104 protein-coding genes and 1 pseudogene (2 of these 105 cut by a window edge) are annotated in these 115,343 nt (G+C 62.6%); 68 read left to right on the forward strand and 37 right to left on the reverse strand.

What is annotated here, in order from left to right; genetic code table 11:
• The 28 genes from IPF85_RS07860 to IPF85_RS07995 all read left to right on the forward strand — a co-directional run.
• On the forward strand, positions 1-530 hold the 3' portion of the coding sequence (locus IPF85_RS07860; RefSeq protein WP_343407518.1) for an aldehyde dehydrogenase family protein. The gene continues 985 nt to the left of window position 1, outside the view; only the last 530 of its 1,515 coding nucleotides appear in the window; the start codon falls outside the window, past its left edge; the stop codon is at positions 528-530.
• 40 nt (positions 531-570) lie between these two features.
• On the forward strand, positions 571-813 hold the full coding sequence (locus IPF85_RS07865) for a DUF4160 domain-containing protein (protein ID WP_343407643.1): 243 nt from the start codon (positions 571-573) through the stop codon (positions 811-813).
• Positions 776-1,159 carry a DUF2442 domain-containing protein gene (locus IPF85_RS07870; RefSeq protein ID WP_343407519.1) on the forward strand — a complete coding sequence of 128 codons (384 nt, stop codon included), beginning with the start codon at positions 776-778 and terminating at the stop codon, positions 1,157-1,159. Before IPF85_RS07865 ends, IPF85_RS07870 begins: the two co-directional genes overlap by 38 nt.
• 95 nt (positions 1,160-1,254) lie before the next feature.
• Positions 1,255-1,545, forward strand: a complete 291-nt coding sequence (eutM, locus tag IPF85_RS07875) for an ethanolamine utilization microcompartment protein EutM (RefSeq protein ID WP_343407644.1) — start codon at positions 1,255-1,257, stop codon at positions 1,543-1,545.
• Positions 1,546-1,566: 21 nt separating this feature from the next.
• On the forward strand, positions 1,567-2,265 hold the full coding sequence (locus IPF85_RS07880) for a hypothetical protein (protein WP_343407520.1): 699 nt from the start codon (positions 1,567-1,569) through the stop codon (positions 2,263-2,265).
• A complete protein-coding gene (locus tag IPF85_RS07885; RefSeq protein WP_343407521.1) occupies positions 2,255-2,875 on the forward strand; it encodes a hypothetical protein in 621 nt (206 codons plus the stop codon). The genes IPF85_RS07880 and IPF85_RS07885 overlap by 11 nt, the downstream gene beginning before the upstream one ends.
• Positions 2,876-2,942: 67 nt before the next feature.
• A complete protein-coding gene (locus IPF85_RS07890; protein ID WP_343407522.1) occupies positions 2,943-3,239 on the forward strand; it encodes a EutN/CcmL family microcompartment protein in 297 nt (98 codons plus the stop codon).
• Positions 3,240-3,242: 3 nt separating this feature from the next.
• Positions 3,243-3,530, forward strand: a complete 288-nt coding sequence (locus tag IPF85_RS07895; RefSeq protein ID WP_343407523.1) for a EutN/CcmL family microcompartment protein — start codon at positions 3,243-3,245, stop codon at positions 3,528-3,530.
• A 47-nt stretch (positions 3,531-3,577) separates the two neighbouring features.
• Positions 3,578-4,120 carry an inorganic diphosphatase gene (locus tag IPF85_RS07900; RefSeq protein ID WP_343407524.1) on the forward strand — a complete coding sequence of 181 codons (543 nt, stop codon included), beginning with the start codon at positions 3,578-3,580 and terminating at the stop codon, positions 4,118-4,120.
• A gap of 4 nt (positions 4,121-4,124) precedes the next feature.
• The gene (locus IPF85_RS07905; RefSeq protein WP_343407525.1) at positions 4,125-4,820 is read left to right on the forward strand and encodes an MBL fold metallo-hydrolase; all 696 of its coding nucleotides are present in this window, start codon (positions 4,125-4,127) and stop codon (positions 4,818-4,820) included.
• A gap of 122 nt (positions 4,821-4,942) precedes the next feature.
• Positions 4,943-6,136, forward strand: coding sequence for an acetyl-CoA C-acetyltransferase (locus IPF85_RS07910; RefSeq protein ID WP_343407526.1), 1,194 nt, complete (start codon positions 4,943-4,945; stop codon positions 6,134-6,136).
• A 75-nt stretch (positions 6,137-6,211) separates the two neighbouring features.
• Entirely contained in the window at positions 6,212-6,952 is a 741-nt protein-coding gene (fabG, locus tag IPF85_RS07915) for a 3-oxoacyl-ACP reductase FabG (RefSeq protein WP_343407527.1), read from the forward strand.
• A gap of 66 nt (positions 6,953-7,018) precedes the next feature.
• The gene (locus tag IPF85_RS07920) at positions 7,019-7,414 is read left to right on the forward strand and encodes a hypothetical protein (RefSeq protein ID WP_343407528.1); all 396 of its coding nucleotides are present in this window, start codon (positions 7,019-7,021) and stop codon (positions 7,412-7,414) included.
• A 97-nt stretch (positions 7,415-7,511) separates the two neighbouring features.
• On the forward strand, positions 7,512-10,484 hold the full coding sequence (locus IPF85_RS07925) for a hypothetical protein (protein ID WP_343407529.1): 2,973 nt from the start codon (positions 7,512-7,514) through the stop codon (positions 10,482-10,484).
• Between the two features lie 155 nt (positions 10,485-10,639).
• Positions 10,640-11,584 (forward strand): sugar ABC transporter permease, encoded by a 945-nt coding sequence (locus IPF85_RS07930; RefSeq protein WP_343407530.1) that lies wholly within the window; start codon positions 10,640-10,642, stop codon positions 11,582-11,584.
• Positions 11,568-12,494, forward strand: coding sequence for a carbohydrate ABC transporter permease (locus tag IPF85_RS07935; protein WP_343407531.1), 927 nt, complete (start codon positions 11,568-11,570; stop codon positions 12,492-12,494). The genes IPF85_RS07930 and IPF85_RS07935 overlap by 17 nt, the downstream gene beginning before the upstream one ends.
• Positions 12,494-13,774: a sugar ABC transporter substrate-binding protein gene (locus IPF85_RS07940; RefSeq protein WP_343407532.1), complete on the forward strand. Its 1,281-nt coding sequence runs from the start codon at positions 12,494-12,496 to the stop codon at positions 13,772-13,774. Before IPF85_RS07935 ends, IPF85_RS07940 begins: the two co-directional genes overlap by 1 nt.
• A gap of 40 nt (positions 13,775-13,814) precedes the next feature.
• Positions 13,815-16,604, forward strand: coding sequence for a hypothetical protein (locus IPF85_RS07945; RefSeq protein ID WP_343407533.1), 2,790 nt, complete (start codon positions 13,815-13,817; stop codon positions 16,602-16,604).
• 18 nt (positions 16,605-16,622) lie between these two features.
• Complete coding sequence (locus IPF85_RS07950) at positions 16,623-16,904, forward strand: hypothetical protein (protein WP_343407534.1); 282 nt, start codon at positions 16,623-16,625, stop codon at positions 16,902-16,904.
• 419 nt (positions 16,905-17,323) lie between these two features.
• A complete protein-coding gene (locus IPF85_RS07955; RefSeq protein WP_343407535.1) occupies positions 17,324-17,530 on the forward strand; it encodes a hypothetical protein in 207 nt (68 codons plus the stop codon).
• A 571-nt stretch (positions 17,531-18,101) separates the two neighbouring features.
• Positions 18,102-19,202 carry a hypothetical protein gene (locus tag IPF85_RS07960; RefSeq protein WP_343407536.1) on the forward strand — a complete coding sequence of 367 codons (1,101 nt, stop codon included), beginning with the start codon at positions 18,102-18,104 and terminating at the stop codon, positions 19,200-19,202.
• A 49-nt stretch (positions 19,203-19,251) separates the two neighbouring features.
• Entirely contained in the window at positions 19,252-20,475 is a 1,224-nt protein-coding gene (locus IPF85_RS07965; RefSeq protein WP_343407537.1) for an ATP-binding protein, read from the forward strand.
• Between the two features lie 27 nt (positions 20,476-20,502).
• Positions 20,503-21,846: a hypothetical protein gene (locus IPF85_RS07970; protein ID WP_343407538.1), complete on the forward strand. Its 1,344-nt coding sequence runs from the start codon at positions 20,503-20,505 to the stop codon at positions 21,844-21,846.
• On the forward strand, positions 21,752-22,303 hold the full coding sequence (locus IPF85_RS07975; RefSeq protein ID WP_343407539.1) for a hypothetical protein: 552 nt from the start codon (positions 21,752-21,754) through the stop codon (positions 22,301-22,303). The genes IPF85_RS07970 and IPF85_RS07975 overlap by 95 nt, the downstream gene beginning before the upstream one ends.
• A complete protein-coding gene (locus IPF85_RS07980) occupies positions 22,300-22,527 on the forward strand; it encodes a hypothetical protein (protein WP_343407540.1) in 228 nt (75 codons plus the stop codon). The genes IPF85_RS07975 and IPF85_RS07980 overlap by 4 nt, the downstream gene beginning before the upstream one ends.
• Positions 22,524-23,774 carry a radical SAM protein gene (locus IPF85_RS07985; protein WP_343407541.1) on the forward strand — a complete coding sequence of 417 codons (1,251 nt, stop codon included), beginning with the start codon at positions 22,524-22,526 and terminating at the stop codon, positions 23,772-23,774. The genes IPF85_RS07980 and IPF85_RS07985 overlap by 4 nt, the downstream gene beginning before the upstream one ends.
• Before the next feature lie 333 nt (positions 23,775-24,107).
• A complete protein-coding gene (locus tag IPF85_RS07990) occupies positions 24,108-24,410 on the forward strand; it encodes a hypothetical protein (RefSeq protein ID WP_343407542.1) in 303 nt (100 codons plus the stop codon).
• A 2-nt stretch (positions 24,411-24,412) separates the two neighbouring features.
• Positions 24,413-24,778, forward strand: coding sequence for a hypothetical protein (locus IPF85_RS07995; RefSeq protein WP_343407543.1), 366 nt, complete (start codon positions 24,413-24,415; stop codon positions 24,776-24,778).
• 7 nt (positions 24,779-24,785) lie between these two features.
• On the opposite strand, the gene IPF85_RS08000 is transcribed toward IPF85_RS07995, so the two are convergent.
• The 5 genes from IPF85_RS08000 to IPF85_RS08020 form a co-directional block, all read right to left on the reverse strand.
• Positions 24,786-24,977, reverse strand: coding sequence for a hypothetical protein (locus tag IPF85_RS08000; RefSeq protein ID WP_343407544.1), 192 nt, complete (start codon positions 24,975-24,977; stop codon positions 24,786-24,788).
• Complete coding sequence (locus IPF85_RS08005; RefSeq protein ID WP_343407545.1) at positions 24,947-25,369, reverse strand: hypothetical protein; 423 nt, start codon at positions 25,367-25,369, stop codon at positions 24,947-24,949. Before IPF85_RS08005 ends, IPF85_RS08000 begins: the two co-directional genes overlap by 31 nt.
• A 50-nt stretch (positions 25,370-25,419) precedes the next feature.
• Positions 25,420-26,961 (reverse strand): helicase-associated domain-containing protein, encoded by a 1,542-nt coding sequence (locus tag IPF85_RS08010; protein WP_343407546.1) that lies wholly within the window; start codon positions 26,959-26,961, stop codon positions 25,420-25,422.
• Positions 26,958-28,757, reverse strand: coding sequence for a hypothetical protein (locus IPF85_RS08015; RefSeq protein ID WP_343407547.1), 1,800 nt, complete (start codon positions 28,755-28,757; stop codon positions 26,958-26,960). The genes IPF85_RS08010 and IPF85_RS08015 overlap by 4 nt, the downstream gene beginning before the upstream one ends.
• Positions 28,758-28,827: 70 nt before the next feature.
• A complete protein-coding gene (locus tag IPF85_RS08020) occupies positions 28,828-30,990 on the reverse strand; it encodes a hypothetical protein (protein WP_343407548.1) in 2,163 nt (720 codons plus the stop codon).
• Positions 30,991-31,338: 348 nt separating this feature from the next.
• On the opposite strand from IPF85_RS08020, the gene IPF85_RS08025 reads away from it, so the two are divergent.
• From IPF85_RS08025 to arsM, 9 genes are all read left to right on the forward strand, one after another.
• On the forward strand, positions 31,339-32,151 hold the full coding sequence (locus IPF85_RS08025) for a M55 family metallopeptidase (protein WP_343407549.1): 813 nt from the start codon (positions 31,339-31,341) through the stop codon (positions 32,149-32,151).
• A gap of 135 nt (positions 32,152-32,286) precedes the next feature.
• Positions 32,287-32,484, forward strand: coding sequence for a hypothetical protein (locus IPF85_RS08030; protein ID WP_343407550.1), 198 nt, complete (start codon positions 32,287-32,289; stop codon positions 32,482-32,484).
• 12 nt (positions 32,485-32,496) lie between these two features.
• Positions 32,497-32,733, forward strand: a complete 237-nt coding sequence (locus IPF85_RS08035) for a DUF4160 domain-containing protein (RefSeq protein WP_343407551.1) — start codon at positions 32,497-32,499, stop codon at positions 32,731-32,733.
• On the forward strand, positions 32,714-33,016 hold the full coding sequence (locus IPF85_RS08040; RefSeq protein WP_343407552.1) for a DUF2442 domain-containing protein: 303 nt from the start codon (positions 32,714-32,716) through the stop codon (positions 33,014-33,016). The genes IPF85_RS08035 and IPF85_RS08040 overlap by 20 nt, the downstream gene beginning before the upstream one ends.
• Before the next feature lie 191 nt (positions 33,017-33,207).
• Positions 33,208-33,468 (forward strand): DUF4160 domain-containing protein, encoded by a 261-nt coding sequence (locus IPF85_RS08045; protein ID WP_343407553.1) that lies wholly within the window; start codon positions 33,208-33,210, stop codon positions 33,466-33,468.
• An 11-nt stretch (positions 33,469-33,479) separates the two neighbouring features.
• Positions 33,480-33,764, forward strand: coding sequence for a DUF2442 domain-containing protein (locus tag IPF85_RS08050; protein WP_343407554.1), 285 nt, complete (start codon positions 33,480-33,482; stop codon positions 33,762-33,764).
• Between the two features lie 155 nt (positions 33,765-33,919).
• Positions 33,920-34,177, forward strand: a complete 258-nt coding sequence (locus IPF85_RS08055) for a hypothetical protein (protein WP_343407555.1) — start codon at positions 33,920-33,922, stop codon at positions 34,175-34,177.
• 148 nt (positions 34,178-34,325) lie between these two features.
• Positions 34,326-34,649 (forward strand): metalloregulator ArsR/SmtB family transcription factor, encoded by a 324-nt coding sequence (locus IPF85_RS08060; RefSeq protein WP_343407556.1) that lies wholly within the window; start codon positions 34,326-34,328, stop codon positions 34,647-34,649.
• Positions 34,650-34,767: 118 nt separating this feature from the next.
• Complete coding sequence (arsM, locus tag IPF85_RS08065; protein WP_343407557.1) at positions 34,768-35,718, forward strand: arsenite methyltransferase; 951 nt, start codon at positions 34,768-34,770, stop codon at positions 35,716-35,718.
• Between the two features lie 128 nt (positions 35,719-35,846).
• On the opposite strand, the gene IPF85_RS08070 is transcribed toward arsM, so the two are convergent.
• The 3 genes from IPF85_RS08070 to IPF85_RS08080 form a co-directional block, all read right to left on the reverse strand.
• The gene (locus tag IPF85_RS08070) at positions 35,847-36,755 is read right to left on the reverse strand and encodes a GNAT family N-acetyltransferase (RefSeq protein WP_343407558.1); all 909 of its coding nucleotides are present in this window, start codon (positions 36,753-36,755) and stop codon (positions 35,847-35,849) included.
• A 78-nt stretch (positions 36,756-36,833) separates the two neighbouring features.
• Complete coding sequence (locus tag IPF85_RS08075) at positions 36,834-37,646, reverse strand: SDR family oxidoreductase (RefSeq protein ID WP_343407559.1); 813 nt, start codon at positions 37,644-37,646, stop codon at positions 36,834-36,836.
• 237 nt (positions 37,647-37,883) lie between these two features.
• Positions 37,884-38,099: a hypothetical protein gene (locus tag IPF85_RS08080; protein WP_343407560.1), complete on the reverse strand. Its 216-nt coding sequence runs from the start codon at positions 38,097-38,099 to the stop codon at positions 37,884-37,886.
• A 347-nt stretch (positions 38,100-38,446) separates the two neighbouring features.
• Here IPF85_RS08080 and IPF85_RS08085 point away from each other — a divergent pair, with 347 nt between their 5' ends.
• From IPF85_RS08085 to IPF85_RS08110, 6 genes are all read left to right on the forward strand, one after another.
• Positions 38,447-39,643 carry a LysM peptidoglycan-binding domain-containing protein gene (locus IPF85_RS08085; protein ID WP_343407561.1) on the forward strand — a complete coding sequence of 399 codons (1,197 nt, stop codon included), beginning with the start codon at positions 38,447-38,449 and terminating at the stop codon, positions 39,641-39,643.
• Between the two features lie 27 nt (positions 39,644-39,670).
• Complete coding sequence (locus IPF85_RS08090) at positions 39,671-40,309, forward strand: hypothetical protein (protein ID WP_343407562.1); 639 nt, start codon at positions 39,671-39,673, stop codon at positions 40,307-40,309.
• Between the two features lie 138 nt (positions 40,310-40,447).
• On the forward strand, positions 40,448-40,750 hold the full coding sequence (locus IPF85_RS08095) for a type II toxin-antitoxin system prevent-host-death family antitoxin (RefSeq protein WP_343407563.1): 303 nt from the start codon (positions 40,448-40,450) through the stop codon (positions 40,748-40,750).
• On the forward strand, positions 40,719-41,015 hold the full coding sequence (locus IPF85_RS08100) for a Txe/YoeB family addiction module toxin (protein WP_343407564.1): 297 nt from the start codon (positions 40,719-40,721) through the stop codon (positions 41,013-41,015). The genes IPF85_RS08095 and IPF85_RS08100 overlap by 32 nt, the downstream gene beginning before the upstream one ends.
• 57 nt (positions 41,016-41,072) lie before the next feature.
• A complete protein-coding gene (locus tag IPF85_RS08105; protein WP_343407565.1) occupies positions 41,073-41,444 on the forward strand; it encodes an EamA family transporter in 372 nt (123 codons plus the stop codon).
• 12 nt (positions 41,445-41,456) lie between these two features.
• Positions 41,457-41,822, forward strand: a complete 366-nt coding sequence (locus tag IPF85_RS08110; RefSeq protein WP_343407566.1) for a hypothetical protein — start codon at positions 41,457-41,459, stop codon at positions 41,820-41,822.
• Here IPF85_RS08110 and IPF85_RS08115 read toward each other — a convergent pair.
• From IPF85_RS08115 to IPF85_RS08125, 3 genes are all read right to left on the reverse strand, one after another.
• A complete protein-coding gene (locus IPF85_RS08115) occupies positions 41,819-43,552 on the reverse strand; it encodes a proline--tRNA ligase (protein WP_343407567.1) in 1,734 nt (577 codons plus the stop codon). The genes IPF85_RS08110 and IPF85_RS08115 overlap by 4 nt on opposite strands.
• A gap of 116 nt (positions 43,553-43,668) precedes the next feature.
• Positions 43,669-44,220: a cohesin domain-containing protein gene (locus IPF85_RS08120; protein WP_343407568.1), complete on the reverse strand. Its 552-nt coding sequence runs from the start codon at positions 44,218-44,220 to the stop codon at positions 43,669-43,671.
• Positions 44,221-44,372: 152 nt separating this feature from the next.
• On the reverse strand, positions 44,373-45,230 hold the full coding sequence (locus tag IPF85_RS08125; RefSeq protein ID WP_343407569.1) for a 3-hydroxybutyryl-CoA dehydrogenase: 858 nt from the start codon (positions 45,228-45,230) through the stop codon (positions 44,373-44,375).
• A gap of 248 nt (positions 45,231-45,478) precedes the next feature.
• On the opposite strand from IPF85_RS08125, the gene IPF85_RS08130 reads away from it, so the two are divergent.
• Entirely contained in the window at positions 45,479-48,409 is a 2,931-nt protein-coding gene (locus tag IPF85_RS08130; protein WP_343407570.1) for an FAD-linked oxidase C-terminal domain-containing protein, read from the forward strand.
• A gap of 42 nt (positions 48,410-48,451) precedes the next feature.
• A complete protein-coding gene (locus IPF85_RS08135) occupies positions 48,452-48,952 on the forward strand; it encodes a redoxin domain-containing protein (RefSeq protein ID WP_343407571.1) in 501 nt (166 codons plus the stop codon).
• Positions 48,953-49,090: 138 nt separating this feature from the next.
• Here the strand turns inward: IPF85_RS08135 and acs are convergent, their stop codons facing one another.
• The 5 genes from acs to IPF85_RS08160 all read right to left on the reverse strand — a co-directional run bounded on the left by acs (position 49,091) and on the right by IPF85_RS08160 (position 54,427).
• The gene (gene acs / locus IPF85_RS08140) at positions 49,091-51,001 is read right to left on the reverse strand and encodes an acetate--CoA ligase (protein ID WP_343407572.1); all 1,911 of its coding nucleotides are present in this window, start codon (positions 50,999-51,001) and stop codon (positions 49,091-49,093) included.
• Positions 51,002-51,161: 160 nt separating this feature from the next.
• Positions 51,162-51,545 (reverse strand): nuclear transport factor 2 family protein, encoded by a 384-nt coding sequence (locus IPF85_RS08145; RefSeq protein ID WP_343407573.1) that lies wholly within the window; start codon positions 51,543-51,545, stop codon positions 51,162-51,164.
• A gap of 83 nt (positions 51,546-51,628) precedes the next feature.
• Positions 51,629-52,165 (reverse strand): hypothetical protein, encoded by a 537-nt coding sequence (locus IPF85_RS08150; protein WP_343407574.1) that lies wholly within the window; start codon positions 52,163-52,165, stop codon positions 51,629-51,631.
• A 289-nt stretch (positions 52,166-52,454) separates the two neighbouring features.
• Positions 52,455-52,823, reverse strand: coding sequence for a nucleotidyltransferase domain-containing protein (locus tag IPF85_RS08155; RefSeq protein ID WP_343407575.1), 369 nt, complete (start codon positions 52,821-52,823; stop codon positions 52,455-52,457).
• Positions 52,824-53,026: 203 nt separating this feature from the next.
• A complete protein-coding gene (locus IPF85_RS08160; RefSeq protein ID WP_343407576.1) occupies positions 53,027-54,427 on the reverse strand; it encodes a cation:proton antiporter in 1,401 nt (466 codons plus the stop codon).
• A 411-nt stretch (positions 54,428-54,838) separates the two neighbouring features.
• Between IPF85_RS08160 and IPF85_RS08165 the strand changes: the two genes are divergently transcribed.
• From IPF85_RS08165 to IPF85_RS08180, 4 genes and pseudogenes are all read left to right on the forward strand, one after another.
• Entirely contained in the window at positions 54,839-55,300 is a 462-nt protein-coding gene (locus IPF85_RS08165) for an Lrp/AsnC family transcriptional regulator (RefSeq protein WP_343407645.1), read from the forward strand.
• A 41-nt stretch (positions 55,301-55,341) separates the two neighbouring features.
• Positions 55,342-56,757, forward strand: coding sequence for a tyrosine phenol-lyase (locus IPF85_RS08170; RefSeq protein WP_343407577.1), 1,416 nt, complete (start codon positions 55,342-55,344; stop codon positions 56,755-56,757).
• Positions 56,758-56,777: 20 nt separating this feature from the next.
• Positions 56,778-58,191, forward strand: a pseudogene (locus tag IPF85_RS08175) (aldehyde dehydrogenase family protein).
• Positions 58,192-58,250: 59 nt separating this feature from the next.
• On the forward strand, positions 58,251-59,693 hold the full coding sequence (locus IPF85_RS08180) for an aminotransferase class I/II-fold pyridoxal phosphate-dependent enzyme (RefSeq protein WP_343407578.1): 1,443 nt from the start codon (positions 58,251-58,253) through the stop codon (positions 59,691-59,693).
• Between the two features lie 53 nt (positions 59,694-59,746).
• Here IPF85_RS08180 and IPF85_RS08185 read toward each other — a convergent pair whose 3' ends face one another.
• The gene (locus tag IPF85_RS08185) at positions 59,747-60,013 is read right to left on the reverse strand and encodes a hypothetical protein (protein ID WP_343407579.1); all 267 of its coding nucleotides are present in this window, start codon (positions 60,011-60,013) and stop codon (positions 59,747-59,749) included.
• A gap of 270 nt (positions 60,014-60,283) precedes the next feature.
• Between IPF85_RS08185 and IPF85_RS08190 the strand changes: the two genes are divergently transcribed.
• From IPF85_RS08190 to IPF85_RS08210, 5 genes are all read left to right on the forward strand, one after another.
• Positions 60,284-64,162, forward strand: a complete 3,879-nt coding sequence (locus IPF85_RS08190) for an ABC transporter substrate-binding protein (protein ID WP_343407580.1) — start codon at positions 60,284-60,286, stop codon at positions 64,160-64,162.
• Positions 64,163-64,301: 139 nt separating this feature from the next.
• Positions 64,302-65,105 carry a hypothetical protein gene (locus IPF85_RS08195; protein WP_343407581.1) on the forward strand — a complete coding sequence of 268 codons (804 nt, stop codon included), beginning with the start codon at positions 64,302-64,304 and terminating at the stop codon, positions 65,103-65,105.
• Positions 65,106-65,578: 473 nt separating this feature from the next.
• Entirely contained in the window at positions 65,579-66,427 is an 849-nt protein-coding gene (locus IPF85_RS08200) for a hypothetical protein (RefSeq protein WP_343407582.1), read from the forward strand.
• 87 nt (positions 66,428-66,514) lie between these two features.
• Positions 66,515-66,730: a hypothetical protein gene (locus IPF85_RS08205; protein WP_343407583.1), complete on the forward strand. Its 216-nt coding sequence runs from the start codon at positions 66,515-66,517 to the stop codon at positions 66,728-66,730.
• Between the two features lie 348 nt (positions 66,731-67,078).
• A complete protein-coding gene (locus tag IPF85_RS08210; RefSeq protein ID WP_343407584.1) occupies positions 67,079-68,485 on the forward strand; it encodes a hypothetical protein in 1,407 nt (468 codons plus the stop codon).
• Between the two features lie 25 nt (positions 68,486-68,510).
• Here IPF85_RS08210 and IPF85_RS08215 read toward each other — a convergent pair whose 3' ends face one another.
• From IPF85_RS08215 to IPF85_RS08250, 8 genes are all read right to left on the reverse strand, one after another.
• Positions 68,511-68,816 (reverse strand): hypothetical protein, encoded by a 306-nt coding sequence (locus tag IPF85_RS08215; protein ID WP_343407585.1) that lies wholly within the window; start codon positions 68,814-68,816, stop codon positions 68,511-68,513.
• A 50-nt stretch (positions 68,817-68,866) separates the two neighbouring features.
• Positions 68,867-70,588 carry an acyl-CoA reductase gene (locus tag IPF85_RS08220; RefSeq protein ID WP_343407586.1) on the reverse strand — a complete coding sequence of 574 codons (1,722 nt, stop codon included), beginning with the start codon at positions 70,586-70,588 and terminating at the stop codon, positions 68,867-68,869.
• 9 nt (positions 70,589-70,597) lie between these two features.
• Positions 70,598-71,989, reverse strand: a complete 1,392-nt coding sequence (locus tag IPF85_RS08225) for a hypothetical protein (protein WP_343407587.1) — start codon at positions 71,987-71,989, stop codon at positions 70,598-70,600.
• A 7-nt stretch (positions 71,990-71,996) separates the two neighbouring features.
• Positions 71,997-74,327, reverse strand: a complete 2,331-nt coding sequence (locus IPF85_RS08230) for an SUMF1/EgtB/PvdO family nonheme iron enzyme (RefSeq protein WP_343407588.1) — start codon at positions 74,325-74,327, stop codon at positions 71,997-71,999.
• Positions 74,328-74,337: 10 nt separating this feature from the next.
• The gene (locus IPF85_RS08235) at positions 74,338-77,133 is read right to left on the reverse strand and encodes a protein kinase (protein WP_343407589.1); all 2,796 of its coding nucleotides are present in this window, start codon (positions 77,131-77,133) and stop codon (positions 74,338-74,340) included.
• Positions 77,130-78,458, reverse strand: a complete 1,329-nt coding sequence (locus IPF85_RS08240; RefSeq protein ID WP_343407590.1) for an O-antigen ligase family protein — start codon at positions 78,456-78,458, stop codon at positions 77,130-77,132. Before IPF85_RS08240 ends, IPF85_RS08235 begins: the two co-directional genes overlap by 4 nt.
• A 570-nt stretch (positions 78,459-79,028) precedes the next feature.
• Positions 79,029-79,433: a hypothetical protein gene (locus IPF85_RS08245; protein WP_343407591.1), complete on the reverse strand. Its 405-nt coding sequence runs from the start codon at positions 79,431-79,433 to the stop codon at positions 79,029-79,031.
• Complete coding sequence (locus tag IPF85_RS08250) at positions 79,382-81,076, reverse strand: protein kinase (protein ID WP_343407592.1); 1,695 nt, start codon at positions 81,074-81,076, stop codon at positions 79,382-79,384. The genes IPF85_RS08245 and IPF85_RS08250 overlap by 52 nt, the downstream gene beginning before the upstream one ends.
• A gap of 344 nt (positions 81,077-81,420) precedes the next feature.
• Between IPF85_RS08250 and IPF85_RS08255 the strand changes: the two genes are divergently transcribed.
• The 5 genes from IPF85_RS08255 to recQ all read left to right on the forward strand — a co-directional run bounded on the left by IPF85_RS08255 (position 81,421) and on the right by recQ (position 88,226).
• Positions 81,421-83,742, forward strand: coding sequence for a right-handed parallel beta-helix repeat-containing protein (locus tag IPF85_RS08255; protein WP_343407593.1), 2,322 nt, complete (start codon positions 81,421-81,423; stop codon positions 83,740-83,742).
• 109 nt (positions 83,743-83,851) lie between these two features.
• Positions 83,852-84,157, forward strand: coding sequence for a hypothetical protein (locus tag IPF85_RS08260; protein ID WP_343407594.1), 306 nt, complete (start codon positions 83,852-83,854; stop codon positions 84,155-84,157).
• A gap of 14 nt (positions 84,158-84,171) precedes the next feature.
• A complete protein-coding gene (locus IPF85_RS08265) occupies positions 84,172-84,786 on the forward strand; it encodes a DUF488 domain-containing protein (RefSeq protein ID WP_343407595.1) in 615 nt (204 codons plus the stop codon).
• Positions 84,779-85,276, forward strand: a complete 498-nt coding sequence (locus IPF85_RS08270) for a DUF488 domain-containing protein (protein ID WP_343407596.1) — start codon at positions 84,779-84,781, stop codon at positions 85,274-85,276. The genes IPF85_RS08265 and IPF85_RS08270 overlap by 8 nt, the downstream gene beginning before the upstream one ends.
• A 22-nt stretch (positions 85,277-85,298) precedes the next feature.
• On the forward strand, positions 85,299-88,226 hold the full coding sequence (gene recQ / locus IPF85_RS08275; protein WP_343407597.1) for a DNA helicase RecQ: 2,928 nt from the start codon (positions 85,299-85,301) through the stop codon (positions 88,224-88,226).
• 556 nt (positions 88,227-88,782) lie between these two features.
• Here the strand turns inward: recQ and IPF85_RS08280 are convergent.
• Both IPF85_RS08280 and IPF85_RS08285 read right to left on the reverse strand, forming a co-directional pair.
• Entirely contained in the window at positions 88,783-89,271 is a 489-nt protein-coding gene (locus IPF85_RS08280; RefSeq protein WP_343407598.1) for a recombinase family protein, read from the reverse strand.
• A gap of 295 nt (positions 89,272-89,566) precedes the next feature.
• Positions 89,567-93,538, reverse strand: coding sequence for an AAA family ATPase (locus IPF85_RS08285; RefSeq protein WP_343407599.1), 3,972 nt, complete (start codon positions 93,536-93,538; stop codon positions 89,567-89,569).
• A 194-nt stretch (positions 93,539-93,732) separates the two neighbouring features.
• Here IPF85_RS08285 and IPF85_RS08290 point away from each other — a divergent pair, with 194 nt between their 5' ends.
• From IPF85_RS08290 to IPF85_RS08305, 4 genes are read left to right on the forward strand one after another with little or no spacing between them, the layout of a single operon-like run.
• Positions 93,733-94,002 (forward strand): hypothetical protein, encoded by a 270-nt coding sequence (locus IPF85_RS08290; RefSeq protein ID WP_343407600.1) that lies wholly within the window; start codon positions 93,733-93,735, stop codon positions 94,000-94,002.
• A 32-nt stretch (positions 94,003-94,034) separates the two neighbouring features.
• Positions 94,035-96,545 carry a S8 family serine peptidase gene (locus IPF85_RS08295; protein WP_343407601.1) on the forward strand — a complete coding sequence of 837 codons (2,511 nt, stop codon included), beginning with the start codon at positions 94,035-94,037 and terminating at the stop codon, positions 96,543-96,545.
• A complete protein-coding gene (locus IPF85_RS08300) occupies positions 96,529-97,245 on the forward strand; it encodes a hypothetical protein (RefSeq protein WP_343407602.1) in 717 nt (238 codons plus the stop codon). The genes IPF85_RS08295 and IPF85_RS08300 overlap by 17 nt, the downstream gene beginning before the upstream one ends.
• 20 nt (positions 97,246-97,265) lie before the next feature.
• Positions 97,266-98,717: a hypothetical protein gene (locus IPF85_RS08305; protein ID WP_343407603.1), complete on the forward strand. Its 1,452-nt coding sequence runs from the start codon at positions 97,266-97,268 to the stop codon at positions 98,715-98,717.
• Here the strand turns inward: IPF85_RS08305 and IPF85_RS08310 are convergent.
• The 10 genes from IPF85_RS08310 to IPF85_RS08355 form a co-directional block, all read right to left on the reverse strand.
• On the reverse strand, positions 98,695-99,672 hold the full coding sequence (locus IPF85_RS08310; RefSeq protein WP_343407604.1) for an RNA ligase family protein: 978 nt from the start codon (positions 99,670-99,672) through the stop codon (positions 98,695-98,697). The genes IPF85_RS08305 and IPF85_RS08310 overlap by 23 nt on opposite strands.
• 63 nt (positions 99,673-99,735) lie before the next feature.
• Positions 99,736-100,653 (reverse strand): DMT family transporter, encoded by a 918-nt coding sequence (locus tag IPF85_RS08315; RefSeq protein ID WP_343407605.1) that lies wholly within the window; start codon positions 100,651-100,653, stop codon positions 99,736-99,738.
• Positions 100,650-101,609 carry a PfkB family carbohydrate kinase gene (locus tag IPF85_RS08320; RefSeq protein ID WP_343407606.1) on the reverse strand — a complete coding sequence of 320 codons (960 nt, stop codon included), beginning with the start codon at positions 101,607-101,609 and terminating at the stop codon, positions 100,650-100,652. The genes IPF85_RS08315 and IPF85_RS08320 overlap by 4 nt, the downstream gene beginning before the upstream one ends.
• Positions 101,610-101,623: 14 nt before the next feature.
• A complete protein-coding gene (locus IPF85_RS08325) occupies positions 101,624-103,576 on the reverse strand; it encodes an amylosucrase (RefSeq protein ID WP_343407607.1) in 1,953 nt (650 codons plus the stop codon).
• 4 nt (positions 103,577-103,580) lie between these two features.
• Positions 103,581-105,287 (reverse strand): maltose alpha-D-glucosyltransferase, encoded by a 1,707-nt coding sequence (gene treS / locus IPF85_RS08330; protein ID WP_343407608.1) that lies wholly within the window; start codon positions 105,285-105,287, stop codon positions 103,581-103,583.
• Between the two features lie 55 nt (positions 105,288-105,342).
• Positions 105,343-106,458, reverse strand: coding sequence for a carbohydrate ABC transporter permease (locus tag IPF85_RS08335; RefSeq protein ID WP_343407609.1), 1,116 nt, complete (start codon positions 106,456-106,458; stop codon positions 105,343-105,345).
• Positions 106,458-107,570, reverse strand: a complete 1,113-nt coding sequence (locus IPF85_RS08340) for a sugar ABC transporter permease (protein WP_343407610.1) — start codon at positions 107,568-107,570, stop codon at positions 106,458-106,460. The genes IPF85_RS08335 and IPF85_RS08340 overlap by 1 nt, the downstream gene beginning before the upstream one ends.
• Positions 107,571-107,759: 189 nt before the next feature.
• On the reverse strand, positions 107,760-109,193 hold the full coding sequence (locus IPF85_RS08345) for an ABC transporter substrate-binding protein (protein WP_343407611.1): 1,434 nt from the start codon (positions 109,191-109,193) through the stop codon (positions 107,760-107,762).
• A 160-nt stretch (positions 109,194-109,353) separates the two neighbouring features.
• The gene (locus IPF85_RS08350; RefSeq protein WP_343407612.1) at positions 109,354-110,361 is read right to left on the reverse strand and encodes a LacI family DNA-binding transcriptional regulator; all 1,008 of its coding nucleotides are present in this window, start codon (positions 110,359-110,361) and stop codon (positions 109,354-109,356) included.
• Between the two features lie 153 nt (positions 110,362-110,514).
• The gene (locus IPF85_RS08355) at positions 110,515-111,399 is read right to left on the reverse strand and encodes a carbonic anhydrase family protein (RefSeq protein ID WP_343407613.1); all 885 of its coding nucleotides are present in this window, start codon (positions 111,397-111,399) and stop codon (positions 110,515-110,517) included.
• Positions 111,400-111,719: 320 nt separating this feature from the next.
• Between IPF85_RS08355 and pgmB the strand changes: the two genes are divergently transcribed.
• The 5 genes from pgmB to IPF85_RS08380 form a co-directional block, all read left to right on the forward strand.
• Positions 111,720-112,412: a beta-phosphoglucomutase gene (gene pgmB, locus IPF85_RS08360; RefSeq protein ID WP_343407614.1), complete on the forward strand. Its 693-nt coding sequence runs from the start codon at positions 111,720-111,722 to the stop codon at positions 112,410-112,412.
• The gene (locus tag IPF85_RS08365) at positions 112,405-112,872 is read left to right on the forward strand and encodes an NUDIX domain-containing protein (RefSeq protein ID WP_343407615.1); all 468 of its coding nucleotides are present in this window, start codon (positions 112,405-112,407) and stop codon (positions 112,870-112,872) included. Before pgmB ends, IPF85_RS08365 begins: the two co-directional genes overlap by 8 nt.
• 289 nt (positions 112,873-113,161) lie before the next feature.
• Positions 113,162-114,004, forward strand: a complete 843-nt coding sequence (locus IPF85_RS08370) for a DegV family protein (protein WP_343407616.1) — start codon at positions 113,162-113,164, stop codon at positions 114,002-114,004.
• A gap of 67 nt (positions 114,005-114,071) precedes the next feature.
• A complete protein-coding gene (locus IPF85_RS08375) occupies positions 114,072-115,280 on the forward strand; it encodes an AAA family ATPase (protein WP_343407617.1) in 1,209 nt (402 codons plus the stop codon).
• Positions 115,277-115,343 carry the start of a DUF4276 family protein gene (locus IPF85_RS08380; protein ID WP_343407618.1) on the forward strand. 560 nt of this gene lie beyond the right edge of the window, so the window shows 67 of its 627 coding nt (coding positions 1-67); it begins with the start codon at positions 115,277-115,279; its stop codon lies off the right edge, out of view. The genes IPF85_RS08375 and IPF85_RS08380 overlap by 4 nt, the downstream gene beginning before the upstream one ends.

Here is a 115,343-nt window from a genome sequence, read left to right on the forward strand (position 1 = left end):
CGCTGCACAAGGTGGGGCCGGAGGAGCCGCTGAGCGCCGAAAAACTGACCACGGTGCTGGGCTGGTACGAGGTGGACGACTGGCACGCCGGCTGTGAACGCTGCATCGAGATGCTCAAGTATGGCGGCGACGGGCATTCGCTTGTCATTCACAGCCGTGACGAGGCGGTGATCCTGGCCTTTGGTATCGAAAAGCCCGCGTTCCGCATCGTCGTCAACACCTGGGGCTCTCTGGGCGCCATCGGCGCGACGACCGGCGTCATGCCTTCGATGACCCTGGCGCCCGGCGGCATCGGCGGCGCGGCGGTCGGCGACAACATCACCGTGCATCATCTGCTGAATATCAAGCGCCTGGCCTACGAACGCGCGGCGCCGCCCTCGCTCGCCAGCTCGCTGGCGCCTGGCGTGCAGCCGCTGAGCAGCGCCGCCGCCCCTGCGGCGCCCGCCGGCGGTGCAGCTCAGGGCGCAATCTCAGCCGTCGAGATCGAACAGATCGTGCGAAGAGTCCTACGCGATTTGCAAACGAAGTGAGAGCATTGGGGTTTCCTGCTTTGCAGCTATGCCAACACTGATGATTATCGGCCCATATCGGCTGTTTATCTGGTCATACGACTGTTCAGAACCGCGGCATGTTCACGTAACCCGCGATCGCTTAACGGCGAAGTTCTGGCTTGATCCAATTGTGCTTGCCGATAATGATGGCTTTCGACCGAGCGAACTGCGAAACATCGAGCGCATCATCAACGATCAGGTAGAGGTGCTAAGGAATAGGTGGGATGAACACTGCAACAGAGCTAGAACTGATCAACCTTAAGTTGGCGCAGGCAGAAATCACGAACGCTGGCATCACCGAGGACGAGTTGACCGTGCATCTGGCCGACGGGCGTACGATTTCGGTTCCGATACTCTGGTTTCCGCGTCTCGCCTACGCCACACCTGCTGAACGAGAGAACTTCGAGATCGAACGCCGCGGGATTCATTGGCCCGACCTGGACGAAGATGTGAGCATCAGGACGCTTCTGCTGGGGCGGGGGTTGGGAGAGAGTCGAGAATCACTGGAGCAGTGGCTGCAAAGGCGGCAGCAGGTAAAACTGGCGACGGCGCCGCGGCGGCCAAATAACGGAGATGACCGCCGGGAACAACGGGTGGTTACGCGCTGACAGGGATGGCGCCAGGCTTCACGGGCCGGACAGCGTCCCTGTCGAGCTTTCAGACAAGTATCGCATGTGAGAAGGAGACAATCAGCATGGCAAGTATTCAGATGATCGCCCTGGGCATGATCGAGACCAAGGGCCTGGTCGGCGCGATCGAGGCGGCCGATGCGATGGTCAAGGCGGCCAATGTGCGCCTGATCGGTAAGGAAATCATCGGCGGCGGCTACGTCACCGTGATGGTGCGCGGGGATGTGGGCGCGGTCAAGGCCGCAACCGATGCCGGCGCGGCCGCAGCGCAACGCGTGGGCGAGTTGGTCAGCGTGCATGTGATCCCGCGACCGCACGGCGATGTGGAGATAATTCTGCCCAAAGCAATGGAAGACGCCGCCTGAATGGCCGGCGCAGCCTAGAACATGGCACGACGATTCTTCACTGAGGCCGACATTCGGCGCCTGGTCAGGGAAGAGGGCCGGTCCGAACTGGTGTTGGAGCCACGCGATGTGCTGACCGCGCTGGCGCTGGACGCGGCGCGTGAGCTGGGGTTGCGGCTGGTCAATCACGATCCGCTGCCCGCCTGGTCGGCTGCGGGCAAGCGCGACACGCTGTTGCGCGGGCCGTTGTGGGAAAAACCGGCGGCCGCCGCGCCGCCGGCCCATTCTGACGACCTGGTGGCCCGCATCGTCAGCGCCGTTCTCCAGCGCATGGGCACGGCCACGGCCCCGGCCCCGGCGTCGAAGGACGCGGGCGCGGCGCCATCCCCTGGATGGCAGGATGTGCGCGTCATCAGCGGGCGAGCGGCCGAACCGGCGGCCGTCGTACCGGGTGCGGCGCCGGCCCTGGATCTGCGGCAGCAGGATATTCTGGGCGTGGCGGATGGCGGGCCGGTGCGCGCCGGCTTTTGCAGTTGGCGGGCCGGTGCGCGTGCTGTGACCCTGGCGCAGGCTGAAATTGAGGTCGTCATCGAAGGGGTGCTGGAGATCAGCGCCCAGGGGCAGACGTGGCGCGCGTTTGCCGGCGATGTCGTGTTGCTGCCAGCAGGTGTGCCGCTGCAGTTGGCGACGCCAAGCTGGGTCCGGGTTTTCTTTGTGCAGGGGAGCGATTATGGCCGATGAATTTTCGTTACGAGCGTACTGCTTTCTCGACCGTATGCAGCCGCAGTATGCGGCGTTTGTAGGCACCATCACCCAGGGCGACCTGCCTGTCGAGGGCATGGCTTCGCTCTACGTTGAAATGGCGCCGGGCAACGAAGTCTTCCGCGTGGTTGACATTGCTGTCAAGAGCACCGACGCCAAGCCGGGCGCACAGATCGTCGAACGCGAGTTCGGCATGTTCGAGATACACTCCCTGGCACAGGCCGATGTGATCGAGGCCGGGCGCATCGTCCTGCAGCGCCTGGGCCTGAGCGAGGAGGACCGGGTCAAGCCGGAAGTGGCATCGGTGCAGGTCATCACCAACGTGGACCCGTACCAGGCGCAGTTGCTCAACCGCTTCCGCCGTGGCGCCATGATCGTGTCGGGCGAAACGATGCTGGTGCTGGAAGTCGCGCCGGCCGCCTACATCAACCTGGCGGCCAATGAGGCCGAAAAGGCCGCCAACATCAAGCTGGTGCATATCTCGTCCGTCGGACGCTTTGGGCGCATGTGGATGTCGGGTACCGAGGCGGAGATTTTGGCCGCCAAAGCGGCCGCGGTGGACATCATCGGCCAGCTCAAGGGCAAGTAGGCGCGAGAAACCCGGTTTCGGCGAGAAACCGGGTTTCTACGAGAAACCGGGTCTCTGGAGGCGAAAGATGTTACTGGGCAAGATCGTCGGCAGCGCGGTGGCGACGCGTAAGTATGAGGGGCTGCAAGGCGCCAAACTACTCGTGGTGCAGCCGCTGGACAAGCACCTGCGCGCGCGCGGCACTCCGCAGGTGGCCGTGGATACCGCACGCCTGAGCGCGGGGCAGGGTGACATCGTCTGCCTGGTGCGATCACGCGAAGCCATGCTGGCCTACACCACCAGCGCCATGCTGCCCATTGACCTGGCCGTCATCGGCATCGTCGAAGCGGTGGATGTGCAGGAAGGACTGTCACTGGTCCTCTAAACTATGCTCATCGCCAAAGTTATCGGCACGCTCGTGTCAACGATCAAGCACCCGGCCTACCACGGCTTCAAGCTGTTGGTGGTGCAGCCGCTGCATCTGCCTGGGGCCAGACCGGACGATGATTTTGTGGCGATTGACCACGCGCAGGCGGGTATCGGCGATACGGTGCTGGTGCTGCGTGAAGGCAGCGGCGCCCGCCAGGTGACGAATATCCCGGATGCTCCCATCATCTCGGTGGTGGTGGGTATTCTGGACAGCGTTGAGATGGGCAGCGTTGAGAACAAAACGTAAATTCGGGTGCGAACTCGATCATTGATAGGTGAAATGGAAATCATGATATGATGAATTTGTGGCGCGAACTGCGCACCGGCCCCAATGCGCCCGAGATCATCTACACCCTGGTAGAGATTCCCAAGGGCAGCCGCAACAAGTACGAATACAACAAGGAATTTGGGGTGATCAAGCTCGACCGTGTGCTTTACTCATCGCTCCATTACCCCGGCGATTACGGCTTGATTCCGCAGACTTTCTACGATGACGGCGACCCGCTCGACATCCTGGTGATGGTCAACGAGCCGACGTTCCCCGGCTGCATCATTGAGGCCCGGCCGATTGGCATCTTCCGCATGTTGGATAAAGGTGTGGCCGACGACAAGATCCTGGCAGTGCCGGCGCGCGATCCGATCTTCACCGACTACCATGACATCACCGACATTCCCAAGCACTACCTGGCGGAAGTGGGCCATTTTTTCGAGGTCTACAAAGACCTGGAGGGCATGCGCACGAAGCCGATCGGTTGGGAAAATGCGGCGGCGGCTAAGACCGAAATTTTGCGCGCGATGAAGCTCTATCAGGATCGCTTCCACATGGGAGGCCTTTAGGCCCATGCGGGAGATCGTTCAGGGGCTGTGGCTGTTCGACGAGGTGCGCGAGGTCAACGTGTACCTGTGGCAGCGCGCTGATGGCTTCACGTTGATTGATACCGGCATGCCCTGGCACGCCTACCCCATCCTCAGAGCGCTGGGCGATGCTGGCCATGGGCCACACGCCGTTGATCGCATCATCATCACCCATGCCGATTTCGATCATGTCGGCGGCCTGGCCCAGATTCGGGCCGCGACCGGCGCCGCGGTCATTGCTCACGCGGCGGAGGTGCCTGGCGTGTTGGGCCAGCGTGTGCGCGCCCTGGCGCCAACGGTCCTGGGCTACGCCATGACGCCGCTCTTCCGCCTGCTCGATCGCGTGATCTTCAAGTATCGCCCCAGCCCGGTAGATGACATGGTGCTCGACCGGCAGATGCTGGCCGAAGGTTTTCGAGTATTCCATGCACCCGGTCATGCGCCCGGACAGATTGCCCTGTATCATCCCGAACGAAAAATCCTGATCGGAGCCGATGCGCTGGCGCGGCGCGGTGGCCGGCTCGTTCCCCCGGTAGGTTTCTTGACACCCAGTCGCGTGCTGGCCGTGGAGACGATCCGCCGGCTCGCCAAACTGGATATCGAAGTTCTTTGCCTGGGACATGGAGAGCCGATTGTCGGCGCGGCCGGGGAGCAACTGCGCGCCTTCGCCGCCATCCTGTAGGACCAGACGCAGAAAGGGTATCTTCTCAATTTGTAGGGGCGCACCCTTGCGGTCGCCCACGCGGGCAGGCGCAAGGCCATGCCCCTACCCCGGATTATAGATCACATACCAGAAAGGATTCTATGGCAGACCAATTAGAAGTCTATCTTGTCAGCGCGGCGCGTACCCCGATTGGACGCTTTCAGGGCACGCTGAAAGATGTTCCGGCCGCGGTGTTGGGCGGCGTGGCTGTGCGGGCGGCTGTGGCGCGGGCGGGCATTGACCCGGCCCAGGTAGATGAAGTGATCATGGGCCATGTGGTGCAGGCCGGCGCGGGACAGGCGCCGGCGCGGCAGGCCGCTCTCCTGGGCGGATTGCCCGAAACCGTCAGCGCGACCACCATCAACAAAGTGTGCGGTTCCGGCCTCAAGGCCATCATGATGGCGGCCAGCGCGATCCGCGCCGGCGACGGCCACATCTACGTGTGTGGCGGCATGGAGAGCATGGACATGGCGCCGTATCTGCTGCCCCAGGCGCGCAGCGGCTATCGCCTGGGCAATGCCGAACTGGTAGATGCCGTGGTGCATGACGGTCTCTGGTGCGCGTTCGAGCATCACCACATGGGCAATTCGGCCGAGTGGGTGGCGAGCGAGTACAAGATCAGCCGTGCAGAGCAGGACGAGTTTTCCCTGGCCAGCCAACAAAAGGCGCTGGCCGCGCAGGAGGCCGGCCGCTTTCGCGCGGAGATTGTGCCCGTGGAGATCCCTCAACGCAAAGGCCCGCCCTTGCTATTCGCTGCCGACGAGACCCCGCGGCGTGACAGTACCCGGGAATCCCTCGCGCGCTTGCGCCCGGCCTTCGTGGAAGGGGGCACCGTCACGGCGGGCAATGCGCCCGGGCTGAGCGATGGCGCGGCCGCGCTGGTGGTGATGAGCGGCGCCCGTGTGGCCGAGTTAGGACTGACGCCGCTGGCGCGTATCACTGGCTACGCGCAGGCTGGGGTCAAGCCGTTGGAAATTTTCACGGCGCCCATCTACGCGGTGCGCCGGCTGCTCGAACGAACGAACACCACGGTGGCCGACTACGACCTGATCGAGGTCAACGAGGCCTTTGCCGCGCAGGTCCTGGCCGATGGACATGCATTGGGTTGGGATTGGGAACGCGTCAACGTCAACGGCGGCGCGATTGCCCTGGGCCATCCGATCGGCTGCAGCGGCGCACGCGTGGTGGTGACGCTCATCCATGCCCTGCAGCAGCAGAGTAAACGAACTGGGCTGGCAAGCCTCTGCCTGGGTGGCGGCGAAGCGGTCGCGCTCAGCCTGGAACTGGTGAGTTAGGGAAAGATTGGCGTTTCCGGGCCCCCCGCGGCCACCCGATTGAGAAGATGCAGATTGGCGAGCAAAGGAGACCCAATGCGTCTACAGGATAAAGTAGCCATCATCACCGGCTCGGCTCGCGGTATCGGCCGCGCCACGGCCCTGGCCTTTGCCGACCAGGGCGCGCAGGTGGTGGTGTGTGATCTGGATGTGACCGGCGGCGAACAGACCGCGGCCGACATTCGCGCCAGCGGCGGCCGCGCGATCTTCGTCCAAGTCAATGTCACCGAGCGCGCCAGCGTGGACGCGTTGGTCAGCGCGGCGGTGGCGCGGTTTGGCCGCATTGATGTCCTGGTCAACAACGCCGGCGTCATTCGGGACCGCAGCCTGCTCAAGATGACCGAGCAGGACTTCGATTTCGTCATCAATGTCAACCTCAAGGGAGTGTTCAACTGCACCCAGGCGGTGGCGCCGCTGATGGTGGCACAGGGCAGCGGCGCCATCATCAACGCCTCATCGGTGGTGGGCGTCTATGGCAACTACGGCCAGACGAACTACGTAGCCAGCAAGGCCGGCGTCATCGGCATGACCAAAGTGTGGGCGCGGGAATTGGGACCGAAGGGGGTGCGCGTCAACGCCGTCGCGCCCGGCTTCATCAGCACCGAAATGCTGGCCGGCATCCCGGACAAGGTGTTGGAAGACCTGAAGGCCAAAATTGCGCTGCGCCAATTGGGCCGGCCGGAGGACATTGCCAACGCCTACGTTTTCCTGGCGTCTGATGAAGCAGCCTATATCACCGGGCATGTCCTGCATGTGGATGGCGGCGCCGCCATCTGACCGCGGCGCGAGTGAAGCCAAGAAGTCAGTGAAAGTCAAGGGGTCAGTCGAAGCGAGAGGGAACCAATGCCGGTACCGCCTGCGTTGTTGCGTCGTTTCTACGTCGAAGGCAGTCTGCGCAATCGCCGCGATGGTTTCGAGCTGCGGCTGAGCAACCGCCTGGCGCCCGGCACGCTGCTCGGTATTGGTCCCCTCACCGTGGATGGCCGTCTGTATACCGGCGACGATTTGCTTCTGCAAACCCGCAAGAGCCTGCGTCCGGCCGCCAACGTCTCACCGGAGCATCCCTTCGACTGGCCCCTGAAGATGGAACTGACCCTGGTAGGCATTGGCCCGCACTTGACCGCCGGCCCCCACCGCATCAACATCGGCCTGCTGCTGCGCGAAACCGGCCAGGTCACACTGACGATCGAGGATACCCTGGCGACGCCGGATCCCACCCTGCCCGCGTCCAGATCATAGAGGTTGTTTGGGGCTGGTGTGCTTTGGTGATACAATGGCACGCCTGCCGATCAGTCTATTTCACCCATCTCTCTCTTTTCGTAGGAGGAACTACACTGTGAAACCGCTCCGTTTGTTGTATGTGCTCGCTGTGGTGGCTCTGCTCTTAGTGCCGCTGGCAGCCAACGCCACTCAGCCTGCCGCCGGCCTGCTGCCCGCGCCGGCCAATTCAACCCTCACCGCAACCAAGTCGCCCACGGCGGCGTGCGCACTGTTGGATGATCCCAAAGCGCGCGGGCTAATGTCCGGCATGTTCGAAACCAACCTGCTCATCGCCTGCGGTCGCGCCGGCGAATTGGGTCAGGTGAAGTCCGAGGATGCCGCGGCCGGTCAGCCCGGCGTTCCCTCCCTGGGCGCCGATGTCCTGGTCAACAATCCAACGCTCGACCCGGGCGGTACCTCCCACACCCAGAGCGAGACCAGCATCGCCCGCAACGAAACGACCGGCACGCTCTGCTCGGCCTACAACGACTCCTACAGCGGTGTGGTCCAGGGCATCGGCTACACCGGCTTCAGCCGCTCGACAAACGGCGGCGTCAGCTTCACCGACAACGGTGCGGTGCCAACCGGCGCCGGCGGTCTGTCCTACGGCGATCCCAGCCTGGTCTGGCGTAAGTCCGACGGTCTCTTCTACATAACCACGCTGCATGCCAGTGGCCTGGGCTTGTGGAAGTCCACGGACGACTGCGCCACGCTGACCTGGGTCGGCATGGCGCATTCGGGCGCCAACGATGACAAGGAACTGATGGCGGTTGACAACAACGCGGCCAGTCCCTATTACGGCCGCCTGTACATAGCCTGGACCGACTTCACCGATGCTCGGATTCATGCGATCTACTCCTCCAACGCGGGCGCGACATGGTCATCGCCTGTAATTTTGAGCGCGTCGGGTGTTGATGTACAGGGCGCCTGGCCGGCAGTAGCGCCCAACGGTGATTATTACGTCTCCTGGGTACGTTGGAATCCCTATCCCAGCGGCCCGATCAACATCGAAGTCGTGCGCTCCACCAATGGCGGCACCACCTTTGCCGCCACGGCCAACCCACTCACCGGCGGCATCAATCCACAGGCGTCAGGCCCCACCGCAAGCTGCGGCCGGCCGGCCCTGAACGGCAATATCCGCTACCTGCCCTCGCCGCAGATCACGGTGTCGCCCAACGGCAATCTGCACGTGGTCTACAGTCGCGACCCGGACAGCCTGAACACCGGCGACGTGATTGATGTCTACTACCGCCGCTCGACCGACAACGGCGCGACCTGGGGCGCCGAGGTCAAGCTGAACGACGACGCCACGACCCGCGACCAGTTCTTCCCGACCATCAGCGCCGGGCCGTCCGGTCGCATCGTCGCCACCTGGTATGATCGCCGGCTCGACGCTGGCAACCTGCTCTTCGACTACTACATGCGCGTTTCGCATGACGGCGGCGCCACCTGGCAAGCGAGCCAGCGCGTGAGCGATGTCTCTTCGCCGGTCTACATTGACCCCAGCCTGGCATCTTGCTACCATGGCGACTACGACCAGCAGCTTCAGGACGCCGGCTTTGGCTATATCCAGTGGTCAGATGATCGCAACATTCAGAGCGGACATCAGGACCCGGACGTGTGGTTCGACAAAGAGGCCTTTGCGCCTGATTACACGCTGGATGTCGCACCGGCCAGCCAGTCCATCTGCGCACCGACCAACGCGACCTACAACGTGACCATCGGCTCGATCCTGGGCTACGTGGACCCCGTCACCCTAAGCGCCAGTGGCAACCCGGCTGGCACCACTGCTGGCTTCAGCACCAACCCGGTGACCCCGCCCGGCGCCAGCACGCTGACCATCGGCAACACCGGCGCGGCCTCGGCCGGCAGCTCGACGATTACCGTGTCGGCCGCTTCGACCTCCGGCCCGAAATCGGCCAATGTGGTGCTCAATCTCTTCACGGCCGCGGCCGGCGCCCCCACGCTGACCTCTCCGGCCAACGGCGCGCTCAACGTGCCGGCCACGCCCACCTTCACATGGGCGGCTGCCAGCCAGGCCGGCACCTATGACATCCAGGTCGCGACCGACGCCGGCTTCGTCACTGTTGTCGCTTCGGCCACCGGCCTGACCGGCACCAGTTGGACGCCAGGCACTACGCTGAACACCAATACCGTGCATTACTGGCGGGTCATGGCCACCAACACCTGCGGCGCCGGCGCCTATTCCGCCGTCTTCAGCTTCACGACGGTGGCAGCGCCTGGCGACTGCAGCGCCGGCACGACGCCCAACATCCTGTACACCAACGACTTCGAGGCGGGCGCCGGCGGTTGGACGCACAGCGGCACCGGCGATACCTGGGCGCTCTCCACCGCGCGGCCGCACAGCGGCACAACCTCCTGGAAGGCGAACGATTCGGCGACCGTCAGCGATCAGCGCCTGGTCTCGCCGGCCGTGGCCCTGCCCAGCGGCCAAAACCCGGTCACGCTCAAGTTCTGGAACTATCAGCACATCGAGTCAAGCGGTGCCACGGCCTGCTACGATGGCGCCATTGTGGAAGTGTCCACCAACGGCGGTGCGACATGGACCCAGGTGCCGAACGCCTCACTGCTGACCGACCCCTACAACGGGGCGGTCTCCGGCAGCTTTGGCAACCCGTTGGCCGGTCTGCAGGCCTGGTGCAGCAACCCCGCGCAGCCCTACCTGAACTCGATTGTAGATGTCACCAGCTATGCGGGTCAGACCGCGAGCTTCCGCATGCGCCTGGGCACCGACAGTTCGGTGAGCTATGAAGGCTGGTACGTTGACGACGTGACCGTGCAGTCATGCCAGCCCGCCGGCCCCACCCCCACGCCGACAGCGACGAGTGTGGCGCCGACCGCCACCCCGACGGCCACATCCGTGCCGCCCACGGCCACGCCCACACCGACGACTCCGCCGACCGGTGTGGAGTTGAGCAGCCTGGACAGCGGCACGCCGGGAACGAGCAATCTGTGGTTGCCGCTGGCCCTGGCCCTGGTGCTGTTGACTGTGGTGGGCATGTCGCTACGCCAGCGCAGCGCGCGCTAAGACCTCACCTCACCCCCGGCCCCTCTCCTCTCCGTTGCCGGAGAGGAGAGGGGAGGGAGAGGGCGGGTTTAGCGGCCTCACCTCACCCCCGGCCCCTCTCCTCTCCGCGGTGCGGAGAGGAGAGGGGAGGAAGAGGAGAGGTGAGGAGAGGAAGTGTGTCTTTGACGAATTCGCGGCCCGCCAACGTTAAGAACCCCAATGCGGCTCCGGGGTCTGGAACCTGGTCGCTTTCTGCTTACGAAACCCAGGCCCGTCTCTTTTTGATTCCCTTTTTTCTCGGCTCTCTGATCTTGATCGTCCTGCCGGCCCTGATTACCCTGGGCGTGGCTTTCACCAAGTACAACGCGATCCAACCGCCCACCTGGGTCGGTCTGAACAACTTCCGGGCGCTCCTGGCTTCGCCGCTGGCGCGGCTTTCGCTGCGTATCTCGCTGCAGTTCATCTTCCTGGCTGTGCCGCTGCGTCTGCTCGGCGCTCTGTTGCTGGCGCTCTTGCTGCAACAGGGCGGTCGCCTGTTCGGCGGACTGCGCGCAGCGGTCTTTCTGCCGACTATCCTCCCCGAAGGCGCATACGCGCTGATCTGGCTGTGGATCCTCAACCCGCTGTATGGCCCCTTGAACGCCGTGCTGCACGCCGTGGGTCTGCCAACGCCTGATTGGCTGCTCAACCCGACGACCGCGCGCATGAGCCTGGCGCTGATGTCATTGTTCACCATCGGTGAGGGGATGGTGCTGCTGCTGGTTGGCCTCAAGACCATTCCCAGGGTGATCTACGAGGCGGCGCGTGTTGATGGCGCCAATGCCTGGCAGTCCTTTTGGCGCATCTCCCTGCCGCTGCTGACACCCTGGCTCCTGCTGCTGACGTTTCGCGATATCGTGGTCACCCTGCAGAACACATTTACGCCGTCGTTTGTCATGACCTATGGCGGCCCCTATTACGCCACGACCTTCGTGCCCCTACTCGTGTTCGAACTGGCCTTTGATCTCTTTGATTTTGGCCTTGCCGCGGCGATGACGGTGATTCTGTACCTGTTGACCAGCCTGTTGGTGGTGGGCATTGTGAACCTGGTTGGATTGAACAGACATGATGACATCGCCTGAACCGGGAGAGGGGCATTCCCCAACGCCCCCCGTGCGCGGCCGTGCATTCGATCGCGCCGGACCATCAGCGCGGCCCAGGCGAGACCTTGCCCGGTTTGTCGTTTCGGGGCTGGTCGGGGTGGCCGTGGCGCTTCTGTTCGTTCTGCCGCTTTTCTGGATGGCGGTCGTGTCATTGCGGCCGCTGGGACTGCCGCCCCCGCGCACCGTCGAGTGGTGGCCGGCCGACCCGCAATGGGGCAACTACGTCGAGATTTTTCGCCAGGTGCCCCTGGCTCGTTACCTGCTCAACTCGGTACTGGTCGTCGCGGTGTCCGTGCCGCTGACGCTGTTGACCGCGTCCCTGGGCGGATTTGGTCTGTCACAGGTGCGCGACCCCTGGCGCAATCGCCTGCTGATCGTCGCCGTCTTCCTGCTCATGGTGCCCCCATCCGCTGTCTGGCTGTTTCGCTACCAGATGCTGAGTTGGGCCGGTCTGCTGGTCACGGTGTGGTCGCTGATTCTGCCGGCCTTTGCCGGCGGCGGACCGCTGTTGGTGCTGCTCTTCTTCTGGACGTTTCGCCGCACGCCGGCCGAGATCTACGAGGCGGCGCGGCTCGAAGGCGCCGACGCCTGGACGACCTACCGGGAACTTGCCATGCCCCTGGCCCGACCGACGGTGGCCGCAGTCGTCATGTTGGCCTTCGTTCAGTTCTGGAACGACTTTACCAATCCCGTACTCTATCTGTACCGGCCGCAAACCTACACCCTGCCGATCGGCGTGCAGATCCTCAAGCAGCTCGATGCAACGAACTGGCCGCTCCTGATGGCCGGCGCCACGTTCATGACCATCCCGATCATCCTGCTGTTCGTTGCCTTGCAACCGCTCTTTCTGAGCGACAACTCAATCGCCGCGCTCCTGGAAAAAGGCTGATGCGCAAGCTGTCTCTACTGTTGTTCATTCTATTGCTGATTTTGCCAGCTCTGTCCGGCTGTGCGGCCGCGCCAACGCCACACTCGATTTCGTTCATGATCTCCGGCAGCAAGGCGGAGTATGAGGCTTACCAAACGCTCGTAGACTCTTTCCAGTCCGCCAACCCGGATTACACCGTGGAATTGCGCTACATGCCGGATGATGCCGACTATCTGCGGCGGCTGGCCGCGGATTTCGCCGCGGGCGCACCCGCGGACGTCATGTTGCTCAACAATCGCCGCATCGCGGCGTTCGCCGATAGAGCCGCGCTGGAGGCCGTGGGGCCGCGCCTGGCCAGGAGCCAGGTGCTGAAAGCGGGCGATTTCTATCCGCCGGCGCTCGGTGCGTTCCGCTACCAGGGTGAGCTGTGGTGCGTTCCGCAAAACGTCTCCAGCCTGGTGATCTACTACAACAAGGCGCTGTTCGACGCGGCCGGCGTGCCCTATCCAACCAACGATTGGACCTGGGCTGACTTCGTGGCGGCCGCCCGGGCGCTGACCGTGGACAAGAACGGCGACAGCGTCACCGACCAGTACGGCGTTGGCATTGATCCTATCCTCTATCGCCTGGCGCCCTTCATCTGGCAGGCCGGCGGCGAGTTGGTTGACGATCCCGCCAACCCGACGCGCCTTAGCCTGGACAGCCCGGCCGCGCGCTTGGCGTTCCAGTGGTTCGTGGATCTGCAGGTCAGGGAGAAGGTGGTTCCGGACGCGGCCGCCGAGGCCGCGCAGGAGAGTGAGAGCCGTTTCCTCAGCGGCGCGTTGGGCATGTATTTCAACAGCCGGCGCGCGGTGCCCACCATGCGCACCATCAAAAATTTCGATTGGGACGTGGCGCCGCTACCCCGAGGGTCGCAATCGGCCAGCATCCTGCACAGCGACGGCTATTGCATGGCCGGCAAGAGCAAAGACAAGGAGGCCGCCTGGAAATTCATCGAATACGCTAACTCCGTCACAGGTCAGGAAATTGTAGCCCGCAGCGGTCGCACGGTGCCTTCACTGCGCATGGTCGCCGAATCGGCCAGTTTCCTTGATCCTACCCAAAAACCGGCTCACAGCCAGGTCTGGCTTGATGCCGTGCCAACCCTACGTACCGTTCCGGTCATGTCCAATTGGCCCGCGATCGAAGACACGGTCAGCAAAGAGATCGAACGCGCCTTCTATGGACAAGCATCGGTGGCGGAGGCCGCCGCGGCGGCTTCCGAGTTAACTCAACCCCTGTTCCAAAAGGCGGCCCCATGAGGCAGCCAAAAATCAATGCCGTGAGTAGGAGGAATGACGCATGAAGTACGCACGTAAGTTTTTCGGCGCCATCACAATTTTGATGGTGTTCGGCCTGGCCTTTGTGCTGCCCGCTGACATGACGAGCACCAAGACTCTGGCCGGACAGCGCAGCGCGGTCAATCTGACCGGCGCTGTCCAACAGGAGACGCCGGTCGGCGAGTTCACCGCCAGCGATCCCGTCACGCCAGTCCTGACGTCGGCCGGCCGCGATGCACCGCCGCCCGTCCATGAACCCACCTTGGATCGTGAGATCAACCCGCGCATGAATTTCAATGCCAATCTCGATCCCACCTTCGATGTGAAGGGCGGCCCCGACCCGCTGCTGGCCGTGCAAGAAGCGGCTCCGGCGGCCCAGCCCGACGCCTTCGGCACGCCGATCTTCAACTTCAACGGCCAGGGCTACACCTTCGTCAATCCGCCCGACACCGTGGGCGATGTCGGCGCCAACCACTACATCCAAATGATCAATGCCACCGATGTGGCCGTCTACAACAAAGCGACCGGCGCCTTGATCCAGGCCTTTGCTCTCACATCCCTGGGCGGCTGCGCCACCGGCAACGGCGATCCGGTTGTTCTGTATGACCAACTGGCCAACCGTTGGTTCTTGAGCGAATTCGGTTCTGGCAACGCGTTGTGCGTCCTCATCTCGCAGACGGCCGATCCGTTGGGCGCGTACTACTCGTATTCGTTCAGCATGCCCAGCTTCCCGGACTACCCCAAGTACGGCGTGTGGCCCGATGCCTACTACGGAACCGCCAATGAAAGCAGCCCGTCGGCCTTCGCGCTGGATCGCGCCAAGATGCTGGCCGGCCTGCCAGCCACGTTCCAGCGCTTCACCGCGGCCAATCTATCCGGTTTCGGCTTCCAGGCCCTGACCCCGGCCGACCTGGACGGTATGACCACGCCGCCATCGGGCGCGCCGGACTACATCATGCGCCACCTCGACACCGAAGTGCATGGCCCCAGCGGCTTTCCCAGCAGCGACATCCTGGAGATCTACGCCTTCCACGTGGACTGGGCCACGCCCGCCAGCTCGACCTTCACCAAGCTGGCCGACATTGTGACAGCCGAGTTCGACTCAAGCCTATGTGGCCTGACCTCGTTCTACTGCATGGGCATGCCGGGCGTGGCGCAGGGCAGTTCCTCCTCATTGGACCCGATCCGTGAAGTCATCATGAACCGCCTGGCCTATCGCAACTTCGGCGACCATGAGACGTTGGTGGGCAACTTCGTCACCGACATCAATGGCAACAACATCGGCGGCGTGCGCTGGTTCGAGATGCGCAAGGTCGGCGCGGGTGCGTGGAGTCTCTATCAGGAAGGCACCTATGCGCCCACCACCACGGACAACCGTTGGATGGGCGGCATCGCCATGGACGGCGCGGGCAACATCGCCGTGGGCTACAACGTCTCCAGCCAGACGGTCTATCCCTCGCTGCGCTATGCCGGACGCCTGGCCTCAGACCCGCTGGGCACGCTGCCGCAGGGTGAGTACACCCTGGTCAACGGCACGAGCATCAACGGCAGCAACCGCTACGGCGATTACGCGGCCATGAGCGTTGACCCGGTGGACGACTGCACCTTCTGGTTCACGGGGCAATGGAACGCCGCCACCCAGTGGAGCACCCGCATCGGCGCGTTCAAGTTCGATGCCTGCGGCACGCCCGACTTCACCCTGGCCGTGACGCCCGCCAGCCAGGAGATCTGCGTGGGCGCCAATGCCGCGTACAACGTGAACATTGGCAGCGTCAGCGGCTACAACAGCCCCGTGACCCTGAGCGCCTCCGGCAACCCCGGCGCGGCCGGCTTTAGCACCAACCCGGTCACCCCGCCCGGCGCCAGCACGCTGACGATCAGCGGTGCGGCGGCGGGCAGCTACAACTTCAACGTCGTTGGCACAGCGGCCGGCCCGAACGTCCACCAGACCGCCGTTGACCTGACCGTGCAAGCGGCCGCGCCAGGCGTGCCGGTCCTGACCGCGCCGGCTAACGGCGCACTCAACGTGCCCGCGGCGCCGACGTTTACCTGGAACGCGGCCAGCGGCGCCGGCACCTATGACATCCAGGTCGCGACCGACGCCGGCTTCGTCACTGTTGTCGCTTCGGCCACCGGCCTGACTGGCACAACCTGGAATGGCGCCTCGCTCAACACCAGCACCACCTACTACTGGCGGGTGAAGGCGAACAACGCCTGCGGCGCCGGCGCCTACTCTGCCGTCTTCAGCTTCACCACCCAGGCTGCGCCTGGCGACTGTGGCCCCGGCACGACGGCCAACATCCTGTACACCAACGACTTCGAGGCGGGCGCCGGCGGTTGGACGCACAGCGGCACCGGCGACACCTGGGCGCTCTCCACCGCGGCCGCACAGCGGCACAACCTCCTGGAAGGCGAACGATTCGGCGACCGTCAGCGATCAGCGCCTGGTCTCGCCTGCCGTGGTCCTACCCAGCGGCCAGAACCCGGTCACGCTCAAGTTCTGGAACTATCAGCACATCGAGTCAAGCGGCGCCACGGCCTGCTACGATGGCGCCATTGTGGAAGTGTCTACCAACGGCGGTGCGACATGGACCCAGGTGCCGAACGCCTCACTGCTGACCGACCCCTACAACGGGGCGGTCTCCGGCAGCTTTGGCAACCCGTTGGCCGGTCTGCAGGCCTGGTGCAGCAACCCCGCGCAGCCCTACCTGAACTCGATTGTGGATGTCACCAGCTATGCGGGCCAGACCGCGAGCTTCCGCATGCGCCTGGGCACCGACAGCTCGGTGAGCTACGAGGGCTGGTATGTTGACGACGTAACGGTGCAGTCATGCCAGCCCGCCGGCCCCACGCCCACGCCAACAGCAACGAGTGTGGCGCCGACCGCGACACCCACGGCCACATCCGTGCCGCCCACGGCCACTCCCACGGCCACAATCGTGCCGCCCACCGCCACTCAACGGCCACACCGACGACTCCGCCGACCGGTGTGGAGTTGAGCAGCCTGGACAGCGGCACGCCGGGAACGAGCAATCTATGGTTGCCGCTGGCCCTGGCCCTCGTGCTGCTGACCGTGGTAGGTATGGCCTTGCGCCGGCGTATCGCGTGCTGAATCAGGCCATCGTTCGACCGTTGGTCGGGCGCAGCCAGGGCAAAGGCTCAGCAGGCTGAAAGCGGAAACGTAAGATGTAAACAAGGCGCCGGTTGAATAAACAACCGGCGCCTTTTCGCATACAAAATTGAGTCTCAATGCCCAGGGTGCAGGGACTCGACGCCTGCAACCACCCATCGGTAAGCCCGCGTGGTCCCCTAATCACCGATTGCACCACATGGAAGGCGTAGAGAGCAAATTGTGCCACTCGCCTGCGCCCGCTACCAACTATTGACGGCCCCGCCCACTGCCATCGCGATACCTGGCAGGGCTGTATTGCGACGGACGGGGACTCGTGGTAGAATGAGAACAGTGTCAGTTGATTTGCGCCTGGATACGCGTGCCCATGTGGTGTCGGGAGTAGCAGGAGGCCCCCGGCCATGAGTAAATCAACCAGTTCCAGTTCCAAACCGATCCTCACCGTTGCCGAAAAGCAGGCCCTACGCGATTGGCTGGTCCTGCATGAGTTTCGCGCGAACCCGTTCGATGTCCGTGTGGCCGAACACGAAGCGAAGCGCGAACCGTACCTCCACACCTATTTTATTTCCACGCCCTATTATGATGAGATCCGCGAGCCCAGACCCTGATCGTTTACGCGCCACGTGGCTGCGGCAAAAGTGCGCATCGCATCATGGTCGCGCGCGATTGCCGGCCCTACAACCCGTCGTCCACCACGCTGGGGGTTGAATACAATGCCATTATCTATTCAACATATTCTTGATGCAGGAATAGCACAACGATGACTTCAAACCAAGATGCTCCACGCAAGCTGCATTGGACTACCGCAAGGATTCGAAACCTGGTTAACGAAGCGCTAACAGATGGTGACATAGACGAGATATGCCAGGCTTGCTTTAAGCCCGTGTTTGATAACTTCACCAGTGGCATGGAAAGAAAGAGAAAAATTACTCTTATGATCGAGTACTGCGATCGTCAGATAAAATTCGGGCGCCTATTGATTGAAATAGAAAAGAGGAATCCGAATCAATATCAAACTCCTGGTTGGTTAGACGTTTTACACAACAATATGGCTGCCTGTTGCCCACCAAGACTCGCCGAGGGACGTGCTCTCTGGTCTTTGACTTTGACATTTTAACAACGGAACGAATAACCTCACGGGCTGAACTCCTGAGTCTTCTCATTAAGAAAATATACGAAATGCTATCCCGGACAGCAGAAATTGATGGCTCGATCCGAAGCCGAATCTCAGATGAAGATATCAAGACTCCGTCGTCAACAAGACCTCAAGACATCATGGCGCTTCTCCAAATACCAACTGAGCGTTTTGTGCCGATCTGCGTGTTCGATTCAATTGACGTTCTTGAACAAGAGCGTCCCAATTGGTATGCCTGGTTTGTCGACGAAATATGGTTACCTCTTGCGGATCAAAAGAACACAATGATGATTCTTGTGAGTCGCCAACAAAGGATGGAGATGCATGACCTTCAAAGATCCATGTTTGACGTGTGGAAACTAGCGCCGTTTGACAGCATGGAAGTGACTGATTTTATCGGTCGGTGTGTTCCGAACGTTGATGTTGAGCGAGTTTCAAGAGAGTTTTTTTCATATTCCCACGGTCACCCAGGTGCTATTCGACGTTTAACCTCATCAATGAACGGCGCGGGGTCAACACCGATGGCCTCATTATTAGGTGACGTGGTCACGTCTTGGCTTGACCCGTTTGCGCAGGATATTCGAGAATACATAACATTGGCTTCTGCGCTACGCCGTTTTGACATCGAACATCTTAGATCCTTCCTTGCAAGACATGACGAGGGGGCAAGCCTAGAATCCAAGCCACTTTCGTATTTCATTCGGGTCGTTGATAGTCTACTTGCAACCGGGCTTGTGAATTGGAGCGTGACATCGCACTACTGTGTGGATCCCACGGTTCGTAGTGTGATAAGTATCTGGCTGAGTCAGGAAAAACCCTACAGTCACCGCCTGCGAGATCAACTGGCTGAGGATTTCTATTTGAAACGGCTACAGGAAAGCCCCGAACTCGACCCCACTGATGTCATCGAGGCAACATTTCACGTTATTTCTGTTGGTCGGTCTCAATCAGATGACGACGAGATATTGTGGAATGAACTTGAAACCAAACTTTCTCCTTTCCTGAGACCCGCACGCTACGATCGCCTGAGTATTGGACGCTTGCACAAGTTTCTAAAATCTGACAAAGAATTGCAGCAGCTACTTGGCTCGTTGTTCTTCAAGTTGGAGCAATGGATCGCGTCGGTAAGATCGCAGGTCACGTAGCTGTATGTCACCCAAGGGAGAATCAGTGTCAAGTGTAAGGAGGCAAACGATGAGTGTGATTCCTACCAGGCATTATGCTTTACGTACACCGCACCTCATTGGCCGAACAACTGAAACGGATCGAATCCAGCGGGCCGTAAAGGACTGGCTAAGATCGTATGCTTTTTATTTCTACGGCCCTGGAGGCATCGGAAAAACTCGACTACTCGAGGAGATAGGTGATAGGATAAAGCAAGTTAGTTTCTCCACACGCCTTGTAGGCTGGAGCGGCATAATTGATCTTTACCTATCGGGCATGCATAGCAACAGTGGTATCGAGAAGGCAATCTGTGAGGCCATTGATCCAGATCGGGAGTACTTCGCTCACTACTGGGACATGCGATCCAACTTCGAGCACCAACATCGTGAACACATGGATGCGCACCAACGCGAAATGCTGCGCACTCAACTCGCGGCCGCGTTTATCGGGGCTTTCAATACGCTTGCTGGCAAGACACGCGTCGTGCTCACCTTTGATACAGTTGAGCTGATTCAGTATGAAAACGATCTCATCCAAACCATCTGCCAGGTACAAGAGGAAGCGATCACGGTAAAGACGTGGCTACTCGAAACCCTGCCACAATTAAACAACACAGTTATCATTTTTGCCGGTCGCCCCAAGAGTATGAAACTGGACGCCGACCTGCGCGCAGCGTTTGCCGATAAATCTGATTGGTGCTATGCCGCTTATGAACTGGCCGGTTTTGACGAAGCAGAAACCGCATACTACTTTCAAGAAATTATCGCGATGGCTATTCGTCAGAAACGCATGCGCCATACGATTGAGGTCGAACCAGCCTGGTTGTACGCGTACACTGGCGGGCGCCCCATTCGGCTTGCCCTCCTGATTGACCTGGCTGTGTACAGCGGCGGAGATTTTGAAGATCTATTCTCACGTAGATTATCTGACCACCGCAGTCCCGATGAACGTTGGCACGAAATCGCGCAACGCGTGATCGCTCGCATCCAAGAATTGGAGACTGGCTACCCGGTGGTAGACACCTTGCCATACCTGGCACTCACGCGTCAGGGACTCGACGCCAAGTTGTTGCACTACCTTGAGCCGGGTTGGTCGTTGGACGAGTGTCAGCAGCGCCTGGATGGCATGAAGCGTTTCACCTTCGTCAAGTCGCGTCCAGACTGGCCACGCATTTACCTGCATGACGAGATGTATGACGTGCTTGATGATCCAACAATGGGATGCATGGCGCTCCCAGATCGCATCAGGTGGTGAGAAAAAATCGCCGGCTACTATCACGCGATGCTCAATCAGAACAGCGACGACGAGACACAGCAAGACATCAAGATTGATGTGTTGCACTATGAATTGCGTGCCAGACCTCGGCGCGGCTTGAAGTCTGCTTTGCGCTGGGATGAAGAGGCGATCAAAGCCGACCAGCGCGGCTTCGACATGCGCCTGCGTGACGAGTTCCTGCGCTTCTTCCAACAGCCAGACGCGGTCCGTCGCGCGGCTTACTTTGGACTGAGCCAGACAACGGTGGATCGTGATAGTGCCATCCGTTGGGTCAAACGCCACATTATTCGCGGCGACAATCAAAAAGCGGTGCAGATTGCGGAGACTATTTTGCAATTTGCACCATCCGCGGTCCGTGACATGTTTGCCCCAATGCTGCCAGCACCTGTGCTGGAACCTGCGCTCGTTGTGAAGGCCAAGCTCATCTTCGACACCGATGATGTTTACTTCTGGGCGCACCTGTTGACCTACTATGCAGAGGCCCTGATCTACAGTGGCAATGAGGCGTCTGGCCGACAAGGGCTGAATTTGGCCATAGATTTGCTGACGCCGGCCGTCCCGGTAGATGAGTATCAACAGTGGTGGCGTCAACGTATCCTGGGGCGAGCCTACAACAATCGAGCCTATGCATGTTGGGTGAGTGGGCGCTACAGCAGGGCCTTGACTGATTACCGCCATGCCGTACGCTACCTGCGTGAAGCCGAACTGAAAGATGAACTGGCCGACACAACCAACAACGAAGCCTATCTGTACGCGGTCATGGGACGCCAATACAACGCGGACTCCTTGATCGAAGATGCCCTCAGTCTGCGCCGTGAGCTACGTCTGCGCTTCCCCCTCGCCATGAGTCTCACCACCCAAGCCGCTATCCACGTGCTGTTGGGGAGACCACTTGAAGCTATTCACCCTGCGGAAGAAGCCAAGAGGATTGCCAACGAACTCAATAGCCGCCGTGCCCTCGGCCTGGCCACGCTCACCCTCGGTCAGGCCTATCGTATGCAAGGCGATCGCGCCAAGCGTGGGTCGTACAACATCGAGAGCGCCAATGCGTTGTTTTCCAAGGCTGTGACAGCCCTGGAAGAAGCGCTCACCATCTTCGTTACCGACAACCCGCAAGAGGATCAGGTAAAGGAACCGTTGCGCTGTTGGCAAGCACTGAATGAGCTGGCGGACACCTACATTGACTGGGCTTTCGCTCTGAGACGATCGGCCAATCGGCAGAAGATGCAAGGGCAAAGCGCGCCAGGCCATTGCGGTGCAACTTCAAGCCGCCAATATAGCCGATCAATTCCAGCTTGCCCGCCAGGCGCTCGACACCTACGACGACCTGGCCCAGACCTACGCCGATAGCGGTGACTTACCCACGGCACGAGAATGGCTGGCGCGTATCGAACAAGCGATACCACCGGAGTATCGGCTGCAGCCGGGCGGTTTTGGCAAGATAGATGATCCAATTGATGAATACTGGCTGGCCCTGGGCAAGCTGCACCTGCAGCGGGCCATTTGGACGTCCAAGGGCCTGGACGAGACGCTAACGGGCGCGGGCAAGGATCTTTTGCTTGAGCAAATGATGACTGAATTCGTCATCTCGGTTGCCTATTTCGAGAAATTCTCAGACGTTGCCCCGCGCCTGCGTGAGACTCTGGCGGCCGTTTATCGCCGTATCCGCCCGCTGAAGGGTGAGCGGCTCGATCACCTGCGTGACGTCGTCCGCCAGGTGGGCCAGACCTACAACGTCGTTCCCAAGCGTCTCCTACTTGTCATCGAAGATATAGCCGGCCTGAGCGAGGAGGAAGCTGTGCAATGAGCAATACGTCTGAATGGGAGACGCCTTCTGCTCTCCTCGCCATGAGACTGACTATCGAGCTGTTCGATTCCGGCGCAGGGGCGCCATTGCTGCCGGTTGAGTTAGATGAGACGGCGGCGCCGCGGCCCGATCTGTCTCAACCGGCGTTCGATTCGAATTGCGGCGCCTGCGGCAGCGACTCGGATCTCATCGTCGCCCCAGGCGCCGCCGAGGCAATCCCGTGATTCACACGCTGTCGGCGCCGGTGCTCTATTCGTTGGAATTGACCCCGGCCTGCAACAACCGCTGCCCGGGGTGTTATAACGTCTTCATTGACGATAAACAGACCCGCCGGGGTCAGCTCCGCCACCGGCCCTTGAACGCGGCGCAGTGGGCCACGGTGCTCGACCAGATCGCGCCGCACGCCAGCCGTATCAAGCTGACCGGCGGGGAAGCCACGCTGCATCCAGATTTCGCGGCGATCGTGCGCGCCGTCGCCGATAGGGGCATCGAGTTTTCGCTTTTCACAAACGGTCGTTGGCGGCAGCCGGAGATTCTGCTTGATTTCCTGGCCGCGGCGCCGCAGTTGACCGGCCTCGTGATCTCGCTGCACGGCCACACGGCTGCTGAGCATGAGCAGTTCAGCGGTGTGGCCGGCTCGTTCGCAGAAACTGTGGAGAATATCCGATTGACGGTCGCTCGCGGCATCCCGGTCACCACCAGCACCGTTTTGACCCAGGCCAATCAACATGCGCTGGCCGCCATCATGGATCTGGCGCTGGCGCTGGGCGCGCGCCATGTCACCTTCAATCGCTATCTGGGAGCGCCTCTGCCCAGCAGCGATCTATCGAAGCAGGAGCTGATCCGAGCCGTCAACCTGATTGATCGCCTGAAAGCCGCCGGGCGGCCAGCGCAGTTTGGCATTTGCGTGCCGCAGTGCCTGACGCCCAACTCATCGAGCGGCTGCCTGGCCGGTGTGGCCTACGCCACGGTTGATCCCTGGGGCAATCTGCGGCCGTGCAATCACTCGTATCTGTTGGCCGGCAATCTGTTGAAGCAGTCACTAGAGGCAGCCTGGCATTCGCACGAAATGCAAGCCTTCCGCGAGGGCGTACCCGCTCAATGCCATGAGTGCGGTGTCTTCAGCGCCTGCCACGGAGGCTGCAGGGCCGTAGCGATGGAGCTGGGGCTGGAAAAAGACCCGCTGATCGGGGATGCCATTCCGCTGCACGCGGCGCCGCGCCTGCCGGCCCCCCTGAAACTGCATCCGGACATGAAACCCGAACCGCGCTACCGGCTGCGTGTGGAGCAATTTGGTTTTGTGCTCCTGGCCGGCAACGCCGTGGTGTCGCTGCGCCCCGACGCGCAGCCGCTGCTCGCTGCATTCAACGGCAAGACGACCCTACGCACGCTGGCGCAGGACTTCGGCCAGCCGGCGCTCAGCCTGGTCGGAACTCTGTACCAAAAGGGGTTGTTGGCGCTGCCGCTGTGATTTATGACGGCAGGAGCCGGCCGCGATTTTTTCCAGGGTTGGTGAATTCCAGGAGCTGTCGTGACCAAGCAGGGAGAGGGTTCTCCCAGTAGTTCCAAATGTAGCCTGGTTTTTAACCACAGAGATCACAAAGAACGCAGAGAAGTTGCCGATTTGCGTCTGATCTGCCGTTTCTTTGTGTTCTCTGTGCTCTTTGTGGTTGAATGTGTGCTACATTTGGAACTACTGAAGGTTCTCCTGGCCGTGTTGCGATGGACGTAGACTCGTAGTAGAATGACCGCGTTCTGGTTGTGTTGCTGCCGGAAGAGAGCCATCGAAGGGGTTTGCGTCACCATGAAAGCCGATCTTGCCGCCCCCGCTATCACCTACGAGCCTGTGCTGAACGCGGGTGCTTTGCTGTTGCGCGAATACGTCACGGCCGAACCGCTGCCGCTGGCGACGATTCATGCGGCGGTGCTCGATTTTCTGCGTGACCGCAATGATGTCGCTGTGTTCGGTGCGCAAGCAGTCAACGCCTATGTGCATGAGCCGCGCATGACCCAGGACATTGACCTCATGGCGACGCACCCAACCGAACTGGCCGAAGAACTGCGAGCTTACCTGGCGCGACGCTTTCACATCGCCGTGCGTTCGTGAGGTTGCCTGGCGGTCGCGGCTTCCGGCTCTACCAGGTGCAGAAAACCGGTAACCGTCACCTGGTTGATATACGCGCGGTGAAAGCCTTGCCCGCGATCGAACGACTTGCCGGAGTCCAGGTCATCGCGCCCGTCGAGCTGCTTGCCAGCAAAGTCACGGCTTACGCGCAGCGCCGCAGCAGCCCGAAGGCCGGAACCGATTGGCGCGACATCGCCATGCTCCTGCTGGCATTTCCTGCACTCAAGTGCGATCCCGGTCCGGTGACCGATCGGCTCCTGGCGAACATGGCCGATGAAACGATTCTCGCCGCCTGGCGTGAACTGGTCGCCCAGCCGCTGGTCGCGGCGCTCGACGAAGACGAGTTCTGATCCGAGCCTAATCCCACACCCCTTCGCTGACGATCACTTCCCATTCCGCCAGGCGGGCGCGCACGCGGGAGAGCGTATCTTCCTTGACCACGAGCCAGGTGCTGTCCGCGCCGGGCAGCGGCTTGAGCGCCGCGCAGACTGCGGTCGGCCAGCAGTTGTATCGCCGCCTCAGCCGTACCCACCCGCAGCAAGGTGACATGGCCTACCTGGGCCTTCTCCGGCGGACGCCCAGCGTTCGATGCGCTGAACCAGCTCGGCCGGCAGCGGACCTGGCGCCAACTGCCGCAACAGCGCCAGGAAGGGTTCGGCCGTGGCATTCTTGTCCACCACCGCCTTCACTTTCTCCGCGGTGATGGTCCAAACCCTGGTCGGCTGCTCACCGGCTGCGGCGCCCGGCGTTGCTACCCGCTGCAGCAGCGGCAGCCAGAGAGGGTCTGGCAGAGCGGCCGCAGACTGCAGCTCTCCTTCGGCTGTCACTCGCCAGGCGCCCACAGGCGCAGCCGGCGGCATCTGCATCGCCAATTCCCCGCGTGCCAGCAGCTCGCGCCAGAGCACCCCCGGGCCGTGCGCCTGGTCCAGGGCCAGCTCCACGATGGTGGGCGCCAGCCTTTGCCCGAAGAAGGGGGCAAGCGCCGGATCGGTCAGGAGCTGATCGAGCAGCGCCTCACTTTCGGTTTGCAGCAGGGGCGCGGAGTGGCGCAGCGTGACACGCGTGCCGGCCGACCCATTCTTCCATCTCGCTGCACGTTGCCGGGCAGCGGGCTGTGGCTCCATTGCTGCAACAAATCAACGATCTGCTCCAGCGTCAGGCCGGCCTGCGCGGCTCGGTACAGGCTGGACTTGGTCAACTTGAACTCTGGCGCTTCGGCCAACCGCGTCAAGTCGGCAAAGGTGCTGAGCTGAATGAGTGACCGAAAATCCAGCCGCGGCAAGGCAACGACCTGAAAAGTTGGCTGCACCACGATCAGCCCGGGTGTAGATGTCTCCTGCGGCGCGACGCCCAGGAGAGTCGCCAGGCCGTCGGCTGAAACGCGAAACGCAATCGCCTGCCCCACAGCGTCCAGGGCAATGTCGCATGCGCCCAGCCAATGGAACGGCCCTTGCACGGACTCCGTGATGAAGGGCCGTTCGTAATCGCTCCATTTTTGTACAGGCGGTAAGGCCTGCGCCGCGCGCGGGCGCAGCAGTTCCGGCGCCCAAAGGCTGACCTGCTGTGAGAACGAATCGAAACTGATCCAGACGCCGGCTGGAACGACCTGCAAGAATTTCAACAGGGCGCGCTGCGCCGCTGCTGTCCTTTTTGCCTGCCCCACATCATTGGCCAGCTCAGTTGCTTCAGCCAGTCGCCCGCGCTGATGGAAAGCTTCCAGGGCCAGGAACAAGAAATCGGCCTGCGGCAGGCCGAGGAAACTCGGCTCCGGACAACTGACGAGCAACCCGTCCCTTGTCTCCAGAATGCCCAGACCGGTGGCCAGTGTCGCATAGAACTCGGTGATCTCCTGGGCTTCCCGATCGTTCAGAGTCTGGCCGCCGATGTTCAGCGCGCGGCTGGCTTTGCGCAAGTCCACGCGATGAAACTCGCCCTGGATCGTCAGGCGGAGCGGTTGGCGCGAAAGATGCTCCCACAAGGCAAAAAAACGCAGATGGGCCAGGTTCCCGCGACCGATCCGCCGTGTGCTGGCCGCGCTGTCGTCCAACACCTGGAACTTCGATTCAGGCTGCGGCAGGACGCTCAGAACCTCAGCGGGCACGCACAGTGTTTCTCCTGGGCCAAAATCGAGCGGCTGCGGACTGAAGAACGAAGGTTCACCGGTGAAAACCAGGCCGGCCGTCAACAGGCGTGCGGTGACATCGCTGAAGCGCTGCGAGGTAGATCGCGCCAGATGCGGTATGTAGCGGAAATGATTGGGCACCTTCGGCGAACCATCCGATTCGATCAACCCTGCGCTCACCAGTTCGATCTGCAGAGGCACCGCCTGGTCGGTTCCGCGCAGCAGGAGCCGATCCATGATCGTTTTTTCGGTCACGGGCAAGGCTCGGTACGCGGCCTGGATCGCCTCTGGCTCAGCAAGCTGCTGCGCCAGCGCCGGCAGCGACTGCTGCGGCGCCAGGCGCGCCAAGCGGATGGCGTCCAGCACCTGGTCGTTGACGAGTGACAGAAGGTCGAGCAAGGTGGGGTTCATGGCGCCGTCCCTTTGTGCGTCCCGGCGGGCGAGGCGTGTTCCTCTTTGGGCAGATCGCTGATGACGGTTGGCGTGTGGCCGCGTGCGATCAGGGCATCGCGCACGGCGTCGAAGGCCTGATCGGGGATGACGGCCAGGGTGCGGGTGAGTGGGCGCAGCGGTGCGGGCAGCGCGCCGGCCTGGATTTCCTGCAGGGCGAAATCATCTGCCAGGTCGAGCCGCGCGATGTTTTCGAAGATGCGAATGCGGCCATAGGCGCCGAGCCAATGTTGAACGGTCTGCAGCAGGCGCTGCGCCGCAGATGAACCGCCGAGGCCGCGCTCCAGGCCGGCCAGGATGGCGGCGGGGTCGGCGCCCTGGTCCAGGCTGATTGCCAGCAAGTCGGGCTGCACCCTGAACAGGAGGCTGCCATCCGCCGCCGGCTGCGGCTGATCCAGCGCCAGGGCCGCGCTGTGGAACACGGTGCCCCACGCTTCCTGGTCGGTGCTGGCAACAGCGATCTTGAGTTTGCCATCGTCCATGACCTGCAGGCCGGTGTGCGGCGCCGCGAGAGAGGGCGGAGCGGTTTCGAGATCGAGCAGCCAGGCGCCCAGCGGGGTCAGGCTGAAGAAATCGCCGCGCCAGGCCAGCCCACCCAACCAGGTCAGGGGGCCATGCAGCCATTGTTCGATGAATGCGCCGAGGCCAATCTGCCAGGCGTCGCTGTCACGCTTCAGGGCGGTGGTGTGACCCGCCAGGGCCAGTCCCCACGCTGGGTCTTGGGAGAACTTGGGAAAGTTGGGACTCAGTTGGGACATGGCGTGCGTCAGGTCCCGGCTGAGATACCACTGACCAGGAGTCAGGCGTTCGAGCAGGCGCAGCAGGGTGGCGCGGTCCGCCAGGCAGGTGTTGTCCAGTCCGGCTGGCGTTGCTATCTGCCGGTTCTGCACGAAACTCGGCTGCACGACCATCTCGATCCGTTTCTGCTGTCCCAGCAGACGCCATTCACCCCAGGAACCGAGCGCTTGCCAGGCTGCAAAAAGGCGGTTGAGGCGGACAGCAGGCGCCTGGCCGGCCAATTCCAGAAGGCTTTGGCGATTGACGGACGAAGTAGTCGTCGTGGTCATGATCTGGGTGTGCAGTAGCAGGGCCAGGGCCAGTTCCCAGGTGACGGGAGGCACGTCGGGAAAGGCGCTGAGCAGGTCGCCCGGCAGATCGAGCCTGGTGCGAACGGCCGCGATCGCTGCGCCCGACTGTGGCAAAGGCTGATCCCACCGTGAGGAAACCGTCAGGCGGACGGGGTGCGTCATCACGTAGCTGGCCAGGGCGATGACCAGGGCGTCAAGGGTGTGAGGTGCAACGGCGTCAGGGGAAGAGAAAGAAGGAGGTGTCTTGGGCTGAACGGGCGCCGGCAAGGCGACCGGCGTCAGATTGACGACCGCAGGCGAAATGATGTAGCCGGTCCCAGACGGCATGAAGGCCAGGCCGTAGCCACCCAGTTGGTGCAGATCGGCCGCCACTTCTTCGGACGTGCGTTCGATCTTCCACGGCTGCACCAGCGCTGTCAGATCTGGGAATCTCATAAAGCCATTCCAGGCCAGCAGGTCGAGCGTTTGGCGAAGTTCGGGAGTGAGGCTATTGATGACGGCGTGGTTGGCCGCAGGATCGCTGAGGTTGGCCGCCATGATCTCGACGATGGCATCTCGTGGCCCAGTGGGCAGTTTGACCCCGCGTTTGCGGGCCATGTCGCGCATTTCCGCAACGACCTTGCTCTGCAGATGGGCTTTGATGGCGTCTTGTTGTGGTTTTGTGCTCAAGCGACTGATCCTTTGCGCCTGGGAGGGTCATCCGGCCAGCGCAGCTCTTCGATCGGAACGAACACCCGTATCATGCCTGGCCTTTCACTTCGATTCGGTAGGGTTGGAGGAGCCTCTGCAATTCGGCCAGGTTTTTGGCTGAAACCTGCTGCAGGTGCTTACCCGTTAGCTCGATTTCCCAGGTGTGGCCGACTGCCAGGATGTTGCCGGTGCGTGCGGCGCGATAGATCAATTCTACCACGGCGGGATGATTTTCGATGCTGAGAATGCCTGGTTGGCGCAGTTTTACCTGCGGGGAGACGGGGCTTGTGCCCCCAGGGTTGGCCGCGCTCTTCTCGAATGGCATGGGCAACAGTTCACGCCCCAAGGGGGTCAGGCGGACAGCGACAAGTCCGCTCTCTTGGGCTGCCAGTTCGAGCAGCCCGAGCCAGAGCAGCGGGTTGATCAACCGGGTGTTGACGTTGTTCGTGACTCCTTCCGGGGTCGGCCTGTTCCAGGAGCTGCCGTAACCGGCCAGGGCGGGGTTGTCCAACATGAACTCGTAGAGCCAACTGAGACGCGTCCAGGCGCCATCCGGGCGGCTGAGTAGGGCATTGGCCAGGCCGCGCAGGCTGCACTGATTCTGAGTCGCGACCGTGTGGGCTGTTCGCAGCAGTTCGTAATGACGCTGCTTCCAGGGCATGCGAAGAAAGGTAAAGACCGCCTTGTTCTTGAGTGCAGCGGGGCTGGATGAAGATAGCACCCAATCATGATGGTTCGCTAGTCCTGCCAACCAGCTGTAGCGAGATTCGTAGTAGTAAGTTTCCTGATCATTGCGGCGCAGCAACCAGGGAGTGGAAGTGGGTCGGCCATAGGAGTCGAAGGTGCGGTTGGTGGGGGTGGACACATCGTATTCGAGATCCGTCAGGCTCAGCCAGAAGGCCAGCAGGTCGCTATGCACAGACAGGCCATCGTTGCGCATCCAGGGCGCCTCGCCCAGCCAGGTGCTCTGCTGATCAGACTGATCCCTGCCTTCGAAGTAGGCCAGGAGCGGTGCAGCAAGTTCCACCGGTAGACCCCACTCTGCGCCGGCCGGCAGGGCGAATACCAGGCCGGTAGTTTGCAGGGACTTCAGGTGGGTCAGTTCGCCTGATCCGGCTCCCTGAAGGGTGTAATTCCTGGTCGCCAGCATACGCCGCAAGATCTGTTGGGTACCGGGAGGCTGCTGATGGATCTGGGCCTTGATATGTGACGCCGTGGTCATGGCGGTCAGCAGGCTGGTGACCCGCTCGGGGACGGTTCCCTTGGCTGAAACTGATCCCAGCCAGGTGCGCTCCAGCGCTTGCAGCCGCCCGGTGTCGTGCAGCAGCAGCGTCAGGAAGCGATTTGCGTCGCGATGGGCGGCGGGCGGCTGTGCATGGGCGCCGGCTTTGCTCCAATCGCCCAGCAGTTGGCTCATCTGGAACACGTGCCCGCCGTCGCTCGACAGAGCCAGTGAGATCAATCCAACGCTGAGCGGCCAGGCCAAATGACTCCTGAGGAGATCCGTGTGGTCGGATGCCCATTCGGACAGTTGCGAGATGGTGGAGCGCCGCAGGTGCCTGATGTCTGCCAGGTAATACCATTGCTGCGGTTGCCCCAGGCGGCAGATCCGGAGCAGGAGTTCCGCGAGTGCGGGGTCAGCGCGCTGGAGAGTCCAGAGAATTTGGGCCACCTGGCTGTCGGGAGGGAGAGCCAGGAAATGGTGCAATTCAGGGCTGGGATAGGCCCGTCCATTTTTCGAGACCAACAATCCCATCCAGAACGGCGCCAGCAAACCGGCTTCATGGAGGGCGACGTCCGCCGCTTCCAGCCGGCTTGAAATAGCGGCGGAGGGAGACCAGGGGCGAGGGTCATGCTGCAGATGGTGCAAATCGGCCAGCCATTCATCGAACGATGGCGTGGCGGGTTTTCGGACGTTGGCCCCTCTGACCGGTGTGAGGGTGACATGCTCGACCAGCGCCTGTGCCGCAGCCTGGTAGAGCGGCGCAATCGTATAGTGGCTGTTAATGGCCTTTCCCTGCGATGCGTTCAGGATGCCCATCGCTACCAGCCGGTCCAGGACGCCGCGCGCGACCGTGGCATCGAGACCGACAAGCCGCACGGCGGACTGGCGGTTGACGCTCTGTTTGATCCTGTCCGCAGTGACGAGCAGGGCCAGGACCTCGCGTTCATTCGGATTGAGATTCTTGAGCTGTTGTGCTGGATCTGACACGTGGACTCCACCTGTATGACTTACCAGGTTGTTTTTCGGCGCCCTGATTGATTCTACCACTCGGACAGGGGGCCTAACTAAAGTTGGTTTCCGGGTATCTCGTTGCGCCGTAACACCGCTAGAAATCCGCCCAAGCGTAGCAAGAGCAATTGTCTTGAATTATAACACAGCGCTTGCAGCAGGACAAGCAGTAAATCCGAGATTGCCGCCAGTCATTACGTGGGGGTTGCGCGGGGGTTGCGTGGGGAGCGGGTTGACAAACTACAGACGGAAGTGTATAGTGCCTTTGTCGCTGAGCCGATTTTTGCCGGCGCCATAGGTAAAAAGAGATTCAACAGGAGGTGTGCTGTGAAGGTGTTCATTTCCGCCGATATCGAAGGCGTGACGGGAGCTACCAACTGGAACGAGACGGACAAGGCGCATGCCGATTATACGGAGTATCGCGAGCAAATGACAGCCGAAGTTGCCGCGGCGTGCGAAGGTGCGCTCAGCGCGGGCGCGACGGAGATCGTGGTCAAAGATGCGCATTGGACCGGGCGCAACCTGATTGCATCGAAACTGCCGCGTGCGGTCCGGCTGATTCGGAGCTGGACGCTCGACCCCTATTCGATGATGGCCGGCCTGGATGAGACCTTTCAGGCGGCGCTCATGATTGGCTACCACTCACGCTCCGGTTCCGACGCCTCGCCGCTGGCGCATACTCTGACCGACCGCGTCGTCTACGTCAAGATCAACGACCGCGACGCGTCCGAGTTCCTGATCAATGCCTACACCGCGGGCTGGTTGGCCGTGCCGGTGGTTTTTCTCTCCGGCGACGCCGGCATTTGCCGGGATGCCCAGGATTTCCTGCCGGCCCTGTCCACCGTTGCGGTCATGGAAGGGGTGGGGGACGCCACCAGCAGCATTCATCCCGGCCTGGCTGTTGAACGCATCCGCAGCAGCGTCGAAACGGCGCTGCGCGGCGATGTCAGCCGCTGTCGCGTGACCATGCCGCCACACTTCACAAGCGAAGTGTATTTCAGACTGCACACGAACGCGCGGCAGGCCAGCTTCTTCCCCGGCGCCCGACTTGCCCGGCCCCACGTCGTGCAATTCGAGGCGGACGACTACTTCGAGGTGCTGCGCTTCTTCATGTTCGGCATTTCGATGACGGCCGGATGACAGGCATGAACGTGCGTCGTGACCGAGACCGCGGAGGCGTGTTTGGCGGTCATGTTGCTTTCATGTACAATGACGTAGATGTGTATGCCAGCACCATTCTAAGTGAATGGGTGGTGTAGAAGGGAGTCTGGTAACGTGGTCACTGTCTATCGTCTGAATGTCAATGAATTGAATGAGCAGTTCATCCAAGCTCTACAAACGCTCTTTAGGGACAGGGAAGTGGAGATCACGGTCACTGAAGTAGACGAGACTGACTATCTGCTGCGGTCGGAGCCGAACCGCAGGCGGCTGTTGCAGGCAATCAAGAACATTGACAATAACGAGGACATGTGAGACGAAAATACTATGCCCACTGTACTTGAAGATGGTCCCTATAGCTTCATTTTCTTTAGTTCCGATAAGGGCGAGCCGCCTCACATACACGTGAAACGCGAGCGGCGAATCGCCAAGTTCTGGCTTGACCCAGTTGTGCTTGCCAAGAATCGCGATTTTCCCGGGCACGAACTGAACCGCATCGCGCGTCTCGTGGTAAGGCATGAGCAATATCTCTTGGAGGCGTGGCATGAGTACTTTGGTGCTTGAGATCGACCCTGTCGCCGTGGAAGTTGCTGTGACAGATGATGACCTGACCGTGGATCTGGCCGATGGTCGTCGAATGCATGTGCCCCTATCCTGGTACCCTCGTTTGTTCAATGCTTCTGACATGGAGCGGCAGAATTGGCAACTCTTGGGAGACGGCTATGCGATCGAATGGCCTGATCTGGATGAGCATATCGGCGTGGAAGGGTTATTGGCGGGACGACAAAGTGGTGAAAGCCCCCAGTCACTCAAGCGCTGGTTAAATGCACGCCAAATGCATAGGTGAGCAGGTTCTGAGCATTAAGCACATCAGGTGCTTGTCACCTGGTTTAATGACTTGATCGAGCGTTTGTGGGCTGGCGCCCGCGTCGAGGGCTGGATCTCCAGCGAGGAAATGCGCCGCCGATTTGAGCGAATGCTTGAGAGTTGTCGCCATTACACGGATTGATATATAATTGTGAGCAGGAGACTGAACCGATGCCCAGCATTTCAGCTTTCTTCGGCGTCGTCATTTACATGTACTTCAACGACCATTCGCCGCCTCACTTTCATGCCGAGTATGGCGAGTTCGAGGCAGTCTATACCATCGAGACACTGGACATTCTGCGCGGTCATCTACCGAGGCGCGCTCATAGCATGGTTGTGGAGTGGGCATTGGATCACCGCCCTGAGCTCCGGACGAACTGGGATAGAGCGCGAGAACAGGTGCCATTGACAGAGATTGAGCCGTTGGATTGAGGAGGCAAGACATGGGGAAATTTGGCCCCCGCGTGCGTGTTTGCGCCATCGAACCCCTACAAGAGTTCAAGGTGCTGGTCACTTTCGACAATGGCACGCGCCGAGAAATTGATCTTGCGATCTACCTGCACGGCCCCATCTTCGAGCCGCTGCGGAGCAACCCTGCTCGGTTCCGAGCCATGAAGATCGCGGGCGGCGCCATCGCCTGGGATAATGGCGCGGATATTGATCCGGATGTTCTCTACTACGACCTCAAGCCCGCGTGGATGGAAGAATCGGCGGCCGTCTTGGCTTGAGCAATAGTCGCATCAGGCGCTCATCGTCAGCTCGCCAGATGTACATTGTGAAAGGACTATCGCATGTACCAACGCGACCAGGATTGGGGCAACTACCTCGCCCTACGAGAATCAACCGATCACATCGTTGCCGCGCTCGAAAGAGGAATTATTCTATGCAGAAGCAGAATGACCCCAGTGACTATGAATTGCGTGGTGAGTACGATCTGAGTAGAATGACAATCGTCCCAAAGGGAAGGTTCGCGCCTGGGCGGCGCACTGGCAAGAACGTAGTCCTGCTTGCGCCTGATGTAGTCGAGGCGTTTCCAACGGATGAAGCAGTCAACGAGGCTTTGCGATTGGTGCTGCAAATGATAAAGCTTCCCATCGTGCAGCATGTGGAGATGGCAGCAGCGCAGCGATCTGGCGTTTGAGATCGCTGAATAAGTTTGTAACTTTTGGCGCAAGAACCGCATGACACGAATTGATGTATGATGTGAGATCGAGCTGTTGGATTTTTGACAGCCTCCCTCTGACCTGGTATACTAACCCATAGATGAACATCTATGCGATATGCAAACCATGACCGACTTACTCGCGTTCGCGAAAACGATAGCGGATGAAACCCGCCAGCAGATCATGCAGATTCTGTGCTGTAGTGAGCTGTGCGTCACGGACGTGGTGGAGCGGCTGGCGCACGACGGCAATGAGGTCAGCCAACCCACGGTTTCCCATCATTTGAACCTGCTGCGTGAAACCGGGCTGGTCACGATGCGCCGCGAGGGTCGTCAGGTCTATTACAGCCTGAACCAGGACGCGGTGGCGATTTGCTGCGGGGTGTTCCTGCAGAGGTTCGCGCCCGAACAGGAAATCTGGTCGCTGCAGCCCCATCAGCCTCCTGCCTGAGCCAGGCTGTTTTTTTGATCTTATCCATAGATGTTCGTCTATGCAAGTTGAGGATCGCCAGCCGATCAACCGCCGGTGAATGGCGAACGAATCACATCAATCGCAAGGAGTCTGAAGTATGTCAACGATGAACACCCCTACCGCCCCGCTCGATGCCGACCGCGTGCGCGGTCGCGTGCAGGATCGTTACGGCGCCCTCGCGCGCCAGGTCAACTCGGCCGACCTCGAAGCCCGGCCCGCGCCCGTGAGCTGCTGTGAGCCAACCACCGCCGCCGCGGCCGGCGGCTGCTGCGGCCCTGCCAGCTCAGTGACGCTGGACCTGAGCAGCCTGGAGCTGGTCAACGTCGCGGGTGAGCCGACCTCCAGCGTGGCCGGCGCCCTCTACTCGTCTGACCAACTTTCCGATCTACCGGATTCGGTGACGGCCATTTCGTTGGGATGCGGCAACCCAACCGCCATCGCCGGCCTGCGCGCCGGCCAGACCGTGCTCGACCTGGGCAGCGGCGGCGGCATTGACTGTTTCCTGGCCGCGCGCCAGGTTGGCCCGACCGGCCGCGTCATCGGCCTGGACATGACCACCGATATGATCCGGCTGGCGCGGCGCAACGCCAAAAAACTGGGCCTGACAAACGTGGAGTTTCGCTGGGGTGAGATCGAAGAGATGCCGGTGGAGGACGACTCGGTGGATGTCATCATCTCCAACTGCGTCATCAACCTGTCGCCGGACAAACCCCAAGTCTTTCGGGAAGCCCTGCGTGTGCTCAAACCGGGCGGCGAGCTGGCTGTGTCAGACATGGTCTTCGAGGTGCCGATCCCTGAAGCGCTGCGCGGCGACCTGGACTCCTGGGCCGGCTGCGTGGCCGGCGCCTGGCTGGAGAGCGATTATGTGGAGGCGATCCGTCAGGCCGGTTTTCGGGAGGTCGAGGTGGCGGCGCGGGACTATCTGCCCATCACCGAGGTGCTGAGCGCCAGCGACATCGCCGCGCTGCAGGCGCAGGCCAACGGCCACCTGCACGGCGTCTCCCTTGACCGCGTCATGGCGAGCATCAAAATTCGGGCGCGTAAATAACACGAGGTATTGGTGATCTTGGTCCTGAAGATAGCCCCACGCGGAGGGATAGTCCGATGAGCGCATCTGTACAGGTGATTGCACGCGAGGGTAAGCCGGAATGGGCCGTATTACCATGAGGGCGGGCGTCAGCGCTTTGTCCACACAAACGGCGTCGTGTAGACCAGGTGGCGGAAGCCCAGTTTTTGCAGGATAGGGCGGCTCATCGGACTGGCATCCACGGTGAGAAAACGCACACCGCGGGTGCGGGCCTCTTGTGCCCGCACGGCCACCAGCGCGGTGTAGATGCCGCGGCCGCGATAGGCCGGCAGCGTGGAGCCGCCCCACAGATCGGCAAACCGGCGGCCGGGATGGTAACAGATGCGGGCATTGGCCACCGGTTTGTCGTCTGCATAGGCCTGAAAGATGCTCATCAGGTCGGGATGGGTGCGCAGCGTCTGCGCCAACTCATCCTCCAACCCTGGCGTCGGCTTTTCCCACACCTGCGCCTGCACCGCGGCGACCAGGCTCAACTGCGCCGGGTCAGTGATACGCAGGATGTCGGCGCTCACGGGCTGGAGGAGCCGCGCCGGCGCCTCCTCCAGATCGAGCGCCATCAGCGCCTCTGGCTCGTCCGGCTCGAAGCCGTGGGCGATGAGCCGCTGCTTGAGATCGGCCGGCGTATCGTGATCGAACACCTTCCATTCGAAGCTGCTCTCGAAGCTGCTCTCGAAGCTGCTCTCGAAGCTGCTCTCGAAGCTGCTCTCGAAGCTGCTTTCTATGCCTCTCTCGATACCTCCCTGGGTATTTCCGTCTCTGTCCTCGAGACCCCGGCCGGCTGTCTCCATGTGCCTGCTCATGTCTGCGATCTGCGTCGCAATGGCCTCGTCAGCCGTTTCAGGGCTGAGCCGCGTGTAAAGAATCCAGCCGCCGTGACGGCCGGGCGGTTCCATCATCACCCGCGTCAGATCCGGCAGCTTTTCCACGCGGCCAAACGGGTCGAAGGGGTCGCGGCGCATCTCTGCGTCGTACAGGGCCAGGATTTCACCTGTGGTCATTTTGTCACATGTCCTCGCGTGTCATCACGTGTAACCCGCCGGAGGGACCAGCGGGTTGATGCGATCAAGCGTTCGGGTTTAACCTGCGCAGGCGTCTTCGCCGCCATCCACGAAGATAATCGAGCCACTGACCCACCGAATGTCCGGGTGTGACAACTGGCGGATGGTGATCGCCACGTCCTGCGTGGTGGTCAGGCGACCCACCGGGTTGCGGCGCAGCGCGCCTTCGACGATCTTTTCGTTGCCGGGAATCTTGCGCAGCGCCGGCGTGTCGGTGACGCCAGCCTGAATGCAGTTGACCAGGATGCCTTGCTTGCCCAACTCCTGCGCCAGCACGCGCGTGTGCGATTCCAGCGCGGCCTTGGCCGCGGACACCGCGCCGTAATTCGTCACCACGCGATGCGACCCTTCGCTGGTCATGGCAAAGATGCGACTGCCGCGCCCTAGCAGATGGCGATCCATCAAATCCTGCGTCCAGTAGACCAGGCTGTGCGCCATCACATCCAGCGTCATGTCCATCTGCGCCTTGCTGATGCGCTGCGCCGGGTCTTCATGCACGAAGGGCAGCAGGGTGCCGAACGCCAGCGAGTGCATCATGACATGCACGGTGCTCTCGGCGCCCGCGGCGGCCAGCGTCTCCTGCACCTTGTCCAGCACACGCCCGCGCTTGGTCTCGTCTGCCGCGTTGACATTGAAAAACATCGCCTGGCTACCATAGCCTTCGATGTCTTCGATCAGGGTCTTGACCAGGGGCAGGGTCGTCTTCATGTCCAGGTGTACGCCGAAAATGTTCATGCCCGCCTTCGCCAGCTCGCGCGAGACGGCTGCGCCCATGCCACTGGAAGCGCCCAAAATGAGCGCCCACTTGCCTTTGAATGATTGGTCACTCATCGGTTGTCTTTCCTCCGGATTTGTGATGATACTTGAGAAGATACCTCGGCGCTGTCCCAGCGGTGTGGGAGCGCCAGACAGAAATTGTCACCTGGTGTAACCCCACTCAGGCTCATTCGTCACGCGCAAACGGCCTGTGGATGTGGGGTCGGCCGCGGGCACAAAAAAGCCTGGGCAGCAAGGGTTGCGACGCCTTTAGCCCAGGCTTTTGGAACGATTTGCAGTATACTTGTCGGTTCAGCGCGCTAACGCGCGATGGCGTTGCCAAAACCAGGCGATCATATAGCCGGTGATGCTCAGGCCGGCCAGATTGAATATGGCCTCCGGATTGTAACCATGCGCATGACCGATGGCGGCCAGAAACGCAGAGAGTGCAATGCCGGTGACCAGGGCTATAATGAGCGAAGCCACAAGCCTGGTAGCGGAGACTGTGATCTCCCAACCCATCATCATGATGCGATACTCCTTCTTGAGATGTTAAATTTGTTGAACGACGGGAGGTTATCGAGGCGGCATAACTGACTCTGTTACAGATGTGTGCGTTGACCTCAACTGCTCACGTGGCACACACTATGCGGGATTAAATATATACTGCAAGCGGACACGAATTGCGCCTGTTTCCTTTTGTGGAAGTGTGAAGTCTATTTCCGCTTGCAGTACAGCATAGCGCGTTCTGGCGCCTGACACAAGCCCCGGGGCTTACGATTACCTTACAGATGCGAAAAAATGGGTCATCGGTACTATGGACGAGCACGCGCGGGCAGTTTGACCATTTCGCACGCCCTCGCTATAATGCGCCCATGTTCTCAACCACCCATCGTCCGTCGGTGGGCCATCTGTTCCTGGGCATCTGGTGCCTTCTCATCGGCATCGGATTGGTTCCCTTGCCAGCAGCCGCACAGGAAGCCCCTGTTTCACCCGCACCTTCTCCCTTGATCGAACAGATGGTTCGCCTCACCAATCGTGCGCGCAGTCAGCGCGGTCTCAACCCCTACTGGCTCAATCCACTGCTGAGCCAGGTCGCGCAGGCTCATGTCAATGACATCATCGCCAGCGGCCACCTGGGCCATGTGGGTTCGGATGGCAGCCGTGCGCCCGAACGCGTGCGCCGCGCCGGCTACAATGCGTCGCTCGTCAGCGAGAATTGGGTCTACAGCCGCGCCCTGGAAAAGGGCTTTGCCTGGTGGCTGGCAGATCCCCCGCATTATGAGAACCTCATGCACCGCCATTACAGGGAAATCGGTGTGGGCATGGCCGTCCCCCCCAACGGCTGGGGCCAGGTGTGGGTCATGCTCTTCGCCGCCAGCGCCGATGGCGGCACCGCGGCGGATGCCGTGTTGATTGCAGACGCAGGCGAGCCGGCGCCGGCCGTGGATTCTGCCGGCGGTGAGGCGCTCGTCACTGGCTCCACCTACATTGTGGAGCCGGGCGACACCCTGGAAGCCATCGGCCGCCGCCTGGGCATTCCCTGGTTGCGCATTGCCCAACTCAACGACATCAAGGATCCCACCAGGCTGCAGGCAGGCCAGGTGCTCGACATCCCTGACGCCGCGCCGCCCGCCGTCACACCGCCCGCGGACGCGCCCGCACCGGAGCAAGCCGCACCGCCGCCGCTTGAACCACCCGCGGCCGTGCAGCCCGCAGATGCAGCGCCGCAGGTTGCGCCACAGCCTCCCACAACATACACCGTGCAGGCAGGCGACGCGCTGGCTTCCATTGCCGGCCGCTTTGGGTTGACCTGGCAGACGCTGGCGCAATGGAACGGGCTGAACGCGAAATCTATCCTGCGCATCGGCCAGGTGCTGCGCCTGACCGCGCCGGCGCAGGCCAGCGCCGCGCCGCCCGCGCCGGCGCCGACCGTCTATCGTGTACGCGCCGGCGACTCGTTGTCAGCCATCGCCGCCCGCTTCGGCTCTTCCTGGCAAACTCTGGCGCGGCTCAACGGGTTGAACTCCGCCTCTATCCTGCGCATCGGGCAAACGCTGCGCCTGCGCTGACATGCAATGCGCTGATAGGTGCCGCTCGTGGCTCTGACACCAACGCTTCGCCAACTGCTGCACGCACACATTCACCTGGCGCCCACAGCCTGGGCGCAGGCGCCCGCGTCGGTGCGCGCCAGTTTTCGCAGCCCGTTCGAACCAGCGCAGCACCTGGCCCAAGCATTGGGACGCCTGCCGCCGTCGCTGCTGGCCTGGTGGGCCGAACTACCCAGCGGGCATATCCTGATCGGCGATCAGCGCGGCTATGCGCCCGGTCGCCTGTCCGATGATTCCCCTGGCCGGGTCAACGTCGCGCAGATTGCCCTGGCCGACCTTGCCAACCCCGCGGGGGGCCTGGGCGACGCCTGGTTCTGGATCGCCCACCTGCTCGACCATCACCTGGGCTGCCTGGGTGCAGCCGATGGCGCCTGGCTGTCCGATGGCGCCGGCAGCACACCGCGCTGGCAGGCGGTGGGGCAGCGCATCGCATCCCTGGCGCGGCTGGGCTATGACCCGCAGCCCGCCGCCAGCGGTGATCCTCATGCCTACCTGGCGGCCGGCCTGGCCCTTTTCATCGCTGACCGCGCCGCGCTGAACGTTCAGGATCCCAAGCTGGAGCGCCTGCTGGCAACCACGCTCTTGCACGAAGGTTTCTGCCGTCGTGCGTTGACTGCGACGACGTAGGAATGGGAAGGCGGCGCGGGGATCAAGATCGGGCATGTCAACCCGACATCTCCTGGCCTTTAGGTGGCGCGGTGCATTTGACAGAGAGAATGAACCGTTGTACAGTATTGCAGTACAGAACGATAACGAGAGGCTTATATGACAATCCAAACTACGTATACTCAAGCACGCGCTAACTTTGCCAAGCTCTGCAGCAGCGTTACCGCGAATCGTGACATCGTTATTATCCAGCGGCGTGGGGTCGAAGATGTGGCTTTGATTTCAGCCGCAGAGCTGACCAGCTTGATGGAGACGGCCTACTTGTTACGTTCACCCAAGAATGCAGAACGCTTACTCGCTGCGCTAAACCGCGCTCTGCACCGCGATATTGAACCACAATCTATCGAAGATCTGCGCCGTGAGGTGAGCCTTGAGGCAGCGACGAGAGAAGCCAGCGGCTGAGCATTTTCAGCGCGTAGCCGTATTTCAGCCAGAGTTCCGTGACGATTTGCGTTACTGGGTGGAGACAGATCGTAAGATCGCTTTACGAACATTCGATTTAGTCGAAGCTGTCATGCGCGATCCGTTTAGCGGTATGGGCAAACCGGAGCCTTTGAAGTACTTTGCCCCTGGTGCATGGTCCCGGCGACTGACGGATGAACATCGTATTGTATACCTGGTAAGTCACGACCGCATAGATTTTCTTCAGGCCCGTTATCATTACTGAGGACGTGTCGTTATTTCATCAATTCGCGCGGATTGAATCGTGAAGAAAGGGAAGTCCATGCTCTTTTCGCTGCTTCTGGTTCTCGGAGCTGTGGGTACAGCCACCCTCGGTCAACTCCTGCTCAAGAGCGGAATGACCGCCGTGGGACGGCTGGGTGCAAGCGCCCTACAGCAGCCATTGCAAACGGCGTTGGCAGTGGCAAGCGTGCCTACGATCTGGTTCGGGCTGGCCGCCTATGGCCTGGGCGCCGTGCTCTGGCTCGTCGTCTTGTCGCGGCTCGACCTGAGCTTCGCATATCCCCTGCTGGCTCTCTCCTATATCTTAATTCCGCTGCTCTCCTACCTGGTGTTGGGTGAAAATGTGCCCGCGCTGCGCTGGGTGGGCATTGCCGTCATTTTTATGGGCGTCGTCATCGTTGCGCGCACCTGATAAGGTCAAGCCATGTCACTACAAGTCATCCATCACAACCTCGGCAACGCCGGCGTGCTGTTCCTGGCGATTGCCGGCATCTGGGCGCTGGCCATCTACTTCCGACGCCGGGACATTGACGGTAATCTCTGGGGCATCCTGGCGATTGGCGAGCTGCTCTTTCTGGCCCAGGCCATCCTGGGGATGGTGATGTATGTCAACGGCGGCCGGCCGGCCCGTTTGATCCACTATCTCTACGGCATCCTGATGATGATCCTCATCCCTGCCACCTTCGCCTTCACCGGCGGCAAGACGACCCGCAGCGAAGCCCTGATCTACGGCCTCATGGCGCTCTTCATGGCCGCCATGGCCGCCACCCGCGCCATGACCACCGGTTAGCCTTCCTGCAGATCGGCCAGTGCTGCGCGCACGGTTGCGATGATGTCGGCCAGCGGCGCCAGGCGTGTCTCGTCCCCGCGACGCGGCTTCAACTCGATCCCGCCTGCCTTCAAGCTGCGGTCGCCCACCGTGATACGCAGCGGCAAGCCAATCAAGTCCGCGTCGTTGAATTTGACGCCGGGACTTTCGTCGCGATCATCCATCAGCACCTCGATGCCCGCAGCCCACAGGTCGCGATAGAGTTGTTCGGCCGCTGCCACCGCGGCCGGCGCTTTGCGGCCCAAAACCACCAGGTGTACCTGGTACGGCGCCACAGCCAGCGGCCAAACGATGCCCGCCCGGTCGTGATGCTCCTCCACCACGCAAGCCAGCAGGCGCCCCACCCCGATTCCGTACGATCCCATGACTACCGGTTTTTCGCGGCCAGTCGCGTCCAGAAACATCGCGCCCAACGCCTCGCTGAAGTGCGTGCCCAGCTTGAAGATGTTGCCCACCTCGACGCCGCGCACACTGCGCAGTGTCGCCGCGCACGTGGCACAGGCATCTCCAGCGGCCGCAGCCACGATATCAGCCACCACATCAGCCTGGTAATCACGACCATGATTGGTGTGCAACAGGTGCCAGCCCACCCGGTTGGCGCCGGCCACCAGGTTGGGCGACTGCGCCACCAGGTCATCCACCACGAGTGTGTAGGCGTCACGGCGGGCGCCGATGGGCGAGCCGTAGCCGGGCTGAGCGCCGATAGCCAGAATCTCTGCCTCGGTTGCCAGGCGCAGGTTGGTTGCTCCCACCACGTTGGCCAGCTTGGTCTCATTGACGTCCATGTCCCCGCGCACCACGGCAAAAACGAAACGCTCGACGCCCGGCCCCGCGCGGTCGAGCGTCGCCACCGTGAAGTAGGCTTTGGCGGTACGGCTGGCGGGCACCTGTAACAGATCTGCCAGGGCCGCAATCGTGGTGGTATCCGGCGTGGCAACTTGCGTCAGCGGAAGCAACGGCTCTGGCTGCGGCTGTGGTTTGCGCACAGTTGCCACCTGCCGATTGGCCGCGTAGCCGCAGGCATCGCACAACAGCAGCGTATCTTCGCCGATGGGGGTCAGGTACATGTACTCGTGCGCACTCTGCCCGCCCATCATGCCCACATCCGATTGCACCGCGACCACCGGCAGGCCACAGCGCCGGAAGATCTCGAAGTAGGCGTGGTAGTGCGCCTGATACTGCCGATCCAGCCCATCTGCGTCCGCGTCCAGGCTGTAGGAATCCTTCATGGTAAACTCACGCACGCGGATCAGGCCGCCGCGTGCGCGCGGCTCATCGCGGAACTTGGTCTGCAGGTGATAAACCAGCCGCGGCAGTTGGCGATACGAGCGCACCTCGCGCCGCACCAGGTCGGCCACCACCTCTTCGTGCGTCATGGCCAGCACCAGGTCGCGGCCGCCGCGGTCCTTGAAGCGCGCCAGTTCGGGGCCGATGCGGTCCCAGCGCCCGCTTTGCTGCCACAGCTCAGCCGGCTGCACCACCGGCATGGTCATCTCCTGCCCGCCGATCGCGTCTATCTCCTGGCGGATGATGGCTTCGATCTTGTTCAGGGCGCGGCGCGCCAGGGGTAGATAGGCAAAGATGCCCGCGGCCAGGGGACGAATCAACGCCGCGCGCACCATGAGCTGGTGGCTGGCAATCTCAGCCTCGGCCGGCGCTTCGCGCCAGGTTTGGCCAAACAACTGGCTCATACGCATAGCATGATTCCTTGTGCAATTTGTCGTGCGTTCAAAGTCACAAACCAGAACGGCCCCGGCATTCCTTTCCGGGGCCGTTCTAAGACCAGGGATTGTCGAGCAGGTCGTGGTTACTTGCGCAGGGTGGGCAGCCACATGCGCGGGCCGGAGCCAGAGCCGACGACGACGGAGCCATTGGTGGCCGCGGCGCCAGCGTCAATCACCGCACTGCGGTCGGTGATGCGCACCTTGGTGAAAGTCAACCCGCTGGTGCCGGCGCTCATTCCCTGGAACTGCATCGTAGCCAGCACGCCGCTGCCGTTCGGCCCCGCGCCTGTGCCCAAGGTGTAGGCGGCGAAGCGCACCGTACCGGCTGTGTTGTCAATCAGGGGGCCGAGCAAATAGGCCGTGTAGGTGCCGCTGCCGGTCAGCATCGGGCCAAGCGTCACCCCCGACGCGTGAACCACCGCCGGATCGAACGCAATGATGAACTCGAACGCGCCCAGGTTCTGCGCGTTGCTGATCTGCACATTGACGCTGCCGGTGTCATTGACACTGAGCGTTAACGGATTCGGTGCGAGGGCGATACTCGCTGCATTGGGTCCGCTGCCAGATATGCCGGCCGCGGTCAACGCGGCGACCGCCAGGCAAAACACCAGGGCCACCATTCCATGTCGTCGCATTTTGTCCTCCTGAAGTATCAGATCTCAGTGCCATGCGGGATAGAGCGTCCACGTGACCATCGTCATGACGCCATTGATTCCTGCCTTGTTACCGGGGTGGACGGCAATACCCGTTGGCAACTCACCGACCGGGAGGCCACACGGAATTTCCGCTATGAACCATACTGATAGAAACCGCGACCGCTCTTGCGGCCCAGGTGCCCGGCGCTGACCAGGCGGCGCAGCAGAGTCGGCGCCTTGAAGCGCGTCTCCCCCAGTTCCGCAAACAGCACATCGGCCACAAACAGAGTCGTATCGAGACCGACAAAATCGGTCAGGGTCAACGGCCCCATCGGGTGATTGGCGCCCATCATCATGCCATTGTCAATGTCCTCACGGCTGGCCAGGCCCTGCTCATAAACGCGGATGCCATCCAGCAGGTAGGGAATCAACAGGCGGTTGACCACGAAGCCCGGCGCGTCCTTGGCCACGATCATCTTCTTGCCCATGCGCTCGCCCACGGCGCGCGCGGTATCGAGGGTGGCGTCGTCGGTTTGCACGGTGCGCACCAGCTCAAGCAGCGGCATCACCGGCACCGGGTTGAAGAAGTGCATCCCCAACACTTGGTTGGGGCGGCGCGTGACGGCGGCCAGATCAATCACAGAAATGGATGAGGTGTTGCTTGCCAGAATGGTGTTCGCCGGGCAGATCGCGTCCAGCGCCCGGAAGATCCCCTGTTTCAGCCCTGCGTCTTCGGTCACCGCTTCGACGATCAGATCGCACGTCGCCAGGGCGTCATCCAGGCCAACGGCGCCGGACAGGCGGGTCTGCGCGGCTGCCTTGTCCTCTGCGCTCAGCTTGCCTTTGGCGACCGCCCGTCCCAGGGAGGACTCAATTCGTCCCAGGCCCTTCTTCAACAACTGCTCATTTTGCTCACGAATCAATACCTGAAAACCACTCTTGGCTGCCACTTCTGCAATCCCTGACCCCATGAGGCCACAGCCAATGATACCGATGGTTTTAACATCCATGATGGGTTGAACTTGCTCCTTTGTCTTGCTTCTACGGGAGGGGCGCACGGGCTGATTATAGCAAACGTGCCCATGCTTGGCAATTGCACCGTAGGCCCGGCGTCTGGTAAAGTCCTCACTCTCATGTTAAAATGTGCTGCAAGCGGGCACGAATTGCGCCTGACCCCTTAGGCGGAAAAGTGAAGTCTATTCCCGCTTGCAGCATAAGATCAGGAATCCATTGCAAATCCATCGTTGGGGAGATGTCCATGACCCTCTCGGTTGCACACATAGCCCAGGCCGATTTGGCCGATAGCCTCCGCCAGGCCGTGTCAGGCGCGGTGCGTTTCGATGCGACCAGCCGCCTGCTCTATAGCACCGATGCCAGCAACTACCAGATCGAGCCGCTCGGTGTGGTGATTCCGCGCGACGCGGCGGATGTCGCGGCCGCGGTCAGCGTCTGCGCGCAGGCCGGTGTGCCGGTCCTGGCCCGCGGCGCGGGCAGCTCCCTCTCCGGCCAGGCCATCGGCCGCGCCGTCATCCTTGATTGCTCGACCCACCTGAACCAGATCGAAGCCGTGGACGTGGAGGCGCGCTGGGTGCGGGTGCAGCCTGGGGTTGTCATCAACACCCTCAACGCCTATCTGCGACCGTTTGGCCTGATGCTCGGCCCTGACCCCGCCAGCGCCGAACGCGCCACAGTGGGCGGTAGCCTGGCCAACAACGCCACCGGCGCGCACTCCATCCTCTACGGCATGTTTGCCGACCAGGTGCTTGGCGCGGACGTGGTCCTGGCCGATGGCAGTTGCGCCCGCTTCGACACCCTGGCGCCAACCGATCCAGCCTGGGTCAGCCGGACCACAGGCGACACGCCCGCCGCCCGCATCTATGCCGGAGTGACCCGTCTCCTGGATACCTACGGGCAAGACATCCAGGAACGCTTCCCCGCCCACTGGCGCCGCTCCAGCGGCTATGGCCTGACCTACCTTCTGCCCGACGCGCCTGGCCGCCATCCCACCTTTTCGGTGCGACCGCAAGGCCTGGCCCCGCTGCTGGCCGGCTCTGAAGGCACCCTGGCCGTCCTGACCAGCGCCACGCTGGCGGTGGTGCCGCGCCCCAGCCGCACTGCGCTGGCGATCTGCCAGTTCGACGACCTGCTGGCGGCCATGGAGGCAACCAATGCCATCCTGGCGTGCCAGCCCTCAGCCGTGGAGTTGATGGATGACATGCTGATTGGCCTGGCGCGCCAGCAGCCCGGCACGGCCGGCAAGATGTTCTTCGTGGATGGCACGCCGGCCGCGCTCCTGGCCGTGGAGTTTACCGGCGCCAGCGAGGCTGAGCTAAACGCACACCTCGACCACCTGGCGTTGACCCTACGCCAGGCCGGCTGGCCGCGTCCGCCCCTGCGCCTGCTCGACCCGGCCAGCCAGGCCACGGTTTGGAGCGTGCGCAAGGTGGGCCTGGGCATCCTGATGAGCATCCGTGGCGACGCCAAGCCGATCCCGTGCATCGAAGATGTGTCGGTGCCGGTCGCCAACCTGCCTCGCTACGTGGCCGACGTGCTCGACCTGCTCAAACGTCATGGCACGCACGGCAGCTTCTACGCCCACGCCAGCGCCGGCTGCCTGCACGTTCGCCCCTTGGTCAACCTGAAGACCGCCGCGGGCGTGGAGTTGATGGTGGACCTGGCGGAGGGCGCCTGCGAACTGGCCCTGCGTCATGGCGGCGTCATGACCGGCGAGCACGGCGATGGCGTGGCGCACTCGCACCTCAATGCCCGTCTCTTTGGCCCGCGGCTGTACGCGGCCATGTGCGAGCTCAAGGCGATCTTCGATCCGGCCAACAGCCTCAATCCGGGCAAGAAGGTGCATGGGCCTGACCCGCGGGCCGATCTGCGCTACGGCCCGGCCTATCACACCCTTGAGTTGCACACCCACTACGATTTCGGCGCGGACGGCGGCTTTGCCGGCGCGATCGAGATGTGCAACGGCGCCGGCGTCTGTCGCAAAGAGAGCGGCACGATGTGCCCTTCCTTCCAGGCCACCCGTGAAGAAAAGGACTCGACGCGCGGCCGCGCCAACGCCCTGCGCGCGGCGCTCAGCGGCCGCCCCTCTGCGCTGGCCCTGACCGGCCCGGAATTGCACGATGTCATGGACCTCTGCCTGGGTTGCAAAGCGTGCAAGACCGAATGTCCAAGCAGCGTGGACATGACGCGGCTCAAGGGTGAATACCTGGCCCAGGTGCAGGAGGCGCAGGGAGTGCCGCTGCGCAGTCGGATTTTTGGTCACATCGCCCGACTCAGCAGCCTGGCCGCGCCGGTTGCCCCGCTGGCAAATTGGATGCTGCGCACGTCTGCGGCCCGGCTGGCGCTCAACGCGCTGGGCGTCCATCCCAACCGCACGTTGCCGCTGTTCAGCCACCAGACCTTCAGCGCCTGGTTCAAGCGTCGCCGGCCAGGGTTGCCCGCGGGGCCGGCGCAAGGGCCGGTGCTGCTCTTTCATGACACCTGGATCGAATACAACTACCCCGCGGTGGGTCAGGCCGCGGTCAAGCTGCTGGAAGCGGCCGGCTACCAGGTGTTGATTGCACCGCGGCGGCAGTGCTGCGGCCGCCCGCTGCTTTCCAAAGGGATGCTGGCGGAGGCAAAGCGCCTGGCGCAGCACAACGTCGGCGTGCTGGCGCCCTACGTGGCCCAGGGGATGCCGGTTCTGGGACTGGAGCCGAGCTGCATTCTGAGCTTCCGCGACGAGTATCTGGCGCTCTTGCCCGGAGATGAGCAGGCGCAGGCGCTCGCCGCGGCCAGTTTCACGATTGAGGAGTTCCTGGATCAGGAGCGCCGCGCGGGCCGCCTGCATCTCACCTTCAGACCGGGCCAGGAACAGATTCTGCTGCACGGGCATTGCCATCAGAAGGCGCTGGTAAGCACCGGCCCGGCATTGGCCGCTCTGCGCCTGTTGCCAGGACGCCAGATCAGCGAAATCGAGGCCGGCTGCTGCGGCATGGCCGGCGCGTTTGGCTATGAAACGGAGCATTACGCGATCAGCCGCAAGATCGCGGAGGATCGCCTGCTGCCGGCCCTCGCCGCGGCCCCCCAGGCGCAGATCGCGGCCGACGGCGTTTCCTGCCGCCAGCAGATCGCCCATTTCAGCGGCCGCCGCGCCCGCCATGTGGTGGAGGTGCTGGCGGAGGCGTTGGAGTGAGGGCGGAGATCGGCAATCGAAAATCGAAAAGGAGAAGGTAGAATGGGAACAGAGTTTGTGCGGGCCGGGCAGCCGGCGCCGAAGTTCAAGGTGAAGGCGGTGGGTTCGGGGCGTGAGATCAGCCCGGAAGCGCTGGCCGGCCAGGTGGCAGTGCTGGTGTTCGTCAATCAGGACACGCAGCGCGACGGTCGTGGCATCATCAAGGCCATCCGCGAGCAGTATCCGAGCGCAAGTCAGGTGACGATTGCCACGGCCGTGGATTTGTCGGCAGTACCGATCATCCTGAAAGGCATGGCGGAGAACGCGCTCAAGGAGTCGTACCAGAAGTCGGTGGCCCGGCTCGCGGCGGGCGAGGAGCCGGCCGCGTACGTCATCATCCTGCCAGACTGGAAAGGCGAGCTGCTGAAAGCCTTTGGCATCAAAGCCGTCAACAAGCAGCCCGCCTTTGTCGTCATTGACCGTCAGGGTTTGATCGGCGGCGGTTACCAGGGAGCCGATGGCGCCGCCGCGGCCACGGCATTATTGGCCGGTCTCGTCGCGTAGGTCATCGCCTCCGGCGTGACAACATGCGCCTCTCGGCCAACCCCCGTCACACCGTAGGTCATCGCCTCCGGCGTGACAACATTCGCATCGCGGCCAACCCCCGTCACACCGTAGGTCATCGCCTCCGGCGTGTCCCGGTTACTCTTCCAATGTGCTGATGTCGCCTTCGGGCAGGCCCTGGGCACGCGCTTTGAGGACGCGGCGCATGATTTTGCCGGAACGGGTCTTGGGCAGCTTGTCTACGAAGTTGACGGCTTCGGGTTTGGCGATGGGGCCTAAGTGCTGGCCGACATGAGCACGCAGTTCGTCGGCCAGGCCAGGGCTGGGTTGAAAGCCCTGGCGCAGGATGCAGAAGGCGTGAATGGCCTGGCCTTTGATCTCATGCGCCAGGCCGATGGCCGCGGCTTCGGCCACGGCCGGATGCGATACCAGCGCGCTTTCGATCTCGGCCGTGCCCAGGCGATAGCCGGAGACCTTGATGACATCGTCCACGCGGCCGATGATCCAGAAATAGCCATCCTTGTCACGGCGCGCCGAATCCCCGGCCAGGTATTTGCCCGGATATTTCGACCAGTACTGGCTCACATAGCGGTCTGGGTCTTTGTAGATGGTGCGCATCATCGCCGGCCACGGTTTCGTGAGCACCAGGTAGCCCTCTTCGTCATCGCGTACCGGATTGCCGGCCTCGTCCAGGATTTCGACCTCTTGTCCGAAAAAGGGCCGTGTGCCGCTGCCCGGCTTGAGCGGCATCACCGGTGTCGGCGTAATCATGAACATGCCGGTCTCCGTCTGCCACCAGGTGTCCATGATGGGGCAGCGCTCCGCGCCGATGACCCGGTGATACCAGCGCCAGGCCTCCGGGTTGATCGGTTCGCCCACGCTGCCGAGCAGGCGCAGCGATGACAGGTCGTGCCGGTGCGGCCACGACTCACCAAAGCGCATCAGGCCGCGGATCGCGGTCGGCGCGGTGTAGAGCACATTGATCCCGTACTTTTCGATGAGAGACCACCAGCGGTTGGGATAGGGATAGGTCGGCGCGCCTTCGTACATGAACGAGGTCGCGCCCATGATGAGCGGTGCGTAGACGATGTACGAATGACCGGTGACCCAGCCCGGATCGGCCGCGCACCACCAGCGGTCGTCATCGCGCAGGTCGAAGACATACTTGAGGGTCGAATAGATGCCCACCATGTAACCGCCATGCACGTGCAAGATGGCCTTCGGCTTGCCGGTGGTGCCGGAGGTGTAGAGCATGTAGAGCGGATCATCCGCGTCCATGACTTCGGTGGCGCATTTGGAGCCGGCGATCGGTAGCTTCATCAGGTCATGATACCAATAATCACGGCCGGTTTCCATGTTGACCTGGTGACCGGTGCGCTGCACGACCAGCACCGTTTCGATGGTCGGGCAGCGCTTGAGCGCCTCATCCATCGTCTTCTTGAGTTCGACGACCTTCCCGTTCATCCAGCCGCCGTCCGCGGTGATCGCGACCTTCGATTCAGAGTCCTCGATGCGTCCTTGCAGGGCATCCACGCTGAAACCGCCGTACACCACCGAATGAATGGCGCCAATTTTTGCGCAGGCCAGCATGGCAATGGTAATTTCGGGGATGCGCGGCATGTAGATCGTCACGCGATCGCCCTTCTTCACGCCCATGGCCTTGAGCACGTTGGCGAACTGGCAGACCTCACGGTTGAGGGCAAAGTAGGAGTAGGTGCGCACGCTGCCGTTTTCACCCACCCAGATCAGGGCCAGCTTATTGCGGCGTTCCGTCGCCTGGTGGCGGTCGAGCGCGTTGTGAACGATGTTGCACTTGGCGCCGACAAACCAGCGAAAGAACGGTGGGTTACTGTCATCCAGGACTTGGTCCCAGGGCTGGTACCAATCCAGTTCTGACGCCTCGTCGGCCCAGAAGCCTTGCAGATCCTCTGCGGCGTAGCGTGCCAGCGCATCCCAGTCCTTCAGGCGGGCACGTTCGATCACCGCAGCAGATGGATAATAGAACTCGCTCGTTGTGACCGCGGGGGTTTCGACATCCGATTCGCTCATATGGTCGCTCCTGTAAGAAAATGATGGCTGCGAAAGAAAAAGCAAGCGGCACGCGACAGCGCGCGCGAGGTCACATGGGTTGTCGTGAAAAGTCAGGGCGCATTATTGTACCAGATTCGTGCCAGATTCGGTAAATTTGCACCGGGCAGCGGGATTGGGCCTACCCTTTGACGTAGGATAGCTTCTCGCGGATGAGGCCGTTTGTCACCCGGAAGAGATCAACGCCCCGGACGTGCCCCTTTCGCCCTTCGGTGTCCACCCAACTGTATTTCCAACGCATGATGCAGCGCTCGCCAAGACCGAAGATCTCCTCGATCTCGATGTGGGCGCGAGGCGATTCGCGGAAGAAGTCCTCCCAAAAGCGCGTGACGACTTCTTTGCCCGCATAAACTGTGCCGTCGGGGGCCGGGTTCGTATTTTCGAAGACACAATCGTCGCTCATGAGCTGCATCATGCCTGCGACATCCTGACGATTGAAGGCTTTGTTGAAATCGAGCACGATGCGCATCGCATACTCTAATTTCGACATCCGGATTGGGCTCATATGAAAGATCCTCCTATTGAAAATCCTACCGAAAATCCTACCGAAACTGACTCGACAGATAGTGTGTTTGCTGCGGGCGGCTGCTATGGATTGAACCAGTCATGCAAATAGGCATAGGCTGATTCCAACCCGGCATGATCTATGATCGCCTGCGCCGCGGGCGGCCATGCTTGCCCGTCAACATAGACCGTGTTTTCGATCTGGATGTTGACGCCGTTGTTTCTCATTGCTTGAACGTTGGTATATGAATTGAGAACATGATTGTCATGGACGGTATCTATCCACATATCCAGCCACCCTGGCGCGGTGTCACAAACATTATTCTGAAACGTGATGGACGATGAACCTTCATCAGCGTAATAGCATCCGAAATCACCCTGCATCCTGCGCACGACGTTACCTTCGATCATCATTCCAGGCTGCTGCCCAAGTGTATAAACGCCGCCGCCATCTCGGGCGCGTTGCATCAGGTCGGTGATAACATTGTTGACGACATGGTTATCATGCGACGTGGTCGAATCTGGGGCCGATTTTGCAGTATTGTTTGTCAACCGGGCAGAAAAAGCGGACAGGAGGGTGAGGAGCGGATACAGTCTGCTTGCCGGGCCGGCGGGTCGCAAAGCGACCGCCAACTAAAACGAGGATAACGACAAACAGAACCAGAAAAAGTGGCTGAACGCGGCGTATTCGATGCGCCCCCCGTGGCGGTGATCTCAGTCACGCGGCCGGCGATGGGCGTCGGTCCGCGGCAGGCGCTCAGCAGGAGCAGCGCGCAGGCAGCAAGCCAGGCTAACAAGAAATAATGCCGAGGTCTCATTGCGTGCCTCCACCAATGCTTGCTGGCAGTGATAAATGGCCGTGTCCAGCAGCGGCGGGTTGCTTGCAGCCAGGACACGCGCAGAAGCCAGGTCATGCTGTGCTTTGATGAGCCAATTCCGCGTGAGCTGAGATTTGGCGTCGGTCATACAGAATTTCTCCTTGATGAGTGATCTTGAATTCCAACGAGGCGCGTACGTCGCGGAAAAAATCGAACTCCGCGCGAGTTTTCACGACGACGTCCTTGGCAATGTCAAGGCCCTTCAAACAGCGATGTCCAAGCAGCGAGCGTTCATAGTCCGTGAGGTCACTGTGCGCAACAACGACCATCAGATCAATGTCGCTGTCTGCGGTTGGCTTACCCCAGGCTTGTGAGCCAAACAGAATGACTTGCTCTGGTTGAAATTGCTCAACCAGTCGTCGTGTCACTTCCTGCAGTAAATCGCGGTCAATCGTTCTCATAGTCTTCATCCATCCTGACGCAATAACAACCATACCAGCTAGATTATAGACCCAAACGAGCGCCGAGTCAATCGAATCGTGTGTGCCGGGCCATCATCCAACCCGGGCGCAGGCCCACCGGATAAGGATCGCTCGTGGGTGAGGCCGTTGCCGGCTTGCCCGGCGATGCGTGGAGCAGCCAGCCTGCCGAGGGGGAAGTGGGGTCAGGCTGGTACGGCGGACGTTTCGGGTTGGGGAATGGCTGTGGCGCGGCGGAGGAACAGCGTGAGCAGGGGAGGTGTGAGCAGGGTGCTCAGGATGACTACGATCACCATGATGGAGAAGACCTGATCAGAAATAACGCCCAGGGCGCGGCCGGACGCGGCGAAGATCAAACCGACCTCGCCGCGCGGGATCATGCCCAGGCCGACGATCACCCGATTGACGGGGCCGGCGACCAGGCCGGAGACCATCTTGCCCGCGAAGGCGACGATCGTGATGCCAAGCGCGATCATCAGCGTGCCTGGATCGAGCAGAGTTTCCAGGCGCACGCTCATGCCGGTCAGGACAAAGAAGATCGGCACCAGGAAATGTCCCAGCGGCTCCAGCAGGTCCTCGATGTGGCGATCCAGGTGATGGGTGATGACTGTCTGCACTCGTGCCTTGACCTCGGCCGGCGCGCCGACCATGGCCTGACGCAAATCGGCCATGATCTTGGGGTCCTCGAAATGCTGGAAATGGACGGGGTCGAGCACCAGGCCGGCGGCAAAGGCGCCGACGATGGGCGCCAGGCCGATGGCTTCGGCGAAGTGCGCGGTGAGCAGGGCGAAGGCGATCGCCAGGGTGAACTTCATGCCCAGGCCGGTGTGGATTTTGGAAAAAACGCGGCCCAGGCGTGCGGCCAAAACCTGGCCCAGGACGATGGCGCCGACCAGGAAGGCGATGGCCTTGCCGGTGATGCCAACGATGGCGCCCAGGTCAACCGTGCCCGCGCTGACGATGGCCGACACCACGGCCAGGATGATCAGGCCGATGACATCATCAATCACCGCGGCCCCCAGCACCACCTGGGCCTCAGGCGTCTGCAGTTGGCCCAGGTCGCGGAAAACCCGCGCCGTAATGCCGACCGAGGTGGCGGTGAGGATGGCGCCAATGAAGAGATAGGCCACCGATGGCAAACCGGGCAGCAAGAGAGGGCCAACCAGGTAGGCGCCGAGCAGGAAGGGCGCCATGACGCCGACCAGCGCGACCGAGAGAGCGCGCATGCCGACGCGACGCATCTGCTGCACGTTCGATTCCAGGCCCACCTGGAAGAGCAAGATGACGACGCCCAACTCGGCCAGGAACTTGATGATCTCGTTGGTCTTGATCGGCTCCAAGCCATTCAGGCCCACCAGCGCGAGATTGCCCAGAAGGACGCCCACCAACAGCTCGCCCAGGACGGCCGGCTGCCCGATGCGCTCGACCAGGCTGGCGGTCCTGGCGGCCAGCAAAATGAGAACGATCCACACAAACGTGGAGGGTACACTGAGGCTTTGCGCCGGTTCGGCCAGGGCCTGCACAAACGGCAGCACCATGGCCAAGAGAGCTACGGGCGTCATCAAACGATTCAAGGTGATTTTCATGCAGTTCTCCGAAACTTCTGCGTGCGTTTGTGTCTGCGTGCGCTGGTCGTGGATGTGTGGCTATTGTAATGCTGCGGCTGAGCCAAAACCACGTTATTTTGCACGCAAAGACCGCGCTCTGTCTTGGCACATTGCACAAAATGGCGCCCGGAACCGGTTGCACACCGCGGGTCGGAGATTCTGGCGCGGGTTGCAGCGGCCCGTTTGGGGCCAGCGCGGCCGTTGCGCCCTGGCGCGGTGGACACCGTCAGGCGGTCATTTCGATTGTTCAGCCAGGGGCTTTACAGATGGCGGCAAATGGAATAAAATAAGGTCAACCCGATCCTGTTTCGCTTCTTCTTCGTTGATGAACTTTTTCTTCCGAATATCTATTGACTTTGGAGGTCAATTGTGTTAAATAGTTCGCAAGACATGGGACTGGATGAGATAGATTTACAGGTGTTGCGTGAGTTGCAGACCGACGGGCGAATCAGCAACGTGGAACTGGCCCGCCGCGTCAATTTGTCGCCGCCGGCCACGCATGCGCGTATCAGGCGCTTGCAACAGCAGGGCTACATCAAGGCGGCGGTAGCCATTGTGGATCGTGAGAAGCTCGGTTTCGATCTGCTCTGCTTCATCCAGATCAGCCTGCAGATGCATCAGTTGGAGCAGGTGGAGCGCTTCCGCCAGGCGGTACGCCAGATGCCGGAAGTGCTCGAATGTTATCACCTGACGGGTGAGTACGATTACCTCCTCAAGGTGGTCATTCGCAACCGCCAGGACCTGGAGCGCTTTGTGGTGGGCAACCTGACCCCGCTGCCCGGCGTGGCCCGCATTCACACCAGCGTGGTGTTCAGTGAAATCAAGTCGGCGACGGCGTTGCCGATTGGGTGAATTCAGCATTCAGCGTTCGACTTACAAGGGAGGCGTCAACGATGACACAATCAACCCCACAAACGATGGGCCAGCAGTTTGGCCGCCGCTCCTGGGCGGAGCCCTGGAAGATCAAGATGGTGGAGCCATTGCGCATGGTGAGCCGGGCCGAGCGGGAGAAGGCGCTGGTCGAGGCCGGCTATAACACTTTTCTCCTGCGCTCGGACGATGTCTATATTGACCTGCTGACCGACAGCGGCACCAGCGCGATGAGCGATCGTCAATGGGCCGGCATGATGCTGGGCGATGAAGCCTATGCCGGCAGCCGCAATTTCTACCACCTGGAAAACGCGATTCAGACCTACTACGGCTATCGCTACATGGTGCCCACTCACCAGGGGCGCGGCGCGGAACACCTGTTGAGCCAGACCAGCATCAAGCCGGGGCAGTATGTGCCGGGCAACATGTACTTCACCACCACGCGCCTGCACCAAGAGATGGCGGGCGGCATCTTCGTGGATGTGATCATTGACGAAGCCCATGACCCCGCCGACATGCACCCGTTCAAGGGCAATGTGGACCTGGCGAAGGTGGAAACGCTCATCCAGGAGAAGGGCGCCGCCAACATCGCCTATGTCAGCCTGGCCGGCACGGTCAACATGGCGGGCGGGCAGCCGGTCAGCATGGAGAATGCGCGCCAGTTGCGCGCCTTGTGCGACCGCTATGGCGTCAAAATCTATCTCGACGCCACGCGCATGGCCGAGAACGCCTACTTCATCCAGGAACGCGAGCCGGGCTATGCCGACAAGCCGATTGCGGCCATTGTCCTGGAGTTTTGCTCGTACACCGATGGCGCGTGGATGAGCGCGAAGAAGGACAGCCTGGTCAACATTGGCGGCTGGCTGGCCGTCAACGACTGGGACCTGTTCGAGGAACTGCGCAACCTGGTCGTGGTTTTCGAGGGCCTGCACACCTACGGCGGCCTGGCTGGCCGCGATATGGAAGCGATGGCGATCGGCACGGCCGAGTCTATGCAGGACGATCATATCCGCGCCCGCATCGGTCAGGTGCGCTACCTGGGCCAACTGCTCACCGACTGGGGCATTCCGATTGTGCAACCGGTGGGCGGCCATGCCATCTTCGTGGACGCACGCCGTTTCTACCCGCACATCCCGCAAAGCGAATTTCCCGCGCAGACCCTGGCGGCCGAGATGTATCTCGATTCGGGCATCCGTTCGATGGAGCGCGGCGTCGTCAGCGCCGGGCGCAATGCCAAGACCGGGGATCACAACTACCCCAAGCTGGAACTGACCCGCTTGACCATTCCGCGCCGCGTCTACACGCAGGCGCACATGGACGTGGTCGCGGAGTCGCTCAAGATTGTCTACGACAACCGTGACCAGACCCACGGTCTGCGCATGGTCTACGAGCCGAAGTATCTGCGCTTCTTCCAGGCCCGCTTCGAGCCGCTGGCGTGAGGACGCAGAGGAAATAGATCATGAAAATGTTGTTGAATGGTGAGTGGGTCGAGCGGGCGGCGCGCATGGAAGTGCGTGACCCGCAGGATGACAGCCTGGTTGATACGGTGCCGCAGGCCAACGCAGCCGATATGAACGCGGCCATCGCAGCGGCGGTCTGCGGCTTCGAGCGGACGCGGCGTCTGTCGGTGCATGAGCGCCACGCGATCCTGACACGGGCCGCGGACCTGGTCGCGGCGCGGCGTGAAGAATTCGCCTACACCATTGCCCGCGAGGGCATCAAGACGATTCGCGAGGCGCGTAAGGAGGCGTCACGCTGCGTGGACACCCTGCGCATCAGCGCGGAGGAGACGCGTCACCTGACCGGGGAAACCATCCCCTTCGATCAACGTCAGGGCAGCGAAAATCGTTTTGGCTTCTACATCCGTGAACCGATCGGCGTCATCGGCGCGATTGCGCCTTTCAACGACCCGCTGAACCTGGTGGCGCACAAGATTGGCCCGGCCCTGGCCTCCGGCAACACCATCATCGTCAAGCCTCATTCGGAGACGCCGCTCAGCGCCCTGCGCCTGGCCGAGGCCATTCAAGAGGCCGGCGCGCCGGCCGGCATGTTGCAGGTGATTACCGGCCGCGGCAGCGAAGTGGGCGATCTTCTGGTGAGCGATCCGCGCGTGCGCATGATCTCCTTCACCGGCAGTCGCGCGACCGGTGAAACGATCATGCGCAAGATCGGGCTGAAGAAGGTGGGCATGGAGTTGGGCAGCAATGCGCCGGTCATCGTGATGGCCGATGCGGATCTCGAACTTGCGGTCAGCGCCAACGTCAGCGGCGCGTTTTGGGCGGCCGGACAGAACTGCCTGCACGTGCAGCGCCTGTTGGTGCACGAAGCCATCTACGACGCGTTTGTGCCGCGCTTCGTCGCGGGGGCGCGCGCCTACCGCGTGGGCGACAAGCTGGACGAAGCCACCGACATGGGCCCCATCATCAATCGCGCCGAAGCGCTGCGCATCGAGCGCACAGTCAACGAGGCCATCGCGGCCGGCGCCACCGTGCTGTGCGGCGGCGAGCGCCACGGTAATTTCTATGCGCCCACTGTCATGACCGATGTGCCGGACAGCTGCGCGCTGGCGCAGGAGGAAATCTACGGTCCGGTGACGATCGTCTCCCGTATCCGCGACCTGGAAGATGCCATCCAGCGCGCCAATGCCGTGGACTATGGCTTGCAGGCAGGCATCTTCACCCGCGATCTGCAAAAGCGCGTTCCAGGCCATGCGCGAACTGCGCGTGGGTGGGGTGATGATCAACGATAGCACCGATTACCGGATTGATGCCATGCCGTTTGGCGGCGTCAAAGGGTCCGGCCTGGGTCGCGAAGGAATTCGATTCGCGGTCCATGAGATGACAGAGCCAAAAGTGGTTTGCTTCAATCTGTAAAACCTGCTGTAAAACCTGTGAGACGGGCGCGGATGAGCCGCCAAGAGGAGATGTAATTCATGTCAACGACCATGTCAGTCAGCATGACAACCGTCGCGGAATCGGCCAGCGTGCAGGATTACCTGGCGCGCGGGCAGGAGATGAGCCAGGCCGCCGCGGCCCGCCGCGCCATCATGCGCGCCAAGAAGTTCGACACCATCGCCGTGCATGGCATGTATGACATGCGGGAGGCGTTGGCCAATCAAGGCAGCATCCTGGAGCCGGCCTTTCTCAGCCCGGCGCAGCATTTCGAGAACAGCAATCACATGGAAGTTGCGCTGGCCTACCAGATGCCATCGTGGACCTACTCGCGCATTGCCAACCCCACCCTGCACTACCTGGAAGAAACGCTGGCCCTGCTCGAAGGCTATGGCTACGCCGGTGAGGTTAGCGCCTGTGTCACCGGGTCGGGGATGAGCGCCATCTTCATGGCGACCAATCCCTTCCTGGTCGTGACGCCGGCCTCCAGCCGCAGCAACGGGCACGGCAGCTACCCCATGAATTTTGTCACCAGCGCCAAATGCTACGGCGGCACCTTCATGCTCTTCAGCCGCTACGCAGCCGAGCGGGGCGTCGAGGTGCGCTGGGTGCGCGATCCGCTCGATGTCAATGAATGGGCCAGTAAGATGGACGCCAACACGCGCTTCGTCTTTGGCGAAATGCCCTCGAACCCTGGTTTGGGCATGTTCGACCTGGCCGCGGTGGCCGACCTGGCCCATGCGCACGGCGTGCCGTTGATCGTGGATGCCACCGTGGCCACGCCGGCGCTCATGCGCCCCTTGCAGCACGGCGCGGACATCGTCGTGCATTCGGTCAGCAAGGCCATGGCCTCCAGCGGTTTTGCCATTGCCGGCGCGCTGGTTGCCCGCCACGATCTTCCCAGCCGGGTTGGCTCGGACGAGATGCGCGCCAATTTCGCCATCTACACCAAGCTGCTGCCCTTCCGCGATCATGGCCCGGCGCTCAGCCCCTTCAACGCGCTGATGACGCTGAATGACCTGCGCACCCTGCGCCCCAAGCTCGATCAGATGAGCCGCGGCGCCATGCAGGTCGCTAACTTCCTGGCGGATCACCCGGCCGTGGCCGAGGTGAGCTATCCCGGTCTGGCAAGCACCCCCGGCCATGATGTGGCCGCCCGTTACATGTGGCTGGCTGACGGCGCCGATGATTACGGCCAGGAGGTCAACCGCTACGGCTACCTGCTGAGCTTCACCGTCAAGGATGATGCGCAGGCCGCGCGCCGGGTCTTCGACAACCTGCAGATGGTCTGGCGCGCCACCGACCTGGGCCGCATCAAGAGTGTTGCCACGATCCCGGCCATCTCCACCCATCAACAGCAGGGCGAGGCTGGCCGCAACCTGGGCGGCGTGTCCGGCAACCTGATCCGCCTCAGCATCGGCGCCGAACACCCCGCCGACATCATCGCCGACCTCGATCAGGCGCTGTGGGCCGGCAGGCGTTGAAAAAGGAATCTGCCCCCAGCACCACGCTGGGGGCAGATTATCACACTGCAAACTCAATTTGCAATTGGTGTAGGAATGCCCATCCAGCGGTGTTCTCGGAATTGCAGTTTGCTGCGGCTTGTATGGAGAAAGAGAAACTCGCGCAGCGGGTATTGCTGATGGAAGTGCCGGTAACAGTTCATCGCCGCCATCCCATCCGCGCAGCTTTCGAGCACCGCCACAGAATCCACCTTCCACTGCTCATCGTCGCTCTGTGATTCCAACGCCTCCATGACCACCCACTGCTCAGGATACGCGTGCTGAACCTCTGTCCAAGTCATACAATCACCTCCTCACCCACATCACAATCACCATACCCCCATTATACAACCCTCTCACCTCCCAAACAAGCCCCCCAATCTCCGGTCTCTGAAGAGAGATCAGGGATCAGAGACCAGAGACCGGATGCGTGGAAGGCGGGGGTTCTCCGGTCTCCGGTCTCCGGTCTCCGTTCCTCATTCCTCATTCTCCCCCCAGATTGCACGTTCCGCCGACTTGATGTAAAGTACAATAAAAGGAGTTTCTCGCCATTGGGGGAGAAGACAGCATCCGTGTCCGTACCACAGGTCCCACCCTCCGCAACCACGCCCACTGCTCCGCTGCAACTGCGCGTCTTAGGCTCAAGCGAGATTTCCTGGCAGGGCCGCCCACTTGCCATTACACGCCGGCAGGCACGCGCGCTGCTCTGGCGCCTGGCCGTTCGTCTGCGCCCGGTCGCACGTGACGATCTGGTGTTCCTCTTCTGGCCGGACGCACACCAGACCGCCGCACGCCGCAACCTGACGCACCTGCTGACCCATCTGCGCCGCGCCTTCCCCCAGCCGAACCTCCTGCAACTGAGCGATGATCACGTCAGCCTGGACCCGGCGCTGGTCTGGTCTGATGTGGACGCGTTTGCGAGCCTGTGTGCCACGCCAACCGGCGCCGGGCGGCGCGCGGCGTTGCGCCGCGCCCTCGACCTGTATCGCGGGCCTTTCCTGCCAGGACTGACGATCCCTGAAAGCGCCGAGTACGAGCAGTGGCTGGAGCACGAACGGGAAACGTTGCACAACACCTACGACGCCGCGGTCAGTGCTGTGCTCGAGCACTGCCAGACTGAGGGCGATTATGAGACCGGCATTGCCCTGGCGCAGCATTACCTGGCGCAGGATGACGTGCGTGAGGAAATTCACCGCGCGCTCATGGTGCTCTACGCGCTCAGCGGCAACCGCGTCGCGGCTCTGCGCCAGTTCGACCGTTTGGTCGCCGTCCTGGAGCGCGAGTTGGGCACGCATCCCCTGGATACCACGCGCGCTGCTTACCAGGCCATTCTGTACGGACAACTGGAGCGCCTGGCGCAACCGCAGACGCGACCGGCGTGGGTAGCGCTGCCCGGCGCTGATGTGCCCTTGCTCGGGCGCGACGAAGCGCTGCGTCAGCTCCAACAGCAGTTCGCACGCGCGCAGAGCCGCCAGGGCAACGTGGTCTGGATCAACGGGGAGCCGGGGATCGGCAAGACACGGCTGGTGCATGAGTTTGTCAACGCCGCGCGCGAACGGGCTGCGCTCTTCGTGGGCCTGGGCGACGCGCAGCGCACTGAACATGTCCTGCCCTACCAGGTGGTCGGCGAGGCCCTGCGTTCGCTCCCCGATCTGCCCACGCTCGTGTCACAGGCGGCCCCGGTGTGGCGCCAACAGGCGGCGCGTCTGCTGCCGGAGCTTGCGTTCGGCCAGGCCGCGACGCCTTTGCCTGACAGCGCCGATCCGGCGGAGGCGCGTTTGCACCTGCTCAATGCCCTCAGCCAGATCGTCCTGCACCTGGCTGAAATTCAACCGCTGGTCCTGTGTCTGGATGATCTGCACTGGGCGGACGCGGCCACCCTTGACTGGCTGGCCTACCTGGGGCGCCGGCTGTATGGCAGCCGCATCCTGGTGCTGGCCACCGTGCGCAGTGAAGAGGCCGCGCCGCTGCACGAATTACGCCACAGCCTGGCACGCGCCGGCGTGTTGACCGAAATTGACCTGGGCGCGCTGGATGTGCCGATGGTGCGCCGCCTGGCGCAGTTCATGACCGGGGCGACAATCCTCGCTGATACGACGGTTGTGCAGTTGCACCGGGTCACGGGCGGCAACCCCTTCTTTCTCCTGGAGACCTTGCGCGCCCTCATGGAGGCCGGCAATTGGCCGCCGCAAGCGACAACGGCCGCCCAGGAAACTGATCTGCCGCTGCCGGACACCGTGCGCCAGGCAGTTGAGATACGCCTGCAACGGTTGACGCCCCTGGCGCGCCAAATCCTGGAAGCCGGCGCCATCCTCGGCAATGCCATGCGCCGCGATGTGCTGTACCTGACCGCCGGCCGTGATGAACTGGAGTCAATCAGCGCCAGCGAAGAACTGTTAGCCCGCCAGTTGCTTGGCGAACACGCGGCGGGCTACCATTTTCTGCATGAACTGGTGCGCTCGGTTGTCTATCAGCACCTGAGCGTGGGCCGGCGTCTGCTCCTGCATCACCGGGCGGCCGAAGCCCTGGAGAAGATTTTTGCGTTCGAGATCAGCGCGCTGACGCAACGCGATAAACCAGGCGCTGCACCGCGGCGACCGGCACGCGGGCAGGGTCTGTCCGATGATGAGCTGCTGGCGGCGCTGGCGCTGCATCACGCGGCCGCCCGCCACACCTATCACGGCCAGGAAACAGGCAAGGCCGTGACGTACCTGCTGCTGCTGGGCGACCGTGCGCGCGGCCTGTATGCGCACCAGGCGGCAGTGGAGGCTTACGAGCAAGCGCTGGCCTTGTTGGAGCAGATGGGCGAGTATGAGCAAAGCGCGCGTACGCTCATGAAGCTGGCTTTGACCTATCACACCGCGTTTCAATTCCCGCAGGCGCGCCAGGCCTACGAACGGGGATTTGCCCTCTGGCAGCGCAGCAGCAGCCAACCCCTGCCGCCGGCCGCGCGCCAGCCGCAGACCTTTCGCATCAACTGGACTGAACCAACGGCGCTGGACCCGGCGCAAACCTGGGAATTCTACACCAGCGGCACGGCCGACCTGCTTTTTCGCGGCCTACTCGAACGCACGCCTGACCTGGGCGTGGTGCCGGCGGTGGCGCGCGCGTGGGATGTGCGCGACGGCGGCCTGACCTACGTTTTTCATCTGCGCGAGGACGTGCGCTGGAGCGACGGCCGGCCGGTGACCGCGGGCGACTTCGAGTATGCCTGGAAGCGCATCCTGGGCGGCACGCCGCGTTCGCCATTCTTGGGCCTGTCGTTCGACGACATCAAGGGCGCAGAGGCCTATCGCCAGGGCCGGTTGACCCACATTGACCAGGTGGGCGTGCATGCGCTGGACGATCTGACGCTACTGGTGGAACTGGAGCGGCCCACGGGTTACTTCCTGCAATTGATGGCCTGCAGCGCCTGGTACCCGGTGCCGCGGCATGTGGTGGAGAAACAGGGCGCAGCCTGGACACAGCCGGAGCATTTTGTGAGCAATGGCCCCTATCGCCTGGCTGCCTGGCAAGCGGGCCAGCGCCTCTCGTTGGTGCGCAACACGGCTTACTTTGGCCGCTGTGCCGGCAACATCGAACGGGTGGAACTATCCCTGGGCCTGAGCTACGACGCCGGCCTGGCCGCGTATGAGGCCGATCAACTCGATGTGCTCAACCTGGAAGGCGCCTCACCCGGCATGCAAGATCGCGCCCGCCAGCGTTTTCCCGGCGACTACGTGTCGCTGCCCACCTTGCGCTCGTGGATTTTGCAGTTCGATGCCTCGCAGCCGCCATTCGACAATCCTCTCTTACGGCGCGCCCTGGCCCTGGCGCTTGATCGCACCTACCTGGCCGAGGTGGTGCAGCGCGGTTACGAATTTCCGGCCAGCGGCGGCTTCATTCCGCCCGGCATGCCCGCGCACAGCCCTGGCCTGGCCCTGCCTTTTGATCCGCAGGCCGCGCGCGCAACCCTGGCCGCGGCCGGCTATCCGGGTGGCCGCGGTTTGCCGCCCCTGACCGCGCTGAGCCACGCCGGCACCGACCCCATTTGCCATTACGCCCAGCAGCAGTGGCGCCAACACCTGGGCGTGCAGGTTGACTGGGACATTGTGCCGGTGGGGCAGCTGGTGGATCGTCTGCTGACCACGCGCCCCGCGCTGCGCATCACCGCCTGGGCCGCCGATTTCCCCGACCCCGACAATTTCCTGCGTGAGGTGATCTTTCGCCGCATCTACGGCGGCTGGCGCCATCCCCAGTATCAAGCCCTGGTCGAAGAGGCGCGCGTCACCCCGCACCAGGACAAGCGTGTGCGCCTCTATCAGGCGGCCGAGCAGATTCTAATCCGCGAGGCTGCGCTGGTGCCGCTCCTCTACGCCCGCTACTCCTTGCTCCTCAAACCCCGCATCAAACGCTTTCCCACCTCCGCACTCGAATGGTGGTTCTGGCAAGACGTCCTCATCGAGCCTTGACCTGGCGCCAAATTGCCTCGAAACTCGTTGATTTTTCCCCCTAAAAACACCCATTTGTAGCCAGTTTGTAGCCACTTGCGTGTTATACTTTATGATAGTTTGTGACGCCATCAAGCGTGAGTATTAGGCGGAGGTTTCAATGACAAAGTTGTATCTACGAGCAATTACCATTATTGGGCTTGCAGTTATCCTGGCACTTTCTTCGGCTGGTGAGACGCAGGCACAACCGAATGAAAAGGCGCCCCATGTGGGTTATTTTGACGAGGTTGACGATGCCCAAATGCGAAATGGACCAGACCCCAATTATGTTCCATCAGCAGAAGAACAACTGGAGATAGCCAACAAGAGCGAGACGGCCAAACAATTTGTGGAAAATCTCGAAACGGTGACTGAAGGTGTACTTGATTATCGGATAGTAATTGTGGGTACCTGGCTTGAACCTAACGATTCTGCTCACCGCAATTATTGCGGTCCCGGTGCGACCCAGGTTGTGCTTGATGCGCGCCTGGATGCTTCACAAATACCCCACATAGATGTGATTGGTGCAGAAGAATATATTGACCCAACCTGGGGCGTTTATACTCGATTCATTCGAGACGTTCTGAATAGACGCTTGGGTACCACCTGGTATATCTTGGATGCCGCCGGTAACGAGAATTATCTGAGATACTACATAAAAATGGATATTATTAATGGTTACGCGATGGTCACTGCTCTAAGAACAGGTGCGTCATCTGGACAGATAATGAGTGGTTGGGGAAATCGAGACGTTCGGCATGTGATAGCCATTTATGGCTACAATGCGCCTGGTGCGACTAACACGACCATTTACTATACGGAAACCTCTGGTACGGCGGCAGGCTATTATGGCTCTTATCGTCAGAGCATGCCTATGGAACAGTTGTGGCAGCACGTCAGCCGTAACAATTCACAGGTCTGGTAACACCGATGATCAGAGTATTGCCTGTAAGAGTCAGAGCGAGTGTCTGGCTTAACTTGGCGATTGGCCTATCAATGCTGACCGCCTGCCAAGCGACGCGAACACCCCTTATGTCTCCGTCAGATGAAACTTCTGGCGAGATCAGTCATGGCAGAGAACTGACTTTCACACCAACAGCAACGCCTACCCTGGTTCAAGCGATACCCTCGGTATCTGCCACTTCGTCGCGGACCAAGACTCCTACCATATCTGCATCGACGCCGTCGTTTACCCCCACATCACCTTCGAAGCCGACTCCTACACCTACTCCCACTACGGCTTGGGCTACTCTGACGCCGGCGCTATTACACCGGTTACCGGCACAAACCCAACGCGCAACCTGGCTTGTTCCCGATGAGACCCACCTGTACTTTGTCTTAGGTTCAGACGACCGGCGTCATATTTTCCGCTATCCCTTTGCTGGCGGACCTATCGAGATGGTAGCGACGACGAACTTCGATGATGGCGATATAGCAACCTATAAACCAATTCGCAGCGGTGACTGGTTGATCTTTGTTGATACTCATGAAGACGACTACGCGGCCTGGATCGTGCGGGCATTGAATCTCAGAGACGGGAATGAACGGGTTGTTGTTGAGGAAGCCGGAGACGCGGACTCGTGGCCCGGGCCAGATATAGAAGCCGACGGTGATTGGGTGGTGTGGACACAGCTAAAGCAATCCAAACAGGCTGCGTGTACGGAAACGATACTGGCACTGCGCAATCTTCGCACAGGTGAGCAACGCGAGTTGGACCGCATCTGTGCCGAGACTAACTATATGTGGGTGGCCCCCGCGCTCTCAGGCGGCAAGTTGGTTGTCGAACAAGATTTACCTGATAATCGGGGAAGAGGTAATAACATCTATCTGTTCGATTTGGATACCGGGCAACGTGTCGCGTTGACAACCGACGGAAAAAGTAGTATGCCTGCGTTCTCATACCCATGGGCAATATGGAAAGCTGGTCCACGATATAGCCAAGGGTTTGAGGCTGTAGTCTATGATCTACGAGATGGGCGCCGAGAAGTGATTGCCGCCCCAGGCGGAGAATCTGGAGATCCACGCTTGGATGGTCAGTGGCTGTATTGGATAGCTTCTCGCAGGAGGCCGTTGTATATCTACGATTTGGTGAACAAACGCATGTTCCTTGCCCTTACACCACCACCAGGTGAAAAAGCGGCTGTTCTGGGCGCAGTGATTTACGGCAACAGAATCGTTTGGGGATACACATCTGACTCTTCAGTTGTTGACCCTGAGATTGTGCTGGAATGGCGCACGTTGCCTTAGTCACGATCGGTTCTGCACAGTAGTTTGTGGCAACGTTGATTGCGGTTGTTGGCTGTTCCGGCTGGGCTTGCATATAAGGAGGAGACCATGTTTCCCGCGGCTAAATACGTCTCATTCGTGGTACGCCTGTGGTGTGATGACCAGGAACAGCCGTCGGATCACTGGTACAGTGAGGTCGAGCATGTCCAGAGCGGCGAACGCTGGCAGTTCGATAGCCCGACGCAGTCACTGCACTTCGTGGCGCAGATGGCCGCTCGTCTGGATGTCCCCGTCACGCCTGCCCCCATGACTGTCTGCCCCTGACATTGTTCTGGCTTTTGCCTACTGTCCCCCTGGGATCGTGCAGGGCCGCTCCCGGCCTCTGCTCCCAGACTCTCTCCCGTCTGGGCGGGCGATGATATTCGTGGCTGTTTTCCCCTGCCTGCCGCCCGGGAAACAGCCCACGAATGGCATCGAGCCTCTAGGAAATGGGCTGCAATCCTTCGTCTGCAGCCTGTGGGTTTGGTTTCCGATCTCGGGGTTTTTTCGCTGATCGAGAGGACGAGCTGCTCCCTGGCTCGCCCTCTCGATTCGATTCTTTTTTCGACCTGTCACGCGCCGCGCCCCTGGCCCGCTTTGTCACTCCGACCGCGGCGCGGTACAATGCGTCCCATGTTGGTTGACACTTCGCCTTCCAGGCGCTTGCTCTGGTCGCTGCGCGGCCTGGTTCTCGTCCTTCTCATCTTGCACCTGGCCGCGCCCCGCTTCGGCGAAGCCGCGGCCTGGGGCCTCTGGCCCATCACTTTCTTCGCTCCGGCCGTACGCTGGACGCTGGCGCTGCTGGTGGCGGCGCTCTGCATCCCCGCGCTGACCGACCGCCTGCTGAAGGCTGCGCGCAGCGTCGCCTCCACAGAAACTGCACCGCCGTCACAACCCCCCATGCGCTGGTTTGCAGCCCTGGCCTTGCTCTCCATACCGCTCTTCTGGGCCTTGCGCCTGGTACACACGCGCTGGGGCGACGCCTACATCCTCACCAACGCCATCCCCTATCCCGATCCGGCCCTGCGCCTGGTCTACACCTGGCAGGCGCCCTTGACCGTCCTCTGGCACGCGAAGCTGTGGGCGCTCGGCCAGCGCCTTTGGCAGTGGCCCGATGCCTTTCCCGCCTACGCCATCACCAGCGTCGCGGCCGGCGCGGTCTACGTCTTTCTGGTGCTGCAACTGGCCTGGGAAGTGGGCCGCAGCCGCGGTCAGCGCCTGCTCGTGGCCGGTCTCTTGCTCAGCCTGGGCACGATGCAACTCTTCTTCGGCTATGTCGAAAACTACACCCTGCCCGCCGTCGCCATCATGCTCTATCTCTGGCTGGCCGCACGCACGCTGGCGAACAAGACCCCGCTGTGGGTCACGGCCGCCGCCCTGGGCCTGGCTAACGCCCTGCATCCCTCCACACTCAACCTCGCGCCGTCGCTCCTCGTCCTGGCCGCGATCAGCGCCCGGCGCGTCGGCTGGCCGCGAACCCTGCTGCAGACGGCCGCGCCCTTGCTGCTGATCGGCCTGGGTGTCATTGCCATAATGCAGGCCGGCGGTCACGGCCTGCAGGCGCTGCTCAGCAGCGATCGCCCCGGCGGCGGCGACGGCCGTTGGCTGGTGCCCCTGTGGACCACCGCCACGCGCTGGGAGCACTACACTATGTTTTCCTGGGGACACCTGCTCGACATCGTCAACCAGCAGTTACTCAGCGCGCCGGTCAGTCTGGCGGTTGTACTGCTCTGCCTGGCGAGACCCCTGACTGCCGCGGCGCCGTCACTTTCTGCCTACGTGCGCTTTCTCGCGGTCGCGGCTGCAGGCAGCCTGCTCTTCATTCTGCTCTGGAACCCGGACTACGGCGGCCAGCGTGACTGGGACCTGTTCAGCCTGAGCAGCCTGCCGCTGACGACGCTGGCGGCCGTGCTGTTGGGCCGCGCCCTGCCCGACGAACGCGCGCGCTGGGAGGCCGCTCTGGCGCTGGTGGGCCTTTCCGCGTTTCACACCGCCGCCTGGATCTTCCAGAACACACGGCCGTGGGAGTGGGGAAAGTAGGGGCGCTGCAATCCGGCGGATTGCGTTACAGGGGCGCGAGGCGTTGGAGGAGTTGCCAGGTGGCGGCGATTTCGCTGAGTGGGTCGTCGAATTCGATGGTGGTGAAGTGACCGGGCGGGCGGGTGCGCACCAGGTCGAGCGGGAGCAGGCCATCCCAGGAGTAGGCCAGTTGCGGAAGCGGCGCTGCAATCCGGCGGATTGCGTTACAGGGGCGCGAGGCGTTGGAGGAGTTGCCAGGTGGCGGCGATTTCGCTGAGTGGGTCGTCGAATTCGATGGTGGTGAAGTGACCGGGCGGGCGGGTGCGCACCAGGTCGAGCGGGAGCAGGCCATCCCAGGAGTAGGCCAGTTGCGGAAGCGGCGCTGCAATCCGGCGGATTGCGTTACAGGGGCGCGAGGCGTTGGAGGAGTTGCCAGGTGGCGGCGATTTCGCTGAGTGGGTCGTCGAATTCGATGGTGGTGAAGTGACCGGGCGGGCGGGTGCGCACCAGGTCGAGCGGGAGCAGACCATCCCAGGAGTAGGCCAGTTGCGGAAACGCGCCGCGCCCCACGGTGCGGATGGCGGTGACGCCGCGGGCGCCGCAGGCCTCGGCAAAATGCAGAAACGCGGGGGTTATCCCGACCCCTGCCTGCCCAACGGCCACACTCAGCGACTGCAGGTTGCCAGGCGGCAGGAGCGCCAGGTAGCGCTCCGGGATTTCCAGTAAGTTTGCCACCGGCCGCACCACGATCACGCGGCCCTGACAACCGTTGACCTGGCTCAGCCACTGGCCGGCCGCCTGCCGCCGGTCCGCTGGCAAAGGGCGCTCGTCCACCACAACGACAAAGTCATCGTCATAGCCTGACCATACCCGCACCTGCCCCGTGGCCTCCAGCGCCTTGTAGCGATCGAAACGATCGTGCAGCGGCTGACGGGGCCAGGCGCCGCGCGGCAGGAGCGTCGCCAGGGTCTGGCAGTGCGCGGTCAGGCGTTCGGCGTAGCGCGCAAGGCTCGCCTGGCCGGTGACGCCCGCGTCTGCGACTTCCACGAAATGCACGCGCGCGGACAGGCAGCCGTTCTGATCCCAGAAGATGGAATCCAGGGCCGCCAGCAGCGCAACCACATCCAGCAGCGGCAGCGCGGGCGCGTCTGGCAGCCGGGCTTGCGGCGCCAGCATCTCGCGGCCGATGGCCGCAAAGCTGACCTTGTGTCCGTGCGCGTGCAGCCGCGGCGGCTGCGCGGGCGCGGCGTGTCGCGCGGCCCGGCCAATCTCGGTGATCGTTTGATCGCCGGCCGCGGCTACAATCAGGTCTGCCTGGGCCAGCAGCAGCGCCTGGATGCGCTCATCCTCGAAGTCCCAAATCAGCAGAGCGACGTTCGCCAGCAGGTCAGGATCAACCGCGGCCAGTGCACGTAGAACCAGCGGCCCGAACAGCGGTTCCTGGCGCGAATTGCGGATGACGATGGCCGGCGGCGCCGTGTCCGCAGCCAGGCTCGTGGCCTGCGCCAGGAAGGTGATCAGCAGCGCGGTGCCCGGCACGTTGCCCGCGCCGTAGCCCACCACCAGTTCAGGCGCAGTCACTTCGCCAGGGAGCGGACCATCCTGGCGGCGGCGCAGAAACCGCGCCAGGTTCCAGCCAGGCGTCGCGGCCGGATAGAAGCGCAACCGTCCGGGGAGGCCGGGGATAGGCTGCCACGCGGCGGCAGCCTGCCAGGTGGGCAAACTGGCATACGCGGCCGGCAGTTGGTCCAGCGCCATCATGTCCAGCGCGGCCAGCGTCATGCGGATCATCGCTTCTGAGTAGCCGGTGTAGATGGGGAGCGCGGTCAGAATCTCGCGGCGCAGAGGATCGGCCGGATCGGCCAGGCGGCGGCCGGCCACTTGCAAGGCTGTTTGCAGGCGCACCCAGTACGCGGCCCCGGTCGGGACACGCGTTCGCTGGCCGCGCAGCCCGGCCAGGAGCGCCTGCCAGTCAGAAGGCTGCAGATCGGGATAGCGGGCCGTCACCGCACGCGGATCGTCCGGCGCCGCGGGTTGGCCGTCCAGGTAGGAAAGCGTTCGGTAGCCCACGTTCGCGAAGGCGGGCTGCTGCTGCAAAGCGTCGGGTAGCCAAAAACCGTCCATGTCCTACCCCTATAGTTGCGCCGCGCAGCCGGCTTCGTCCAGCAGATCTACGCGTTGAATGGAGCCTTGCGCGAGATAGGCGCCGGCCTCGCCGCATGAACACGATGCGTCGCCGCGTAGCAGATGCACGCGATCGGCTGTCTTGAAAAAGGCCGGGAACAGCTCGCCGCCGCCGAAAGGATCGAAGAAGGCCAGCAGGCCGGTGGTGTCCGCGCCCGTCTGCAGCGCATCGTTCGCATCCACGGTGGCTGCGTGGATCCAGGGCGGCAGGTGATAGTTGCCGTGCCGGCACTGCATGGCCGCCCAATTGCCCTCCGCCATGCCGTAGGTGTCGCGCACCATGACCGGCTCGCCATCGGCCGAAGTCATTGCCTGCGCGACGGTCGCCCTGATCTCGGCCGGCGTGTGGGGGTAGCGTTCCTTCATGCCGCCGCCAGAACCGACCAGGCTGCCCGGCGTCAGGCGCAGCGGCGTTCCCTGGCGCAGGATGTCCAATGCCACTGCGTGCAGGTGCGTCCAACCGGCGAACAAGAGCACCTTTTCCCTGGCTGCCGACGCCTGCCGGAGCAAGCTGACCGTGCTCTGCACCGCCCTGGGGGTGACCACGCGGTCGCCCATCCAGTGCATGAACGGGTTCCACAGCCGGCGTTCGACCATGCCGGCCCAGCCGCTGCGCCAGGTGCGGCCGGCGCGGATGCGCACCTGGTCGGGCTGGGCGGCAAACGGGATCGTGAAATGCACCCGCTCGGGCGCGAGACCGATGCCCTGTGTGCTGAACTGTGCCATGCGCGCCATCGCGATGCGGGTTTGCCGCGGCATGATGAAGATGGCGCGGTGATCGGCCTGCATTGCGAAGTAGCGCTGAAACGACAGGTAGAAACTCTCGGTGGTGCGGGCCAGGGCCTGCTGGTTGCGCACCAGGATGGTGGCTCGCCCGGAGGTGCCGCTGGAGGTCAGGATTTCCAGGCCCAGGTCGGCGAAGATCGCTTCGATGGCACGCAAGAGCGCCTCCAGCGAGCCGTAGCGCGGGCGAAAGCGGCTGAAGCGCGCGCGCGGTAGTTCGATGGAGAGCTGATCCGCCAACCAGCCCAGGAATTCGAGCGGGCGGTCCTGCGGAAACGGTGTTCCCAGCAGATCAATGTAGGACTTGAAGGTCTGTGACGTGGGCCGCAGCACACGCGCCAGCGCGCCGGCATCCAGGGATGGCCCCACCCCGCGGGCGGCGACCGTTTGCTGGTAGGCGCGGTTGCGCGCAAAGTGCCAGGCGTGCGTTTGCAGGATGCCGTCGAGCAAGACGGCTTCACGTTGGCCGGACGTCAGGCTCCAGAAGCTGGCGAGTGATGGTTGATCCACGGCGTCATACTCGCTACTATCGCCGCGCGGGCTTGTGGGCGTCGTCATCGGGCGCTCACTGGCCCGACTCCACGCAGCGGAAGCCGAAGATGGCATAGACATCCGTGGGGCCATACGCGCTGCGGAAGCTGGTGCGCACGACTTTGGCCGTGGTCCACCAGGAACCGCTGCGGCTGACACGCGCCTGGCCGGTGGCTGGCCCTTGCGGATCGCCCTCCGGAGCTTTGGCATAATAGCCCTTCTCGTACCAATCAGACACCCACTCCTGCACATTGCCGGCCATGTCGAGCGCATCGTAGGGGCTGGCGCCTGCCGGATAGTGTCCAACCGGTGCTGCGAATTGAAAACCGTCATCCACGCCGCGCTCGGCGCCGTAGATATCCAGGTTGGAATCGGCAAAGTTGACCAGATCACCCGCCGTCGGCTCGTCGCCCCAGGGATACAGCAGGCCATCCGGGCCGCGCGCGGCCTTTTCCCATTCGGCCTCGGTCGGCAGACGCCGGCCAGCCCAGCGGCAGTAGGCCACGGCATCGTTCCAACTGATGTGCGTCACCGGATAATCGTCCTGACCCTCAATCGTGCTGTCCGGGCCAAAGGGGTGTTGCCAGTTTGCGCCTTTGATCAGGTTCCATTTACTGGTGGGATCGAACACGCGCGACTGGCCGTTTTTTTCGGCCGTCGTCTGGAACTTGGCCGCCGCTACAAACTGCTTGAACATGCCGTTTGTGACCTCGGTGCGATCCACCCAGAACGCAGACAGCGTCAGGACGCTCTGCGGCTTCTCGTTATCGTCGGCCACCAGGTCGGTGCCGGTGGAGCCACGCAAGAAAGGCCCGGCCGGCACATAAAGCTGCATCATGCCGTCCTGCGCACTGATGCGCGCCGAGCCTGGGCCAAGTTCGGGCTTGAGCGTCTCGGTGATGACCGGCACTGTTTCCACCAGGCCGGTGGTGGTAATCAGCGTCGAGGCGGCGATCCAGGCCGGGGTGCGGTTGTACATGAATTGCCACCAGGCGCCGGTTTCATTAGCCGCGTAACGCCCGGTGATTGTGAGCTTTTCGCCTTTGCGCAAGCGCGCCAGGATGGGGTAGGCCATGTCCGGCCCGCTGCGCACATTGACCGCCGCGCCCATGATGCGCAACTCTGGCGCGGGTGTGGGCGTCGGTGACGGCGACACCGTCGGCGTCGGTGATGGCGCGGGCGTGTCGCTGCCCGGCGCTGCGACTGGTGCGGCGGTGGTGGCAGCCGCTGGAACCGTGGCGCCGGTGGCCGGCGTGCTGCCTTGGGCCACGGTTGTGGCCGTGGGGGGCTGGCGCCCGCCGGAACCGCTGAGCGCGATGCCCAGGCCGGCAATCACCACCACGAGCAGGACTGCCAGCCCGGCCACCAACGGCAGCGGGAAAGGCTGACTGGCCGGCGTTGCGGGTCGCGCCGCAGGCTGCGACGCGGCCGATTTTGCGGCCGGCGCCGATTTGCGCGGGGATGGCGCGATGGCGTCTGCTACGATCGTCCTTTCCGGCGGCGGCGCGGCTGCCTGTGTGCTTAGTCCGGGCGGCGTGTGTCCCTGGCTGGCGATGACAAAATCGCGTGCCAATTCGCCGGCGCGTTGGTAACGATCGGCCGGGTCCTTGGCCAGCACCTTGCTCACCACCGCCTCGATCGGTTGCGGCAGGTCAGCCTTGACCTGGCAAATGGGCGGCGGGGCTTCATGGACATGGGCAAAGATGGTAGCCACGGGCGTGGTGCGCGCAAACGGCACGCGCCCCGTCAACAGCTTGTAGATGACCACGCCCAGCGAGTAGAGATCGGTGCGACGATCAATGTCGCCATCCTGGGCCTGTTCGGGCGCCATGTACTCTGGCGTCCCCATCACGATGCCTGTGCGCGTCAACCCGGTGCCGGCTCCGGCCCGCACCAGGCCAAAGTCCATCAGCGTGATCTGCCCGCTGGGGCTGAGCATGATATTGGCCGGCTTGATATCGCGGTGGACGATGCCCTGGTCATGCGCGTAATCGAGCGCCTGCGAAACCTGTTGTACCACGTCCGCGGTCTGTGCCAGGGGCATCGGGCCATTCTTACGCACCCAGTGCTCCAGCGTGGCGCCTTCCAGGTACTGCATGATGAGATAATGCAGGTCGCCGGTCGCGCCCACATCGTAAATGGTAATCACGTGCGGATGGTGCAAATTGGCAGACATGATCGCTTCTTGCTGGAAGCGTTTGACGAAGTCTTCGTCGGCTGCCAACTGGGGCGCGAGAATCTTGATCGCCACCGTTCGCCGCAGGTCAGGGTCGTAGGCGCGGTAAACCACCCCCATGCCGCCACGCCCCAGCTCACTCTGAATCTGATACTTGCCGATCTGCTGCCCAATCAATGGGTCTGCCATGTTTTTCTCCTCAAGGCCCCCAGCTCAAGCGTTCCTGGGTCCAGTCCCAATCACCGCTGCCGTAGCCGCCGTTCAGGTCGAACAGCTTGCGCTGCTCGCTGCCGTCCGCGCGCATGACGAAGACCGCCCAGCCGCCATCCCGGTTGGAGACGAAGGCGATGAAGTTGCCGTCTGGGGAAGCGGTTGCCAAACCATCATTGGCGGGGTTATTGGTGAGTCGTTGTAGTCCGCCGCCGTCTTCACCCACGCGGTAGACCTCCCAATTGCCATCACGGTTCGACATGAACAGAATCTGAGAGCCGCGGTTGTCGGTTGGTATGTCGCCCGGCTGATCGGTCGCGACGCCGGGATTATTGCCGCTGGTGTCAATCGTCATGATGCCGCAGGTGCGGCCGCCGGCCCAGTTGTCACAACCGTTGAAAGCCACGCGCCAGCTTTCCAGGATGACCGGGTAACGTCCGAACAACTCCTGGGCGCCGATCTTGAGCGGCGGCGTCTCACGGCGGGCGCCGGCATCCTCTTGAAAATAGAGCCGATAGCGCCCGTCGCCCTGCGCGCTGGAGTCGAAGATCACGCTGATGCCGGACGGCGACCAGTGCGGGTGCATATCTTCGGGGTGTTCGCTGATCAGGCGTTTGCCGCCGCCATTGCGGTCGGTGCGCACCAGGTTATCGGCGCCGCCGCCATCGCCGTTGCCCACCAATTCGCCGTTGACGTTGAAATCGGGCTGGCGCATGTTGCCGATGATCGTACCCCGACTGTCATTGCTGACGTTGTAGAGCACCGTGTCCATGCTGCTGCCGTTCCAGGTGGCGTAGGCAATGCGACCGCTCAGGCCGGCTGGGCTGCCGCCGCCGCTCGGTGTGGCTGTGCTGCCGGACGGGGCAGGGGTGGACGTGGATGCACCGGCGCCGGGCGTGACCGATGCGGCGGCAATGGGCGCCGTCGTGACGCGCACATCATCCAGATAGATGGCGCCGCGGCTGGCCTGCTTGTCCGGCACACCGTCGAGCACCAGGGCAAAGAGGCTGACGGGATAGTCCAGGGCCTGGTTGTCCGTGCCGCTGATGTGGCCCACCGGCCAGGGCGCGCGATCATCGAACCAGGCCGTGAGCTGTTGCCAGCCCTGATGTTTGATCTGGCCGAAGGTGTAGGCGCGCACCTCGCCCGCCTTGTCCTTGATCCAAACGTTCAGAAAATGACCGGCGCCCTCGCCGTAGACCCACGCGGTCAGGCCGGTGGGACTGCCGGGCAGGCTCAAGGCCGGCCGCGCTTCGAAGACGACATAATTGTCGGCCACCGCGGCAAAATCGTAGGCCAATTTGGCGGCCGACTTATCCGCTTTGACCTGCTCGGCTGAGCGCGTCAGCGTGCCATAGGGCTGCTGACCGCGACGCCAGGCGACATCGCGCTCGAAATCAAGCACCACGCCAGGGGCAAGCGGGGCCACCGTGACCGCCGGGCGGGGCGTGGGCGTGTTCGCTGGCGTGGCGGTGGGCGCAGGCGTATTCGTGGGCGTGTCTGTCGCCGCCGCGGTGGGCGTATCCGACGGCAGCGGCGCGGCCGTCGCGGTGGGCGCCAGCGTGGCGGTGGCAACCGTCGCCGTCACCGTGGCCGGCGGCGGAGTTTCGACGATAAGAGTGGTCGCGAGCGGGGATGGCGAAACCACGACAAGCACCTGTGGGGTTGCCGTGGGCGCGGACGCGGAGCCACGGTTGCTTGCCAGCAGCGCGCCGACGATGCCCAGGACGGCCAGCAGGGCCACGGCGCCGATGATGAGCGGCAGCCGCGTCGCGCCCGCTCGCGTGGTTGCGACCGCAGGCGCGGCTGATGACGCAGGCGCGGCCACCGGAGGCTCGCTGTCCATGCGGAGGGTCGGCGCGCCGCCAATGAGAGTCTGCGCCGCATGAACTTCTGCCGCTGGCTGTGCGACCCTTGTCACCGCCGCGGTGGGCACGGTGGTACGGACAGCGGCCGGCAGCTCCGCCACGGCTGCGGCAAAATCGTCGGCCAGATGCCCGGCGCGTTGATAGCGCGCGGCCGGGTCTTTGGCCAGCGCCTTGAGCAGAATGGCCTCCAGGCGGGGCGGCAAGTCAGCGCGGGTTTGGCGCAAGGGCGGCGGCGGCTCATGGATGTGCGCATAGGTGACGGCGTAGGGCGTTGAGCGCGTAAAGGGGAGCTTTCCGCTCAACATGCGGTAGAGAACCACTCCCAGCGCGTAGACATCGGTACGCGCATCTACCTCGGCGCCGGTGGCCTGTTCGGGCGCCATATATTCGGGCGTGCCCACCACCATGCCGGTGCGGGTGAGCATGGCGCCTTCGGCCGCGCGCACCAGGCCAAAGTCCATCAGCGTGGCGTGCCCCTCCGCCGTAAGCATGATGTTGGAAGGCTTGATGTCGCGATGGATCATGCCGCGGCTGTGGGCAAAATCGAGGGCGCTGGCAATCTGGCGCAGGACCGGCACAGCCTGGCCCAGCGGCATGGTGCCGTGATCCTTGAGCCACTGATCGAGCGTTTTGCCCTCGAGAAATTCCATCACCAGGTAGTGAAAACCGTCATGTTCGCCCACGTCGTGAATGGTGACCACATTGACATGGTGCAATTGAGCCGACATCACGCCCTCGCGATGGAAGCGGCGCACGAAGTCTTCATCGAAGGCAAACTGCGGCGGCAGCACCTTGATGGCCACAGTCCGCTGCAGCAGGGCGTCGAAGGCTTCGAAGACCATGCCCATGCCGCCGCGGCCAATTTCACTGCGAATTTCATAGCGGCCAAGCCGTTTTCCAATCAGGGATGAACTCATGAATGTCCCTCTGCAACTCCCAACATCATAGCGATCCAAAAAATGGCAAGCGTGACGATTACGTTCGGGTTGAACTGCGCCTGGACCAAGAAGCCGGTGACGGCCGCCAGGGCCGCGGCGCTGCGCGCATGCGCCGGGCGGTCAGCCGTGCTCAGCAGTCCACGCCAGGTCAGGCGGTAGAAGGTGACGACCGTGGCGACCAGGGCCAGCAGCCCAGCCAGCCCAAGCGTCAGCCATTGATCCAGCACCAGGTTGTGCGGGTCAGTTACAATAGCCGAATCTTGCCAAGATGTCAATTCTGCCGGGGAGTTGGGCTTGAAAACCGGGGTGAAGGTCGCCGGCCCATAGCCCAGGAGCCAGCGCGGGCCGATCAGACCGGCGCTTGTACGCCAGATGAGCAGCCGCGTGGCGGTGGAAGCCAGCCGCAATTCGACAAAGGGCGCTGAGGCCGATGCCGCCGTTGGCTGCCGAACCAGGCTGACCCGGTTCATCAGCAGCAGCCAGGCGCCGCCCAGCAGGCAGACCAGCAGGGCAGCCAGGGCCAGGCGCCGATCGCGCCAGCGGTAGGCCAGCAGCCCCAGGCAGGCTGCCACGGCGACCGTCGCGCCCAGCCAGGCGCCGCGGGCTTGGGTCAACAGGAGGCAGGTCACTTGAAGCGCCAACACGACCCCGTAGCGCCAGCGGGCCGCCGCCAGCGTCAGGCCGGATGGCAGCGGTTCCCACAGGCGGGCCAGGGTGAAGGGAATGATCAGCGCCAGGTAGGCGCCGAGAAAGTTGGAGCGTCCGAGCGTGGAGAGTACCGGCGAAATGGCGTCGGTGGTCCAGGGCAGAGGATCAAGGCCCAGGGCTTGGATCAGGCCGTAGAGGGCCACGGGCACGCTGCCGAGGATCAGCGCGGTCACCTGGCGTTGCCGCGCAGCGAGGGTGCGCCAGGACAACAGCAGGAGGAGGGCAAAGAGCGGGCCGGCGGCCAGAACCAGCGCGCCGTGCAGGTTGTTGGGGGTGCCCCACAGGCTGGCCGGCGGGTCAACCGAGGCGAAGGTGGCCGCGGCGATGATGGCGAGGTAGGCGCTGAGCCAGCGCCGGAGCGCCCGCGGCGGCGCGGCCAGCGCGTCCGGTTTACGCAGCCAGGTGGGCAGGGCAATGCTGCCCGCGAGGAGGACGAGGAGCAGAAACAGGGCGATCTTGGCCGGCTCGAACGCGACATCGGCCCACGGGTTGAACCAGAGGGGCAGGAGGACGACCGCCAGCAGGCCGGTCAGGCGGATCAGCGGCGGGCCGAGGAGGTGAGAGATGGGGTATACGGATGATCCTTCTGAATTCATTCATGCCCTGCCACGAATTTCACGAATTGACACGAATTGGATTCGCGTTGCGGACGCCACCGAATGAATTCGGTGTCTGATACGTCAAACCCGCTCAAGCGGGTTGCGGTGGTGGGAACCGGTCGTGACAGGTTCTGGTGGTTCAGCCCGTGAATTCGTTCTCCGCGAGTTTCACGAATTCAGCCGTCACACCCAACACCAACCTGCTTCAGCAGGTTTCGGTGTATCAGACCGTGAATTCATTCACGGGCGTCTTGCGCCTTTGGCGTCCTTTGCGTTTGCGGGGTTCTGCTCAAGAGTTGGGCTATTCGTCAATCCACAATCACCGCTCTCATCTACGTACATCAAGTACATGCGACTACCTTTGCTTCGTCAATGGCACATGCAGACAGGATGCATGGGAGACCATGCACCGACAATCATACCGCATCTGTGAGCCGCGGTCAATCCCGCGCCGCGCCGGATTTTGCCACGAATTGCACGAATTGACACGGATTGAGGCGCGCCAAAGCGTGATTTGTCGCCGAGGGCGTTGTCACGCCGGAGGCGTGACCTACGCACTGGACGGCGTCAGCGCCGGCGGGTGGGCCAGGCGCCGAGCAGGGCAAAGCCGAGCAGCAGGCCCAGGCTCAGGAGGCTGCCGGCGGCGGCCAGCGCGTCGCGGCCCGGGGCGAAGGTGAGCTGTGCGGAACCGGAGATCGTCGGGACCGGATTGACATTGGGCGGCGTCGGCGTCGGCCCGATTGGAATCGGCGCGTTGGTGATGAAGACCTCGTCCAGGTAGATGGCGCCGCGGCTGGCGGAACCGTCGGGCACGCCATCGAGGGCGAACTGAAAGAAACTGACGGGATAGTCGAGCACCTGGTTGTCCGGGCCGCTGATGTGGCCGGCCGGCCAGGGCGCCTGATCGTTGAACCAGGCGGTCATCTGCTGCCAGCCCTGGTGGTAGATCTGGCCGAAGGAGTAGGCGCGCACCTCGCTGGCCTTGTCCTTGATCCAAACATTGAGAAAATGTCCGGAGCCGTCGCCGAAGACCCAGGCGGTAAGCCCGGTGGGGTTGCCGGACAGGGCCTTGGCCGGCCGCAGCTCGAAGACGACGTAGTTGTTGGTGACGGCCGCGAAGTCATAGGCCAGCTTGCCGCTGCTGGCGCCGAGTTTGGCCTGCTCGGTGGAACGGGTAAAGGCGCCGTAGGGTTCATCGCCCCGGCGCCAGGTTTGATCCTGCTCGAAATCGAGGACCAGGCCGGACCGTGCGGGCGGCGCGGGCGCGTGGGCGCTTTGGTGGGGGTGGCCACAGGCCGGGTGGCCGTGGGCGCGGGCGTGGCCGTGGGCACGACCGTGGGGGTGGCCGTCGCTGTGGGCGCTTTGGTGGCTGTGACGACGGACCGGGTCGGCGTTGGCGACGCGACGACCACGATCACCTGCGTACTCGTGGCTGTCGGCGCCGTTGTCGGTGTAGAGGTTGGCGCCGGGGTCGGCGATGGCGCTGGCGTGACCTCGTCGCCTGTTTTCACTACGACGGTCGGTGCAGGCGTGGCGGTTGGAGTTTCGGGGGGCCGCGTGATCAGCCACGCGCCGCCAACGGCTGCCACGAGGAGCAGCAGCAGCAGGCCGATCAGGATCGGTATCTTGCTGGCAGGTTGGCGGGCGGCGGGCGGTGCTGTGCGTGGCCGCGGACGCGCGGTCGTGGAGCCGGACGGGGTGGGAGGACGGCTGGCGCCAGGCGGGGTGGATGCGCGTCCGCTGCCGCCGGCGACAGGGGGTGCGACGGGCGCTGCCAGCCCTGCGTCGGCCTTACCGCCGATAGCCGCTTCGAACTCGCGCGCCAACTGCCCTGCGCTTTGATAGCGATCGGTCGGCTGTTTGGCAATCGCCTTGAGCACCACGGCTTCCACGACCCTGGACAGATCAGGCCGTAGTTGGCGCAGGGGCGGCGGCGCTTCGTAGACATGCGCGTGGATCAGGGCAGGGGCGGTGGTGCGTTCGAAGGGCAAGCGGCCTACGAGCAGGCGATAGATCACGATACCGAAGGCGTAGATGTCGGCCCGATGATCGGTAGGTTGACCCTGGGCTTGTTCGGGGGCCATGTACTCCGGCGTGCCCATGACCGCGCCGCTCATCGTCAGCACGGTGCCTTCGGTGGCGCGCACCAGGCCAAAGTCCATCAGGGTGACATGACCATCGTTGGACACCATGATGTTGGACGGTTTGATGTCGCGATGGACGACCCCGCGTTTGTGGGCAAAGTCGAGGGCGTCGGCCACCTGGCGTACCACGCGATTGACCTGATCCACACCCAGGAGGCCGCTGGTCAGCCAGCGGTCGAGCGGGGACCCTTCGAGGTACTCCATGACAATGAAGTGGAAGTCCTCGTGCTCGCCCACATCGTGAATGGTGACAATGTTGGGGTGTTTGAGCTGTGCGGCCATGACGGCTTCGCGATGAAAGCGGCGCACGAAGTCGGGGTCCATGGCCAGTTGCGGCGGCAGGACCTTGACGGCCACGACGCGCTGCAGCGCGGGGTCATAGCCGCGGTAGACAACACCCATACCACCGCGACCGATTTCCGCTTGAATTTCGTACTTACCGAGGCGTCTGCCAACCAGTGATGTCGCCATGGGGTGGGCCTTTCTTATGAAAAGAGATGATAAAAGGAATTTACCGTCTGCGCAAGCGCGCTGCAGTTTGCGTATTATCGGTCAAAACAGACGAAAGGACAAAAACGGGTGCGCGCCGCCGCATGAATTGGGATATTCTCTTTTTTGTTGACAGACCTGGCCGGAAGGCGTAGAATGATTCGTGATTCGTAAGAACATCTATAGTAAGTCAGATAAGGACTTGGGGTCCACGATCTGGAATCGAGGCTTCAGCCGGTTAGTCTGGGCTATGAGAGCCGCCGGCTAAAGCCTCGAGTCCGGAAAATTATCTGAACAGCTATATCTATCGAGAGAAAGACCATTCCATGAAATTCCATCGCTCCTCTTCTGTCTCTTCTTTTCCCCTTTCTTTTCGCTTGTCTTTTCGCTTCCTTTTTCTCTGCATCATGATCCTGTCCCTGCTTCTCCCCGCCGCCCAAGCGCCGCTGGCGCGCGCCAGCGCCTTCTATTATGTGGCGACGACCGGCGCGGACAGCAATCCGGGCACGGAGGCGCTGCCCTGGCGCACGATCCAGCATGCGGCCGACACGGTGTCGGCCGGCGACACGGTCCTTGTGCGCGCAGGCGTTTACCACGAGGCGGTGCGCATCACCCACTCTGGCGCGGCCGGCGTGTTCATCACTTTTGCTGCCTATCCGGGTGAAACGCCGGTGGTGGATGCGAACGGCATGAGCCTGGCGAACTATTTCGACGGCGGCTTCCGCGTGGACTACGCCGGTTTCGTGCGCATCAGCGGCTTCGTGGTGCAGAACATCACCGACGGCTTTGGCATCATCTGTTACCATGCGGACAACTGCATCATCGAAAACAATCGCACCTACAACACCCTGCACTCCGGCCTTGCCTCGTGGACGAGCACCAACACGGTGATTCAGAACAACGAGGTGGAGCTTGCCAACAACAACGGCGAGCAGGAGGCCATCTCCGTAACCCAGAGCGCCTACGTGCAGGTTCTCGACAATCACGTGCATCACGGCGGCCCGGGCGCCAACGGCGGCGAGGGCATTGACATCAAGGATGGCTCGCACGATGTGCTGGTCAAAGGCAACTACGTCCACGACATGAACAGCCTCTGCCTCTACGTGGATGCCTGGGACTCGCCCACCTACAACATCACCCTGGACGGCAACCGCAGCCACAACTGCTTCCACCACGGCATCGCCCTGGCCTCGGAGCGCGGCGGCGAGCTGACCAACGTGACCATCATCAACAACGTGCTCTACCGCAACACGCGCAACGGCATCACCATCGGCGATTGGGACGCCGGCTATCCCCATCCCATTCACGACATCGCCATCATCAACAACACATCCTACGACAACGGCGACGGCGTCTGGGGCGGCGGTATCGAGGTGGCAGAGCCGTCCGTGCAGAATATCGTCATCCGTAACAACATCGTCAGCCAGAACGACTTCTTCACTATCCTGGCCGAGGGGGTGCCCGCCGCGGCCCTGACCGTGGATCACAACCTGATTGACGGCTTCCGCGGTCAGACCGGCGAGCTGCGCGGGGCCGATTACGTAGAAGGAGCCCCGGCCTTCGTCAACGCGACCGGCGCAGATTTTCATTTACAGCCCACATCGCCGGCCATTGATCACGGCGCGGCGACCGCAGCCCCGGATCACGATTTCGACGCGGCCCCGCGGCCCAACAACGGGCTGTGGGACATCGGCGCCTACGAGTTCCAGGCCGCGCCGCAGCCGCCGGTTGCCAACTTCACGGCCAGCCCAACCGCGGGCGCCGCGCCGCTGATGGTCAGCTTCAGCGACCTCTCCAGCGCCGCGCCGACCGCCTGGGCCTGGGATTTTGGCGACGGTGGAACCTCCACTCTGCAAAATCCGACCCATGAGTACACCGCGCCCGGCTACTACACCGTCAGCCTGACCGCGTTCAACGACCTGGGGCAGGACACCGAAACCAGGGTGGATTACATCGCGGCGCGGCCCATCGGCAGCGGCGAGGCGATCTTCACGGACGGCTTCGAGACCGCGCTGGATTGGGCTCGCAGCGGCAATACCACCTGGTACACCGGCTCACCCAAGAACGGCACGCACAGCGCGCGCCTGCGCGTCACCGGCAGCATCGAAAAGACGATCTCGACCGTGGGCTACCGCTTCATCTCCGTGGCCTTCGGCCTGGGCGCACACAGCCTGGACAACGACAGCGAGAATCTGCAGGCCCTCTGGTATGATGGCAGCGCCTGGGTCGTGCTGAAGCAGATCAACAACAGGGACCCGGAGGAGAACAACCTGCTCAACCCCTTCGAGCTCCAACTGCCGCAGGGCGCCGACAACAACCCGAATTTCGGCCTGCGCTTCAAGCTCAACGGCAGCGCGACCAACGACTACGGCTTCAGCGACGATGTGGTCGTGCGAGGCTTCGCCACCGGCCCGACGCCCACCAGCACGCCGACCGTCGCGCCGACCGGCACGCCCACCGTCGCGCCGACCGGCACGCCCCACCCCCGCGCCGACCGGCACGCCCCACGCCGACCGCCGCCGCGCCGACCGGCACGCCCACCCTCGCCGACCGGCACGCCCACCGCGCCGCCGGCACGCCGCCGACCGCACCCCCCCCAACCAGCACCCCACCCCTGCGGCCGCGCTGCAGCGCATCTTTCTGGATGATTTCGAGGCCGGTTTCAGCGGATGGTACAAGGAGGGCAGCACCACCTGGTACAGCGGCGACCCCAGGATCGGCGCGTACAGCGTCCGCATGGCCGGCAACAACTGCTGGATGAACCGCACCGTTTCCACGGCCGGCTACCATGACATCGTGTACCGCGTCGCCCTGGGCGCGGCGTCCTACGAGGCCTCCGAACGGTTGATCGCCTACTGGTGGGATGGCGCGGCCTGGCAAAAGATCGAGACGATCAAGAATGGCGATCCGGAGGAGAACGGCGCGCTGCACCTCATGGAGTTCAGCCTGCCGGCCGGCGCGGCCAACCGCAGCGACTTCAAGCTGGCCTTCGGTCAATGGAGCGCAGACAGCAGCGACTTCGGCTACATTGACAACGTCGAGGTGCTGGGCATCGCGAATTGAATGAAGGACGAAGTATGACCGATCCAATCCCCATTTACACCATCGGCTATGGTGCGCGCAGTGTGGAGGCGCTGCTGGCGGTTCTGCAGACGTGGCAGATCGCCTTTGTGATTGACATTCGCTCCGCGCCCTACTCGCGTTTCAAGCCCGAATTCTCCAAAGAGTCGCTGGCGCGCGAAATCGAGCGGCGTCACATTCGTTATCTGTACATGGGAGATCTCCTCGGCGGCCGGCCCGCCGACCCCGCCTGCTACCGCGATGGCAAGGTGGATTACGACCTGGTCAAGCAGACGGCCGCCTACCAGGAGGGCATCGGTCGCCTCCGCCGTGCGTTTGCCCAACAGCGCCGCGTGGTGCTGCTGTGCAGCGAGGGGCGGCCCGAAGAGTGTCATCGCAGCAAGCTGATCGGCGAGTCTCTCACCAGCCTTGACATTCCGGTGATTCACCTGGATGAGAACGACCAGCCGCTGTCGCACGCGGCGGTCATCGCCCGCCTGACCGGCGGTCAACTGGGGTTGTTTGGCGCTCCCACATTTACGTCACGCAAACGCTACCAGGCGACCGATGATGATGATGATGACGAAGATGGCGACATGGATGAGAGTGACGATGGGGGCGGATATGATTGAAATCGTTACAATCGGTGTCTATGGCTTCGATGCCGACCATTTCTTTCAGGCCCTGCAAGCCGCCGGCGTCGAAGCGGTGTGCGACATTCGCCGACGCCGCGGGGTGCGGGGCGCGGCCTATGCCTTTGCCAACAGCCGGCGCCTGCAAGACCGGCTGGCCGCGCTGAATATCCGCTATCTGCACCGGCCTGACCTGGCGCCCAGTCACGCCTTGCGCCACGTGCAGGACGCCGCCGACGCGGCCGGCCGTGTCGCCAAGCGTCAACGGACCGTACTGGCGCCGGCGTTCATCGCTCAGTATGAGCAGGATTGCCTGGCTGGGCTGGACAGCGCTCAGCTCCTGGCCGATTTGAGCGCCTACGGTCATGTCATCGCCCTGCTGTGCGTGGAACAGGCGCCCCAGGCCTGCCATCGTTCCCTGCTGGCCGCCCACCTGACCGCCGCGCTGAGCAGCCCGGTCAGACATCTGAGGGTGAAGGATGAAGGGTGAACATGGAGAGCGGAGAGCGGTTGTGAAAGTTTTGATTGTGGCCAAGACGCGGATGGGCGGCGGGGCCTGCATTGGGGGGATTAGCTTCGAGGGGCAGAGCGTGCGCCTGGTGGCGGCCAATGCGGCCACGCATGAGGCAGCCGGCCTGGAGTACGGCGTCGGTGAGGTGTGGGAGGTGGATGCGGCTCCGGCGCCGCAACTGGTCCCGCCCCACGTCGAGAATCTGATCGTGCATGAGCGGCGACGCCTCGGCCCGATGACCGACCCCATTCCCTTCATCGAGCGTTTCCTGCCGCCGCGCGCCGGCGGGATCGAGGCGCTGTACGAGGGTTTGACCCAGACCACCGCGGCCGGCGTGCTCTTCATCACGGCGCGCACCGGCATTCCACCCTACAGCACCATGTTCTGGCGACCGGCCGAGCCATTGACGCGAGCCGACGACGCCAAGCGCATCCGCTATCGCTATCCCACGCCCGCGGGCGGCCACACCCTCACCTTCGTTGGTTTTCAAGAGCCTCTGCCCGAAATCCCGGCCGGCGCCATCGTGCGGGTCTCCCTGGCGCACTGGTGGCGGCCGGAGACCAGCCCGGACGTGGAGGAACGCTGTTTCGTGCAGCTTTCGGGCTGGTTCTTGCCAAGACAACGGGCCATCGTACCCGCGGCGCGCCCCTCGCCGGCGGTGACATCCCCGCAGCCTCCGCCTGGGCGTGAGTTGGCGGCCCAGCCGCCGGTTGTCACCGCACCAACCTCGCGACCCACGGCGCCGGCGTTGACCGCCACCGGGCAGACGCCGCGGCGGCTATTGAAAACCATCTTCGGCTACGACAGCTTTCGCCCCTTGCAGGATGACATCATCGGCAGCATGATGCGGCGCGAGGATACACTGGTCGTCATGCCCACCGGCGGTGGTAAGTCGCTCTGCTACCAACTGCCGGCCCTGCTCTTTGCCGGGCTGACCGTGGTGGTGTCGCCGCTGATTGCCCTGATGCAAGACCAGGTGGACCAGTTGCACGAGCTGGGGGTGCCGGCGGCCTTTCTCAACAGCACGCTGAACTACAGCGACTATGTGGCCACGACCGCGCAAGTCCGCCAGGGCGAAATCAAACTGCTGTATGTGGCGCCGGAGACGCTGCTGCGGCCAGAAACATTGGTTTTGCTCGATCAGTGCGCCATAGATTGCCTGACGATTGACGAAGCGCACTGCATCTCCTCGTGGGGGCACGACTTCCGGCCGGAGTACCGGCAACTCTTGTCAGTGCGTCGCCGCTACCCGCAAGCGGTGTGCGTGGCGCTGACTGCCACGGCCACCCCGCGTGTGCGCGACGACATCCAGGCCATCCTGGGCTTCGGTCGTGCCCACGAATTCGTGGCCAGCTTCGACCGCCCCAATCTGTACCTGGCGGTCCAACCGCGCAGGGACGGCCTGAGCCAGGTGCTCGATTTCCTGGCCCAACATCCAGACCAGTCGGGCATCATCTATTGCAGCACGCGGCAGCAGGTGGACACCCTGACCGCGCAGTTGAACGGGCACGGCTACCGCGCGCTCGCCTACCATGCGGGCCTGGACGACGCCACCCGGCGTCAGAACCAGCGCCTGTTCGTGCGCGATGAGGCGCCCATCATGGTCGCCACCATCGCCTTTGGCATGGGGATCAACAAATCCAACGTGCGCTTCATCGTTCATCATAATCTGCCGGAAAACATCGAAAGCTATTACCAGCAGATCGGCCGCGCCGGCCGCGACGGCCTGCGCGCTGACTGCCTGCTGCTGGTTGCCCGCCAGGACATCGGCACCATCTTTCATTTCATCGAACAGAGCGCCCCGCCGGAGCAGCCTGGCAAACGTGCGCGGCTGCAAGCCATGCTCCGCTTCGTGGAAGCGCAGGGCTGCCGGCGCCCGCCCCTGCTCACCTATTTTGGCGAGGAGATTGCGGAACCCACCTGCACCATGTGCGATCACTGCCAGGGTCAGGTCGTGCCCGCGGCGCAGACCGATGCGACCGCCGCGGCGCACAAATTTCTGACCGCAGTCGCCCAGACCGGTCAACGCTTTGGGGTGGCGCACATCATCAACGTGCTGCGCGGCTCGCAGGCGCAAGCGGTGCTCCACTATCGTCACCAGCAGTTGCCGACGTATGGCAGCGGCAAGGAACACGCCCTGGAGCGCTGGCGCGACCTGGCGCAGCAATTCATCAGCCAGGGGCTGCTGGCGCAGGACATGCAGTTTGGCTCGCTCACGCTGACCGGGCTGGGACATGACGTGCTGGAGGAACACCGCGCGGTCAGCGTGGCGCAGGCGGTCATGGCCGCGCCCGCGCCTGCTGCTGCGGCGCCGCACGACGAGATTTTGTTCCAGAAGCTGCGCGAGGTGCGCCGGCGCCTGGCCGACGCGGTGAACATGCCGCCCTACATCATCTTCTCGGATCGCACCTTACTGGAAATGGCGACCTATTTCCCACAGTCGGCCACGCGGCTGCTGGACATCAACGGCGTGGGGCAGGTCAAGCTGCAAAAATACGGAGAGGCGTTTCTAACGGTGATACGTGCGCACTGTGCAGAGCTGGGTCTGTCAGAGCAACCCCGGCCGCCTGATCCGCCGGTGGTTGTCAGCAGCATTGGCGGCGGCAAGCGGCGTTTCGAGGAGGTGGGCGAGCTGTTCGCGGCCGGGCAGCCCATCGAAAGCCTGCAAGCCTTGTACGGCGTACAAAAGAGCACGATCCTCAGTCATCTCTACGACTACCTGCGCGCCGGTCACGCGGTTGACCCCGCGCCCGTCCTCGCGGCCTCGACGCTGACGCCCGCGCAGCAAGCGCAGGTGATCGAGCACCTGGCGATGCTTGGCCCCGAGCGCCTTACGCCGATCTACGAAGCCCTGGAGCAGGCGATTCCCTACGTCGAACTGCACCTGTTGCGCGTCGTGTTCCTGGCCGAACAGCGGGCCGGCGATTGATGAGCGTTTTCAACGCCAGGACGCTTTTCTTCAACGCAAAGACGTTTTTACAATCACCCTTTTCCACACACATACACCAATCACTCCTTATCCTATTATTTTTTTATCTAAATCTCGACAATTCCTCTTTTTTTACTTCCTCTTCTCATTTAACTTTATTTTTCTCCTCATCCACTTTTTGCCTATCTTTTATCTCTCTCTTTCAAATCCACAACTTTCATTTTCCAACCCTCTTTCTCCTTCTCATTATACTTATTTTACTCACCACTCGTTCCAACCAGTTTATTTGCCGCATCATATGCTACTACATGAACACCGCCAAACAACAAAAAATACCATCCCACGCAAAAAAACTCTTGCTCTTTGTTTTCATCGTTCTTGTGCCAGCACCACAATCCATTCTTCTTCGAACAACTCACCCAAAACCTTCCACCCATTTACCAATCCCAAACCCTTTTCTCTACAACCTAATTTTTTCCAATTTTCCAATCACTACTCCCAGCACTCCTTACCCTCACGATCTGTATTTCTTATATCCACTCATTATCCACTAAATTTACCACACCCTCTTCTTCCATATTTCCCAACGCCCGCCCCTCCCTTTTACGTAATCACCCATATTCTTTTTACCATTCTCCCTACGTCCAATCAACGCCCTCCCCATCCGTTCGCAATCACACCCGTTCAACTCCAAACAACCCTTGAATGCCGAACAGTTGGCTCGCGGGCCACTCCCGGAGGCTGGTTCACAAACAACATTTGTATCCCGGCTTGCCGAAATTCTTCCACAAAGCACCTGCAACATGTACACCCGCCAACCGAGACTCAGGCAGACACCACCTGGAACACCTTCACCTTCTGGTCTCGTAACCGACCACGCCGGACGACCATTTCGCCCGCTCACCGCCTCGTCCAGAAAATACAAGTCCTTTCGCAAGGCGTACCCCTCGTGGGTGGCATATTCTTCAATCGCCGCCACCTGCTGGCTACGACTCTCTTCCTGGCGTTGCGTCGAAACACGGGCAAACGCAGCTGTCTGTTTCATTACGAACCTCCTTCGGCTCTGTTTCTTGACTCAATTTCTGATAAGCGGCTTCAGCTGCATGGCATCTCGATGGGCTTCGCCACCGTACTCGCCATTCTGTTTTTGCTTTCATTGGCTGCCTCCTGAATTTCGCCTCATGACTTTATTCAGGATAGCACATTTCAGCCACCGTAACTTCAGCGTTCTCAGCGCCCGAAACAGATAGGAAGTTCTATTCGATTGTCAAAGTGCAAGTCCCTTCTCTTCACCACCTTCTTGTCGTTTGTAACCATAACGCCAAGACGCCAAGACGCACTCACGCAACCTGCTTCAGCAGGTTTAGCGTATCAGACGCCGAATTCATTCGGCGGGCCGTATCAGACGCCGAATTCATTCGGCGGGCCGTATCAGACGCCGAATTCATTCGGCGGGCTTGCGTTACCGGCGCGGCCATCACGGCCCGGTTCTCGGCCACGTTGTGCAGGAACGCCCGTCGCCACGCCGCGTCGCTGATTCTGTCTGCTCGCAGCAGCACCTCGCGACAGCCGGCTGCAAGCACCGCGACCGCTGAGATGCCGGGATTTCCGACTTGAGCCAGAACATCGGCGACGCACACATAAACCCAGGCGGGGGAACTGAACCCGTCGGTTCCCTGCTCACACAGGTACTCCCAAACATCCATCGTCAACTGCCGCGCCGCTTCTGGCTGACCCAGGGCCAATAGCACGCGCGCCTCGGTCGCCTGCGCTTCGATCTTGTCCGGCTCAACCCCTAGCTCGGCAAAACCCAGACGGGCCGCTGCCAGGTCTCCTGCTGCGGGGACCAGGTCGCCCATTTCCTCATGCATGTAGCCCAGATAGGCCCGGCAGACGGCCTGACCAAACGCATCGCCGGTCGCCGCATACTCCTGCAGTGCGGCCTCTTCCATCTGAATCGCTGTGGCCAGGTCACCGCTGCGCCAATGCACGAAGCCCAGGTTGACCATCTGATAGGCTTGATGGCGGCCTATTCCGGTCAGATTCGCCAGTTCCAGACCGGCCTCCAGCGCGTCACGGGCCTCGCTGTACAGTCCCAACTGCGCGAAGGCGAAGCCGAGGTGCCCGTGATACTGACATTCCAGGTCGAGATGACGGTTCTGGCTGCGACGGGCCGCGTGCAGGCTCTGCGTGAGGATTTGCGCAGCATGGGCAAGATCACCGTTCTCGAAATAGTAAAGCGCCACGGCCGCCATCGCGTACGAGCGAATGTCATCCTCACCGATCGTCTGCGCCAGGGCCAGTGTTTCTGCCACGACCGACCGCAGCGCAGATCGCTCACCCAGGCGCAGCAAGGCTGTGACTTTGTACGCCAGCGCTTCCACCGCCAGCGCCGGGCGCCCGGCGCGCTGCGCGGCCGCGATGGCGGCATCTGCAACTTGCGCCAGTTCTCGATAATCGGCCTGCGATGAGACGTAGCGCGCATGGCGCAGGTGCGCTTGGCTGCGGCGGCCGTCGTCATCGAGCTGTTCGGCCAATGCCAGTAGCGCCTCGATGTCGGCCTTCTGTGCGAGCCGCTCTCCGCGAAAACAGAGTGCTGTCTCCCGCCCCCACAACGCCCGCCAGCGTCGTTCCACATCCCCAGGTTCGATGGTGTCCAACGCGCGGTCGAAGAAATGCCTGGCTTCCAGCGTGGCGCCCTGTGTCGTCGCGCGCTCGCCGGCCTTCAGCCAGTAGTCCACGGTCTGCGTGACCAGCCCTGCCTGGAGGTAGTGCTCTGCCATCACCTCCGGTTGCGTCTCGGCGATCTGCGGAAAGCGTGCTGCGTAGGTTTCGGCGATGCGCCGGTGATGGGCCTGCCGGGTCCGCCTCAGCAGCGCACCCAGCGCAGCTTCCTGAATCAGGACATGCTTGAACGCATAGTGCGTCGCCGTCGCAGCGCCGGTCGGTTGGATCAAGCCCGCCGCGGTAAGTGTGGCCAGGTCGGCCCGCAGGCGTGGTTCATCGAAGGGCACGACGGCAGCCAGCACGGGGTAGGCGAACTCGCGGCCGAGGGCAGCGGCCCAGCCGGCGGTCACTTTGGCCGCGCCCATCCGATCCAGACGCGCACGCAGTGAGTCGTGCAACGTGGCCGGGATTGCGCTGGCCGCTGCCGGCGCGCCGCTTTCGAGCAGCGCCCGGGCCAGCTCCTGCACGAACAGGGGGACGCCGTCAGCCCGCTCGACCACGCGGCGACGGAGCGCAGCAGGTACGGCCTTATCGCCCACCAGACCGTCCACCAGGCGCTCGGCCTGCCCAGGGTTCAACGGACCGAGAGTCAGTTGGGTCAGGCGGCTGCGCGGCCGCCAGGGCGGGGTGAAGATGGGCCGATAAGTGAGCAGCGTCAGGCAGGGCAGCGCGGTCAGCGCGTCCAGCGACGCATCGAGCCAGGCCACCGTCGAAGGGTCGGCCCAGTGCAGATCTTCGATCACCACGACCAGGGGCCGTTGGGCGGCCAGCCGGCCCAGCAGCGCCACACAGGCCAGGCGCATGCGCTGGCGCTGGTCTTCGGTGATGGTCTGCGGCGCAGGCATCTCTGTGGGCAGGTCGAGCAGCAGCGCCAGCAGCCAGGTCGCGGTCGGCTGCGCCAGCCCCAGGCGCTCGAACAGATCATCGAGTTTGGCCCGCGGCGCCTGGGCATCGTTGCCCGGCTGCAGATCCAGGAACCGTTGGAACATGGCAATGACCGGGTGCAGGCTGGTGTGCTGAAAATGCGGCGTGCAGGCGGTTTCCAGCCAGCGAACGGATGGCGATGCCACGCGTTTCAGTTCCCAGACCAGGCGTGACTTGCCGATGCCCGCTTCGCCGGCCAGCGCAACCACCTGGCCCTGCCCCTGCTGCGCCGCTTGCAGGAGCGCGGTCAACTGCTGCATTTCCGCCTCGCGCCCCACCAGGGGCGGCAGAGACTGGGTTTGCGCCAGCCAGGCCAGCCGGCTGCCCGCCGCGTGTTCGCCGCTGATACGAAAAGCGGCCGGGACCGCGCCCGGCCCCGGCTGGCAGTCGAACCAGCCGCGGATCAGGCGCTCCGTGGCCGCGGTCACCCACACGCTGCCCGCTTCGGCCTGCTGCTGGCAGGCGCGGGCGCGGATGGGCGCCTCTCCCACCATCTCGCCGCCCATCTCCCCTGGCAGAGAAACCATCATGCCGGTGTCAATGCCGATGGCGTGGCTGTACCCGTCGCCCGCTGCGGCGGCAATCTCCAGGCCGGCGCGCACGGCCCGCTGCGCCGCATCTTCGTACGCGACCGGGTAGCCGAAGTAGACCAGGCAGGTCAGGCCTTGCCGCGGTTGGCGCTGGCCCCCGCCGCGCGCCAGCACCCCCGTGCAGTGGGCGCTGCACCGCGCCAGCGCTTCCAAATCATCCTCCGGATCGCCCGCGGCGGCGGCGCGGCGGCGGCCGCACACCATGACCGTGACCTGCCGACGTTCCTCGCCGGGCGCTGCGGCCTGGCCGGCGGCGACGCCTGGATCGCGCAGGGCCGCATGCGCCCGAATCCGATCGTGCAGGCCACGGGCCGAGGGCGAGGGCGTCGCGCCGAACTCCGCCGCCAGCAGGCGGCTGAAGGCGTTGTACTGTTCCAGCGCGACCGCCGTTTGACCCGACGCGGCCAGCGCGGCGATCAGCATGAGCTGCGCCGGCTCGTGCCAGGGTTCCAGCGCCGCCAGGCGGCGGGCAAATTCCTGCGTCTGCTGCGGTTCGCCGCGGCGTTCATGATAAGCTGCCAGGGAGGCGAGCGCTTCGACGGCCTGCATGTGCAGCATTTCCTGCTGCACCACCTGCCATTCCTCGAACGGCACGCTGTCGCGCAGGGAGAAACCGGCCAGCAGTTCGCCGCGATAGAGGTTGGCAGCCTGCTTCAGCCAGCCGAGGCAGAGGGGGCAGAGATCGTCGTTTTGGTGCTGATGTTGGCGCCGGGCGCGGATCAACTCGGCGAACTCGGCTACGTCGAGCCAATGGTCGCCCAGGGGGTTGAACTGAATGTCCCGGTTGGTGATCAGGAGGAGGGGCTGCTGGCGGGGGGGCGTTGGCGCGCCGGCTGCGCCCAGGGCGCGGCGCAGGCGCAGCAGGGTCTGGCTGAGGTTGTGAGCCGCGCGGGCATCCGTGGAGTCGGGCCACAGCAGCGCGGCCAGTTCGTCGCGGCGGTGCGGGCGGTTCGATTCGACGGCCAGGTAGGCCAGCAGGCCGCGCGCCTTGTCCGCGCCAAAGTCAACGAGCGGTTGGGTATCCAGGCTGGCCTCGAAACCGCCGAACAGGGCAATGCGGAGGTGAGACATCGAACGCTCCTGTGGAATGGTTGGCTGGGAGGGTCGTTCACACGATCAGTTCTATTGGGGCGGCTGAAGGGGCGACCGGCAAGCGGCCCCATTATAACCGAAAACAGGTGAAAAGCGCAGCCAGTTTGGGCGGCCTGGTGAGAGTTTGGTGATACCTCCCTGCTACACTGACCCCGGAACAAGGAGTGCAGCGCATGATCTCGCAGCCACAGTATGCCTCATACCTGCTACGTTTCAGGCAGGTTCGCAACGACCAACGAATCGTCTGGGCAGCTTCGGTCCAGTGCATTGCCACGGGCGAACAGCGGCCCTTTGCCGATGTGGAAGACCTCGTGGAGTTCCTGCGCACGGAGTTTGGCGGCCGGGAGGGCGCGGAAGATGCCCTTCAGCCCCCTCAGATCATCCTCGAGCGCGGACTAAAGGCCCTGGCGCAGGGGTTGGGGCCGTTCAGCGGCTCGTCCTGAGAAGCAACAGTGATAACGCCAGGAGGAACTCAATGAAATCATCCATCAAGAATCTGTCGAAGGCTGCGCTGCTCATCTGTGGCGCGTGGCTGTTCCTGATAACAACCACGAGCGGGGTGCATGCCCAGGGCAGCGGCGTCAAGCCGATTCGGCTGGTCAGTGGCAACATCATTCCAGACATCGTGACGCCCGCTGAAGCCAAAGTCGCGGCCGGCGCCAGCTTCGACGGCAAGACCTTCAAGCTGATCCAGTTCAAGCAAATTCCAGGCGACCGCGAACAGCAGCAGTGGGCGGCCGCCGGCCTGCGGCTGGTGGACTATCTCCCCGATGACACCTACTTCGCCGTCATCGAACAGGGCTTCGACCTCGACCGCCTGACTGACCAGGCCGTCACGATCATCGAGGTCGCGGACATCTTCCGCTTCGAGCCGTCGCTGGCCGGCCTGATCGCCCAGGGCGGCGCTACGGACCGGCTGGTGATCAGCTACTACACCGACCTGGACGCGGCCACGGTGATGGCCGCCCTGCAGGCCAGGGGCGTTGTCATCCAGGCTCATCGTGACTACTCGCGCCAGTTGGACATCACGCTCGATCCGGCGCGGCTGCGCGAGGTTCTGGCGCTGCCCTTCATTCAGTTTGCCGGGCTGCCGCCGGAGACGCCCATCCTGGAACCCTACGATCACCGCAACGCCAGCGGCCGCGCCAACTACCTGAACACCGGCTACAACAGCCTGAACTATAACGGCGCCGGGGTCGTCGTTGGCATTGGCGAGAGCGGCACAGTGGACAGTCTGGTGGATGTCAAAGGCCGGCTGACCGAGATGGAATCAGGGGCTTCGTCCAGTCACAAGATCGGCGTCATGCAGAACGCGGGCGGCGCGGGCAATCTCGACCCGTCCAACCGCAACAACGCCTGGGGCGCGACCTTCCTCAGCGTGGTCGGCTCGCCCGATTACGCGGCGCTCTATTCCTCGCACAATCTGCGCTACACCAACCACTCCTACGGTGTTGCGATCAGCGGCGGCTACGATCAATCGGCGCGGGATCATGATCTGCGCATCGCCACCTACCCCAACCACCTCGTCATCTACTCCTCCGGCAATTCGGGCGATGAGCAGGGCTATGCGCCGTACAACTTTGCCGGCTGCCCTGGCGCCCCCAGCGACTGTTGGGCCAATATCACCGGCCAGATGAAACAGAACAAGGACATGTTTGCCATCGGCGCTCTGGAGCTTGACGATGACTTGACCAGCTTCAGCAGCCGCGGCCCCATGTACGATGGCCGCATCATCCCGCAGTTGGTCATCGAAGGCATCGAAGGGACGTCCGACGCCGCGCCCAAAGTGACCGGCGAAGTGGCGATGCTGGCGCAGGTGTACAAGGCCAAGAACAGCGGCAGCGAACCGACCTCCTCCCTCCTCCGGGCCATCATGATGAACACGGCCGATGACCTGGGCAATGCCGGGCCTGATTTCAAGCACGGCTATGGTCGGCCCAACCTGCGCCGCGCCTACAACGTCATTGATAATGCCCAATTCCTGACCGGTTCCGTCTCCCATGGCGGCACGAACTCCCACACCATCACCGTGCCCGCCAACACCAAACAGGTGCGCGTGATGATCGTCTGGCCCGATGTGGCCGCAGCCGTGAGCGCCAACCCGGCCATCGTCAACAACCTCGACCTGGTGGCCAAAGACCCGTCCAACGTCAGCTACAACCCCTGGGTCCTCGATCATTCCGCCAGCGTGGCGGCGATTAGCGCCGCGGCGACCCGCAGTGTTGACAGCCGCAATACCATCGAACAGGTGACGCTCGACGACCCCGCCTCGGGCAATTGGACGATGGAGGTGAGTGGAACCAGCGTGCCCACCGGCCCGCAGACCTACTACCTGACCTACGAATTTCTGACTGATGAGCTGACCATGATGTTCCCGCTGAAGGACCATCGCTTCGTCTCCGGCACGGCCTATCATCTGAAGTGGGACAGCTACGGCGCCAGCGGCACGTTCAGCCTCGACTACCGGCTGGATGGCGGCAGTTGGACGAGCATCACCAGCGGCTACAGCGCCACGAGTCGCACTTACCAGTGGACCGCTCCCAGCGTGACCGGCATTCACACCATCGAGTTCAGGGTGCAGCGCAGCGCCTTGACCGCGACCAGCGACGTGAACTACATCGGCCCGGCGGCTGAGAACTTCAGGATCTTCAGCGTCTGCAGCGATGTGGTCATCCTGAAGTGGAGCGCCGTTTCCGGCGCCACCGCCTACAAAGTGTATCGCCTGGGGGCCATGGTCATGGAGGAAGTCACTTCCAACATCACGTTCGATGGGGCCAGCGCCACCCTGACCGGGCAGAGCACGGTAAATACCGAATACTATGCCGTGAGTGCCGTGACCGGATCCAACGAAGGCCAGCGCACACGGGCCGCCGAAAAAGGCGCCCGGCAACTACAGTTGTGGCGGCATCAATTGGACCGGCACGGTTTCGACAGACTGGTTCACGGCTGGCAACTGGTCCTCCAGCAGCGTGCCGACCACCGCTGACAATGTGACCATCCCCGCAGCGCCATCGAACCAACCGGCCATCACTGCCGCGGGCGCGGTCTGCAACCAGATCACCATCGAGTCCGGCGCCTCATTGACAATGAACGGTTCGACGGCCTATACCTTGTCTGTGGCGGGAGACTGGACCAACAACGGAACCTTCACCTCGGGCATTGGAACAGTCGAGTTCAACAGTACCAATGCCTACCAGGGAATAGGCGGCACATCAACCACGAACTTCAATATCCTTTCGGTGACGAAGGGCGCCAAGGACAGAATCCTGGAGGCCGCATCGCTGATTACCCTGAACGCTGCCGTTAACCCGCTTGTGCTAACATCAGGCACGTTCAAGCTATCGAGCGCGTCAACTCTGTTGCCGTTTACATCCGGACCGTCCATAGGCAGTACTGCGGGCTTCTGGAACAATGGGGGCACGATCAATGCCGGCAGTTATAGCTGGACGCTCAATGCTGGCTTACTGAGGATATCGGCCGGGACTGTCAACGTAGGTGCAAGCTCTGGAAACAGCATAACCTACCTGAATAATGGAACCCTGATCATGGAAGGCGGAGCGCTGAACATTGCCGGCAGGTTTTCGCCCAATAGTGGTACTTCAACCGGAACATTCACCCAGTTGGGTGGTATCATCACGGTGAACACGGTCGGCGGACAAGCACCTCAAGGGCGCCATTTGAGCTGAATTCAGGCGTTCCCTTCACGATGAATGGCGGAACGATAGTCGTGCGCAGGGCATCTTCGAACGCGGCTGACGTGATTGTCCTTTCCACCACCTACGAAGTCACTGGCGGCGCCCTGCAAATCGGCGACGCTTCCACGCCTGCAGGCCAGACCATCCGCGTCAACAGCATCGCGCCGGTCTACAACCTGATCGTGAACGCCACCAACTCGCCGACGGCTCAGCTCGTCACCAACGGCTTGACGGTCAAGAACGACGTGACCATCTCCGGCGGCACGTTGAACGCTAACGGCCTGAACATGAATGTTGGCGGCAACTGGACGAACAGCGGCAGCTTCACAGCCGGCGCGGGAACGGTTACTTTCAATGGCGCCGCTGCGCAGGCCATCGGCGGCAGCGTGGACACGACGTTCGCGTATCTGACGATCAACAACGCGGCCGGTGTGTCCCTCAATCGGCCTGCGGCGGTGAACAACCAGCTTACGCTCACCAGTGGCCTGTTGACACTGGGCGGCTACAACTTGACCATGGGCGCCTCGGCGTCGGCCATCAGCGGCACGTTTGGCGATACCCGCATGATCGTTGCTGACGGCGCAGGCGCTTTGTGCAAGCAGTTTGCCGCCAACGGTTCGTATGACTATCCCATCGGCGACGCTACCGGCGCATCTGAATACTCCCCGGTTACGTCTTTCAGCGTCAGTGGCGCGAATTTCAGCAGCGCGGCCGTTTGTTTCCGCGTCACGGATGCTGTTCACCCTGACAAGCCGGCCGGCGCCACCACCTACATCACCCGCTACTGGACCGGCGCGCAGAACGGGACTATTGATAGCCTCTCCTATGACGCAACGTTCGGCTTCAAGGCAGGTGACGTGGTCGGCGCAGAAGCCATGAATGGCAAGAAGTGGGATGGCGGGCCGGCCTGGATCGAGCTAGGGACTGTCAGCGGTACGAGCTTCCCGGCCAGTGGTCAAACGGGCTTCTCCACCTTCACCGCCTTCAAGAGTGGTGTTCTGTCGGCCGCCCTCGCCGATTTCAGCGCCATCCAGAGCGGCGAGGCCATGCGTGTCAGTTGGGAAACAGTCAGCGAACTGGGCAACGTGGGCTTCAACCTCTGGCGCGGAACCTCGCCCGCTGCGCCGGACGTGCAACTCAACAGCAGCCTGATCCCGTCACAGGCGCCGGGCAGCAGCCAGGGCTTCATCTATGAATGGCTGGATGCGGCCAACCTGGTCAATAACACCACCTACTTCTACTGGCTGGAGGATGTGGATATTGCGGGCGTGGTCACGCGCCACGGTCCCATCAGCGCCGCCTTTGCCGCGCCCACGGCCGTGCGCCTGACCGAGGCCGGCCGCGCGGGCCGCGGCTTCGACGGCATGACCGTCCTGCTGGCCGGGCTGGCCCTGCTGGCCGCCTCGCTCACCGCCCTGAGGCGGGGCCGCCGCCCTGCCCTTAGTCACGATAGAGCAAGTTGATTACTTTGAAACTAAGGCGCTCGCCATTGACCCGGGTTTCCTTCATGGGGCGAATGACAACACCTTCTGCGGTGGCGCCGTTGGTATAGGTGCGCTCCGCGTACTGGCGCAACGCTTCGTCGTCTTTCAAGCCGAAAGAATCGCCAATCTCAACGAGTTCTACCATCGGTAAGCCCAGGCTTTGTGCAACGGCAAGCATGTCGTCGAAATCGAGGTAGCGACGTTGATCAATGCGCCAAACGTTGAACAGCCGCAAGTCCACTTCTTTCAAGCCCAATGCGTTCTTTTGGATACCTGGGCCGACGATCTCGAATTGCAATGCGACAGGAAGGCGATGTCGCGCGAGATCGTACTTGCGCACCAGTTGCCACACCGCGGTAGTGGGTCCATCTTTCAGTTCGAAGTTGCGCGAGCAAGCACGAACGACACCGTCGTCGTCCCAGAAAATGGTGCCACTGCTGCCATCGGCCTTGACAGTGGCATAGAACGGCTGGCCAACCAATGCCTCGATCATCGCAGGTACGGATTGAAAATTGGGTTCATCGGTCTTTGGAATGAATGGCGGGAAATTGCCGCGAATGTCGCCGCCGATGTTGGCAGGCAACGGCTTTTCATATTTAGTCACACCCGCCAGTTCTGTGATGTCTGTGCCGGGTTCGAGACCCTGGGTGTCTTCAGTGAGTGGCATGATCAGGCACTCGCTGGGCACCCCCCTGAGACGCATCATGCGCACGCGCCAGCCGCGCTGTTCCAGGAACGCGTAACGCTCGGTTTGTGGCAGCAAAGCGTCCTGCAGGTAGACTTCGCACAGTTCGCCCACCGCGAACTCCGATTTCTTTGCCGTGCCTCGCCAGCGTCCCCCTTTGCCACACACGACTTCAAGGCTTTCGATGCGGTCGGCGCCGTGAATGGGATAGACCGTGATCACTTGTCCAACGTAGGCTAGATTGGGCATTGTTTTCCTCCGATATAACGATCTCTGCGCTTGACTACTCCCTTTGGGACTGTGCGGTGATTGTCACTGCCAAAAAATCAGCGCGGCGCCGGCCAGGGCGATCAGGGTGCCAATGACGGCGCGGCGCGTCACCGGCTCGTGGAAGATCCAGTGCGTCAGGGGGATCAGCAGGATGGGCGGCAGCGCCATCAGGGTGGAGGCGATGCCCAGGGGGGCATTTTGCACGGCGACCATCGAACCCCAGATGCCGAGGAAGGGGCCGGTGAACGCGCCGCCGATGATGAAGAGCGTCGCGCGGCGGTCACGCAGGGCAGTGACGGTGGCGCGCACCTGCCCTTGCAGCAGCGTGATCAGCCAGAGGGTCGCCGTCGCTATCAGGATGCGCACCAGGGTGGCGGAGAGTGGCAGAAAGCCGCCGTCCATGCCCAGTTTGGAAAAGAAAAGGCCGAAGGCCTGACCCAGCGCGGCGCCGATGCCCAGGAGAACGCCGTTGCGGTAGGCGTGGTGATCGTGATCGCCGACAAATGCGGCGGAAGCGCTGGGCTGACCACGCGGCTCCATCGCGACCCAGGCGACGCCGGCCAGGGCCATGAGGATGGCCAGGGTCTGCAGCCAGGTCAGGGTTTCACCATACCACAGCCAGGCCAGCAGGGAAGAGAAGATCGGCGCCAGGGTCATCAGCAGCATGGTGCGGCGGGGGCCAATCAGCACGTAGGCCTGAAAGAGGCAGGCGTCGCCGGCAACCAGGCCGATGACGCCGGAGAGTCCCAGCCACAGCCAGCGCTCCGAATCGGCTCCCTGCGGCCAGAGACTGCCGGTGAGCAGGAGATGCGCCAGCGAAAGATAGACCACCGCCAGAACCAACCGCGTGCGGTTGACCACCACGGAACCGACGCGCTGGCCGGCCAGGGTGAACTGCAGCGAGGTGAACGACCAGGCCAGCGAGGTGAAGAGCGCCGCTAATTCGCCCAGTAGAATCATACGGGTGCGCTTGCCAGGAACGCCTCGACTGCGGCGCGGGTGGGCAGGCCAGGAATGGCGCCGCGCTCCAGCGTGGTGAGCGCGCCGACCGCGTTGCCCAGGCGCAGCGCATGGCGCAGATCATCTTCGGTCCAGTTCAGATCACAGTCGAGCAGCCCGGTCAGCAGGCCGGCGACGAAGCCATCGCCGGCGCCGGTGGTGTCCACCGGCGTTACCGAGAAACCTTGCACATGGCCGGCCGCGTGGGGCGTGAAGTACGTGCTGCCGCCCGATCCCTGCGTTATCACCAGCAGGCGCAGCGCGTCGTGCCACAGACGGCGGGCGCCCGTAGCCAAGTCAGTTGCGCCGCTGAGGAAGGCTAACTCCTCCTCGCTGACTTTGATGACCTGCGCCAACTGCCAGCCAACCAACATGCCGGTGCGCGCGGCCCCAGGCGAAGGCCACAGCGGCAGGCGCAGGTTGGGGTCGTAGGAGATGAGCGCGCCGCCCGCCTGCGCCGCGGCCACGGCGGTCAGGGTGGCGCTGCGGCTCGGTTCCCCGATGAGGGTGATGGAGCCAAAGTGGAAGATGCGCGTTTGCGCGGCGTAAGTTGGATCTACATCGGCCGGACGCCAGAGCATGTCCGCGCTGGGATGGCGATAGAACATGAACTCACGCTCGCCATCCGCGCGCAGGGAAACGAAGGCCAGCGCGGTGCGCGCGGCGTCGGAGAAGCGCAGCCCGGCTACATCCACACCATCGGCGGCCAGGGTGTCGGCCAGGAAATGACCGAACTCATCGTCGCCGACCTGCCCCATGAAGCCGGCGCGCCGGCCCAGGCGCGCGGTGCCCACGGCCACATTGGCCGGTGCGCCGCCCGGCGCCTTCTTGAAGGCTGGCGCCTGCGCCAGGCTGAGGCCAGATACCGTCGGTACAAAATCAATCAGGAGTTCACCACAGGCAATGAGATCGAACATTGGCTTTGCCTACCTTATTCTGCCAGCAGCCACACGAAGCGAAACGGCCCCAGGTCCAGGTCACCGCTGAGTGTGACCTGCTCGTCGGCCACCAGATCGTGAAAATGATAAGCCAGGCCCTGGATGCGCACGACACTGTTGGCCACGGTCTGTTTGTTCTCGCTGAAGTTCGCGAACAGGAGCAGACGCTGCCCGCCGTTCTGGCGCACGTAGCCGAGCACATGGCCGTTGCCCGTGTCGAAAAGGGTCGTCGCGCCCGCGCCCAGGGCCGGGGAGGCGCGGCGCAGCGCGATCAGGTGCAGCAGGCGGGTGAAGAGACGGCCGGTCAGTGTCGTCGGGTCATGGCGCTCTTCGATCTGCGCCTGGTTGGCGGACGGACGATGCACCCAGCGGCTGTCGCCCGCTTTGGCCGGGTCGCGCCCATAGCCGTAGTCGTTCAACATGCCGATCTCGTCGCCCAGGTAGAGGAGGGGGATGCCGCCCATCGAAAGGATGATGCTGTGCAGGAGCAGAATGCGCCGCAGGGCAAACTCGATCTGGGTGGGATCGTTGTCGAAGAGCGCCTTTTCCAGGCCGGCCAGCGACGCGGCCGTGCCGGAGATACGACAATCGCCGGTCTTGGGGTTTTCCTGGAAGGGCAGGCCGCGGGCAAAACTGCCGATGAAGCGGCCGGTGTAGAAGGCGTTGAGAAATTGGCGGTGATCGAAGCCGCGCATGTTGACGCGGGCCGCGTCGCCGTCGTCGAAGGTCCAGCCGATGTCATCATGACAGCGGATGTAGTTGACCCAGGCGCACGCGGGGTTGATGCGAAAACGGTCGCGCAACGAGCCTTGCAGCAGCTTGACCTCGCGCGTCGCCAGCGCCTCCCACAGCAGCGCCATCAGCAGCGGGTTGTAGGAGAGTTGACATTCGCCAGGCCCGATGTATTTGACCACCTCATCGGGATGAACGATGGCCTCAGACTTGAAGAGCAGCGAGGGCGCAGCGATGCGCGCCAGGGCGTTGTAGGCTTGAATGAGCCGATGGGCCTGGGGCAGGTTTTCACAGCCGGTGCCCAGTTGTTTCCACACGAACGCGACCGCGTCCAGGCGCAGCACTTCGACGCCGGCATTGGCGAGGAAGAGCATCTCGGCCGCCATGTGCTGGAAGACCACGGGATTGCTGTAGTTCAAGTCCCACTGAAAGCTGTTGAAGGTGGTCCAGACCCAGCGACCGATGTCCGGGCGATAGGTGAAGCTGCCGGGCCGCACATCGGGGAAAACCTCACGCAGGTTCTTGTCGTAGGCGTCTGGCATGGTGCGATCGGGAAACAGGTAGTAGAACTCGGTGTAGACTGGATCGCCCGCCTGCGCCCGCCGCGCCCATTCGTGCTCATCCGAGGTGTGATTGAAGACGAAATCGAGCACCAGGCTGATGCCGTTGGCGCGCAGTTCGGCCGCCAGGGCAGACAGCTGCGCCATCGTGCCCAGGCTGGGGTCGACCTCGCGGTAGCTGCTGACCGCGTAACCGCCGTCGTTGTTGCCGGCCGGGCTGCTGAAGAGCGGCATCAGGTGCAGAAAGGTCAGGCCCAGCTCCTTGAAATAGGGAATCTGCGCCCGCACGCCGTCCAGGTTGCCGGCAAAGAGGTCCACATAGCAGACGCCGCCCAACATGCGCTCCGCTTGGAACCACTGCGGATCGGCCTCGCGGCTGGCGTCCAGGCCGCGCAGGCTGGACGGGCGGTCGAACCAGCCCAGGGCCGCGGTGACGAGCAGTTCTTCGAGATGGTAGAAGAAATCGTAGCGCGCGGCGTAGAGATCGTAGTAGGTCGCGAACAAGCGGGGAAAATTGGCGTCCAGGCGGCGGCTGAAGTCTTGCCAGCCGTCAGGATCGGCCGCGGCCTGGGCTGACATGCGCGCTTGCAAGCGCGGGCGCAGTCGCTCCAGGGTCAATTGGGTCTGCTGCTGTAACCAGGGTGTTTCGCTCATGTGTTCAACCTAACCAGAGGTACTCATAAGGGGCTAAGTTCAACGCCAGGCGGCCGTCCTCCTGGACGGCCAGGCGCCTTCCGCTCAGCAGGTCGTGCAGGTCTGCGGCGGCGGGGGGAAAAGCATTCGGCTCCCCCAGGATTGGGGGCAGGGGGGCACTGATGGGCAGTTCGATCGTCGCGGCCTGGGGCTGCGCAGACAGATTTTGCACGATGAATAGACGCTCGGCCGCGCCGGCACGGCTGTAGGCCGCGACGGCCGGTGTGCTGCACGGCAACCATGTGAGGTCGCCGCGGCCAAAGGCGGGGTGTTGCTTGCGCACGGTAATCAAGCGCCGCATGGTGTGCAGCAGGGAATCAGGGTCAGCCTCCTGCGCGGCCACATTGACGCGGCGATAGCTGTAGGTCTGATCGCCCATCACCTCATCAATCACCGGGTCATGCAGTTGCGCGGGGGCGGCGCTGGAGAAGCCGGCGTTGACCGCGTCCGACCACTGCATGGGCGTGCGCACGCCGTCGCGGTCATCCAGCCAGATGTTGTCGCCCATGCCGATTTCGTCGCCGTAGTAGATGACGGGCGAGCCGGGCAGCGTCAGGAGGAGTGAATTGGCCAGCTCAAGGCGGCGGCGGTCATTGCCGAGCAAGGGCGCCAGCCGCCGGCGGATGCCGAGGTTCAGGCGCATACGGGGTTCTGGCGCGTAGAAGTTCCACATGAACTCGCGCTCCGCGGGCGTGACCATCTCCAGGGTCAGTTCATCGTGACAGCGCAGGAATGTGGCCCACTGGCAGCCGGCGGGCAGGGGCGGGGTACGGGCCAGGATCTGCTGGATGGGCGCACGATCGCCGCGGGCCAGCGCCATGAAGATGCGCGGCATGAGGGGGAAATGGAAGTTCATGTGAAATTCATCGCCAGGCGCGGTTGGATCGGCCGGGTTGCCCCCGAAATAGGGACGCACATCTTCCGGCCACTGGTTGGCCTCGGAGAGCAGCATGGTTCCCGGCGCGTACGCGTCCACGAACTGGCGCAGGCGCTTGAGAAAGGCGTGCGTTTCCGGCAGATTTTCGCTGCTGGCGCCTTCGCGCTCGAACAGGTAGGGTGTCGCGTCGACGCGGAAGGCATCCACGCCCAGGTCAAGCCAGAATTGGACGGCGCGCAGCATGGCGCGCTGCACGGCCGGGTTGTCGTAGTTGAGATCAGGCTGGTGATGAAAAAAGCGGTGCCAGAAATACTGGCCGCGCCGCGGGTCGAACGTCCAGTTGGACGGCTCAGAGTCCAGGAAGATGATGCGCGCAGCGCCGTAGCGGTCGTCGGTGTCGCTCCAGACGTACCAATCACGGTAGGTGGCGTGATCAGGATGCGAAGGATCAGCCGAGGCCTGAAACCAGGCGTGCTGATCGGAGGTGTGGTTGGGAACTAACTCAACCACCACGCGCAGGCCGCGGTGATGAGCTGCGGCCATCAGGTGACGAAAATCGTCCAACGTGCCATAATCGGGATGAATGGCGCCATAGTCGGCCACGTCATAGCCGTCATCGCGCAGCGGGGAGGGGAAGATGGGCAGCATCCAGAGGGCATCCACGCCCAGGGCTTGCAAGTAGTCGAGCCGGGCGGTCAAGCCAGGCAGATCGCCGATGCCATCGCCATTGCCATCGGCGAAGGCGCGCACGAATACCTCGTAGAAGACAGCGTCCCTGTACCAGTCGTTCTGCATGTGACCTTCCTGCAAAAGTTGCCAACTTTCCCAAAAGTTGGCAACTTTCGTTCGCTTAGCCCTTCACCGAGCCGGCCAGGAGGCCACGCACGAAGAAGCGCTGCAGGCTGAAGAAAACGGCCAGCGGCAGAAGCATGGAAATGAAGGCGCCAGCGGTGAGCAGGTGCCAGTCGTTGCCACGCGAGCCAACCATTTCGGCGATGCGCATGGTCAGCACTTGCACGTCCGGTTTGGCGCCGATGAAGATCAGCGCGATCAGGTAGTCGTTCCAGACCCAGAGGAACTGGAAGATGGCGAAGGACGCCAGCGCCGGCACCGAGAGCGGAAGGATCAGGTTCACGAAAATGGTGAAGTGCGAGGCGCCGTCAATGAATGCCGATTCCAGGATGTCCTTGGGCAGTGAACTGATGTAATTGTAGAGCAGGTAGACGGCCAGCGGCAGGCCGAAGCCGGTGTGCGCCAGCCACACGCCCAGAAATTCGCCGTTGAGTTTCAAGCTGACATAGTCGCGCAAGATCGGCACCAATGCGATCTGCAGGGGCACAACCAGCAGGGCCACCACCATGATGAAGAATGCCTTGCGGCCAGGAAAAGCCATCCAGGCGAAGCCGTAGGCCGCGAAGGCCGCAATCAAGATCGGAATCAGCGTCGCGGGGATGGTCACCGTCAGGCTGTTGAGGAACGCGCCGACGAAGTTGTCGCCTTGCTCCACCTGTATGCTGCCGTCTGGCTGGCGGATTTCGAACTGCTTGCCGGCGAGCACCTGGCCGTAATTTTCCACGGTGAAGTCGGTGTTGCTGGTCCAGTGCTGTTCCTGCACCTGGATGACACCCAGGCGTTTGTTGCCGATCCAGATCAGGCGGGTCTTGCCGTCCGGCGCATTCACACCGGCGCGGAATTGCTCGAAGGTGCCCTGCGCGTCGCGAATGGTCATCACAGCCTCGCGGTCGAGGCTGTCGTCGGGCTTGAACTCCTCAGTCTGCATCCATTCCTGGTGCGGCAGGATACTCCACCAGCCGGAGGTCTGAATGTCGAAGCGCGTTCGGAACGATGAGACGAGCAGGCCGATGGTTGGAATGGTCCAGAGCAGCACGAGGAGGGCCAGACTGCCGTTGACCAGGATGTCCGAACCGAGCCTGGCGCGCTTGGCGCTTGTGGTTTTGGTGGCCATCAGAACACCTCCCGTTGGCTGAATTGGCGCAAATTGTAGATCATGACCGGTATGACGGCGATCAACAACACGATGGCGATCGCGGAGCCGTAACCGGCGTTCTGCGCGGTGAAGCTCTGGCGATAAAACTCGGTCGCGATGACTTGGGTGCTGAACTGGCCGCCGGTCATCACTTGCACCACGTCGAAGATCTTCAGGGTGAAGATAACGACGGTAGTTCCCACCGAGATGATGGTCCCCATGATGTAGGGGATCATGATCCGCATGAAGACCTGGATCTCGGTGGCGCCGTCAACACGTGCGGCCTCCATGATCTCGCCCGGGATGCCCTTGAGGGCCGCGGAGAAAAGCACCATGGCGTAGCCGGTCTGCAACCAGATCACGATGAGGATCAGGAACAGGTTGTTCCAGGGCTGCAGATTGGCCGCCGCGGTCCAGGCCACCGGCTTGGCGCCGGTCAGGCCGCCCACGATGGCGTTGAGCAGGCCGATGTTCGGGTTGACGTCGTAGATCATGTTCCAGATGACGCCGGCGCCGACCATCGAGATGGCCATGGGCAGGAAGATCATCGCCTTGGCGAAGTTCTCGAAACGGCTGCGGTCCGCCAGGGCGGCGATCAGCAGGCCGAACACCACGCAGAAGGTGGCGCCAATGATGATCCACATGAGGTTGTTACGAAACGCGGTGAACATGTCCCGGTTGGTGAACACCGCCAGGTAGTTCGACAGGCCGACGAAGGCCGTGCCGTTACGGTCGAACAGGCTGACCCAAAACGTGCGGACGGTCGGTAAGGCCAGGTACCAGGCCAGGATGGCCACGGCCGGGCCTACGAAGACAAATGGCTGCAGGCGCGCGCGCCAGATGTCGCCCATGCGCTCGATGAACCAGTTGGAGACCAGGTACAAGAGCGCGACGCCACCCACTCCCCAGATGATGGCCACCAGGGCGATGATCCCCTTGGGCGCGTCACTCTCACGCAAGAAGCGAAAGCCCGCGTAGAGGACGAGAAAAGTGAGCACCGGGACAAAGAGCGAAATCAGTGCCTGCACGACGAGAGTGATGAGCCGTTCCAGGGAGCTCTTGGGCTGTGCCCGTGTTGTCAGTTGCTGCATGGGTTACCCTCCTGGTCGTGAGCGGCAGGAAAGCAGGCCCGATGGCCTCTTTCCTGCCGCCAGACGGTTTACGCACTCGAAACTACTCAGGCATCCGGCGCCGACTACAGCTGCCGAATGAATTCGGGCCGAAAGGGCGTGCCGCCGCGAGGTCGGCCTGCGCCGACCGGCATGGCGTTCACGCCTGATTTACTTCGGCCAGGCCGCGTCGATGGTCTGGAGGACGGTGTCCAGGTCCTTGGCGCCGGAGAAGTAGTCGGTGAAGCCCTTCCACTCGGAGCCGGAGCCAACTTCGCCGGGCATCAGGTCGGAAGCGTCGAAGCGCACAGAGGTCGCTCCCTTGACGGTTTCGGCGATCTTGCGTTCGACGGGGTCGCCGTACCAGTCGAGCTGCGAGTCGTTGTGCATGGACAGCGCGCCGGCGGAGGCCAGCCAGCCCTTGACGCTCTCACCCGTCGAGAAGAACTGCATGACGGCTCGCACCTCAGGCCGGTCGTGGAACATGGCCATGATGTCGCCAGCTACCAGGTAGGGCTTGCCGTACTGGGCATCTACCGGCGGCATGTAGAAGAAGTCGTAATCCACGCCAGCCTTGGCCTCCTTGGGGAAGAAGGAAGTGATGAAGTTACCCTGCTTGTGCAGCCAGCACTTGGGCGGGTTCTCGAACATGGGAGTCGGGGCATCGCCGAAGAAGGTCGTCACGATGCTGGCCTTGCCGCCGTAGACGTACTTGTCGTTGTTCCAGACATTGGCGAAGGTCTCGACGGCCTTCTTGACCTCAGGTGACGCGAACTTCAGTTCACCCTTCACCCACTTGTCGTAGTTCTCCAGGGAGGTGGTGCGCAGCATCATCTCCTCGGTCCAGTCGGTGGCCGGCCAGCCGGTGGCGGCGCCGGACTCGATGCCCACGCACCACGCCGGGTCGCCGTCCTTGGCGATTTGTTCGGTCAGCGCCAGCAGCTCATCCCAGGTGGTCGGAATCTTGTAGCCAGCCGCGTCCCACGCCTTCTTGGGGTACCAGACCTGCGATTTGCCGCTGAAGCGGTGCCAGACACCGTACATGTCGGCCTTGCCGTCCGCGCCGGTCATGGTCGCCATGTCCAGCCACGACTGCAGGTAGTTTTCCTTCAGCCAGCCCGCGGAGATGGCCGCAGAAACCGGGACAACCTTGCCCTGCTTGACGAAGGTGCCCAGCAAGCCCGGCTGCGGGAAGTCAACCACATCAGGCACATCGCCGGCCTGCACGCGCACCGCGATGGACGCCTCGAATTCCTTCGAGCCTTCGTACTGGATGTCAATGCCGGTGGCTCCCTCGAACGCCTTGACCGAGTTGTTGAACTTCACGGCATCTTCATCGGTGAATGGGCCGGTCATGGTGACCTTGGTGCCCTTGTACTTGCCGGCATAGGCATCGGCCAGTTCGGTCAGACCCTTGGCGCGGGCGCCGGCTTCAGTGCCGCCCACGGACGCGTCAGTAGGCGGGGCCTTGGTGGCTTCTGGAGCCTTCGTGGCTTCCGGAGCCTTCGTAGCTTCTGGGGCCGCGGTTGGCGCCGCAGCCTGACCGCAGGCGCCCAGCACCAGGGTCACGATGACCAACAGCGCAAGCAAATTCAAACGTCGCATGTTTCTCTCTCCTTCTTGTGATCCTTCAGATCAGATTCAGTCAATCACTGGTAAACGATCGCCGGGCGCCGGGCCAGGTAGGCCGCGTCCGTCGTCTACAGCAGAACACGAATAGATGAAATGCCCTTTGGGTTCCTCCTGTTTCGTTAATTTTCATGACTCAGGCTGTCTCACGCTTCACCAGCGTGAGGGGTAAGGTGATTTTCTGGTTGGGTCGCGTGGGGTCATCCAAACGCGCCAGGAGCAGCTCGGCCGCAATGCGACCGGATTGCTCCAGGGGCTGGCGCACCGTGGTCAAACCGATGTAATCGGCCAGGTCAAGGTCGTCAAAACCGATCACGGCGACATCATGCGGCACGCGCAGACCTCGATCACGCGCAGCCTTGAGGGCGCCCAGCGCTTGTGTGTCACTGGCCGCAAAAATGGCATCGGGCGGCGACGGCAGGTCGAACAGGCGCTGCGCCTGGCGATAGGAGGTCTCCAGGCCGTGCGGCCCCAGCGCCACATAGTCGGCCGGTAGTTCCTGGCCTGCCTGCGTCAGGGCCTCGCGAAAGCCGGCCAGGCGGCGGTCACTGGTGTGGATCGCGTAATCGGGCAGATCTGAATCGCCCACGAAACCCAAGCGCCGGCGCCCCAGGGTCAGCAGGTGCTCGGCCGCCAGCCGCCCCCCGGCCGCATCATCAATCACGATGCTGCTGAACATGGCGTGTGACCACTCGATCAAGACGACATCCATCTCATTGACGGCCAGGCGCTGCATCAAACGCTCCGCCACGCTTTCCGCAAACGGCAGGGCCATGACGATGATGCCATCCAGGCGACGGGTGAGAGGCAGGCTGGCGAGGTAGGCGTCGCGGTGCGCGGAGGAGTCCACGTTGTAGATAACCAGCTCGTACGCGGCCGTCGAGAGGGTGGCGGCCACCCCGCGCAGACGCTGCACAAACGAAGGATAGGTGAAGAAGGGAGCCAGGACGCCAATACGCTGCGTGCTCTTGCGCGCACGCGCGACGGCTTCGGCCTTGGGCATATAACCCAACGCATCAATGGCCGTGAGCACACGCGCTCGCGTCGCATGGTTGACCGACTCAGGCGAGTTGAGCACACGTGACACGGACGCAATGCTCACGCCGGCCTGATGGGCGACATCGTAGATGGTGACACCTGCCACGTTTTCAACCACCTCTCTGTAAACAAACCGCCGATTGTCCTTACATGAAAGCACTTACAGTATAACAAAAAATAAAAATCTTGTCAAATGAGCGTTTTCTTCGATAGAAATTTAATAGAGACCCGGTTTCTGCCAGAAACCGGGTCTCTATTGTTAGCTGACCGCCAGCCCGCGGCTGCGTCGCAGGATCATCAGTCCGCTGAGCATCAACAGCGCGCCGGCCACCAGCAGGACGGCGTCGAACGTCATGCTCACATCACCGGTGACGGGCAGGGTGAGCGTCAAAACAAAGGCGCGCGCGTTGAACGCCTGCAGCGGCCGCGCGTTCGCGTTGTAGATGGCCGTGTACCCGGCGATTTGCGCGTCCGACAGCTCTACCGGTGTGTTCAGCACCAGCCATTGTACGCCTTCACTGCATGGCGGCGTGGTCAGCGAGCCGTTGTAGCGCCAGTAGGTGCGCGTGGTGGGCAGCAGTTGATTGGCATCCACCGATGCGCCGCTGACCGCATGCGGTTCGCCTTCCTCGGCCGGCAGATTGTTCAGCACCGCGGCATACGCCGGGTTTTCACTGCCCGCCTTGAGCAGAACCCCGACCACGGCCAGGCCACCTTTGGCGTTCTTGTGGACCAGGTGCGCTTCCATCGGTTCAAGCTCACCTGCCAGGGCATGTTCGCTGTGGGCGTGAAAGTGGAACTGCACCAGGTCGTAGCGCACACCGTTCAAGGTGATGGCACTGCCTGGGTCATAGTTCACTTGGACCGTGTGGCCGTTGTTCACGATGTTGACCGCGCTCGGCTGATAGCTAAAGCTGATATCGCCTGCGTTCAGCGCAGCGTCAGCCGGAATGTCAACCGGCGATTGTTCCACGCCCGTGGCGCACGCGGCGTAATCCGGGCTGAGATCACCCCAGTGATCGGGGCCACTTTCACCGCCATAAGACCAATGCGTCCCTTCGCTGGCAAGTGCAACCCCGCCAATCATTAACATGAGAGCCAACGCTAACATCAGGACGCGGCGCGTCTGCACGGACAACTTCATGATGATCCTCCTCCTCTTTCTCGGCAGACCGACTCACGGCTGCCTGCTGCTGGTGACTTCGGGCATCAAATGATCGGGGAATCTACTTACGAGCGCTTGGGGTGAGTGACGGGGGAATGTAGCGTACTATCCGTTATGAATCAAGCCTTCATCCGTAAGTCAAGTTACAAAATGCCATCATAATTTTGTAAGGGCCGACCAATTCGATGTCTGACGCCCATTGTGTTGAGATAGACGGTCTTACTTTGACAGAACTGGCTCCCCGTGTTACCGTAACCCCATTGGCACCCCCTTCGATTGCCCCCCATCATCAAGATCCGATGACCACGATGACCCTGCAAGCTCTGATTTTCGACCTGGATGGCGTGCTGACCGACACAGCCGAACTGCACTACCGCACCTGGCAGCGTGTGGCTGAAGAAGAGGGTTTTGCCTTCAGTCGCTCCCTGGGCGATCAACTGCGCGGCGTCTCGCGGCGCGCATCCCTGGAGGCGATCCTGGCCGGGCGCGTCCTGTCAGAGGCGCAGATGACCGCACTCCAGGCCCGCAAGAATGACCACTTCCTCACCATGCTCAACCACATGACACCAGCCGATCTGCTGCCCGGCGTCCTACCGTTGCTGGACGACGCCCGCGCCAGCGGCCTGCGCACCGCGGTCGCCTCGGCCAGTCAAAACGCCCATGCGGTCCTCGATCGCCTGGGCATTCGGCCGCGCTTCGATGTGATTTGTGACGGGCACAGCGTGCTGCACTCGAAGCCAGCGCCCGACCTTTTCCTGTTGGCGGCTACACGGCTGAGCGTGCCGCCGTCGGCCTGCGTGGTCTTCGAAGATGCCGCGGCCGGAATTGTGGGCGCACGGGCTGCCGGCATGATGGTGGTCGGCGTCGGGCCGCCCAGCCGCGTGGCCGCGGCCAACCTGGTTGTCTCCAGCCTGGCAAACGTGCGTCTGGCCGATCTCCAACGGTTGGTCGCCGACCGGCAACCGCCCGCGGCGGAAGAAATGTATGCCTGACCGCCGCTACACCGTTGTGCCCCGCACGCTCTGTTTCATTCTTCAGGGCGATGACGTGCTTCTGCTGCGGGGCGCGCCCAATAAACGCCTGTGGGCCAACCGCCTCAACGGTGTGGGCGGCCATGTCGAGGCCGGCGAAAGCATCCAGGCCGCGGCCCTGCGCGAAATACACGAAGAAACCGGGCTGACCGTCAGCCACCTGCGCCTGCGCGGCATCCTCAACCAGCCGCCCAGCCCAACCCTGGGCACTGGCGATGCCAACACCGGCGTGCTGCTTTGCATCTTCACCGCCGAAGCGCAGGGAGGTACGCTGACCCCATCAGTCGAGGGCACTCTCGCCTGGTACCCGCGCCGTATCTTCATGGACGATTCGTTGTCCGAGCATTTGCCCGAGCTCATGGACGACCTGCGACTCCTCCTGCCACGCGTCCTTGCGGCCGACGACCCTTTCTGTTCCTAAGCCCGTGAGCGCCACACGTTGCGAGCACGAGCGCCTGGCGACGCTGCGGGCGAGACGCCCCACTCCCAGGCCCGTGTCGCTCTCCCCGCATGGTTTCCAGCTATTCACCGCTCATGGTATAATAAATGTGGTCATGATGAGAGCTTGTCAGGCGACAACTGTCTATTCGTTGCCAAGCCGTCAGCGTGACAATTCTCACCGTCCGGCGGGGTAATCAGCCCTCTGATTGCATCTGTGCAGCCCGCGCTTGCTGCAGCGCCGCCGCTGACGAAGGACGTGTCGAGCTACCATGTCATTTGCCATTGTCAAAGATAGCACCGCTTATATGCCGCGTGATCTATTGCGCCATTTTCAGATCACGATCGTGCCCCTCACCGTGACCTATGATGGCGTCACCTACCGAGATGGTCTGGACATCGCACCCGAAAAGTTCTACCAGCGCCTCTCGCACGTTTCCCAGTTGCCGGTGACATCACCGCCGTCATTGGAATCGCTCATTGCCACCTACGAGGCGTTGGCGGAGACCCATGACGGTATCCTATCTGTGCATTTGTCCGCCGATTACAGCCGCACGGTTGATGTCGCGTGTCAGGCGGCCGCGGCCGTTGATATCCCCGTCGAGGTGATTGATTCGCGCTCGGTCTCCATGGGCACCGGCTTCGTCGTGCTGGCCGCGGCGCATGCACGCGCCGCAGGCGCCACGTTGGTGGAGGCCGCCGCGACGGCTCGCGCCCTGGCGCCCCGGCTGCATGTGCGCCTGGTCGTGGACAACCTGCGCTATCTGTATCTCGGTGGGCGCATCGGCGCGGCCGACCGCTGGCTGGGCGCCGCCCTGGCGCTCAAGCCCATCCTGGCTATCGAAGATGGACGCACCACCATCGCCAGCACCGCCCGCGGGCACCGCGCCGCGCTCGACGCGCTGCTGCTCGATCTGCAAACGGCCGCGGCCGGCCAGAAACCGCTGCACGTGGCCGTGGCCCACGCAGCCGCCACCCGCGACGCGCTCTGGCTCTACGACCAGATCGCCGATCAGTTCGACGTGGCAGAACTGCACTTCAGCGAACTCAGCCCCGTCGTTGGCTCGCACGTAGGGCCAGGCACCGTGGGCATCGTCTATTACGTCGAGGCGTAGGCCGCGCTGACGTGAAGATGGCTTAATGAAACCGGTGTCAGACGATGACCGGAACTTGGAGGCAAGCATGAAGAAGCTGTTGCAGCTAGATGTAAAGCGGTTTCGCTCACTTTACGATATCACGTGGACGCCTGGCGACATCAATGTGATCATCGGGCCAAACGGCAGCGGCAAGTCCAATCTGCTCAAGGTGTTCGAATTGCTTGCCGTCTCTGCGCGGGGTGGCCTGGGGAAATATGTTCAACGCGAAGGGGGGATGGAGCCGTTGGTCTGGGACGGCCAGGAACCACAGATTTCGTTTCAGGTCAGGACCGCTCCGGTCGGCGCGGCGATGCCAGAACTCGAGTCGGAACGCTACAGGTTGACCTATCAGCTAGAACTGCTGCGCCTCGGTCTTTCCAGCGCGTATCGCATCGAACATGAGCTTCTGGGCAACTTTTATCGCGTGCATACTGGAGAAAAGGAGCAACCGATGAAGTTCCTGGAGCGGACCCCGCGCAGCGCGGTGGTATTCGATGAACGGGAGAAAAGGTTGGACGCGCCCGAAGAAGCCGTGCCCGAGGAGGAAACGCTGCTCTCGATGGCTTCGGGGCCATTCGCTGCAAACCGTACCATCTCTCACTTCCAGAATGAGCTGGCGAGCTGGCGTGTCTATCAGGATTTTCAGGTGCATCGCGAGGCGCCTGTGCGCCAACCAACGCTTGCCCGTTCGGAAACCTCCGTGGCGCCTGATGGCGCCAACCTGATCTCGGTCCTTCATACGTTGTACACCGGCAGTCGGGACTTCAAACGAGACATCAACGCAGCCATGAGGGTTGCCTTTGGGGATGACTTCGACGAGTTGATCTTCCCGCCGGCCGCCGATCAGCGAATTCAGTTGCGCGTGCGTTGGAAGAGCCTGCGGCGCGAGCAAACGGCTGCCGATCTCTCGGATGGGACGTTGCGCTTCCTGTTCCTTCTCGCGGTCCTGGTCAATCCGAACCCGCCTGGGTTGATTGCCATTGACGAGCCAGAGACAGGCCTCCACCCTTCGATGTTGCCGATCATCGCCGAGTACGCCAGCGACGCCGCCCTCAAGTCGCAGGTCATCCTGACAACGCATTCAGCCGAGTTTCTGGATGCCTTTGGCGATACCCCACCGACCACCACCGTCGCACAGTGGCAGGAAGGGCGCACCCATCTACGAATCCTCTCAGATGAAGCGCTCGATTATTGGCTCAAGAGGTATACACTGGGCCGGATGTATCGAAGCGGCGAGTTGGAGGCGTTGGCATGAAATTCGTGCTGCTCGTGGAGGGTTACACCGAACAAAAAGCCATCCCTGCCTTCCTGAAACGTT

The organism is Candidatus Amarolinea dominans, from assembly GCF_016704685.1.
Classification (GTDB): Bacteria; Chloroflexota; Anaerolineae; order SSC4; family Amarolineaceae; genus Amarolinea; species Amarolinea dominans.

Coding starts and splice junctions, on each gene's coding strand:
- IPF85_RS07865 (WP_343407643.1), top strand. CDS start 571: ATGATTATCGGCCCATATCGGCTGTTTATCTGGTCATACGACTGTTCA.
- IPF85_RS07870 (WP_343407519.1), top strand. CDS start 776: ATGAACACTGCAACAGAGCTAGAACTGATCAACCTTAAGTTGGCGCAG.
- IPF85_RS07880 (WP_343407520.1), top strand. CDS start 1,567: ATGGCACGACGATTCTTCACTGAGGCCGACATTCGGCGCCTGGTCAGG.
- IPF85_RS07885 (WP_343407521.1), top strand. CDS start 2,255: ATGGCCGATGAATTTTCGTTACGAGCGTACTGCTTTCTCGACCGTATG.
- IPF85_RS07890 (WP_343407522.1), top strand. CDS start 2,943: ATGTTACTGGGCAAGATCGTCGGCAGCGCGGTGGCGACGCGTAAGTAT.
- IPF85_RS07895 (WP_343407523.1), top strand. CDS start 3,243: ATGCTCATCGCCAAAGTTATCGGCACGCTCGTGTCAACGATCAAGCAC.
- IPF85_RS07900 (WP_343407524.1), top strand. CDS start 3,578: ATGATGAATTTGTGGCGCGAACTGCGCACCGGCCCCAATGCGCCCGAG.
- IPF85_RS07905 (WP_343407525.1), top strand. CDS start 4,125: ATGCGGGAGATCGTTCAGGGGCTGTGGCTGTTCGACGAGGTGCGCGAG.
- IPF85_RS07910 (WP_343407526.1), top strand. CDS start 4,943: ATGGCAGACCAATTAGAAGTCTATCTTGTCAGCGCGGCGCGTACCCCG.
- fabG (WP_343407527.1), top strand. CDS start 6,212: ATGCGTCTACAGGATAAAGTAGCCATCATCACCGGCTCGGCTCGCGGT.
- IPF85_RS07920 (WP_343407528.1), top strand. CDS start 7,019: ATGCCGGTACCGCCTGCGTTGTTGCGTCGTTTCTACGTCGAAGGCAGT.
- IPF85_RS07935 (WP_343407531.1), top strand. CDS start 11,568: ATGATGACATCGCCTGAACCGGGAGAGGGGCATTCCCCAACGCCCCCC.
- IPF85_RS07940 (WP_343407532.1), top strand. CDS start 12,494: ATGCGCAAGCTGTCTCTACTGTTGTTCATTCTATTGCTGATTTTGCCA.
- IPF85_RS07945 (WP_343407533.1), top strand. CDS start 13,815: ATGAAGTACGCACGTAAGTTTTTCGGCGCCATCACAATTTTGATGGTG.
- IPF85_RS07950 (WP_343407534.1), top strand. CDS start 16,623: ATGCCAGCCCGCCGGCCCCACGCCCACGCCAACAGCAACGAGTGTGGC.
- IPF85_RS07955 (WP_343407535.1), top strand. CDS start 17,324: ATGAGTAAATCAACCAGTTCCAGTTCCAAACCGATCCTCACCGTTGCC.
- IPF85_RS07960 (WP_343407536.1), top strand. CDS start 18,102: ATGCTATCCCGGACAGCAGAAATTGATGGCTCGATCCGAAGCCGAATC.
- IPF85_RS07965 (WP_343407537.1), top strand. CDS start 19,252: ATGAGTGTGATTCCTACCAGGCATTATGCTTTACGTACACCGCACCTC.
- IPF85_RS07970 (WP_343407538.1), top strand. CDS start 20,503: ATGCTCAATCAGAACAGCGACGACGAGACACAGCAAGACATCAAGATT.
- IPF85_RS07980 (WP_343407540.1), top strand. CDS start 22,300: ATGAGCAATACGTCTGAATGGGAGACGCCTTCTGCTCTCCTCGCCATG.
- IPF85_RS07990 (WP_343407542.1), top strand. CDS start 24,108: ATGAAAGCCGATCTTGCCGCCCCCGCTATCACCTACGAGCCTGTGCTG.
- IPF85_RS08000 (WP_343407544.1), bottom strand. CDS start 24,977: ATGTCACCTTGCTGCGGGTGGGTACGGCTGAGGCGGCGATACAACTGC.
- IPF85_RS08010 (WP_343407546.1), bottom strand. CDS start 26,961: ATGAACCCCACCTTGCTCGACCTTCTGTCACTCGTCAACGACCAGGTG.
- IPF85_RS08035 (WP_343407551.1), top strand. CDS start 32,497: ATGCCCACTGTACTTGAAGATGGTCCCTATAGCTTCATTTTCTTTAGT.
- IPF85_RS08040 (WP_343407552.1), top strand. CDS start 32,714: ATGAGTACTTTGGTGCTTGAGATCGACCCTGTCGCCGTGGAAGTTGCT.
- IPF85_RS08045 (WP_343407553.1), top strand. CDS start 33,208: ATGCCCAGCATTTCAGCTTTCTTCGGCGTCGTCATTTACATGTACTTC.
- IPF85_RS08050 (WP_343407554.1), top strand. CDS start 33,480: ATGGGGAAATTTGGCCCCCGCGTGCGTGTTTGCGCCATCGAACCCCTA.
- IPF85_RS08055 (WP_343407555.1), top strand. CDS start 33,920: ATGCAGAAGCAGAATGACCCCAGTGACTATGAATTGCGTGGTGAGTAC.
- IPF85_RS08060 (WP_343407556.1), top strand. CDS start 34,326: ATGACCGACTTACTCGCGTTCGCGAAAACGATAGCGGATGAAACCCGC.
- arsM (WP_343407557.1), top strand. CDS start 34,768: ATGTCAACGATGAACACCCCTACCGCCCCGCTCGATGCCGACCGCGTG.
- IPF85_RS08070 (WP_343407558.1), bottom strand. CDS start 36,755: ATGACCACAGGTGAAATCCTGGCCCTGTACGACGCAGAGATGCGCCGC.
- IPF85_RS08075 (WP_343407559.1), bottom strand. CDS start 37,646: ATGAGTGACCAATCATTCAAAGGCAAGTGGGCGCTCATTTTGGGCGCT.
- IPF85_RS08080 (WP_343407560.1), bottom strand. CDS start 38,099: ATGATGATGGGTTGGGAGATCACAGTCTCCGCTACCAGGCTTGTGGCT.
- IPF85_RS08085 (WP_343407561.1), top strand. CDS start 38,447: ATGTTCTCAACCACCCATCGTCCGTCGGTGGGCCATCTGTTCCTGGGC.
- IPF85_RS08095 (WP_343407563.1), top strand. CDS start 40,448: ATGACAATCCAAACTACGTATACTCAAGCACGCGCTAACTTTGCCAAG.
- IPF85_RS08105 (WP_343407565.1), top strand. CDS start 41,073: ATGCTCTTTTCGCTGCTTCTGGTTCTCGGAGCTGTGGGTACAGCCACC.
- IPF85_RS08110 (WP_343407566.1), top strand. CDS start 41,457: ATGTCACTACAAGTCATCCATCACAACCTCGGCAACGCCGGCGTGCTG.
- IPF85_RS08115 (WP_343407567.1), bottom strand. CDS start 43,552: ATGAGCCAGTTGTTTGGCCAAACCTGGCGCGAAGCGCCGGCCGAGGCT.
- IPF85_RS08120 (WP_343407568.1), bottom strand. CDS start 44,220: ATGCGACGACATGGAATGGTGGCCCTGGTGTTTTGCCTGGCGGTCGCC.
- IPF85_RS08125 (WP_343407569.1), bottom strand. CDS start 45,230: ATGGATGTTAAAACCATCGGTATCATTGGCTGTGGCCTCATGGGGTCA.
- IPF85_RS08130 (WP_343407570.1), top strand. CDS start 45,479: ATGACCCTCTCGGTTGCACACATAGCCCAGGCCGATTTGGCCGATAGC.
- IPF85_RS08135 (WP_343407571.1), top strand. CDS start 48,452: ATGGGAACAGAGTTTGTGCGGGCCGGGCAGCCGGCGCCGAAGTTCAAG.
- acs (WP_343407572.1), bottom strand. CDS start 51,001: ATGAGCGAATCGGATGTCGAAACCCCCGCGGTCACAACGAGCGAGTTC.
- IPF85_RS08145 (WP_343407573.1), bottom strand. CDS start 51,545: ATGAGCCCAATCCGGATGTCGAAATTAGAGTATGCGATGCGCATCGTG.
- IPF85_RS08155 (WP_343407575.1), bottom strand. CDS start 52,823: ATGAGAACGATTGACCGCGATTTACTGCAGGAAGTGACACGACGACTG.
- IPF85_RS08160 (WP_343407576.1), bottom strand. CDS start 54,427: ATGAAAATCACCTTGAATCGTTTGATGACGCCCGTAGCTCTCTTGGCC.
- IPF85_RS08165 (WP_343407645.1), top strand. CDS start 54,839: ATGGGACTGGATGAGATAGATTTACAGGTGTTGCGTGAGTTGCAGACC.
- IPF85_RS08170 (WP_343407577.1), top strand. CDS start 55,342: ATGACACAATCAACCCCACAAACGATGGGCCAGCAGTTTGGCCGCCGC.
- IPF85_RS08180 (WP_343407578.1), top strand. CDS start 58,251: ATGTCAACGACCATGTCAGTCAGCATGACAACCGTCGCGGAATCGGCC.
- IPF85_RS08185 (WP_343407579.1), bottom strand. CDS start 60,013: ATGACTTGGACAGAGGTTCAGCACGCGTATCCTGAGCAGTGGGTGGTC.
- IPF85_RS08195 (WP_343407581.1), top strand. CDS start 64,302: ATGACAAAGTTGTATCTACGAGCAATTACCATTATTGGGCTTGCAGTT.
- IPF85_RS08200 (WP_343407582.1), top strand. CDS start 65,579: ATGGTAGCGACGACGAACTTCGATGATGGCGATATAGCAACCTATAAA.
- IPF85_RS08205 (WP_343407583.1), top strand. CDS start 66,515: ATGTTTCCCGCGGCTAAATACGTCTCATTCGTGGTACGCCTGTGGTGT.
- IPF85_RS08210 (WP_343407584.1), top strand. CDS start 67,079: ATGTTGGTTGACACTTCGCCTTCCAGGCGCTTGCTCTGGTCGCTGCGC.
- IPF85_RS08215 (WP_343407585.1), bottom strand. CDS start 68,816: ATGGCCTGCTCCCGCTCGACCTGGTGCGCACCCGCCCGCCCGGTCACT.
- IPF85_RS08220 (WP_343407586.1), bottom strand. CDS start 70,588: ATGGACGGTTTTTGGCTACCCGACGCTTTGCAGCAGCAGCCCGCCTTC.
- IPF85_RS08225 (WP_343407587.1), bottom strand. CDS start 71,989: ATGACGACGCCCACAAGCCCGCGCGGCGATAGTAGCGAGTATGACGCC.
- IPF85_RS08230 (WP_343407588.1), bottom strand. CDS start 74,327: ATGGCAGACCCATTGATTGGGCAGCAGATCGGCAAGTATCAGATTCAG.
- IPF85_RS08235 (WP_343407589.1), bottom strand. CDS start 77,133: ATGAGTTCATCCCTGATTGGAAAACGGCTTGGCCGCTATGAAATTCGC.
- IPF85_RS08240 (WP_343407590.1), bottom strand. CDS start 78,458: ATGAATTCAGAAGGATCATCCGTATACCCCATCTCTCACCTCCTCGGC.
- IPF85_RS08250 (WP_343407592.1), bottom strand. CDS start 81,076: ATGGCGACATCACTGGTTGGCAGACGCCTCGGTAAGTACGAAATTCAA.
- IPF85_RS08255 (WP_343407593.1), top strand. CDS start 81,421: ATGAAATTCCATCGCTCCTCTTCTGTCTCTTCTTTTCCCCTTTCTTTT.
- IPF85_RS08260 (WP_343407594.1), top strand. CDS start 83,852: ATGAACCGCACCGTTTCCACGGCCGGCTACCATGACATCGTGTACCGC.
- IPF85_RS08265 (WP_343407595.1), top strand. CDS start 84,172: ATGACCGATCCAATCCCCATTTACACCATCGGCTATGGTGCGCGCAGT.
- IPF85_RS08270 (WP_343407596.1), top strand. CDS start 84,779: ATGATTGAAATCGTTACAATCGGTGTCTATGGCTTCGATGCCGACCAT.
- IPF85_RS08280 (WP_343407598.1), bottom strand. CDS start 89,271: ATGAAACAGACAGCTGCGTTTGCCCGTGTTTCGACGCAACGCCAGGAA.
- IPF85_RS08285 (WP_343407599.1), bottom strand. CDS start 93,538: ATGTCTCACCTCCGCATTGCCCTGTTCGGCGGTTTCGAGGCCAGCCTG.
- IPF85_RS08290 (WP_343407600.1), top strand. CDS start 93,733: ATGATCTCGCAGCCACAGTATGCCTCATACCTGCTACGTTTCAGGCAG.
- IPF85_RS08295 (WP_343407601.1), top strand. CDS start 94,035: ATGAAATCATCCATCAAGAATCTGTCGAAGGCTGCGCTGCTCATCTGT.
- IPF85_RS08305 (WP_343407603.1), top strand. CDS start 97,266: ATGAATGGCGGAACGATAGTCGTGCGCAGGGCATCTTCGAACGCGGCT.
- IPF85_RS08310 (WP_343407604.1), bottom strand. CDS start 99,672: ATGCCCAATCTAGCCTACGTTGGACAAGTGATCACGGTCTATCCCATT.
- IPF85_RS08315 (WP_343407605.1), bottom strand. CDS start 100,653: ATGATTCTACTGGGCGAATTAGCGGCGCTCTTCACCTCGCTGGCCTGG.
- IPF85_RS08320 (WP_343407606.1), bottom strand. CDS start 101,609: ATGTTCGATCTCATTGCCTGTGGTGAACTCCTGATTGATTTTGTACCG.
- IPF85_RS08325 (WP_343407607.1), bottom strand. CDS start 103,576: ATGAGCGAAACACCCTGGTTACAGCAGCAGACCCAATTGACCCTGGAG.
- treS (WP_343407608.1), bottom strand. CDS start 105,287: ATGCAGAACGACTGGTACAGGGACGCTGTCTTCTACGAGGTATTCGTG.
- IPF85_RS08335 (WP_343407609.1), bottom strand. CDS start 106,458: ATGGCCACCAAAACCACAAGCGCCAAGCGCGCCAGGCTCGGTTCGGAC.
- IPF85_RS08340 (WP_343407610.1), bottom strand. CDS start 107,570: ATGCAGCAACTGACAACACGGGCACAGCCCAAGAGCTCCCTGGAACGG.
- IPF85_RS08345 (WP_343407611.1), bottom strand. CDS start 109,193: ATGCGACGTTTGAATTTGCTTGCGCTGTTGGTCATCGTGACCCTGGTG.
- IPF85_RS08355 (WP_343407613.1), bottom strand. CDS start 111,399: ATGAAGTTGTCCGTGCAGACGCGCCGCGTCCTGATGTTAGCGTTGGCT.
- pgmB (WP_343407614.1), top strand. CDS start 111,720: ATGACCACGATGACCCTGCAAGCTCTGATTTTCGACCTGGATGGCGTG.
- IPF85_RS08365 (WP_343407615.1), top strand. CDS start 112,405: ATGCCTGACCGCCGCTACACCGTTGTGCCCCGCACGCTCTGTTTCATT.
- IPF85_RS08370 (WP_343407616.1), top strand. CDS start 113,162: ATGTCATTTGCCATTGTCAAAGATAGCACCGCTTATATGCCGCGTGAT.
- IPF85_RS08375 (WP_343407617.1), top strand. CDS start 114,072: ATGAAGAAGCTGTTGCAGCTAGATGTAAAGCGGTTTCGCTCACTTTAC.